This is a genomic window from Actinomadura sp. NPDC023710 (assembly GCF_040639875.1).
Classification (GTDB): domain Bacteria; phylum Actinomycetota; class Actinomycetes; order Streptosporangiales; family Streptosporangiaceae; genus Spirillospora; species Spirillospora citrea.
This window is the reverse complement of sequence record NZ_JBFAGB010000004.1, coordinates 55,924-165,854: the sequence shown is the minus strand read 5'-3', so window position 1 is coordinate 165,854 and position 109,931 is coordinate 55,924. Positions and strand designations below refer to the sequence as shown.

General features: G+C 72.1%; 114 protein-coding genes and 4 pseudogenes (1 of these 118 running past the window's edge). 72 read left to right on the top strand and 46 right to left on the bottom strand.

The annotated features are described in order from the left end of the window. Positions 1-16: 16 nt before the first annotated feature. Positions 17-1,690, bottom strand: a complete 1,674-nt coding sequence (locus AB0H37_RS06495) for a hypothetical protein (RefSeq protein WP_360611766.1) — start codon at positions 1,688-1,690, stop codon at positions 17-19. 126 nt (positions 1,691-1,816) lie between these two features. After that, the gene (locus tag AB0H37_RS06490) at positions 1,817-2,524 is read right to left on the bottom strand and encodes a hypothetical protein (protein ID WP_360611765.1); all 708 of its coding nucleotides are present in this window, start codon (positions 2,522-2,524) and stop codon (positions 1,817-1,819) included. A gap of 477 nt (positions 2,525-3,001) precedes the next feature. Between AB0H37_RS06490 and AB0H37_RS06485 the strand changes: the two genes are divergently transcribed. Then, a complete protein-coding gene (locus tag AB0H37_RS06485) occupies positions 3,002-3,778 on the top strand; it encodes a CAP domain-containing protein (RefSeq protein ID WP_360611764.1) in 777 nt (258 codons plus the stop codon). 47 nt (positions 3,779-3,825) lie between these two features. On the opposite strand, the gene AB0H37_RS06480 is transcribed toward AB0H37_RS06485, so the two are convergent. The 6 genes from AB0H37_RS06480 to AB0H37_RS06455 form a co-directional block, all read right to left on the bottom strand. Continuing rightward, entirely contained in the window at positions 3,826-5,253 is a 1,428-nt protein-coding gene (locus tag AB0H37_RS06480) for a sigma-70 family RNA polymerase sigma factor (RefSeq protein WP_360611763.1), read from the bottom strand. Positions 5,254-5,407: 154 nt separating this feature from the next. Next, on the bottom strand, positions 5,408-6,097 hold the full coding sequence (locus AB0H37_RS06475) for an NAD(P)H-dependent oxidoreductase (RefSeq protein WP_360611762.1): 690 nt from the start codon (positions 6,095-6,097) through the stop codon (positions 5,408-5,410). Between the two features lie 34 nt (positions 6,098-6,131). Beyond that, on the bottom strand, positions 6,132-6,464 hold the full coding sequence (locus tag AB0H37_RS06470; RefSeq protein ID WP_179831882.1) for a metalloregulator ArsR/SmtB family transcription factor: 333 nt from the start codon (positions 6,462-6,464) through the stop codon (positions 6,132-6,134). A 112-nt stretch (positions 6,465-6,576) separates the two neighbouring features. Further along, a complete protein-coding gene (locus AB0H37_RS06465; protein WP_329096549.1) occupies positions 6,577-7,818 on the bottom strand; it encodes a DUF6596 domain-containing protein in 1,242 nt (413 codons plus the stop codon). Next, entirely contained in the window at positions 7,815-8,186 is a 372-nt protein-coding gene (locus tag AB0H37_RS06460; protein WP_179831884.1) for a YciI family protein, read from the bottom strand. Before AB0H37_RS06460 ends, AB0H37_RS06465 begins: the two co-directional genes overlap by 4 nt. Positions 8,187-8,274: 88 nt before the next feature. Next, the gene (locus AB0H37_RS06455; protein ID WP_360611761.1) at positions 8,275-8,937 is read right to left on the bottom strand and encodes a DUF998 domain-containing protein; all 663 of its coding nucleotides are present in this window, start codon (positions 8,935-8,937) and stop codon (positions 8,275-8,277) included. Positions 8,938-9,091: 154 nt separating this feature from the next. On the opposite strand from AB0H37_RS06455, the gene AB0H37_RS06450 reads away from it, so the two are divergent. Both AB0H37_RS06450 and AB0H37_RS06445 read left to right on the top strand, forming a co-directional pair. Then, a complete protein-coding gene (locus tag AB0H37_RS06450; protein ID WP_360611760.1) occupies positions 9,092-9,532 on the top strand; it encodes a hypothetical protein in 441 nt (146 codons plus the stop codon). A 254-nt stretch (positions 9,533-9,786) separates the two neighbouring features. Continuing rightward, the gene (locus AB0H37_RS06445; protein ID WP_329096546.1) at positions 9,787-10,881 is read left to right on the top strand and encodes an acetamidase/formamidase family protein; all 1,095 of its coding nucleotides are present in this window, start codon (positions 9,787-9,789) and stop codon (positions 10,879-10,881) included. A 221-nt stretch (positions 10,882-11,102) separates the two neighbouring features. Here AB0H37_RS06445 and AB0H37_RS06440 read toward each other — a convergent pair whose 3' ends face one another. Beyond that, positions 11,103-11,498: a RidA family protein gene (locus AB0H37_RS06440; protein WP_360611759.1), complete on the bottom strand. Its 396-nt coding sequence runs from the start codon at positions 11,496-11,498 to the stop codon at positions 11,103-11,105. A 132-nt stretch (positions 11,499-11,630) separates the two neighbouring features. Here AB0H37_RS06440 and AB0H37_RS06435 point away from each other — a divergent pair, with 132 nt between their 5' ends. Beyond that, positions 11,631-12,605 carry a WYL domain-containing protein gene (locus AB0H37_RS06435; RefSeq protein ID WP_360611758.1) on the top strand — a complete coding sequence of 325 codons (975 nt, stop codon included), beginning with the start codon at positions 11,631-11,633 and terminating at the stop codon, positions 12,603-12,605. Positions 12,606-12,671: 66 nt separating this feature from the next. Here AB0H37_RS06435 and AB0H37_RS06430 read toward each other — a convergent pair whose 3' ends face one another. The 4 genes from AB0H37_RS06430 to AB0H37_RS06415 form a co-directional block, all read right to left on the bottom strand. Then, entirely contained in the window at positions 12,672-13,079 is a 408-nt protein-coding gene (locus AB0H37_RS06430; RefSeq protein WP_329096542.1) for a YciI family protein, read from the bottom strand. A gap of 45 nt (positions 13,080-13,124) precedes the next feature. Continuing rightward, positions 13,125-13,622, bottom strand: coding sequence for a pyridoxamine 5'-phosphate oxidase family protein (locus AB0H37_RS06425; protein WP_360611757.1), 498 nt, complete (start codon positions 13,620-13,622; stop codon positions 13,125-13,127). A 216-nt stretch (positions 13,623-13,838) separates the two neighbouring features. Beyond that, positions 13,839-14,336: a VOC family protein gene (locus AB0H37_RS06420; protein ID WP_360611756.1), complete on the bottom strand. Its 498-nt coding sequence runs from the start codon at positions 14,334-14,336 to the stop codon at positions 13,839-13,841. Positions 14,337-14,449: 113 nt separating this feature from the next. Next, positions 14,450-15,919 carry an MFS transporter gene (locus AB0H37_RS06415; RefSeq protein ID WP_360611755.1) on the bottom strand — a complete coding sequence of 490 codons (1,470 nt, stop codon included), beginning with the start codon at positions 15,917-15,919 and terminating at the stop codon, positions 14,450-14,452. Between the two features lie 131 nt (positions 15,920-16,050). Here AB0H37_RS06415 and AB0H37_RS06410 point away from each other — a divergent pair, with 131 nt between their 5' ends. From AB0H37_RS06410 to AB0H37_RS06400, 3 genes are all read left to right on the top strand, one after another. Continuing rightward, positions 16,051-16,524 carry a helix-turn-helix domain-containing protein gene (locus tag AB0H37_RS06410; RefSeq protein ID WP_179831893.1) on the top strand — a complete coding sequence of 158 codons (474 nt, stop codon included), beginning with the start codon at positions 16,051-16,053 and terminating at the stop codon, positions 16,522-16,524. A gap of 61 nt (positions 16,525-16,585) precedes the next feature. After that, entirely contained in the window at positions 16,586-17,131 is a 546-nt protein-coding gene (locus tag AB0H37_RS06405) for a VOC family protein (protein WP_360611754.1), read from the top strand. Beyond that, complete coding sequence (locus AB0H37_RS06400) at positions 17,124-17,927, top strand: MerR family transcriptional regulator (RefSeq protein ID WP_329096532.1); 804 nt, start codon at positions 17,124-17,126, stop codon at positions 17,925-17,927. Before AB0H37_RS06405 ends, AB0H37_RS06400 begins: the two co-directional genes overlap by 8 nt. 18 nt (positions 17,928-17,945) lie before the next feature. Here the strand turns inward: AB0H37_RS06400 and AB0H37_RS06395 are convergent, their stop codons facing one another. Beyond that, entirely contained in the window at positions 17,946-18,824 is an 879-nt protein-coding gene (locus AB0H37_RS06395) for an NADP-dependent oxidoreductase (protein ID WP_360611753.1), read from the bottom strand. Positions 18,825-18,862: 38 nt separating this feature from the next. Further along, entirely contained in the window at positions 18,863-20,047 is a 1,185-nt protein-coding gene (locus AB0H37_RS06390) for an MFS transporter (protein ID WP_360611752.1), read from the bottom strand. An 80-nt stretch (positions 20,048-20,127) separates the two neighbouring features. Between AB0H37_RS06390 and AB0H37_RS06385 the strand changes: the two genes are divergently transcribed. Continuing rightward, on the top strand, positions 20,128-20,532 hold the full coding sequence (locus tag AB0H37_RS06385; protein WP_329096526.1) for a MerR family transcriptional regulator: 405 nt from the start codon (positions 20,128-20,130) through the stop codon (positions 20,530-20,532). A gap of 128 nt (positions 20,533-20,660) precedes the next feature. Here the strand turns inward: AB0H37_RS06385 and AB0H37_RS06380 are convergent, their stop codons facing one another. Then, complete coding sequence (locus AB0H37_RS06380; protein WP_360611831.1) at positions 20,661-20,849, bottom strand: DUF397 domain-containing protein; 189 nt, start codon at positions 20,847-20,849, stop codon at positions 20,661-20,663. Positions 20,850-20,860: 11 nt separating this feature from the next. Continuing rightward, positions 20,861-21,670, bottom strand: a complete 810-nt coding sequence (locus AB0H37_RS06375; RefSeq protein WP_360611751.1) for a helix-turn-helix transcriptional regulator — start codon at positions 21,668-21,670, stop codon at positions 20,861-20,863. A 98-nt stretch (positions 21,671-21,768) separates the two neighbouring features. Between AB0H37_RS06375 and AB0H37_RS06370 the strand changes: the two genes are divergently transcribed. Together AB0H37_RS06370 and AB0H37_RS06365 are read left to right on the top strand one after the other, a co-directional pair. Next, positions 21,769-22,197, top strand: coding sequence for an ATP-binding protein (locus AB0H37_RS06370; RefSeq protein ID WP_329096519.1), 429 nt, complete (start codon positions 21,769-21,771; stop codon positions 22,195-22,197). A gap of 189 nt (positions 22,198-22,386) precedes the next feature. Then, complete coding sequence (locus AB0H37_RS06365) at positions 22,387-22,713, top strand: rhodanese-like domain-containing protein (RefSeq protein ID WP_329096517.1); 327 nt, start codon at positions 22,387-22,389, stop codon at positions 22,711-22,713. Positions 22,714-22,885: 172 nt separating this feature from the next. Here AB0H37_RS06365 and infA read toward each other — a convergent pair whose 3' ends face one another. The 5 genes from infA to AB0H37_RS06340 form a co-directional block, all read right to left on the bottom strand. Continuing rightward, the gene (gene infA / locus AB0H37_RS06360) at positions 22,886-23,110 is read right to left on the bottom strand and encodes a translation initiation factor IF-1 (RefSeq protein WP_179831903.1); all 225 of its coding nucleotides are present in this window, start codon (positions 23,108-23,110) and stop codon (positions 22,886-22,888) included. Then, entirely contained in the window at positions 23,107-23,859 is a 753-nt protein-coding gene (locus tag AB0H37_RS06355; RefSeq protein WP_360611750.1) for a GNAT family N-acetyltransferase, read from the bottom strand. The genes infA and AB0H37_RS06355 overlap by 4 nt, the downstream gene beginning before the upstream one ends. 265 nt (positions 23,860-24,124) lie before the next feature. Beyond that, on the bottom strand, positions 24,125-26,056 hold the full coding sequence (locus AB0H37_RS06350) for an ABC transporter permease (RefSeq protein WP_360611749.1): 1,932 nt from the start codon (positions 26,054-26,056) through the stop codon (positions 24,125-24,127). A 3-nt stretch (positions 26,057-26,059) separates the two neighbouring features. Then, on the bottom strand, positions 26,060-26,818 hold the full coding sequence (locus AB0H37_RS06345) for an ABC transporter ATP-binding protein (RefSeq protein WP_360611748.1): 759 nt from the start codon (positions 26,816-26,818) through the stop codon (positions 26,060-26,062). Then, a complete protein-coding gene (locus AB0H37_RS06340) occupies positions 26,815-28,113 on the bottom strand; it encodes an SGNH/GDSL hydrolase family protein (RefSeq protein WP_360611747.1) in 1,299 nt (432 codons plus the stop codon). The genes AB0H37_RS06345 and AB0H37_RS06340 overlap by 4 nt, the downstream gene beginning before the upstream one ends. 126 nt (positions 28,114-28,239) lie before the next feature. Here AB0H37_RS06340 and AB0H37_RS06335 point away from each other — a divergent pair, with 126 nt between their 5' ends. After that, the gene (locus AB0H37_RS06335) at positions 28,240-29,571 is read left to right on the top strand and encodes a sensor domain-containing protein (protein WP_360611746.1); all 1,332 of its coding nucleotides are present in this window, start codon (positions 28,240-28,242) and stop codon (positions 29,569-29,571) included. Continuing rightward, entirely contained in the window at positions 29,541-30,227 is a 687-nt protein-coding gene (locus AB0H37_RS06330) for a response regulator transcription factor (RefSeq protein WP_179831908.1), read from the top strand. The genes AB0H37_RS06335 and AB0H37_RS06330 overlap by 31 nt, the downstream gene beginning before the upstream one ends. A gap of 297 nt (positions 30,228-30,524) precedes the next feature. Here the strand turns inward: AB0H37_RS06330 and AB0H37_RS06325 are convergent. Next, a pseudogene (locus tag AB0H37_RS06325) lies at positions 30,525-31,799 on the bottom strand (MFS transporter); the annotation flags it as partial. A 197-nt stretch (positions 31,800-31,996) separates the two neighbouring features. After that, complete coding sequence (locus AB0H37_RS06320) at positions 31,997-32,743, bottom strand: helix-turn-helix domain-containing protein (RefSeq protein WP_360611745.1); 747 nt, start codon at positions 32,741-32,743, stop codon at positions 31,997-31,999. 252 nt (positions 32,744-32,995) lie between these two features. Between AB0H37_RS06320 and AB0H37_RS06315 the strand changes: the two genes are divergently transcribed. From AB0H37_RS06315 to AB0H37_RS06305, 3 genes are read left to right on the top strand one after another with little or no spacing between them, the layout of a single operon-like run. Continuing rightward, on the top strand, positions 32,996-33,658 hold the full coding sequence (locus AB0H37_RS06315; RefSeq protein WP_179831911.1) for a DUF4097 family beta strand repeat-containing protein: 663 nt from the start codon (positions 32,996-32,998) through the stop codon (positions 33,656-33,658). A 37-nt stretch (positions 33,659-33,695) separates the two neighbouring features. Further along, positions 33,696-34,679: an ATP-binding cassette domain-containing protein gene (locus AB0H37_RS06310; RefSeq protein WP_179831912.1), complete on the top strand. Its 984-nt coding sequence runs from the start codon at positions 33,696-33,698 to the stop codon at positions 34,677-34,679. After that, on the top strand, positions 34,676-35,449 hold the full coding sequence (locus AB0H37_RS06305; RefSeq protein WP_360611744.1) for an ABC transporter permease: 774 nt from the start codon (positions 34,676-34,678) through the stop codon (positions 35,447-35,449). Before AB0H37_RS06310 ends, AB0H37_RS06305 begins: the two co-directional genes overlap by 4 nt. A 71-nt stretch (positions 35,450-35,520) precedes the next feature. Here AB0H37_RS06305 and AB0H37_RS06300 read toward each other — a convergent pair whose 3' ends face one another. Further along, positions 35,521-36,150 (bottom strand): LUD domain-containing protein, encoded by a 630-nt coding sequence (locus AB0H37_RS06300; protein WP_360611743.1) that lies wholly within the window; start codon positions 36,148-36,150, stop codon positions 35,521-35,523. Positions 36,151-36,308: 158 nt separating this feature from the next. Here AB0H37_RS06300 and sigJ point away from each other — a divergent pair, with 158 nt between their 5' ends. The 8 genes from sigJ to AB0H37_RS06260 all read left to right on the top strand — a co-directional run bounded on the left by sigJ (position 36,309) and on the right by AB0H37_RS06260 (position 46,240). Then, positions 36,309-37,247, top strand: coding sequence for an RNA polymerase sigma factor SigJ (gene sigJ, locus AB0H37_RS06295; RefSeq protein WP_329096494.1), 939 nt, complete (start codon positions 36,309-36,311; stop codon positions 37,245-37,247). A 240-nt stretch (positions 37,248-37,487) separates the two neighbouring features. Then, the gene (locus AB0H37_RS06290) at positions 37,488-39,083 is read left to right on the top strand and encodes a phospholipid carrier-dependent glycosyltransferase (protein WP_360611742.1); all 1,596 of its coding nucleotides are present in this window, start codon (positions 37,488-37,490) and stop codon (positions 39,081-39,083) included. Positions 39,084-39,133: 50 nt separating this feature from the next. Continuing rightward, positions 39,134-40,513 carry a DUF6801 domain-containing protein gene (locus tag AB0H37_RS06285; RefSeq protein ID WP_360611741.1) on the top strand — a complete coding sequence of 460 codons (1,380 nt, stop codon included), beginning with the start codon at positions 39,134-39,136 and terminating at the stop codon, positions 40,511-40,513. A gap of 69 nt (positions 40,514-40,582) precedes the next feature. After that, positions 40,583-41,596: a cupin-like domain-containing protein gene (locus AB0H37_RS06280; protein WP_360611740.1), complete on the top strand. Its 1,014-nt coding sequence runs from the start codon at positions 40,583-40,585 to the stop codon at positions 41,594-41,596. 254 nt (positions 41,597-41,850) lie between these two features. Next, positions 41,851-43,176 carry a DUF6801 domain-containing protein gene (locus AB0H37_RS06275; RefSeq protein ID WP_360611739.1) on the top strand — a complete coding sequence of 442 codons (1,326 nt, stop codon included), beginning with the start codon at positions 41,851-41,853 and terminating at the stop codon, positions 43,174-43,176. Positions 43,177-43,300: 124 nt separating this feature from the next. After that, a complete protein-coding gene (locus AB0H37_RS06270; protein WP_360611738.1) occupies positions 43,301-44,443 on the top strand; it encodes a DUF6801 domain-containing protein in 1,143 nt (380 codons plus the stop codon). Positions 44,444-44,451: 8 nt separating this feature from the next. After that, positions 44,452-45,675, top strand: a complete 1,224-nt coding sequence (locus AB0H37_RS06265) for a lipase family protein (protein WP_360611737.1) — start codon at positions 44,452-44,454, stop codon at positions 45,673-45,675. A 46-nt stretch (positions 45,676-45,721) separates the two neighbouring features. After that, the gene (locus AB0H37_RS06260; protein ID WP_329096480.1) at positions 45,722-46,240 is read left to right on the top strand and encodes a hypothetical protein; all 519 of its coding nucleotides are present in this window, start codon (positions 45,722-45,724) and stop codon (positions 46,238-46,240) included. Between the two features lie 43 nt (positions 46,241-46,283). Here the strand turns inward: AB0H37_RS06260 and AB0H37_RS06255 are convergent, their stop codons facing one another. After that, positions 46,284-46,637, bottom strand: a complete 354-nt coding sequence (locus tag AB0H37_RS06255) for a hypothetical protein (protein WP_360611736.1) — start codon at positions 46,635-46,637, stop codon at positions 46,284-46,286. A gap of 78 nt (positions 46,638-46,715) precedes the next feature. On the opposite strand from AB0H37_RS06255, the gene AB0H37_RS06250 reads away from it, so the two are divergent. From AB0H37_RS06250 to AB0H37_RS06175, 16 genes are all read left to right on the top strand, one after another. Continuing rightward, entirely contained in the window at positions 46,716-47,498 is a 783-nt protein-coding gene (locus AB0H37_RS06250) for an ABC transporter permease (RefSeq protein ID WP_179831924.1), read from the top strand. Positions 47,499-47,500: 2 nt separating this feature from the next. Continuing rightward, entirely contained in the window at positions 47,501-48,328 is an 828-nt protein-coding gene (locus AB0H37_RS06245) for an ABC transporter permease (protein WP_179831925.1), read from the top strand. Continuing rightward, positions 48,325-49,581 (top strand): MCE family protein, encoded by a 1,257-nt coding sequence (locus AB0H37_RS06240; RefSeq protein ID WP_360611735.1) that lies wholly within the window; start codon positions 48,325-48,327, stop codon positions 49,579-49,581. The genes AB0H37_RS06245 and AB0H37_RS06240 overlap by 4 nt, the downstream gene beginning before the upstream one ends. Further along, complete coding sequence (locus tag AB0H37_RS06235) at positions 49,578-50,618, top strand: MCE family protein (RefSeq protein WP_329096476.1); 1,041 nt, start codon at positions 49,578-49,580, stop codon at positions 50,616-50,618. The genes AB0H37_RS06240 and AB0H37_RS06235 overlap by 4 nt, the downstream gene beginning before the upstream one ends. Further along, positions 50,615-51,658 carry an MCE family protein gene (locus AB0H37_RS06230; RefSeq protein ID WP_360611734.1) on the top strand — a complete coding sequence of 348 codons (1,044 nt, stop codon included), beginning with the start codon at positions 50,615-50,617 and terminating at the stop codon, positions 51,656-51,658. Before AB0H37_RS06235 ends, AB0H37_RS06230 begins: the two co-directional genes overlap by 4 nt. Positions 51,659-51,669: 11 nt before the next feature. Then, complete coding sequence (locus AB0H37_RS06225; protein WP_360611733.1) at positions 51,670-52,650, top strand: MCE family protein; 981 nt, start codon at positions 51,670-51,672, stop codon at positions 52,648-52,650. Further along, on the top strand, positions 52,647-53,672 hold the full coding sequence (locus tag AB0H37_RS06220) for an MCE family protein (protein WP_360611732.1): 1,026 nt from the start codon (positions 52,647-52,649) through the stop codon (positions 53,670-53,672). The genes AB0H37_RS06225 and AB0H37_RS06220 overlap by 4 nt, the downstream gene beginning before the upstream one ends. Continuing rightward, on the top strand, positions 53,672-54,919 hold the full coding sequence (locus AB0H37_RS06215; protein ID WP_360611731.1) for an MlaD family protein: 1,248 nt from the start codon (positions 53,672-53,674) through the stop codon (positions 54,917-54,919). The genes AB0H37_RS06220 and AB0H37_RS06215 overlap by 1 nt, the downstream gene beginning before the upstream one ends. Further along, the gene (locus tag AB0H37_RS06210; RefSeq protein ID WP_360611730.1) at positions 54,916-55,467 is read left to right on the top strand and encodes a hypothetical protein; all 552 of its coding nucleotides are present in this window, start codon (positions 54,916-54,918) and stop codon (positions 55,465-55,467) included. The genes AB0H37_RS06215 and AB0H37_RS06210 overlap by 4 nt, the downstream gene beginning before the upstream one ends. Further along, a complete protein-coding gene (locus tag AB0H37_RS06205; RefSeq protein ID WP_329096464.1) occupies positions 55,464-55,988 on the top strand; it encodes a hypothetical protein in 525 nt (174 codons plus the stop codon). Before AB0H37_RS06210 ends, AB0H37_RS06205 begins: the two co-directional genes overlap by 4 nt. A 9-nt stretch (positions 55,989-55,997) precedes the next feature. Next, a complete protein-coding gene (locus AB0H37_RS06200; protein ID WP_360611729.1) occupies positions 55,998-56,549 on the top strand; it encodes a hypothetical protein in 552 nt (183 codons plus the stop codon). Between the two features lies 1 nt (position 56,550). Then, positions 56,551-57,111: a hypothetical protein gene (locus AB0H37_RS06195; protein ID WP_360611728.1), complete on the top strand. Its 561-nt coding sequence runs from the start codon at positions 56,551-56,553 to the stop codon at positions 57,109-57,111. A gap of 527 nt (positions 57,112-57,638) precedes the next feature. After that, positions 57,639-58,859: a helix-turn-helix domain-containing protein gene (locus tag AB0H37_RS06190; RefSeq protein WP_360611727.1), complete on the top strand. Its 1,221-nt coding sequence runs from the start codon at positions 57,639-57,641 to the stop codon at positions 58,857-58,859. Between the two features lie 123 nt (positions 58,860-58,982). Then, on the top strand, positions 58,983-60,680 hold the full coding sequence (locus tag AB0H37_RS06185; RefSeq protein ID WP_360611726.1) for a GMC family oxidoreductase: 1,698 nt from the start codon (positions 58,983-58,985) through the stop codon (positions 60,678-60,680). Between the two features lie 37 nt (positions 60,681-60,717). Next, entirely contained in the window at positions 60,718-61,080 is a 363-nt protein-coding gene (locus tag AB0H37_RS06180; protein ID WP_360611725.1) for a PadR family transcriptional regulator, read from the top strand. Then, positions 61,077-62,132 (top strand): hypothetical protein, encoded by a 1,056-nt coding sequence (locus AB0H37_RS06175; protein ID WP_360611724.1) that lies wholly within the window; start codon positions 61,077-61,079, stop codon positions 62,130-62,132. Before AB0H37_RS06180 ends, AB0H37_RS06175 begins: the two co-directional genes overlap by 4 nt. Positions 62,133-62,152: 20 nt before the next feature. On the opposite strand, the gene AB0H37_RS06170 is transcribed toward AB0H37_RS06175, so the two are convergent. The 4 genes from AB0H37_RS06170 to AB0H37_RS06155 are packed head-to-tail and all read right to left on the bottom strand — an operon-like array spanning position 62,153 to position 65,737. Next, the gene (locus AB0H37_RS06170; RefSeq protein ID WP_360611723.1) at positions 62,153-63,370 is read right to left on the bottom strand and encodes a hypothetical protein; all 1,218 of its coding nucleotides are present in this window, start codon (positions 63,368-63,370) and stop codon (positions 62,153-62,155) included. Between the two features lie 59 nt (positions 63,371-63,429). Then, positions 63,430-64,050, bottom strand: a complete 621-nt coding sequence (locus AB0H37_RS06165) for a response regulator transcription factor (protein WP_329096450.1) — start codon at positions 64,048-64,050, stop codon at positions 63,430-63,432. Continuing rightward, entirely contained in the window at positions 64,047-65,267 is a 1,221-nt protein-coding gene (locus tag AB0H37_RS06160) for a sensor histidine kinase (RefSeq protein ID WP_329096448.1), read from the bottom strand. The genes AB0H37_RS06165 and AB0H37_RS06160 overlap by 4 nt, the downstream gene beginning before the upstream one ends. A gap of 47 nt (positions 65,268-65,314) precedes the next feature. Next, complete coding sequence (locus AB0H37_RS06155) at positions 65,315-65,737, bottom strand: hypothetical protein (protein ID WP_360611722.1); 423 nt, start codon at positions 65,735-65,737, stop codon at positions 65,315-65,317. A 180-nt stretch (positions 65,738-65,917) separates the two neighbouring features. Between AB0H37_RS06155 and AB0H37_RS06150 the strand changes: the two genes are divergently transcribed. Both AB0H37_RS06150 and AB0H37_RS06145 read left to right on the top strand, forming a co-directional pair. Then, on the top strand, positions 65,918-66,658 hold the full coding sequence (locus AB0H37_RS06150; RefSeq protein ID WP_329096444.1) for an SMI1/KNR4 family protein: 741 nt from the start codon (positions 65,918-65,920) through the stop codon (positions 66,656-66,658). A gap of 147 nt (positions 66,659-66,805) precedes the next feature. Then, positions 66,806-67,168: a VOC family protein gene (locus tag AB0H37_RS06145; protein ID WP_360611721.1), complete on the top strand. Its 363-nt coding sequence runs from the start codon at positions 66,806-66,808 to the stop codon at positions 67,166-67,168. A 190-nt stretch (positions 67,169-67,358) separates the two neighbouring features. On the opposite strand, the gene AB0H37_RS06140 is transcribed toward AB0H37_RS06145, so the two are convergent. Beyond that, positions 67,359-67,691, bottom strand: a complete 333-nt coding sequence (locus AB0H37_RS06140) for a helix-turn-helix domain-containing protein (RefSeq protein ID WP_229810204.1) — start codon at positions 67,689-67,691, stop codon at positions 67,359-67,361. 90 nt (positions 67,692-67,781) lie between these two features. Between AB0H37_RS06140 and AB0H37_RS06135 the strand changes: the two genes are divergently transcribed. Further along, positions 67,782-68,780, top strand: coding sequence for a zinc-dependent alcohol dehydrogenase family protein (locus tag AB0H37_RS06135; RefSeq protein WP_360611720.1), 999 nt, complete (start codon positions 67,782-67,784; stop codon positions 68,778-68,780). 82 nt (positions 68,781-68,862) lie between these two features. Here the strand turns inward: AB0H37_RS06135 and AB0H37_RS06130 are convergent, their stop codons facing one another. Next, a complete protein-coding gene (locus AB0H37_RS06130; protein WP_360611719.1) occupies positions 68,863-69,438 on the bottom strand; it encodes a CGNR zinc finger domain-containing protein in 576 nt (191 codons plus the stop codon). Between the two features lie 82 nt (positions 69,439-69,520). Between AB0H37_RS06130 and AB0H37_RS06125 the strand changes: the two genes are divergently transcribed. Beyond that, positions 69,521-70,693 (top strand): epoxide hydrolase family protein, encoded by a 1,173-nt coding sequence (locus AB0H37_RS06125; RefSeq protein ID WP_360611718.1) that lies wholly within the window; start codon positions 69,521-69,523, stop codon positions 70,691-70,693. Between the two features lie 33 nt (positions 70,694-70,726). On the opposite strand, the gene AB0H37_RS06120 is transcribed toward AB0H37_RS06125, so the two are convergent. Beyond that, complete coding sequence (locus tag AB0H37_RS06120) at positions 70,727-71,122, bottom strand: DUF3224 domain-containing protein (RefSeq protein ID WP_329096433.1); 396 nt, start codon at positions 71,120-71,122, stop codon at positions 70,727-70,729. A gap of 29 nt (positions 71,123-71,151) precedes the next feature. Here AB0H37_RS06120 and AB0H37_RS06115 point away from each other — a divergent pair, with 29 nt between their 5' ends. From AB0H37_RS06115 to AB0H37_RS06105, 3 genes are all read left to right on the top strand, one after another. After that, entirely contained in the window at positions 71,152-71,757 is a 606-nt protein-coding gene (locus tag AB0H37_RS06115) for a GNAT family N-acetyltransferase (RefSeq protein WP_360611717.1), read from the top strand. Positions 71,758-71,937: 180 nt separating this feature from the next. After that, positions 71,938-72,537 carry an RNA polymerase sigma factor gene (locus AB0H37_RS06110; protein WP_329096429.1) on the top strand — a complete coding sequence of 200 codons (600 nt, stop codon included), beginning with the start codon at positions 71,938-71,940 and terminating at the stop codon, positions 72,535-72,537. Beyond that, positions 72,530-73,576: a CU044_5270 family protein gene (locus tag AB0H37_RS06105; RefSeq protein ID WP_360611716.1), complete on the top strand. Its 1,047-nt coding sequence runs from the start codon at positions 72,530-72,532 to the stop codon at positions 73,574-73,576. The genes AB0H37_RS06110 and AB0H37_RS06105 overlap by 8 nt, the downstream gene beginning before the upstream one ends. Positions 73,577-73,736: 160 nt before the next feature. Here the strand turns inward: AB0H37_RS06105 and AB0H37_RS06100 are convergent, their stop codons facing one another. Beyond that, a complete protein-coding gene (locus AB0H37_RS06100; RefSeq protein ID WP_360611715.1) occupies positions 73,737-74,333 on the bottom strand; it encodes a hypothetical protein in 597 nt (198 codons plus the stop codon). Positions 74,334-74,782: 449 nt separating this feature from the next. Here AB0H37_RS06100 and AB0H37_RS06095 point away from each other — a divergent pair, with 449 nt between their 5' ends. From AB0H37_RS06095 to AB0H37_RS06075, 5 genes and pseudogenes are all read left to right on the top strand, one after another. After that, a complete protein-coding gene (locus AB0H37_RS06095) occupies positions 74,783-75,727 on the top strand; it encodes an SDR family NAD(P)-dependent oxidoreductase (RefSeq protein ID WP_360611714.1) in 945 nt (314 codons plus the stop codon). Positions 75,728-75,795: 68 nt separating this feature from the next. Then, a complete protein-coding gene (locus tag AB0H37_RS06090; RefSeq protein ID WP_360611713.1) occupies positions 75,796-76,440 on the top strand; it encodes a TetR/AcrR family transcriptional regulator in 645 nt (214 codons plus the stop codon). Positions 76,441-76,535: 95 nt separating this feature from the next. Then, the gene (locus AB0H37_RS06085; RefSeq protein WP_360611712.1) at positions 76,536-77,591 is read left to right on the top strand and encodes a MerR family transcriptional regulator; all 1,056 of its coding nucleotides are present in this window, start codon (positions 76,536-76,538) and stop codon (positions 77,589-77,591) included. 22 nt (positions 77,592-77,613) lie between these two features. After that, complete coding sequence (locus AB0H37_RS06080; protein WP_360611711.1) at positions 77,614-78,123, top strand: hypothetical protein; 510 nt, start codon at positions 77,614-77,616, stop codon at positions 78,121-78,123. Further along, positions 78,120-78,304 (top strand): annotated as a pseudogene (locus AB0H37_RS06075) (leucine zipper domain-containing protein); the annotation flags it as partial. The gene AB0H37_RS06080 and the pseudogene AB0H37_RS06075, both read left to right, overlap by 4 nt. A 9-nt stretch (positions 78,305-78,313) precedes the next feature. Here the strand turns inward: AB0H37_RS06075 and AB0H37_RS06070 are convergent. The 3 genes and pseudogenes from AB0H37_RS06070 to AB0H37_RS06060 form a co-directional block, all read right to left on the bottom strand. Then, complete coding sequence (locus AB0H37_RS06070; protein WP_360611710.1) at positions 78,314-78,484, bottom strand: DUF397 domain-containing protein; 171 nt, start codon at positions 78,482-78,484, stop codon at positions 78,314-78,316. 55 nt (positions 78,485-78,539) lie between these two features. Beyond that, on the bottom strand, positions 78,540-78,707 hold the full coding sequence (locus AB0H37_RS06065) for a DUF397 domain-containing protein (RefSeq protein WP_329098430.1): 168 nt from the start codon (positions 78,705-78,707) through the stop codon (positions 78,540-78,542). Next, positions 78,705-78,938: pseudogene (locus tag AB0H37_RS06060) on the bottom strand (Scr1 family TA system antitoxin-like transcriptional regulator); the annotation flags it as partial. The pseudogene AB0H37_RS06060 and the gene AB0H37_RS06065, both read right to left, overlap by 3 nt. A gap of 193 nt (positions 78,939-79,131) precedes the next feature. On the opposite strand from AB0H37_RS06060, the gene AB0H37_RS06055 reads away from it, so the two are divergent. Beyond that, entirely contained in the window at positions 79,132-79,518 is a 387-nt protein-coding gene (locus AB0H37_RS06055; protein WP_360611709.1) for a hypothetical protein, read from the top strand. Positions 79,519-79,743: 225 nt separating this feature from the next. On the opposite strand, the gene AB0H37_RS06050 is transcribed toward AB0H37_RS06055, so the two are convergent. From AB0H37_RS06050 to AB0H37_RS06040, 3 genes are all read right to left on the bottom strand, one after another. Beyond that, positions 79,744-80,145, bottom strand: coding sequence for a hypothetical protein (locus tag AB0H37_RS06050; RefSeq protein WP_329096413.1), 402 nt, complete (start codon positions 80,143-80,145; stop codon positions 79,744-79,746). A 151-nt stretch (positions 80,146-80,296) separates the two neighbouring features. Further along, a complete protein-coding gene (locus tag AB0H37_RS06045; protein ID WP_360611708.1) occupies positions 80,297-80,494 on the bottom strand; it encodes a DUF397 domain-containing protein in 198 nt (65 codons plus the stop codon). Further along, on the bottom strand, positions 80,494-81,300 hold the full coding sequence (locus tag AB0H37_RS06040; RefSeq protein ID WP_360611707.1) for a DUF5753 domain-containing protein: 807 nt from the start codon (positions 81,298-81,300) through the stop codon (positions 80,494-80,496). The genes AB0H37_RS06045 and AB0H37_RS06040 overlap by 1 nt, the downstream gene beginning before the upstream one ends. A gap of 179 nt (positions 81,301-81,479) precedes the next feature. Between AB0H37_RS06040 and AB0H37_RS06035 the strand changes: the two genes are divergently transcribed. Beyond that, a complete protein-coding gene (locus AB0H37_RS06035; protein WP_329096408.1) occupies positions 81,480-81,851 on the top strand; it encodes an ATP-binding protein in 372 nt (123 codons plus the stop codon). 77 nt (positions 81,852-81,928) lie between these two features. After that, positions 81,929-82,153, top strand: a complete 225-nt coding sequence (locus AB0H37_RS06030; RefSeq protein WP_179831961.1) for a hypothetical protein — start codon at positions 81,929-81,931, stop codon at positions 82,151-82,153. On the opposite strand, the gene AB0H37_RS06025 is transcribed toward AB0H37_RS06030, so the two are convergent. Further along, entirely contained in the window at positions 82,143-83,255 is a 1,113-nt protein-coding gene (locus AB0H37_RS06025) for a hypothetical protein (RefSeq protein ID WP_360611706.1), read from the bottom strand. The genes AB0H37_RS06030 and AB0H37_RS06025 overlap by 11 nt on opposite strands. A 52-nt stretch (positions 83,256-83,307) precedes the next feature. Further along, the gene (locus AB0H37_RS06020) at positions 83,308-84,546 is read right to left on the bottom strand and encodes an Ig-like domain-containing protein (protein ID WP_360611705.1); all 1,239 of its coding nucleotides are present in this window, start codon (positions 84,544-84,546) and stop codon (positions 83,308-83,310) included. Positions 84,547-84,888: 342 nt separating this feature from the next. On the opposite strand from AB0H37_RS06020, the gene AB0H37_RS06015 reads away from it, so the two are divergent. The 8 genes from AB0H37_RS06015 to AB0H37_RS05980 are packed head-to-tail and all read left to right on the top strand — an operon-like array spanning position 84,889 to position 94,472. Beyond that, positions 84,889-86,295: an exopolysaccharide biosynthesis polyprenyl glycosylphosphotransferase gene (locus AB0H37_RS06015; protein ID WP_360611704.1), complete on the top strand. Its 1,407-nt coding sequence runs from the start codon at positions 84,889-84,891 to the stop codon at positions 86,293-86,295. Beyond that, positions 86,292-87,623 carry an O-antigen ligase family protein gene (locus AB0H37_RS06010; protein WP_360611703.1) on the top strand — a complete coding sequence of 444 codons (1,332 nt, stop codon included), beginning with the start codon at positions 86,292-86,294 and terminating at the stop codon, positions 87,621-87,623. The genes AB0H37_RS06015 and AB0H37_RS06010 overlap by 4 nt, the downstream gene beginning before the upstream one ends. After that, on the top strand, positions 87,620-89,329 hold the full coding sequence (locus AB0H37_RS06005; RefSeq protein ID WP_360611702.1) for a lipid II flippase MurJ: 1,710 nt from the start codon (positions 87,620-87,622) through the stop codon (positions 89,327-89,329). The genes AB0H37_RS06010 and AB0H37_RS06005 overlap by 4 nt, the downstream gene beginning before the upstream one ends. Continuing rightward, entirely contained in the window at positions 89,301-89,978 is a 678-nt protein-coding gene (locus AB0H37_RS06000; RefSeq protein ID WP_329098428.1) for a polysaccharide deacetylase family protein, read from the top strand. Before AB0H37_RS06005 ends, AB0H37_RS06000 begins: the two co-directional genes overlap by 29 nt. Then, on the top strand, positions 89,975-91,108 hold the full coding sequence (locus tag AB0H37_RS05995; RefSeq protein ID WP_329096396.1) for a glycosyltransferase: 1,134 nt from the start codon (positions 89,975-89,977) through the stop codon (positions 91,106-91,108). The genes AB0H37_RS06000 and AB0H37_RS05995 overlap by 4 nt, the downstream gene beginning before the upstream one ends. A 34-nt stretch (positions 91,109-91,142) precedes the next feature. After that, on the top strand, positions 91,143-91,838 hold the full coding sequence (locus AB0H37_RS05990) for a Wzz/FepE/Etk N-terminal domain-containing protein (protein WP_360611701.1): 696 nt from the start codon (positions 91,143-91,145) through the stop codon (positions 91,836-91,838). Continuing rightward, positions 91,835-93,019, top strand: a complete 1,185-nt coding sequence (locus tag AB0H37_RS05985; RefSeq protein WP_360611700.1) for a GNAT family N-acetyltransferase — start codon at positions 91,835-91,837, stop codon at positions 93,017-93,019. Before AB0H37_RS05990 ends, AB0H37_RS05985 begins: the two co-directional genes overlap by 4 nt. Continuing rightward, a complete protein-coding gene (locus AB0H37_RS05980) occupies positions 93,012-94,472 on the top strand; it encodes a glycosyltransferase (protein WP_360611699.1) in 1,461 nt (486 codons plus the stop codon). Before AB0H37_RS05985 ends, AB0H37_RS05980 begins: the two co-directional genes overlap by 8 nt. Before the next feature lie 239 nt (positions 94,473-94,711). On the opposite strand, the pseudogene AB0H37_RS05975 reads toward AB0H37_RS05980, so the two are convergent. Next, a pseudogene (locus AB0H37_RS05975) lies at positions 94,712-94,939 on the bottom strand (glycosyl hydrolase); the annotation flags it as partial. A 660-nt stretch (positions 94,940-95,599) separates the two neighbouring features. Between AB0H37_RS05975 and AB0H37_RS05970 the strand changes: the two are divergent. Both AB0H37_RS05970 and AB0H37_RS05965 read left to right on the top strand, forming a co-directional pair. Beyond that, positions 95,600-96,889 carry an ATP-grasp domain-containing protein gene (locus AB0H37_RS05970; RefSeq protein ID WP_360611698.1) on the top strand — a complete coding sequence of 430 codons (1,290 nt, stop codon included), beginning with the start codon at positions 95,600-95,602 and terminating at the stop codon, positions 96,887-96,889. Between the two features lie 28 nt (positions 96,890-96,917). Continuing rightward, positions 96,918-98,171, top strand: a complete 1,254-nt coding sequence (locus AB0H37_RS05965) for an NAD(P)-binding domain-containing protein (RefSeq protein ID WP_360611697.1) — start codon at positions 96,918-96,920, stop codon at positions 98,169-98,171. A gap of 73 nt (positions 98,172-98,244) precedes the next feature. On the opposite strand, the gene AB0H37_RS05960 is transcribed toward AB0H37_RS05965, so the two are convergent. After that, on the bottom strand, positions 98,245-98,496 hold the full coding sequence (locus tag AB0H37_RS05960) for a hypothetical protein (protein WP_329096384.1): 252 nt from the start codon (positions 98,494-98,496) through the stop codon (positions 98,245-98,247). Positions 98,497-98,870: 374 nt separating this feature from the next. Between AB0H37_RS05960 and AB0H37_RS05955 the strand changes: the two genes are divergently transcribed. The 3 genes from AB0H37_RS05955 to AB0H37_RS05945 all read left to right on the top strand — a co-directional run bounded on the left by AB0H37_RS05955 (position 98,871) and on the right by AB0H37_RS05945 (position 101,915). Further along, a complete protein-coding gene (locus AB0H37_RS05955; protein WP_360611696.1) occupies positions 98,871-100,016 on the top strand; it encodes a hypothetical protein in 1,146 nt (381 codons plus the stop codon). A gap of 200 nt (positions 100,017-100,216) precedes the next feature. Beyond that, positions 100,217-101,236 carry a chaplin family protein gene (locus AB0H37_RS05950; RefSeq protein ID WP_329096381.1) on the top strand — a complete coding sequence of 340 codons (1,020 nt, stop codon included), beginning with the start codon at positions 100,217-100,219 and terminating at the stop codon, positions 101,234-101,236. A gap of 118 nt (positions 101,237-101,354) precedes the next feature. Continuing rightward, entirely contained in the window at positions 101,355-101,915 is a 561-nt protein-coding gene (locus AB0H37_RS05945) for a class E sortase (protein ID WP_360611695.1), read from the top strand. A 156-nt stretch (positions 101,916-102,071) separates the two neighbouring features. Here AB0H37_RS05945 and AB0H37_RS05940 read toward each other — a convergent pair whose 3' ends face one another. Then, on the bottom strand, positions 102,072-103,091 hold the full coding sequence (locus AB0H37_RS05940; protein ID WP_329096377.1) for a matrixin family metalloprotease: 1,020 nt from the start codon (positions 103,089-103,091) through the stop codon (positions 102,072-102,074). A 350-nt stretch (positions 103,092-103,441) separates the two neighbouring features. Here AB0H37_RS05940 and AB0H37_RS05935 point away from each other — a divergent pair, with 350 nt between their 5' ends. The 5 genes from AB0H37_RS05935 to AB0H37_RS05915 all read left to right on the top strand — a co-directional run bounded on the left by AB0H37_RS05935 (position 103,442) and on the right by AB0H37_RS05915 (position 109,317). Then, positions 103,442-104,473: a PRC and DUF2382 domain-containing protein gene (locus tag AB0H37_RS05935; RefSeq protein WP_360611694.1), complete on the top strand. Its 1,032-nt coding sequence runs from the start codon at positions 103,442-103,444 to the stop codon at positions 104,471-104,473. Positions 104,474-104,964: 491 nt separating this feature from the next. Next, a complete protein-coding gene (locus AB0H37_RS05930) occupies positions 104,965-106,893 on the top strand; it encodes a glycoside hydrolase family 3 N-terminal domain-containing protein (RefSeq protein WP_360611693.1) in 1,929 nt (642 codons plus the stop codon). Between the two features lie 203 nt (positions 106,894-107,096). Beyond that, positions 107,097-107,933, top strand: a complete 837-nt coding sequence (locus AB0H37_RS05925; protein WP_329096372.1) for a patatin-like phospholipase family protein — start codon at positions 107,097-107,099, stop codon at positions 107,931-107,933. Between the two features lies 1 nt (position 107,934). After that, complete coding sequence (locus AB0H37_RS05920) at positions 107,935-108,900, top strand: 1-acyl-sn-glycerol-3-phosphate acyltransferase (protein WP_360611692.1); 966 nt, start codon at positions 107,935-107,937, stop codon at positions 108,898-108,900. 12 nt (positions 108,901-108,912) lie between these two features. After that, positions 108,913-109,317: an RNA-binding S4 domain-containing protein gene (locus AB0H37_RS05915; RefSeq protein ID WP_179831981.1), complete on the top strand. Its 405-nt coding sequence runs from the start codon at positions 108,913-108,915 to the stop codon at positions 109,315-109,317. Here the strand turns inward: AB0H37_RS05915 and AB0H37_RS05910 are convergent. Beyond that, positions 109,314-109,931 carry the end of an MFS transporter gene (locus AB0H37_RS05910; protein ID WP_360611691.1) on the bottom strand. The gene runs 765 nt beyond the window's last position, so 618 of the gene's 1,383 nt are visible here — the last part of the coding sequence; its start codon lies off the right edge, out of view; the stop codon is at positions 109,314-109,316. The genes AB0H37_RS05915 and AB0H37_RS05910 overlap by 4 nt on opposite strands.

Below are 109,931 nucleotides of genomic sequence, written 5' to 3'. Positions count from 1 at the left end.
GACGCTCCGGGTCCCGTCACCGAGGGGTGACGACCGTGCGGTCTCCGTCCGGCTCGTACGCCACGACCTGGACGACCGGCAGGCGGGCCGCGGCGCCGGCGCGCGGGCCCGGTACCACGAGCAGGGGAGACCCGCCCCGCCGGTCCGCCGCGTCCTCATGGGAGCCCAGCTCACCGACCGACTTCAGCCGCGCGACGCCGGGCCCGGCCGCGGCCAGCAGATGCCAGCGCCGGGACGACCGCCACCACACCGCGGCGGCCGCCGTCTCGCCGGACGAGGTGTGGTCGCTGTTCGTCCCGCCCCGCTCGGACAGCGCCTGCCCGTCCTCGGAGATCAGGATCGAGCGGCCCGGAGCGCCCCACGGCGTGGACGCGTCCACCGTCAGCAGGGTCGCCCGGCCGCCGCCGTCGGGCAGTTCGCCGCTCCAGAGCCGCCCCAGCCGCAGGTCGCCCGACTCGCTCAGCGTCGCCGCCCCCGAACAGGCGACCGCGTTCAACGCCGCCCACCTGGACCGTTCCCCCTGCTCCGGCGGGTCCCGGAACCACACGCGCGGCGCCGCGGACCGTGGATCGTTCGAGGCGAGCTGGGTGACCGTCCACGACCCGGCCGTCATCTGGAACACCAGATAGTTCTGGCAGCGCGGCGTGAACCAGTGCCACGGCAGCGGAGCGCTCAGCCCGTCCCGGACGGCCACCGGCCGCCAGTCCGGAGCCCGGCCGGACGGTACCGCCACTCGCACGTCCCGCAGCCATGGCGGCACGAGGTAGCGCCACGTCATGCCCACCATGACGAGCTGCCCCGCGTCGGTCCCGAGCTTGCGGACCGACTCCACGCCCCGCGATCTCCGCCGCTCGAAATACTGCGCCACGCTGGGCGTGTCCCGCGGGCCGGGGGAGTCGCGCAGCACGACCAGGGACGCCCCGTCCACCGTCCCGGCGTACAGGACGGCGACGCGGCCGAGCGGCGGATCGCGGCGGTCGTCCCGCCAGGCGTCCGCGGCCCGCCGCAGCAGCCTCGCGTCGTGGAGAAGCCCGCCCTGGGAGGGCCACTCGTCGACGGTGGGCGCACCGCTCGCCCGCCACGCATGGGGACCGACCACGGCGGGTGCGCCGCGCCCATCGTCCATCCGGACGAAAACGGCCCCGGCGACCGCCGGCAGCGCCACCGCGACCACGCCCGCCACGGCGGCACGTCTCGCGGACGGGACGGCGAGCGGCGGGCGCAGCCGCACGAGGTCGGGCTCGAACGCCTCGATCTCGGCCCGTTGCGCGGCCTCGTCCATGTCCGTCCGGCCGTCCACGGCATCGATGATCCGGTCCACGTCCCCGAAGCCGACCGGGAGATGGACGCTCAGCTCCGCGACGACCTCGGGAGCGGTGAGACCGTCCCGGCGCAGCAGGTAGGCGAGCCGCTCATGCCGCGGAGATTCCAGCAGAGCCGCCCGGACGGGACCCGGCCCGATCCGCGCGGGCTCGAAGAGGAGGCCGTGCAGCCGGTGCCGCCCGGTCGGCGGGTCCGTGAGCAGGATCGCGACGAGCCGCGCCCGCATGGCCGGATAACCGCCGCGCCGCACCCGCATGGCCCCGGCGGCCGCCCGGCGAGCGCGCGAGAGCGGGTGGTCCCCGTCGTCCAGTGTCAGGTAGGCGAGCCGCAGAAGGCGACCGTAGTGCTCGCGTTCCATTCTTCGCACCGCCCCTCTCCTACCCGCATTGTGCGCCTCGGCCGAAAGAGCCGGGAGGGGTCCGGGACGCGGACCGTGCGAGCAGGGCCGGAACGAGCATCACCTCCACCCGGCTGAACGGCGGGACCAACACCATCAGCGGCGGAGCGCTCCGCGCAGGGTGATGCCGTGCCGCGTGCGCAGCCGCCGCAACTCCCACATCGCCACGGCGGTGACGGACAGCGGGGCTCCCAGGATGAAGGCCACCCGTACCCCGAGCGGCACACCGGCGTAGGCGCCCTGGAACAGGTCGACGACGGCGACCTCCCAGACGAGCAGTGTTGCGAGCAGCGGTGGAACCGTCTCGTGGAGGTCCGCCGTCCGGAAGACGTGCACGAGCGACTGCACGATGCCGTAGAGGCCGAAGGGGCCGAGCCACAGCAGGAAGGCGCCGATCGCGAACAGCAGGACCACCCGCCCCGGTGACGCCGTCCAGTTCGTGTCCTCGGTCACCCAGCCCCGCCCCGTGATCAGTCTCGGCGTGCCGAGCGTGACGAACAGCGCGAGCAGCGCCCCGGCGGGCTTGGCGGCGCGGCGCAGGAAGATGCGCCGGTTGGGCGGGCGGGCCGCCGCGACGAAGACCGCGACGGCGACGGGGAACGTCACCGCCAGCGTGATGAGGGTGGTACGGATCTGGCCGAAGCGATCGTCCATGACGGCGTCGGCGTCCGATGCCAGCCCATAGGAGAACAGCATCCACGTGACGGCGACCAGGCCGACGATCGTTCGCCAGACCTGCACCTTCTTCACCGCCGGGTCGTGCACACGGTCCGGCCGGGACGGCGTGAACACCGCGGTCCCCACGGCGAACGGATTGAAGAGACGTCCGAAGGTCAGCCGGCGCCTCTGAGCCGGCTGCCACGGACCCTGCGGCTGCTGCCACGGACCCTGCGGCTGCCACGGGCCCTGCGGCGGCGGTCCGGGCTGCCACCCCGGTCCCGGCGCCTGTCCTCCTCCGTACGGATTCACCGCGCCCCGCCTCCGCGTCCGCTCATCCCGCGTCCCTCCCGTCGCCGTCCCCAGGGGTCACGAGGAGAATACGCAAGATCTCAGTGAGTGAAAGCGCTTTATTTCGGCTGCGATCGCGCCCCGACCGTTCTCTCCCTCCACGACGAACGCGAGCCCGGACGTCCGCAGCCGCCGAAGCTCGCCGGCTGCCGAGCCGTTTCCGCAGGTAAGCCACGTTTTTCGGATTCCGGACTTAGTTTCTGTTATCCGTATGGAGCGGCCGAGTCTCCCAGGTGTCCGACAAATCCCTGGAAACCCGGAAGGCAGGCTGACGTGAGCGAGAGGAACAGCGCGGGGTCGAGGCGGAGCCCCCGAACGCGTCGCGGGAGCTACGGACGCGCGACGCGTCCGAGCGGGCGGTGGTGGGCCGCCGTCGGCGCGAGCGCGGGCGTGCTCGCCCTGACGGCGGGGGTCGCCTACGGCGTGACCGGCTCTTCCGACGCCCCGGCCGATTCCCGGCCGGTCGCCGACCACGCGGCACCTGCACCCGCCCCGTCCTCCGCCAAGACGAACGTGACGGGCGCAGAACCCAAGGCCGCCAAGACCGCGAAACGCTCGACCGTGGCGAAGAGGCCCGCGAAGCACACCACGAAGCGTCCGCCGAAGAAGAAGCGGCCGACCACACCGGCGCCCCGCTCCACGGCGCCCGGTAGCGGGGGAAGCGGCGGCGGCACGCTCGCCCAGCAGGTCGTCTCCCTGACCAACGCCGAGCGCGCCAAGAACGGCTGCGGCGCCCTGACGGTCGACTCCCGGCTCCAGGCCGCCGCGCAGGGCCACTCCGACGACATGGTCGCCCGCGACTTCTTCGACCACACCAACCCCAGCGGCAAGAACCCCGGCGACCGGATCACCGCCGCCGGTTACCGCTGGTCCACCTACGGCGAGAACATCGCGTACGGCCAGCGGACGCCCGCCGCCGTCATGTCCGCCTGGATGAACAGCTCCGGGCACCGCGCCAACATCCTGAACTGCCGGTTCAAGAACATCGGCGTGGGCGTGACGCTCAAGTCCGGGACGCCGTACTGGACGCAGAACTTCGGCACCCGCTGAGGTGCGCGCGCGCCGGGGCCGCCGCGGGTCGCCCCGGCGCGCACGCCTCACTGCCGCGAGGCGAAGTCCTGCGTCCACCAGGGGCCGCCGGAGCCGGACACGACGCCCACGCCGATCTCGGTGTAGGCGCAGTTCAGGATGTTGGCGCGGTGGTAGGAGCTGGTCATCCAGCTCGACACCGCCGAGGACGGCGTGGCGGCGCCCTGCTGGATGTTCTCCGCCCAGGCCCGCCACCGGTATCCGGCGGCGGTGATGCGGGCGCCCGGGTCCTGCCCGCCCGCGCCGTCGTGGGAGAGCACGCGCCGGGCGGCCATGTCGGCGGAGTGCCTCTGGGCCGCCCTGGTCAGCATCGGATTCTCGCGCAGGGGCCGGCAGCCGTGCCGGGCCCGCTGGAGGTTGGCGAGCCGGATGACCTGGCGTCCCGGGCCGAGGGGCGCCGCGGACGTCTTGCGGGGCCCCGGCGAGCGGCGGGTCTTGGACGGAGTGGGCGACGGCCGTTCGGGGGAGGCCCGCGTCGCACTCGGGGTGGCCACGGGCGTGCTCGGGGGAGCGGCGGACGGGCGCCGCTCGTGGTCGGGTACGGCGAGGAACCAGACGGCGACGGCGGCCGCCACGACCGCGGCCGTCCCGGCGATCACCGCGGTGCGGGCGCCGCGCGCCGCGTGCAGGGCGGCGTCCGCGCCCGAGAGCTTGACGTTCGCCAGCTCCGCCGCCGACAGGTGGGCCGGGGGCGGGACGAGGACCATGCCCGCGAGCAGCACCTCGGCCGGGGCGAGCGTGTGCCGGTGCGCGCGGCAGGCGTCGCATCCGCGTGCGTGCCGCGCTATCCGCTTGCGCCACACCGGCGTGGGCCGTCCGTTCCATGAGGCCGTCAGCTCGGCGAGGCCCGGGCACGGCGGCGTCGCCGCGAGCGCGCGGACCACCAACCGTCCCGTCTCCAGCTGCTCCTTCATCCGGTTCACGCGCACGGCCGCGTGCCGCCGCTTCACGTCCAGGGCCGCGGCCAGCTCGGTGCGCGTCAGCTCGCCCGAAACCTCTAACCACCACAGCGAGAGCAGGTCGCGGTCGGCCGGGTCCAGCCACCGGGTGGCCTCGGCGATCTCCTTGCGCTGTCCGGACAGCCCGAGCCGGACGATGGTGATCTCGACGAAGTCGCCGCCGGGATCGGGGATCTCGTGCGCCGCGTCCAGGCCGACGGCGGGACGTCTCCGGTTCGCCGACCAGCGCCGCCGCACCTGGTTCATCGCGATCGCCACGAGCCAGGACCGGAACCGCGACGGGTCGCGCAGGCCGCCGAGGCCGTTCAGCATCCGCAGCATGGTGTCCTGGACGACGTCGTCCACGTCCGCGTGGCCGTCCAGCGCCCGGCCGACGACGTTGTACACCAGGGGCAGGCAGGTCGACACCAGCCGTTCCCTCGCCGCCGCGTCGCCCGCCTGCGCCGCCGCGACCAGCCGCTCCTCGCCGCCGTCCATCCGCATCCCTTCGCGCCACCGGACCGAACCGCTCGGCCACGTCAGAAGAGACCCCGCCGCCCTCCCCCCGATTACAGGAAAAAGTAGGACATGCTCAAGCGGACGGGTGAACGGTACGGCCCGGCGGCGTCCGGACTCACACCAATGACCGGACTCACACCAAGGAAGCGTCGCGTGACCTGGGATCCGCCGTGACGAGCGTGATGGACTCTCTGACGGTCTCCAGCGCCGCTGCGCGTTCCTGGTCGGTCATGTGGGCGGGGCCGTAGGTGACCACGGGATCGAGCACCTGGTAGCCGACGAACTCCAGCATTCCGCGGTGGATGTGGAACAGGAAGTCGTCCATGGAGCCGAAGGCGCCGCCAGGCTGGAACGACTCACCGGAACCGCCGGTCGTGAACAGCAGCATCGCTCGCCTGCCGGCGAGCGCCGCGTCGCTGAAGAGGCCGTACTCCCCTCCGAAGACCGCGCCCATGGCGAAGACCCGGTCCACCCATCCTTTGAGGACGGCGGGCAGCGAGAACCACCACATCGGGAACGACAGCACCAGCAGGTCGGCGGCCAGCAGGCGGTCGAGGTGGGCCTGGACGGTGGCGTCGAGCGTCCCGTCCTTGACCGCGCGCATCTGCTCGGCCTGCGGCTTGAAGTGGCCTTCCACCGATGCGAAGTCGTCGCGGGCAAGGGTCGGAGCCCATGCGTCCGAGTACAGGTCGAGGACGTCGACGCGGTACCCGGCGTCGCGCAGGGCCTGAGCCGCGGTGGTCATCTGGGCGGTGGTGAACGAGCGGGGCTCGGGATGAGCGTGGACGATCAGGGCAACGGGAGCAGTGTCCGGGGTCGACATGAGGAAATCATATCGACATATCGCGATTCGTCAATCAGATGGTGACGGCGAGCGCCTCCGCCAGCCGTGCCAGCCGCTCCTCGTCCCGCCGGTAGTGGGTCCACTTGCCCACCCGGGTGGGACGCACGAGCCCGGCCCGTTCGAGCGTGCTCATATAGCTGGAGACGGTCGACTGGGCGAGCCCCGCCTTCGCCTGGATGTGCGTGACGCACACGCCGACCGCCCGGCGGTCCGCGATCGGCTCCCAGTCGCCGAAGTGCCTCTCGGGGTCTTTCAGCCACTGCATGATCTGCAGACGGGCAGGGTTGCCGAGGGCCTTGAACGCCTCGATCAGTTCCTCCGGCCCGAGCCCCGCCGCCGCGGCCATCAGCCCATCCCCTTCCAGTCGAACCGACAGACCACGATATCTCGATACTCGACTCACCCCGGTCGTGCCCGCGTCGGCCGGACGCCGTCCTTCGCAGAGGCCGGCCGTGCGGTCAGCTGAGGCGAGCGGCCTTGTCGAGCAGGTAGCGCCGCTCGACCTCGTTGTCGGTCAGGGCGGCCGCCTGGCGGTAGGAGTCGGCGGCGGAGGCGGTGTCGCCGGTCATCTGCTGGAGATGGGCGCGGACCGCGCGTTCGCGTTGCCGGGTGAGGGGATCCCGGTCCAGGTGGTGCCGGTGGTTGACGTCGTCCAGAAGGGCCAGGCCCCGGGCCGGTCCGTACGCCTGGGCGACCGCCACCACGCGGCTGAGCCGGATCGGCGCGGTGGGGGCGAGGCGTTCGAGCCACAGGTACAGCATCGCGATCTGCGGCCAGTCGGTCTCCTCCGGCGACGCGGCCGCCGCGTGCACGGCGGCGATGGCCGCCTGAAGCCGGTACGGGCCCGCCGCGCCGCGGTTCCAGACGCCGTCGATCAGCTCGGTGCCCTCACGGATCAGGTCGGGGTCCCAGCGCGTGCGGTCCTGCTCGTCCAGCGGCACCAGTTCGTGGTCGGCGCCGGTGCGCGCGTGGCGCCGGGAGTCGGTGAGCAGCATCAACGCCAGCAGCCCCGTCGCCTCGGCGTCGTCGGGGAGCGAGGCACGGAGCATGCGGGTCAGCCGGATCGCTTCCCGGGTCAGGTCGACGCGGGCGAGTTCACGGCCCGCCGTGGCCGTGTAACCCTCGTTGAAGATCAGGTAGAGCACCTGCATCACGGCGGCCATCCGGGCGTCCCGGTCGGCGTCGGTCGGGGGAGTGAAGCGGGCGCCGGCGCGGGCCAACTGCCGTTTGGCGCGGCTGATCCGCGTCCCCATGGTGGCCTCGGTCGTGCCGTGGGCGTGCGCGATCTCGGCGGTCGTCAGGCCGCCGACCGCGCGCAGCGTGAGCGCGACCTGGGACGTGGTGCTCAGCGCGGGGTGGCAGCACAGCATCAGCAGGGTGAGGCTGTCATCGGTCTCCTGCGGGGGACCGGCCCGGCGGGCCGGCGCCTGCATGGCCCACTCGGTCATCCCGGCCTCGTGCTCGCGCCGGCGCCGGGCCTGTTCGGAGCGGAGCAGGTCGACCATCCGCCGGTAGCCGATCCTGATCAGCCGGCTCCGCGGGTCCTCCGGCACGCCGTGGGCGGACCAGTCCCTGCTCGCGGCCAGCAGCGCTTCCTGCACGGCGTCCTCGGCGATGTCGAAGCGGCCGAAGCGCCGCACCAGGGCGCCGAGCACCTGGGGCGCCTCCGTGCGCAGCAGATGCTCGACGTCGCCGTTCATTCCGTGAACTCCTCCCCCATGATCGGCCGGATCTCGATCGGCTCCCCGAGCGCCTCGACGATCCGCGAAGCGATCTCCACGGCGCGTTCCCGGCCGGCCACGTCGACCACGGCGAAGCTGGCCAGGACCTCCTTGAGCTCGGCGAACGGCCCGTCGGTGGCGACCACGCCGTCCGGTGCCCTGCGGACCGTGGTGCTGACCACCGGGTGACCGAGTCCCTCGCTGGTGACGAACTCGCCGGTCTCGATCAGCTCCTGCTCGAACCTCTGGTACTCGGCGAACGCGGCGAGCGCCTCCTCCGACGGCGTGTCGGCGGTAGCGGCGTCCCAGGCGACGGCGGGTGTATAGCTGAGCAGCAGGTACTTCATGATGATTTTTCCTCTGTTTCAACAGTGCGCATGGTTCAACAGCGCTGGTCCAACGGTGCGCGAGCCGGGTTCCCGTTGTATAGCCACGTCAGCCGGGGTGTATGTCCCGGCGGCGCAGAACCAGCGCGACGACGGTCGTCCAGGTGAAGGCGACCAGGCCGTTCAGGGCGATCTGCAGGCTCATGCGGTCCGGTGACATGGGCACCAGCAGGACGAGCGCGGCGGCGCCGTTCAGCACGGCCGGCCGGACGGCCCGCCGCCGCACGCACCGGACGGTCATCACGACGGCCGCGATGGCCAGGGCGGTGAAGGCGACGGCCGCCGCGACCGAGTGCGCGACCCCGTGCCAGGACATGCGGGCGACCGGCCCCTCCGGGGTGCCCGCCGGGAAGCCGTTCTCCGGATCCATCGGGAGCAGCCCGGCGGCGACCAGACCGACCCCGAAGATCGCGACGAGGACGGGCAGCGCCCGCCGGCCGGCACCCTCGGTGATCGTGCGCTTGAGGCCGACGGCCAGGGCGGCGCCGCCCAGGCCCGCGAGCACGAACGTGACGATCTGGATCCAGCCGAGCTCACCGGTGGCGAGCTGGCTGATCGGGTGCCGCGTGATGTCGAAGCCGTCCCGCAGGACCATCTGGGTGACGGCCGAGGCGAAGAACAGCGGCCCGGCGAGCGCGCCGGCGATCAGCGCGCGGGACGTCCGGCGGGCGGCCTGGGCCGAAGGCGCGGTGGCGGCGGTGGTGGTGGCCATGGAATCTCCTCGTCGATGGGGTCTTGCCGCTACCTCGGGGCCGCGTCCCGGATCTCGACACCAGCGCGGAGTGGCCTACGTCACACCACCGTCATGTCCGAAATCGTCCAGCCGCTCCGAGGTACCGGCGAACATCCACACAGAGGAGGACGCGATGTCCGAGGCCACCCCGAACGACACCGAGCAGCCGAGCGCCGAGGTGCAGGCCCTCGACCGCCTGGTCGGCACCTGGAAGGTCACCGGCGGCGCCGAAGGGACCGTGCGCTACGAGTGGATGCCCGGCGGCTACTTCCTGCTCCAGCACGTCGACCTCACCCAGTTCGGCGAGCCCGCCACCGGCATAGAAGTGATCGGCAACCTCCGCCCGTTCGGCGAGCCCGCCGGCGAGGACGTGATGTCGCGGTACTACGACTCGTTCGGCAACACCTTCGACTACGTCTACGAGCTCACCGGCGACAAACTGACCATCTGGGGCGGCGCGAAAGGCAGCCCCGCCTACTTCGAGGGCACCTTCAGTCCTGACGGCTCGTCCCTCACCGGCGAGTGGGTCTACCCGGGCGGCGGCGGATACCAGTCCACGATGACCCGCATCTGACACCCCGCGGACGACACCAAGGAGCGCCGGGCCCCTCGACGGGCCCGGCGCTCCTTGCTCATCACCACCCGGCTGACCTCACAAAGGACGAATTGCCGCCCTCCTGATGAAGCTGCCGAATGAGGCCCGAAGCCTTTTCTCGCCCGGCCGCAGCCGAGCTTGCCAGGCGCGATGGGGGACGGACGGTCTCCGCTGCAAGGCCGCACAAGGCGGTAAGGCCAAGTGCCTAAAAAACCAGAGAAGGGATGTCTCGCATGAGTGAGATGCCCGACAGGCTCCGAGACGGCTTGCCGAAGCCCGTCGTACTGGAGACCAGTCGAAAGACCGCGGGCTGGGGACGCTTCACCCCCGACCCGGAACCCGTACTGACGGTGAAGTCCGGTGCGTGCGTCACCATCAACACCGTCAGCTGGGTCGGGACGACCGCCCCCGAGGGACCGGTCGCCTACTTCGAGGCACTGGGGGTGCCCGCCGGCCAGGTGTTGCCCGAGCTGCTGGAAATGGCGACGATGCCACGCCCGAAGGGAACCAGCAGCCACGTCCTCACCGGGCCGATCGGCATCGAGGGCGCCGAACCGGACGACGTGCTGGAGATCCGCGTTCTGGATGTCTCGCCGCGCGTTCCCTACGGCGTCAACATCACCGGCCCGGGCTGCGGGGTGCTCGACGATCTGCTGGAGAGTCGATCCACCCGTCTGTTCCGGCTCGACCCCGATCAGCGCTTCTACCCCTTCGAGGGCGGGATCGAGATCCCCTTCAGGCCGTTCGCGGGGATCATGGCGGTCGCGCCGCCGGCCTCGGTCGGCATCGTTTCCGCCAATCCACCCGACAGGTGGGGCGGCAACATGGACTTTCGCGATCTCGTCGCGGGTTCGACGCTGTACCTCCCGGTCTTCCTGCCGGGCGGTATGTTCTACATCGGCGACACCCACGGCGCGCAAGGTCACGGCGAAGTCGACCAGACCGCCATCGAGCACTCGATGGCGGTGACCGTCCAGTTCATCGTGCACAAGTGCGGCGTCCTGAAGTACCCGCGCGCGGAGAACGACGATCACGTCTGGTGCATGGGGATCCACGCGGATCTCTACACGGCCATGAGGATCGCCAACCAGGAGGTCGTCGACTACCTCGTCACCGTCATGGCGATGAGCGGCGTCGAGGCCTACCGGCTCTCCAGCCTCCTGGTCGACTTCAAGGTCGCCGAGGCGGTGAACGGCAACAAGGTCGTCGTCGCCGAGGTCCACAAGGACCGGCTGCGCCCGCTGGGCAGGGCCGATGTTCCCGCTGTGGGTGGACCCCACTCGGCCGCCCGCCTTCCGTCACCTGACGGTGCCGCGGGCCGGCTCTGAGGCCTGAAGCGTCGCTGTCCGACAGCGACGACGGCACAACTGAGGTTCACTGAGCTGGAGCTTCGTGGATCTCGGGTAGTAGGGCGTCCCGGCGGAAGGTGGCATCGAGCCACCCGAAGCCGGGACGCTTCTCTCACGTCCGGTCTTGGCAGCGGGCATCGACCGCCGCCTGCCGCTCGTGCCGGATGAACCGGCACGAGCAGCAGCGGTGACGGGGCGCGTCAGGCGACGGCGGTTCCTTCCAGTTCGACCATCAAGGTGGGGATGGCCAGGCGTGTCACTCCCAGCAGGGTGGTGCTGGTCGCCACCCCGGCGGCGCCCAGCCGCGCCGCCAGGACGCCGTAGTGCTGGAAGAGCAGGTCGACGTCGGTGGTGTAGACGTTGAGGCGGACGAGGTTCACCAGGGACATCCCGGCCTCGCCGAGCACGGCCTCCAGGTTGTCGATGCTCAGTGCCAGCTGCGCCGCCATGTCGCCGGCGTGCTGGGGCTCGCCGTCCGCGCTCATCGCGGTCTGTCCTGAGCAGTACAGGGTCCGGGTGTGCCCGGAGGCGACCTCGCCCTGGTCGTAGCCGAGGTCCACCGACCACGTCCACGGGTTGATCGTCGTTCGCTCCATTGCCTTATCAGCTCCAGTCGATTCGTCGGCAGTGCGGACGTCGCCGGCGCGGCGGCCGCTCTCTGACGTCGTGGTGAGAGCCTCCCAACGAATCACGACATCCCCTGTCGTGTATTTCGGTAGGTTCCTGGTATGCGTGCCGACCGGTTGGTCTCGCTGGTGTTGCTGCTGCGCCGGCACGGCCGGCTGTCCGCGACCGCGCTGGCCCGCGAGCTGGAAGTGTCCACCCGGACCGTGCTGCGCGACATCGAGGCGCTGTCCGCGGCCGGGGTCCCGGTCTACGCCGAACGCGGCCGGCACGGCGGTTTCGCGCTGCTGCCCGGTTTCCGGACCGAGCTCACCGGGCTGAACCACGACGAGGCGCTCGCCCTCCTGGTCGCCGGATCGCGGCGCGGGGCACAGGTGTTCGGTCTCGGCTCTGCACTCGCCTCGGCCATGCTCAAGGTGGTCGACGCGCTGCCCGCGAGCTATCGCGACACCGCGGCCGACGCGGCCCGGCGACTGCTCATCGATCCGGAGGCCGACCTTCTCGCGCGCAGGCAGGTCGCCGAGGAAGTGCCCGACGCGGTAGTGGCCGAGGTCCGGCGCGCGGTGTTCGCCGGACACAAGCTGCGCATCCACTACGCGGCCGTGGACCAGACCCCCCGGTGGCGGACGGTGGACCCGATCGGCCTGGTCACCGTCCGCGGCCAGGGCTACCTGCTGGCCACCAGGTCCGGCGCGGATCGCACGTACCGGCTGTCACGGGTCCTGGCCGCCGAGGAACTCGACGAACCCGCACAGCGGACGGACCGGGTCGACCTGGACCGGGCCTGGCAAGAGCGCAGCACGCGGTTCCGGACCGGCGGCGACCAGGTCGCCGTTCTCGCACGGGTGCACCCGGCGCGGCGGGAGGAACTGGTGGGCACCGCGCTGGCCGTCCTCGCCGAGGAAGACGACACGGACGGGTGGCTGCGGCTGGAGGTGACCTTCCAAGATTCGAGACACGCCGTCTGGGCGCTGTGGCAGCTCGCCACCGGCGCGGAAGTCCTCGCCCCGCCGTGGTTGCGCACCTCGCTGCGTGACCGCGCAGCCACGATCGCCGCCCGCTACGAAGACCCGCACTGATGGACGAGTAACGCCACGGCAAGCCTCGTCCTCAGTGCGGGCGCGAGCCCGCGCAGCGGCGGTTCTTCACTCGGTCACGGTGGGCATCGCGGTGAAGAACGGCCGCACCTCAAGCCACTCCTGGACCGGTCTCCCGCCCGCGCCGGGCGCCGCGGACAGTTCGGCGGCCAGTTCGAGTGCGCGCTCGTAGGTGTCCACGTCGATCACCATCCATCCGGCGATCAGGTCCTTGGTCTCCGCGAACGGACCGTCGGTGACCGGCGGGCGGCCCTCGCCGTCGAAGCGGACGAACGTGCCCTGCGGGGAGATCGCCTGACTGTCGACGTACTCCCCGGTGGCCTCCAGCCGCGCGGCGAAGTCCTCCATGTACCGGCAATGGGCCGTGAGCTCCTCCGGGGCCCACTGGTCCATCTGCACGTCGTTGACCGGCGCGGGCGCGCCCCGGTAGTGCTTGAGCAGCAGGTACTTGGCCATCGTCCTCTCCTTCGGGTGGTGGTCCCCGTTTCCGCCGCGTTGATCTCAGGCGCTCTGGCGTTCCTGCTTCTGCCGGACCAGTTCCTCGACCGCGGTGGGCAGCGTGGTCTCGAAGTCGATGAGCTTCACCCAGGTCGGGGTGACGACGACACGGAACATGCTGTCGTAGAGCGCGCGGACTTGGGCCTCCCACTCGACACGCTGCTCGGCGGTCATCTCGTAGCTGCCGTTCATCTGGAGGTACTCGTCCGGGATGCCCTGGACGAGGTCCAGTTCGGCCCTGCCGCGGATGAGGAGGATCTTCGGCGGATGCACCTCGGTGTCGATCGTGAGGGCGACCATCGGGTTCTGGCGCAGGTGCGCCAGCTTCGGGGCGTTCGTCGAGGTGCACATGACGATCTCCGAGCCGTTCCACACGAACGCGATCGGCACGTTGCGGGGCGTGCCGTCCTTGGCGACGTAGGCCAGGCGGGTCAGATCGCGGGCCAGCAGCTCCTGGCTGAACGGCCGGTCGAGGATCTCGTTGATCTCGTGCTGCTCCATGGTCGTCGCTCCTGTCTCGATGCCGTCGAGCGGGCCGTTCTCGGCCGCTCGTGCCCCTGGGACGGAGCCGGCCCCGCGTTCTCGACATCAGCGGCGACGCAATCCCGGATTCTTTCGGACCCCGCGACGACGGCACCTGAAGACCAGGCTGCGGTGGCACCGGGAACGCACAACCGCCGCACGTGAGCTGCGTGAACGCCGAAGTGACCGATCAGCTCACTGAGGTGCCGGCAGAGCAGGCCCCAGGCTCGACTGGACATAGGTCATGGCTTCGGCGTACTTGGGGTCCTGTGCGCGTGCCGCGATCTGTTCGGGGGTCAGTTCGGCGAGGCGCTGTTGGATCCACCAGATGTTGCCCAGCGGGTCGCGCACTCGGCCGACCTTGTCGCCCCAGAGCAACTCGGTCGGTTCGGTCACCACGGTGGCGCCGGCCTTCACGGCGTGCTGGACGACCGCGTCGGCATCGTCCACGTAGAGGCGCAGGAGGCCCGGGGTCTCGACGGCGAACGGTGAGTCGAACATCATCACTATGGAGTCGCCGATCCGCGCCTCGGCGTGACCGATCACACCGTCGCCCACCTCAAGGCGGCTGAGTTCCTCGGCGTCGAACGCCGTGGTGATGAACTCGATGAGACCCGCTGTGTCCTTGGTGACGATCCACGGGGTGACCGTGGTGTAACCGTGGGGGATCGGGGCGGGAGGAGAGGTCGACATGAACTTGTCCTTCGAGGTCTGAGGCGGTCAGGTGAGGTCCATCATATCAGAACAGAATGCTTCGTTCCGCTTCAGTGGGATCGGCCTCGGCAGGCTGGAGACCGGCGAGGGTTTCATCGGCGCCGCGTGAGCCGAGCGGACGCCCGCGGCCGGCCACGAGCGGGACGCTGGACGCTGGTGGTCGCTTGTGCGGGTCTGATGCCGAGGGCGGTGGCGGCGCTGAGGGCCGCGGCGAGGGCGATGAGCCACCAGCCGTGCTGGAAGGCCGTTCGGACGTGATGGGACGAGCCGTCGAGGGAGCCGAGGACGGCGATCAGGACGGCGACGCCGAGGACGTAGCCGAGTTGCCGGCAGGTGTTCACCACGGCGCTGCCGGTGGCGGCCTGGGTTCTCGGCAGATCGCTCGTCGCGGCACCGATCATGCCGGGCAGGGCCAGGCCGATGCCGATGCCGATGATGATCCATCCCGGCAGGATCTGCGTCATGTAGCGCGGGTCGGTGGAGGCGCCGACGGCGAGCATCACCGTGCCGATGCAGAACAGCAGGTTTCCCAGGGCCACCAGGAGACCGACCGGCACACGCCTCGCCATTCGCTGGCCGACGGCGGCGAAGATCGGCACCATCAGCGGACCCGGAGCGATGGCGAGTCCGGTGCGGATCTCGGAGAACCCGGCGGCGGTCTCCAGCCACAGCACGACGCTGAAGAAGAGCGCGCCGAACGCGGTGCAGAACACCAGCACGGTGATGTTGGCCCACACGAAGGTCCGCACCCGGAACAGCGCCGGGTCGATGACCGGATCGGGACGCCGCGAGATCCGGGCGGCGATGACGGCGACGCCGAGGATCGCGACGCCGAAGGCGGTCAGGGTCCTGGCGCCCGTCCAGTCCCATGCGTCGCCCTTCACCAGGCCGAGCGCGGCCGCACCGATCGCGACGGCGAGGACGGTCGCGCCGGTGAGGTCGGGCGTCCGGACGACGGATTCGTCACGGCTGTCCGGGACCAGGCGCTGCGCGGCGGCGAAGGCCAGCAGCCCGACGGGCAGGTTGATCAGGAAGATCCAGTGCCAGGAGACCTGGACCAGAAGGCCGCCGGCGACGGGGCCGAGGGCGCCGGCGAGGGAACTGGTGGTCGCCCAGACCTTCACCGCGCCCGCGCGCCTTTCGGGAGGCAGCGCGGTGAGCATGAGGCCGAGGCCGGCCGGGGTGAGCGCGGCGGCGCCGGCCGCCTGCAGAACGCGGAACGCCACGAGCCACCACAGTGAGGGAGCGGCCGCGCACGCGGCACTGGCCAGGGTGAACACGGCCAGGCCGACCAGGAATCCCCTCTTGCGGCTGTGCCGGTCGGCCAGACGTCCGGCCGGGATCAGCAGCGCGGCGTAAACGATGGCGTACCCGTTGAGAATCCAGCTGAGGTCCGGCAACGACGAACCCGGGAAACTGCGTCCGATGGCGGTGAACGCGACGTTGACCACGAAAACGTCGAGCATGGCCATGAACGCCGCCGCGCAGAGCACGACGACGATGGCGGTCGGGCGCTCACGCCGCGCCGGCGATGTCCGGGCTGTCAGTGCTTCGGGGGGCATGGGGCTTCCAATCCGGGTGGGTGCTCTGGGGCTGCTGGTCCAGCCTGTGCAGCGGCATGCTGACTGACCCTTGGTATAGCCAGCACGAGCTGACTATAACCGGATCAAGTCACCACGGATAGCATGGGGCCATGTCTGCTGTCATGGAGGGCGCGCTCGCCGACCTCGGATCCTGGAAGCCGGTCCACTGCTCGCTGGTCAAGGCCCTGGAGGTCGTGGGAACCCGGTCGGCGCTGCTGATACTGCGCGAGTGCTACTACGGCACCACCCGCTTCGGCGGCTTCGCGCAGCGCGTCGGCATCACCGAACGGGCGGCCGCCAAGCAACTGCGCCAGCTCACCGAGGCCGGTCTTCTCGCCAAGCGCCCCTACCGCGACGAGGGCGACCGCACCCGCGAGGAGTATGTGCTGACCGAGATGGGCCGCGACCTACTGCCGGCCATCCTCGGCCTCATCCAGTGGGGCGACAAGTACCTCCACAACGGCCGTCCGCCGGTTCTGCACGTCGAACACGACACCGGCGCCGCCGTCCGGGTGGAGGTGCGGAGCGAAGCAGGAAACCCCGTCACGCTGGAGGACATCGGCGTCCGTCGCAACCCTCGATGACGGCCACCGCCACCATCGTGGGGTTGACCCTGACGTAGCGTGAGGGCTCACGCTGGAGCGCATGAGCGATTTCTTCAATGCCTTCGAGATGAGCCCTGTCCCCGCGCCGGGCCCGGATGCGGTCGCGCCGGATCCGTTCCGCGGGATCTACGGGATGCCCATGTTCGTGACGATCCCAACGGACGATCTGGAAGCATCGGCCGACTTCTGGGTGCGGGGTCTCGGCTTCATCGAACTGTTCGGCATTCCCGGCCAGGTGGTGCATCTGCGCCGGTGGGCGTTCCAGGACGTTCTGCTTGTGCCGGCGACCGCGGACACCGCGACGACCAGCGCGTCAGGGATGCGGGTGAGCTTCTCGGGCGTCCTCGATCAGCTCGATCCTGTCGCCGCGGCATGCCGCGCGCTTCGGCCGGGGAACGTGACGGGCCCTCGTGACACCCCGTGGAACACCCGTGATGTCGAGGTGATCACCCCGGAGGGCGTGCGCGTGGTGCTGACCGCGGCGAGGCCGTTCGATCCCGAGAGCGCCGAGGGGAGGTACCTCGCATCGGTCGGGATCGTCGCCCCGGACACGGCGGCGGGTGACGACAATGGCGTTCATGGGTGACCACGCGATCGATGACGGCGCGACGGTCGGCGCTGCCGCCGACCTCGTCGGTGTGACCGTTCGCACCCTCCATCACTGGGATGAGATCGGGTTGGCGCCGCCGTCCGGCCGCACGTCGGCGGGGTACCGCCTCTACACCGCATCGGATCTCGATCGCCTGCACAGGGTGGTGGCGTATCGGGAGACCGGCCTCGGGCTGGACGCGATCCGGTCGGTGCTCGATGACGCGACCACGGAGATCGGCGCCACGCTGCGCGAGCAGCGCTCCCAGTTGGCCGAGCGCATTCGTGACCTGCAGCAGCTCGACGAGCGGCTGGAGCGGATGACCGATGCCCACGAGCGCGGCATTCTTCTCGGCGACGAGGAGCAGATGGAGATCTTCGGAGAGGACTGGGACCCGCGCCGGTCGGAAACGGCCCGATCCGTCTGGGGTGGTTCCGCGCAGTGGGCGCAGTTCGCCGAGCGTTCCGCGTCCCGCACGCGCGCCCAATGGCAGACGCTCGCCGCCGCGATGGGCGCGCTCCAACGCGACCTGGCCGACGCGATGGGGCGCGGGACCACTCCTGGCAGCCCGGATGCGGACGAGCTCGTCGAGCGGCACCGCGAACTGTTCTCCACCCTCTTTCCGCTGACCCGGCAGATGCAGGTGTGCTTGGGGCGCATGTTCGAGGCCGACGCCGGCTTCGCATCGCACTACGACGGGATCAGTGAGGGCCTCGCCACCTGGTTCCGTCAGATCATCGACGAGTCCGCCCGCGGTCACGGCATCGACCCCGAGACCGCGACCTGGCAGTAGCCCGGTGGGCGGGATGCTTCAGAAGGTGATGAGGATCTTGCCGAGCAGGCCGCCGGCTTCGTAGCGCTCGTGGGCGGCGCGGATGTCGGTGTACTGGTAGCGGTCGGCGATCCGCAGGCGCAGTTCCTGGGTGTCGACGAGGTGGGCGAGGTGGGCGAGGTCGGCGGCGTTCTCCTGGACATAGCTCTTTTGGGCGCCGGGCACGTCGGGCAGGGGGTGGTCGGCGATGGAGACGTAGCGTCCCTCGGGGGCGAGGGCGGCGCCTGCGTCGACGCCGGCGGTGTCGAGGATGACCGGGTAGCGGTCGCGGGGCAGGTCGTCCGGGCGGTGCCAGACCTGCTGTGCGCCGAGCTCCCGGGCGGCGTGTTCGTGTCCGGGCCGGGAGACCAGGGCGTCGGGGTGAGCGCCGGTTCGACGGGCGAGCTGGACGGCCAGGCCACCGACCGCCCCGGCCGCGCCGATGACCAGGATGCGCTCGCCGGCGGCCAGTTCGGCGGTGCGCAGGGCCTGCAGGGCGGTCACCCCGGCCAGGGGCAGGGCCGCAGCGTCGGCCAACGGGATGGTGGTCGGCGCGGCGGTCACCAGACGGCCGGGCAGAGCCACGTGCTCGGACCAGGTGCCGCTGCCGGTGGCGATCTGCGCGGACATGGCGATAACGGCCGCGCCGACCTGGTGGGCGGGGTCGGTGCCGGCGACGATCCGGCCGGAGAGGTCCCAGCCGAGCGTGGCCGGCAGCGGCGGGCCGACCTCCCAGGCGCGGGTCTTCCAGTCCACCGGGTTGAGGCTGCTGGCGGTGGTCCGGATGAGGACTTCTCCGGCGACGAGGGCGGGTTCGGCGATGTCGTGGACGGTCAGGACGTCGGGGCCGCCGTGGCGGTCGATCTGGATGGCGTGCATGGTCAGGGGGGACCTTCCAGCGAGTGAGGGGCGGACGTTCAGGCGGCGATGGAGACCGCGGCGTTGTCGGTCTGTGGCGTGGTGCTGTTGCGGGGCAGGATCAGGTAGGTCAGGGCCAGGCCGGTCAGGCTCAGCACGGCTCCGGCCAGTCCGGTCCAGCGCAGCGCGCCCCCTGCGACGAGGAGCCCGCCGAGGGCAGAGCCGGCGGCGGCACCCAGGTTGAACGCGCCTACGTTGACGGAGACCGCCAGGGTCGGCGCCGCCCCGGCGTGGCGCAGGATCAGGCCCTGCAAGGGGGCGATGGTGGCGGTGGCGAGCAGGCCCAGGACGAGGACGGCGAGAACAGCGGTGGGCTGCCAGGCGGCGGCGAACGGCATGGCCGCCAGCACGCCGGTCAGGCCGCCGAACACGCCGCGCACGGTCGCGGTCATGGACTTGTCGGTCAGCTTCCCGGCGGCCAGGTTGCCCAGGAAGCTGCCCGCGCCGTAGGCGAGCAGCAGGGCGGAGACGGCGGCCGGGGAGAAGCCGGTGACGCGGGTGAGCAGGGGCGCGATGTAGGTGAACACGACGGCGACACCGGAGAAGCCGACCGCGGTGGTGGCGATGGCCAGCAGCACCGGTTTGCGGGTCACCACACGCAGCTCGTCGCGCACGCTCATGGCAGGCGCCTGCTGCCTCGGCAGCACCAGGACCAGCAACGCGACGGCGGCCAGGGTGAGCACGGTGAGCACCGCGAACGGGGCGCGCCACCCGGCAGCGTGTCCCAGCAGCGAGCCCAGGGGAACTCCGAGCAATGTGGCCACGGTGAACCCGGAGGCGACGGTGGCGATCGCCGAGCCGGTCTTGTGCTCAGGCACCACGCTGGTGGCCATCACCAGCGCCAGTGCCAGGAACGCGGCGTGGCTGAGCGAGGAGATCACCCGCCCGGCCAGCAGCATCTCCAACGTCGGGGCCAGGGCGCTGAGCGCGCTGCCCGCGGCGAACAGCAGCATCAGCCCGATCGCGAGGCCCTTGCGGGGCAGCCGCGCGGTCGCCACCGTCACCACAGGACCGCCGATCACCACCCCCAGCGCGTAGGCGGTCACCGTCTGCCCGGCGGTGCCCTGTGCGACCTGAAGATCCGCGCCGATCTCGGGCAGTATGCCCGCGACCAGGTATTCCGACGTGCCGACGACGAAGACGCTCGCGCACAAGGCTGCGAGTGAGGCGAAGCTCTTGCTCATGCGCGAGACGCTAGAGTTTCACATCGATGTGAGAGTCAATCGGCGCCGCCCGCCGTCAGGGCATCCGTGAGGAGGATCACGTGCGGATCGGTGAGCTGTCTCGCAGGACCGGCGTACACGAACGGCTGCTGCGTTACTACGAGGAGCAGCACCTGCTCCAGCCGCAGCGGCGTCCCAGCGGCTACCGCGAATACGACGAGGCGGACGTGGGCACCGTGCGCCGTATCCGCAGCCTGCTCGCCGCCGGCCTGAGCACCGCCTCCATCGCCACGATCCTCCCCTGCCTGCGCGACGAGGACGAGCGCCTGGTGCCGACATGCTCCGACCTGCTCGCCGACCTGTTCAGGGAGCGCGAGCGGATCACCAGGGCCATCACCGACCTGGAAATCTCCCGGTCCGCGCTCGACGACGTGATCGCCGCTGCACCCGCCGACGTCGCCGCACGCGCGATCGACGGAGCGACGGCTCCCGCCCCCGAACGGTGACTGCGACCACACGGCTCGGTCCTCGTTCACCAGCCTGGCGAACCCCGCATTGCCCTCCATCCGGTCGAGCCAGTCGGAGAGCACCAACGCCTGATCACGCGTGCGGCCGTCCGCGTTCGGCGGAGGAGTCAGATGTCCATGTCCCCGCGCTTCACGCAGGCGACGAAGTGCGCGAACCCTGAGGGAGAGAGGGCCAGGTGGCCGGTGTCGGGTGCCTTACTGTCCCTGATGCCGCGTCCCTCAGCGAGAGCGGCGACCTCCACACATTCTTCGCCGCCAGCACCACCTGTGCCGCTTCGCTGGGACTTGCGCCACATTGGCTTGCTCATCACATTGCCTCCATGACCTTGGCTATGAGATTCCGCGTGGAGTCTCGGGACAGGGCATCAGCGCCAATTCGGTCATACCGTACCCGGTAGTCGTGGACCTTGGCAGGATCCGTGACTAGACGCCCGCCGCCAACCGCCGCCGACCAAGCCACTCCCTTTCGATCTACTTCGAGGAGGGTGAAGGAGCCATCAACGCCTGGATGTGCTCCTACGCTGCGCGGCACGGCACGAACGACGACGTTGCGGCGTTGGCTCACCTCGATCAGATGTGCAAGTTGTGCTCTCATGATCTCCATAGAGCCGATGATGTCCCAGAGGACTGACTCTTTGATCAGCACCCAGAGATTGGGTGGATGTGACCCTGACAGGATTTCCTGCCTCGCCACGCGCTCTTCGACTGCGGCATCCACATCTTCGATGTTCTGGCCGCCGATGATCAACGCGCGCATGTAGTCCGGAGTCTGCAGGAGCCCATGGATCACCAGTGCTGAGTATGGGCTGATGGTTGAAGCTCGCCGTTCGTATGCGGCGAACTGTTGGAACCAGTTCGGGTCGTGACTGCTGTCAGCAAGGCCCCGAAGTCGGGTGAAGTGGCCACGAGTGCGCCAAATTCGATCAAGAGTTTCGGTGTGTCGTTGGGGGATTTTAGCGCTGCCCGATTCCCAGTTCGAAACTGTGGAATTATCAACGCCGCAGATCTGGGCTACATCCACCTGAGAAAGATTGCGCTCCTCGCGCCAAACTCGCAGGTCAACGGACAACCAGTGCCACAGGTTGTGGTCGGGGTCCAGGCGATCAACTCGCGCCATTCAAGATCCTTCAACTAGGGATCACTGAACGAAACGCGACAAGCGTAACCGGCGGCGGGAAGGTGTGGGCAGGGTTCAGGGAGAAAGGTGGCCCGGGGATGAATGGCATTCAGGACATGCGGGACAAGCGGCCGTCAAAAGCGCCGAACGAGTTCGCTCTCCGCTGGCGTGCTTATCCCGAGAGCGTGTATCTGGCGCGGTCGCTCGTGTCTCAGGCGTGTGAGGCATGGGGGCTGGCTCGGCTCGACTATGTCGGGCGCACGATCATGTCGGAACTGGCGACGAACGCCGTGGTGCACGCCGTCGAGGGGCACGAGATCCAGGCGTGGGTCACGCTCGTGGACGGTGCCGTCGAGTTCCGGGTGTGGGACCCGTCCCACGCGCCACCGGTCGTACCGGAAGCCGATGTCGAGGCCGAGGGCGGGCGGGGCCTGATGATGGTGAGGCTCCTCGCTACGGGCGGCTGCGGATACCGGCACGTCAGCGGCGGTCGCGGCAAGGTCGTCTGGGCGCGGCTGACCCTCTAGAACTCCCGCCCGTCCGGCGAGCGGCCGCACCCGACCCCCTGGGGTGCGACCGCATTTCCCCCACCTCGCCGGACGGGCGGGCTCAAACGCCGACTGCCGGTCCGTGGGCTCCTTGCTTAATCGGACTGCGGTCCGGTAACGTCATCCAACACAACCGGACCGTAGTCCCATTAATCAGGAGGTAGCGGTATGACCGCACTCATCGCTCGCGACGAGCTGAAGGCCGCGATCGAGACGGGTTCCGTGACCGTCCTCGACACCCTGGGCGGCGAGTACTACGCCAAGCAGCACCTGCCCGGCGCCGTCGAGCTGGTCCTGGCCGACGTCGACGCCCAGGCGCCGACCCTGCTCCCCGACCACGACGCCGCGATCGTCACCTACTGCTCGAACCCGGCATGCGCCAACAGCGGACAGGTCGCCGACCGCCTCACCGCTCTGGGCTACACCAACGTCCGCAAGTACCGCGAGGGCATCCAGGACTGGGTGGAGGCCGACCTCCCCACCGAGTCCGCCTGAGACGTCGGGGGAGGGCGACGCGAAAGCCCCTGCCCTCCTCCGACGGGTCACCCCGCGTTCGATCGGGTGATCGCCCCCCCCGAGGGGGCTGGAGATCATCGGAGCCCCGGCCACGCGAGAACGCCGTGACCGGGGCCCCAGGGTCAGCTGTCTCGGAAGGTCCCGGGCGTCGCTAGTTGCGGTAGCGGAAGACGATCCGGCCGCGCGTCAGGTCGTACGGCGAGAGCTCCACCAGTACCCGGTCCTCCAGGTAGATCTTGATGTAGTTCTGGCGCATCTTGCCGCTGATGTGCGCGAGCACGCGGTGGCCGTTCTCGAACTCCACGGTGAACATGGCGGCGCGCAGGCACTCGACGACCTTGCCTTCGAGTTCGAGGCCGTGCTTGTTCCTCGTCATCGGACCAGCTCCAGATTGCTGCTCACCGACTGGGCCCCGATGCCCTCGGCCAGTGCCGACGCCGCCTGGTTGGACTCCTGGACTTCGGCCCAGGCCGTGGCGAAACCGGAGCGGTGGAGCGTCCCCAGCGCGTGGGCCAGCAGGGCCCGCGCGATGCCGCGGCGCTGCTCGCCGGCCCGGACCGCGACCAGCCCGATGCGCGGACGTCTGACCGTCACCACCCGGATCAGCCCCAGGTAGCGGTCCGGCGCCGCGGCCACCGCGTACTTCGACGGGTCGACGATGGTGTCGCCTTCGGAGCGGGGGAGCACCTCCGCGGGCATCGACTGCCACCACCCGACGGTCGCCTCGACCTCGTCACGGACAGCGCGGTCCACCGCGCGCAGCATGCCCTCGTCCGCCTGACCGGCGGGAACGATCGTCACGCCCGGAGGCGGCAGGACTTCTTCGAGCCCCGTGGCCCGCGGGTCGGTCGGGATGACGTACTCCCACTCGCGGCGCCGGATCCTGAAACCGGCTCGGCGCCACCTGGCCGTCAATGCGACATCGGCTTCATCGACCACCGCGTACAGCGGTGCCGGCAGTTCCGCCGACATCGCCTCGGCGAGCTGGTCGAAGGCGGTGTCGTGCCAGGCGTCGATGCTGACGAACAGGCGTCCGTCGGGCCGGTGCTCCGCATACCCGCGGCCGACCACCAGGTCGTCGTCCAGTGCGTGCCAGTGCCTGTCCGCGACGCGCGTGATTCTCACCGCGTGCTCGCTCAGGCCGGATGTAAAAGGCTTTGCGTTCATCGGAGTCTCCTTCAGGAGTGCCTCGGTTTCAGGCGCTCCTGGCGACACCGATCGTCAGCCGCCGGACCGTGACGGGCTGAGGGAGCACCCATGGGTGACAGGGTTCACGGGTCTCACCTCCTAGCGACGTCTTCACGGCCGAGCGCGACGGTATCAGCGCGGCGCCGCCTCGATCCAACCCTTTTTCCACCTTGATGGACGCCGCACCGGCCCGAGCCGGGATCTATTCGCGGGCGGCGACCAGGGCCGTGGGGGACGGTCTGGTCGCCGCCACTGCGGTCAGGGCGGCGGCTGCGGCGGTGATGGCCGGGGCGGCCACGGTCAGCAGGCCGAGGAGGGGCCAGGGCACGGCGAGGACGCGCACGCCGTGCATCTTCGGGAAGAAGCCCGCCAAAGCCCCCGCTGCGACCAGGGCCCCCAGGGACAGGCCGATGAAGGTGACCGCCGCGGACTCGATGACGGCCATCCGGACGACCTGGGCGCGGGTCAGGCCGGTGGCGCGGGCGACGGCGAACTCGGTGCGGCGTTCGGCGGCGGCGATCACGACGGCGTTGACGACCGCGATGGCGGCGTAGAGGCCGGACATGCCCATCAGGACGGCCATGATCCCCATGGTGCCGCGCTGCTGGTCCGCCACTCTGGCGTCCGCCCACTGGTGAAGGGTGCGCACCTCGCCGCCTCCGGCGGCGCGGATCCGGGCGGCGACCGCCTGCGCCGATGTGCCGGGGGCGACCTGCACCAGGGTCTCCGTGGGCGCGTCCGCGAGCATCTCGGCAGGGACGAGGTCGCGCGGCACCAGGAAGTTGTCGCTGCCGTTCTCCAGGACTTCCGGCAGGCGCGCGACGGTGCGCAGCTTGACCTTGCGGGAGCCGATCCGTGCCGTGACGGTGCCGCTGCGGACGCCTTCGGCGGCCAACTGGGGGCCGATCGCGATGGTGCGGCCGTGCAGCGCGTCCAGGGAGCCGGAGCGCAGGGTGAGGCGGTGGGTGCGCCGGTAGGCGGCGCCGTCCACGGCGGTGATCCCCGAATAGCGGGTCTGCCGGTAGGAGCGGCCTTCCACACGATGCCGGGACGTCACCGACATCTCGACCTGGCTCTGCGGGGACGCCAGGGCGACGCCGGGAATCTGGGGAATCCGGGCGGCGGCGGCCCCGTCCGAGCCGACCACCAGGTCGGCGGCGGTGATCCGTTCGAGGTCCGCGCCGGTGGCGCGGGCCAGCGAGTTCAGCGCGCCGGTCAGGCCGACCAGCAGGCCGACCAGGACGATGACGGGCGCGGCCGTCGAGGCGCTGCGCCGTACCGCGTCGCGCAGGTTCGCCTGCGCCAGCTCGCCGAGCACGCCGGTGCGCAGCACCGTCCCGAGCACCCGGCCGACCAGCGGGACGGCGAGCGGGCTCAGCGCGCTGAGGGCGATCGATCCGAAGATCGACACGGCCATCCCGATCAGCAGGGCGCCCAGCAGGTCGGCGCCGTGCCCGGCCGTGACCAGCATGACCGTCAGGGCCAGGGAGGACACCCCCGACAGCCAGCGGCCGACGGTCATCACCCGGGCCGCGCGGGGGGCGTCGCGCAAGGCGTCCAGCGGACGGACCCGGGCCGCCCGATAGGAGGCGGACAGCACTCCGAAGACCGCGACGCCGATCCCCACGCTCGGCGACAGCAGCAGGATCCCGGGAGACCAGTGCGTGGAGAAGCCGCGGGGGAGCAGCCCGATCCCGATCAGCAGCCGGGTCTGGAGCCAGGTGCCCGGCACGCCCAGGAGGATCCCGAGGACGCTGCCCGCGAGGCCCAGCAGGAACGCCTCGCCCAGCAGCAGCCTGACCAGTTGCGGACGGCTCCCGCCGAGCATGCGCAGCAGGGCGAGGTCCTTGCGCCGCTGCTCCACGGCGAAGGCGAACGTCGAGCCCACGATGAACACCGCCAGGAACATCGCCAGCGGTGTGGCCATGCCCAGCAGCGTGGCGGCCCCGACGTACCCCTCCCGGATCTGCTCGGCCGTCCGGCCGGAGGCGCCCGGCGGGATCTTCGGCTCGCCCGTCGAGACCAGCACGATCACCGACGACTGCACCAGCGCCACGCCCAGGCAGACGGTGAGCAGCGCCCCGGCGAACAGCGGCCAGCGGTCCCGGACGGTGCTGGCGGAGATGCGCAGCACGGGTCAGCCCTCCAACCGGGTGAGCCGCTCGGCGACCTGGGCGGCGGACGGGCGCGGCAGGCGGTCCGCGACCCGGCCGTCGGACAGGAAGACGACCGCGTCGGCGCCCGCCGCCGCTACCGGGTCGTGGGTGACCATCACGACGGTCTGCCCGGCGGTGTCGACCATGCGGCGCAGCAGCCGCAGGACCGTGCGGGCCGATCCGGTGTCCAGGGCCCCGGTGGGTTCGTCGGCGAACAGCACCGAAGGCCGCGTCACCATGGCGCGGGCGATCGCCACCCGCTGCTGCTGCCCGCCCGACAACTCGCGCGGACGGTGCCGCGCGCGGTCTTCCAGGCCCACGTCGGCGAGGGCGGCCCGCACGTCCCGGCGCGACGGCCGGGCGCCGGCCAGCTTCAGCGGGAGCGCGACGTTCTGCTCGGCGGTGAGCGAGCCGATCAGGTTGAAGTTCTGGAAGACGAACCCCACGGCACGGCGGCGCAGCCCGGTCAGCGTCGCGTCGGTGGCGTGGGTGACGTCCCGCCCGGCGAGCAGGACGCGCCCCGAGGTCACCCGGTCCAGGCCCGCGGCGCAGTGCAGCAAGGTCGACTTCCCCGAACCGGAGGGGCCCATCACGGCGGTCCAGGAACCGGCGGGGAAGGTCACGCTGACGTCTGCCAGGGCCTGAACCCGCGCTTCGCCCGTCCCGTAGTGCCTGCTCACCTGGTACAGCTGCACCGGCGCGACCGGGACGGCGGCATGCGCGGGGGCGGGAGCCGTCACCGCAGGGCCCGCAGGTCGACGCCGCGTGCCAAGGCCTGGTAGCCCGCGTCGTTGGGGTGAAGGCCGTCCTGGTACACGTACGAGAGCCGGGGGCGGTCGGGGTCGGCGGGGTCGGCCATGATGCGGTCGGCGTCCAGGACCGCGTCGTAGGAACCGCTGGTCCGGATCCAGTGGTTGACGGCGTCGCGGTTCTTCTCCACCTGGGGCGTCCAGACGGGGAAGAGGGCGCCCTTCATCGGGAGGATGGTCGTCCCGACGACCTTGAGGCCGCGGGCCCGGGCGGCGCGGATCAGCTGCCGTTGGGCGGCGATGACCTGCGCGGCGGTCGCCGGTCCCCCCGGCCGCAGGCAGGGGTCGCCGGGCGTGTCGCGGATGTCGTTGGCGCCCAGGTGGACGAGCACCGCCCGCACGCCGGGACGGTCCAGGACGTCGCGGGCGAACCGGGCGGTGGCCTTCTCCCCGCTGCACGCCGAGTCGTGCCGCAGGCGGTTGCCGCCGATGCCCGCGTTGACGACGCCGAGCGGGTCGCGGCCGGCGGCCAGGCGCTCGGCCAGCGCGTCCGGCAGCCGCGCGTCGGCGCCGGGCGCGGCTCCGACGCCGTCGATGAGCGAGTCGCCGAAGGCGACCACCGTGCCCGCGCCGTTCCCGCCGGTGACCTCCACGCCCGCCAGGTAGTACAGCGCGTCGGTGGAGCGGGTGTAGGCGCCGCCGCCCTCGTCGGACAGGTGGTCGCCGGAGGCGCGGTAGGCGGGTTGGGTGGTGAAGCGGTGGAAGGTCGCGGGCCCCGTCGCGCCGGTGAACCGCAGCGTGACCGCCAGCTTCTCCAGCGGCGCGGTGGTCAGCGGCACCGGATCACCGACGATCTCGGCGCCCGGCGCCACGGTGACGGACCGCGCCCCGCCGAAGGTCAGCGCCGCCGTGGTGCCCGGCCATGCCTGGGCGCCGCCCGCCGAGCGGGCGACGGCCGCGGCGGCGACCCGCAGGGGCCGGGTCCCGTACCGGTTGGACAGCCGGATCCGCACCTTCGAGCCGCCCGCGCTGAGCCGGACGACCTGGCGCAGCGAGTGGTCGCCGAAGCCTTCCACCGACCAGTTCGGCCCCTCGTCCTCGCCGCCGGCGATCGGGCGCTGCATCGCCGCGCCCCAGCTCTGCGACCAGCCCGTGGACCGGTGGGACGCCGCCTGCGCCGCGGCCGGGGCGGGACGGGGCCAGGCGTATCCGAGCCCGCCGATCAGCGCTGCCGCGGTGATGCCGGCCAGGGGCGCGGCCATCCGCGCGGGGAGCTTTCGTCTCATGCTCCGATCCCACCGCCGAGGCGCCGCCGGCCGCATCACGGTGATCCACCAACTTGGAGGTATGCCTGTCACTACCTCGGTGTTCGCGCGGGCCGGGCGGGTCACGGGGTCGGCTACCGTACGCCTGTGCCGAACGACCCGCCGCCCACCCTGCTGGCCGCGATGGGACGCCGCGGGTTCCTGCTGACGGCCTGGCCTTGGCGCGCCGCCGGCTACCTGCTGTCGACCGTGGCCGTCGTGGTCGCGGCGGGCCTGCCGCTGCTCCTGCTCGGCATGCCCCTGCTCCTGGCCGCCGCCTCGGACGCCGCTCTCGGCGAGCGGGCGCTGCCCGCCGTCCTCGGCCTCCTGCTGGTCGCCGGGCTCGGGCCGGCGGCGACCATCCCGCTGACCGGGGTGGAACGGCGCCGCCTCCGCATGGTGGACGTCCGCCCGGCGGGACCGGGGCATCGGCGGCCGCCCGAGCGGGGCGTCCTGCCGTGGCTCCGCACCCGCTACACCGAGCCGGTCACCTGGCGCGCACTCGGCTACTTCCTGCTGCTGTCCGCCGCCGTCCCCGTCCTGTACGCGGCGCTGCTGTCCGCGCTGGCCTTCGAGTTCGGCGCCGTGGCCGCCCCGCTGATCCTGCTCGGCGGCGACGGGCCGATGGTGCTCGGCCCGGTGACGATCGCCGACGCGGAGGCCGCGCTGCCCTACGCGGTCGCGGGGCTGGCGCTGCTGCCCGCCGTCCCGTACCTGCTGGCCCTGGTCGCCGGGGCGCAGGGCGCGCTCGCCCGGGCGCTGCTGCGCCACGGCTCCGGCGGACGGCTCCAGGCCGAGCTGGTCGAGGTCGCGCGGTCCCGGGCCCGGCTGGTCGACGCGTTCGAGGCCGAGCGCCGCCGCATCGAGCGCGACCTGCACGACGGTGCCCAGCAGCGACTGCTCTCGCTGACCCTGAAGCTCGGGATCGCCCGCGTGGACCTGCCGCCCGGCTCACCGGCGGCCGACAGCGTCGCGGACGCCCACGCGGAGGCCAAACGGCTCATGACCGAGCTGCGGGAACTCGTCCACGGGATCCATCCCCGCGTCCTCACCGACCGGGGCCTGGCGGCGGCGCTGGGCGAACTGGCCGACCGGTCCCCGCTCGCGGTCACCGTCGAGGCGGACCTGCCCGGACGGCCGCCCCGCCAGGTCGAGAGCACGGCCTACTTCGCCGCCGCCGAGGCGCTCACCAACGCCGCCAAGCACAGCGGCGCCGACCGGGCCGCGGTGTCCGCGCGCCTGGCGGGCGGCGTCCTCACCGTGGAGGTCGCCGACGACGGCGCGGGCGGCGCCGACCCGGCCCGCGGCACCGGGCTGACCGGCCTCGCCGACCGGGTGGCGGTGATCGACGGCAGACTGCTCGTGTCGAGCCCCGCCGGGGGCCCGACCCTCGTCCGTGTGGAGCTCCCTTGCGAACCGAACCGACCGCCGTCCGGGTAGTCCTCGCCGAGGACGGCGTCCTGCTGCGGGAGGGCCTGGCCGGGCTGCTCGCCAGGTTCGGCTTCGACGTCGTCGCCGCGGTCGACGACGCCGAGGCCCTGCTCGCGGCCGTCGCCGAGCACCGTCCCGACCTGGTCGTCACCGACATCCGGATGCCGCCGGACTTCTCCGACGAGGGACTGCGCGCCGCCGTGCGGCTGCGGCGCGCCGACCCGGGCCTCGCGGTGGTGGCGCTCAGCCAGTACGTCGAACTGAGCTACGCCGCCGACCTGCTGGACTCCGGCGACGGCCGCCGGGTCGGCTACCTGCTCAAGGACCGGGTGGTGGACGTCGCCGACTTCGTCGCCGCGCTGCGCCAGGTCCTCGACGGCGGCACGGTGGTGGACGCGCAGGTCATCCGGCAGCTCATCGGCCGCCGCCGGGACCCGCTCGCTGCGCTGTCCCCGCGCGAGCACGAGGTGCTCGCCCTGATCGCCGAAGGACACTCCAACGCCGCCATCGCCCGGCGGCTGGTCGTCACCGACGCGACCGTGGGCAAGCACGTCCGCAGCATCCTGGCCAAGCTCGACCTCCCCCAGACCGATGACACGCACCGCAGGGTCCTCGCCGTCCTGACCTATCTCCGCGGCCGTCCCCCCGCCACGGGCCCCGCGTGAATCCGCGAGGCCCAGGGCGGGTTTCGAGGTCCTGAGCGATGGAGCCGAAATCCACGCAGACGCGCCGCCGTCAGACGCTGTGAGCGGGGGTTTCCGGCTGCGGGTTCGGGGTGCCGGCGTCCTCGGGGGCGGTGCGGTGCTCGGGCGCGGGGTGTTCATCAGGACGGCGACGATCAGCGCGCCGACCACGAGGATCCCGGCGGACCAGGCGCCGGCCGCGCCGAAGCCCTCCACCAGTGCCTGCCGGGCGATGGCCGGGCTCGGGGCGTGCGAGGAGAGGTAGTCCGCGGTGGTCCCGGTGGCGATGGTGTTGAGCAGCGCGATGCCGATCGAGCCGCCGATCTGCTGCGCGGTGTTGACGCTCGCCGAGGCTATGCCGGAGTCGCCCTGGTCGACGCCGTGGGTGGCGTAGTCGAGGGCCGGCGGCATGATCATGCCCGCCCCGAAACCGAGCAGGAGCTGCGCGACCAGGACGCCGGCGGCGTAGGGGGTGCCGGGCTCCAGGGTCAGCATCCACAGCATGCCGGCGGAGCTGACGAGCATGCCGGGGACGATCAGCGCGCGCGGCGGGACCCTGGGCAGCAGCCGGGTGGTGAGCCCGCCGGCCGACAGCAGCACCGCCATGGCCATCGGAAGGAAGGCCACGCCCGTCCTGACCGGCGAGTATCCCTTGACGACCTGCATGAAGTACGTGAGAAAGAGGAACGCCCCGAACATCCCGATGACGGCCAGGCCCACGGCCAGGTAGGCGCTGCCGCGGGTGCGGTCGGCGATCACGCGCAGCGGCAGGAGCGGCTGCGCCACGCGGCTCTCGACGAGGGCGAACACGGCGAGCAGCACCGCGCCCGCGGTCAGCAGGCCGATGACCTTCGCCGAGCCCCAGCCGTCCGACCCGGCCCGGCCGGTGGCGTACACGATCGCGACCAGCCCGCCGGTGACCGGCAGGACGCCGAGGAGGTCGAACCGGGCCGGGCCCGCGTGCCGGGATTCGGTGATGACCGCGAACCCGCCGACCGCCGCGATCACGGCGATCGGGATGTTGATGTACAGGCACCAGCGCCAGTCCAGGTAGTCGGTCAGCGCCCCGCCGGCCAGCAGCCCGATCGCGCCGCCCGCGGCGGAGATGGCGCCCCAGATCCCGAACGCCTTGGCGCGGTCCTTCGGCCCGGTGAACGTCACGGCCAGCAGCGACAGCGCGGACGGGCCGAGCAGCGCGCCGAACCCGCCCTGCAGGGCGCGAGCCGTCAGCAGCATCTCGAAGTCGGCCGCCGCGCCGCCGAGCGCCGACGCGCCGGCGAAGCCGAGCAGGGCGATCAGGAAGGCCCGCCTGCGGCCGGTGTAGTCGGCGATCCGGCCGCCGAGCAGCAGCAGGCTTCCGAACGCCAGGGTGTACGCGGTGATGATCCACTGCCGGTCGCCGTCGGAGATCTGCAGGTCCCGCTGGAGCGACGGCAGCGCGATGTTCACGACCGTCCCGTCCAGAACGATCATGAGCTGGGCCAGGCCGATGAACAGTAGCGCGGCCCAGCGGCGCGAGCCGGTCGGCGGCGCGGGCGCCTTCGTGGTCGCCATGACTTCGTCCTCACTCGTGGTGCGGCGTGCCACGCGAATCGCTCGCGGGGCCTCCTGACGGACACGAGACACCGGCGGCCCCATCTTTCTGACAGGGCGTTCGTGTGAGCTGCGCCACGAGGACGACCGCATCGCCGGCCTCTACCGCGTCCGCAAGCCCCGCGGAACCGCCCCGGCGATGAGGCGGACCGCGGCTGCTAGCCGCGGTCCGGATCCGGCTCGGCGCCGGCGGGAGACGTCTCGGGTTTGGTGTAGAGGACGTCGCGGGCCTGTTCCATGGCGCGGGTCAGGCTTTCGCTGATGAAGTCGAGGAAGCGGGAGGCGTTCTCCAGGCGGGCGCCGGCCGGGGTGCCGCGGCCGAGGATGGCGACGCCCTGCCGTGCGGTCTCGCTGAAGCGGTCGTTGTCCCTGACGCTGCGGATCATCGACTGGTACCAGAGGTCGTTGTCGACGACGTAGCGCTCGCGGCGGCCGTCGCTCTCCCGGCGGACGAGCTCCAGGCCCGTGAGGAACGTGACCGCCTTGGAGACGGACGCGGGGCTGACCTGGAGGCGCTCGGCGAGTTCGGAGGCGGTGAGGCTGGCGTCGGCGGTGTAGAGGCAGCCCAGTACCCGGGCCGTCATCCTGGGCAGGCCCGACGCCATTATGACGGTGGTGAGGGTCTCCTGGAACTCCTGCACGGCCTCGGCGTCGCGCCCGTAGGGCTGCGGCGCCGCCTGCGTCCCCCGGGGCGCGGTCTGGGCGCGCCGCCGGGTGCGGCGCTGTGTGGCGTGGTGGGCCAGGTCGGCGCGGTAGCCGGTGGGTCCGCCGTTGCGCATCACCTCGCGCGTGACCGTGGAGGTCGGGCGGTCGAGACGACGGGCGATCTCGGCGTAGGCCAGCCCGTCGGCCAGCCCCACGGCGATCTGCTGGCGCTCCTGCTGGGTGAGCCTGCCTCCGGGCATCACGCCCCCCTTCGATGCCCGCGCGGGGCGATGGTGTCGCCGAGTGTTCCCCGGTGCCTTCACCATAGCGTTCACCTTCACTACATTGCAACGCGCAACGGGCGAACGTTGCGTTAAATGTAAGGCCGTTGCAATGATTATATGGCTCTGACCTGCATAGACAGCATGTCAATGCAAAGATCCCGTTGCCTAGATCTGGAAAGCAACGTAGCTTTTGCGATGTCAGAAACGACGAGCCGCAAGGAGAGCACGATGCAGAAGTTCGAGACCCCCGCCCCGATCGCCACCGTCCTGGACGTCCCCGCGGGGCGCATCCAGCTCATCGCCGCCGACCGGGCCGACACCGCGGTCGAGGTCCTGCCCGCCGACGCCTCCAAGGGGCGCGACGTGAAGGCCGCGGAGCAGACCACGGTCGAGTACGCCGACGGCGTCCTGCGGATCGCGGTCCCGGTGAAGAACCAGTACCTCGGCGCCTCCGGATCCATCGAGGTGACGGTCCAGCTGCCCACCGGCTCCCGGGTCGAGGCGAAGGCCGCCAGCACGGAGTTCCGGGCCGTCGGACGGTTCGGCGACGTCGCCTTCGAGGGCGCCTACCGCTCGATCAAGCTGGACGAGGCCGCGAGCGTCCGCCTCACCGCCACCGACGGCGACGTCGAGGTCGGCCGGCTGGGCGGCCCGGCGGAGATCAGCACCCAGCGGGGCGACATCCGGATCGCGGAGGCCGTGCGCGGCAAGGTCGTCCTCCGCACCCAGTCCGGCGACATCTCGGTCGGCGCCGCCGCCGGGACGTCGGCCTCGCTGGACGCGGGCACCGGCCACGGCCGCATCAGCAACGCCCTCAAGAACGATGGCACCGCCGAGCTCGACATCCACGCCACCACCACGCAGGGCGACATCACCGCCCGCAGCCTCTGACCCGCGGCCCCCGAAGCGACCCCCCAAGGAGCAGCACATGACCGACCTGGCCATCGCGGCGAGCGGACTGCGCAAGTCCTACCGCGACAAGAAGGGCGAGAAGGTCGTCCTGGACGGCATCGACCTGGCCGTCCCCGAAGGAACGATCTTCTCCCTGCTCGGCCCGAACGGCGCGGGCAAGACCACCACCGTCCAGATCCTGTCCACGCTGATCCGCGCCGACGAGGGCGAGGTCCGCGTCGCGGGGTTCGACCTCGGCCGCCAGGCCGACGACGTGCGCGGTGCGATCGGGGTGACCGGGCAGTACTCGGCGGTCGACAAGCTGCTGACCGGCGAGGAGAACCTCCTCCTCATGGCCGACCTGAAGCACCTGCCGAAGGGCGAGGGCAGGCGGAAGGCCAAGGAGCTGCTGGAGAAGTTCGACCTGGTCGACGCGGCGGGCAAGCCGGCCTCCACCTACTCCGGCGGCATGCAGCGCCGGCTCGACCTGGCGATGACCCTGGTCGGCGACCCGCGCCTGATCTTCCTGGACGAGCCCACCACCGGTCTCGACCCGCGCAGCCGCCGCGCCATGTGGGGCATCGTCCGCGACCTCGTCCGGAACGGCGTCACCATCTTCCTCACCACGCAGTACCTGGACGAGGCCGACGAGCTCGCCGACCGCATCGCCCTCCTCGACCACGGGCGGCTGATCGCCGAGGGCACCGCCGAAGAGCTGAAGCGGCGCATCCCCGGCGGCCACATCCAGCTGAAGTTCGGCGACCCGGGCCGTCTCGACGCCGCCGCGCTGGCCCTCGGCGCGGGCACCCCCGACCCCGAGGCGTTCACCCTGCAGGTGCCGAGCGACGGCAGCGTCCGGATGATCCGGGACGTGCTCGCCGTCCTGGACGAGCACTCGATCGAGATCGACGAGATGTCGGTGCACACGCCCGACCTCGACGACGTCTTCCTCACCCTCACCGGCCGGGAGGCCGACGACCAGGCCGACAGCAAGGCCGACAGCAAGGAGGCCCTCCGATGAGCACCCTCACCCTCGCCGCGCGCGACTCCTCCACCATGGTCCGGCGCCAGCTCAAGCGCATGATCCGCTACCCGGCCATGACCGTGCAGCTGATCATCACGCCCGTCATCATCCTGCTGCTTTTCGTCTACGTCCTCGGCGGCACGCTCGGGAACGGGCTCGGCGGCGGCCGCGACGCCTACGTCAACTACGTCGTCCCCGGCATCCTGCTCATGACGGCCGCCACCGCCGCGACCGGGACCGCCGTCATGGTCGCCACCGACATGACCGAGGGCATCGTCGCCCGGTTCCGCACCATGCGGATCTCCCGGGCCTCGGTCCTCACCGGCCACGTCGTCGCCAGCGTCGTCCAGCAGCTCTTCGGGATGGCCGTCCTCATCGGCATCGCCCTGGCGATCGGCTTCCGCCCGAACGCAGGCGCCCTCGAATGGCTCGCGACCGCGGGAATGCTGACCCTGTTCGCCGTGGCCGTCACCTGGCTGTCGGTCGCCCTCGGCCTGAAGTCCTCGACCCCCGAGGCCGCCAGCAACGCTCCGATGCCGCTGATCCTGCTGCCGTTCCTCGGCAGCGGCTTCGTCCCCACCGACTCCATGCCCACCGCCCTGCGCTGGTTCGCCGAGTACCAGCCCTTCACCCCGATCATGGAGACCGTCCGCGGCCTCCTGCTCGGCACCCCGATCGGCAACAGCGGCGCCATCGCCGCCGCCTGGTGCGCCGGCCTCGCCGTGCTCTCCTACCTCTGGGCCAAGCACACCTACAACAAGGCCTGACCGTGAACCGGCCGACCAGGGCCGTCAGACCGAAAGGTCTGGCGGCCCTGAACGCTTTCCGGCCGCCCGGTTCAGAAACCGATGGTTTCGCGGAGCAGCAGGACGGTGCCGCGTCCGGGCTGGTACTCCGCGTTGAGGATGAGAACGCGGTTGACCGCGCTGGGCCAGCCGTGGACCGCCTGGGTCCGGGCGTTCTCCAGCGGGAGGCAATGTTCTTCGACGCGGCGCAGCGCGGTGCTCAGGTCGGGGACGACCTTCTGCGCCCCGACGATCCAGATCGCACGGGCGGCGCCGCCGGAGTAGGCGGGCAGCTGGCTTCCGCTGCCCGAGGCGGCCACGAGGGACCCGGTCTCGGTGACCGCGGCGACGCTGCCCACGACGACGTCGGGGCCGGCGCACAGCCGCCGGATCTCGTCCATCCGGGTGGCGCGGTCCATGGCCAGGATGCGCGGCTTGACGGCCTCGTATCGTCCGCTGGCGTTGATGTCCTCATCGAGACCGGACAGGCGGAGGGTCTCGCTGGCCCCGGTGAACACGCTGGCGCCCGCCGGTATCAGCTCGCCGACGCGGGCGCGTGCGGCGGCGGCGTCGTCGAGGATCTCCACGGTGAAACCGTGCGCGGTCAGAGCGGCGGCCGCCCGCTCCAGCTGCCGCGCGGGCGCCGGGCGGGTGAACGGTGTGGCCGGTACGGGGGTGGTCATGATGTCTCTGAGCTTCCTGTTCGCTGGATGACGGGTTCGTCTCAGCGGTTCGACAACACAGGCCGCCGGATCGTGAGGCGACGCACCGGCCTCACATTCCGGGGCCCTGCCTTGTCGGTCTGGTGAAGGCGGATTCGACCGAGGGAGGTGCCGGCGCCATGACCACCGGACCCGGGCAAGGACACGGCCGGCCCGATCCGGGCCTGGACGCGCTCATGAGTGAGCGGCGCCGGCTGATCGGTCTCGCCTACCGGCTCCTCGGCTCCCTGGCCGAGGCCGAGGACGCCGTGCAGGAGACGTACACCCGCTGGTACGCCATGTCCCCGCAGCGGCAGGACGCCATCGAGTCGCCCGGCGCCTGGCTGACGACGGTCGCCGGCCGCATCTGCCTCAACATGCTCGGCTCGGCCCGTGCCCGGCGAGAGACCTACGTGGGCGACTGGATCCCCGAGCCGCTGCCCGGGCGCACGGAATGGATCAGCGGGCGGCCGGGCGGTGCGACCGCCGACCCGGCCGACCGGGTCACCCTGGACGAGTCGCTCAGCCTGGCCTTCCTGGTCGTGCTCGAATCGATGACCCCGGCCGAGCGCGTCGCCTTCATCCTGCACGACGTCTTCCGCCACCCCTTCGCCGAGGTGGCCGAGATCGTCGGCCGTACCCCGGCGGCATGCCGCCAGCTGGCCTCCTCGGCCCGCCGCCGCGTCCGCGCCTCGCAGCCTTCCGCGACTCCGGCTGCCCGGCACGCCGGCATCGTCAGGGCCTTCAAGCAGGCATGGGAGGCCAAGGACATCGAGGCCCTCATCCGCCTGCTCGACCCCGACGCCACGGCGATCGCCGACGGCGGCGGCCTCGCCGTCACCTTCCCGCGCCCCATCGAGGGCGGCGAGGAGATCGCGCGCGCCTGGATCGAGATCGCCCGGCGCAGGCCCGGCGACATGACGTTCCTGGAACGCACGGTCAACGGTCAGCCCGGCCTGGTGGCTCAGCAGGACGGCGTCATCGTGACGGTGTTCGCGTTCCAGGTCGCAGGCGACCGGATCCAGCACATCTGGGTGGTGCGCAACCCCGAGAAACTCCGCCGCTGGACGGCGGGCTGACGCGCCGGTCGTGGCCTGGCCGCTTTCGTGGTGCGGAAATTGCGCATTGCGGGACAGCGGCGTTCGGGAATGTTGTCGCTGGTTTCTATAACGTAATTCGGGTTCCCGGAGCGGGGCATTAGAAAACTCACAGAGGTGAGTGAACGGCTCCTTTTCTTCGTCGCGGACTGGGTTCATCCGGTGGTCCGCCGCTCAATACGGTTCTTCTCCCCATCCACGCCGTAGCGAAGGGGGAGCACGGTGACCGCCTCCGTAGCGGTGGAAGAACCGGCGTCCGCGACCGACGCGCCGGCCGGCCGGCGCGCGTCCGCGTGGGGCTGGCTCGGGCCGCTGCTCGTCGCGGGTTTCGCCGGTTTCCTGGTGTTCCATCGGCTGGGCTCCCCGCACGCCCTCGTCTGGGACGAGACGTACTACGCCAAGGACGCCTGGGCGTTCCTGCACTACGGGGTCGAGCACAACTGGCGGCACGGACCTAGCGGCGGCCTCGCCGACTCCTCCTTCCTCGCCGGGCATCCGGTGGCGGGGCTCGCGGGCGGCGGCGAGTGGGCCGCGCACCCGCCGCTCGGGAAGTGGCTCATCGCCGCCGGAATGGCGGTCTTCGGCTCCGGCCCGTTCGGCTTCCGGTGCGCTGCCGGCGTGGCGGGCGTGCTGGCGGTTCTGCTGCTGGCCCGCATCGCCCGGCGGCTGACCGGCTCGACCGTTCTCGGCTGCGCGGCCGGGCTGCTGCTCGCGCTGGACGGCTCGTGGCTCGTGTCGAGCCGCGCGTCCATGCTCGACATCTTCCTGCTCGTGTGGGTGCTGGCCGGGTTCGGCTGCCTCGTCGCCGATCGGAACCGGACCCGCGTCGCTCTCGTGGCGCGTTCTGAGAACGGGAGGCTTGGCGGGCCGTTCGTCTGGCATGGGTGGCGCCTGGTGGCCGGGGTCTGCTTCGGCCTCGCCTGTGCCACGAAATGGTCCGGCGCCTACGTGCTCGTGTTCTTCTGGGCGCTGGCGCTGATCTGGGACGGGAACGCGCGCAAGGACGCCGGGGCCGTCCGGCCGTGGCGTGGCATGGTCGGGCTCGACCTCCTGCCGTCGCTGCTCCAGGTGTGGGTCGTCGCCGGGATCGTCTATCTGGCCAGTTGGTGGGGCTGGTTCGTCTCGGGGACCTCCCTGCAGAAGGCCCTCTTCGGCCAGAACGTCCCAGGCTTCCAGCGGCGCTGGGCCGAGGCGCATCCGAGCGGCCTGTGGCCGTCGTTCGTGGATCCGCTCCGGTCGCTGTGGCACTACCACGCGATGACACTGGACTTCCACAACGGTGTGACGCAGGCGAATCCCGGCCAATCGTGGCCGTGGCAGTGGCCCGTCCTCGGGCATCCGGCCGTCCTGTGGCGCACGTCCGTGCCGCGGGGGAGCGACGGCTGCGGCGCCGCGACCTGCGTCAGCGAGATCTCCCACCTGGGGACGCCCGCCATCTGGTGGTTCTCCATCGTCGCGCTGCTCGGCATGGTGGTCTCGGCGTTCGCGGCGCGCAGCTGGCGGGCCGCGGCGGTCGTGGGCGGCTACCTCGCGAGCTGGCTGCCCTGGTTCCCGGCCGCGCTCGCCGGCCGGACGATGTACTCCACCTACGCGCTGCCGATGCTGCCGTTCGCGATCCTCGCGATCGTCCTGCTCTTCGACGGCGTCTCCGCCCCGTACCGGGACCGCCCGGTGCCGCGCCTGCTGCTCGGCGCCGCCGGGGCCGCCTACCTCGCGCTCGTCGCGGTGAACCTGGCCCACCTCCTGCCGATCCTCACGGGCCGGCCGGTCCCGGAGGCGGGCTGGCAGGCGCGCCTGTGGCTCCCCGGCTGGACGTGACCTCTCGCCGGCCCGCACATCCGCAGCAGTTCCAGGAGAGGTGATCGACGATGAGGACCCCGGCCCGCTGGAGGCTCGGTGCCGTGACGGCCGTCGGGCTGGGCGCGCTCGTGACCGGATCGCTGCCGGGCGGCACGGCGCGGGCGCAGGAGGCCGACGCCGCCCTGACGTACGCGTGCCGGCTGCCCTCCGGGACGTCGCGGGAGGTCGGCGTCCGGGTGCGGGGGACGTTCCCCGCGACGGGGACGGCCGGGCGGCCCGTGCGGCCCGGGCGCGTCACGGTGAGCGTGACGATCCCCGAGGCCGCGGTGCCCGAGGTGAGCGCGCTGGGGGGCGCCTCCGTCGTCGGCACCGCGGAGCTCGGCGTCTCCGTGCGGCAGAACGGCCAGGCCGCCCCGGCGACCTGGCCGGGGCTCGCCACGCCCGCCACCCCGGTCGCGGACGGCGCCGACCTGGTACTGGCCGCGTCCGGGGACGTCCCGCCGGTCACGCCCGCCGGGACCGGAGACCTCACGTTCGGCGCCGGAGACCTGGCGCTGGAGCTGAGTCCCCGCGACGCCCACGGCGGCGTCCCCGAGGACGCGAAGCCGGCGATCACCATCGGGTGCGAGCCGTCCGGGGAGCACGTCCTCGCCACGGTGCCCGTGCCCGCCGGGACGGCCCCGGCGACGCCCGCGCCGCCGAAGCCCATGCCGCCGAAGACGGGGAAGCGGGCCGCCGCCGAGGCGCCCGGCGGGACCCCGGCCGAGTGCGGGAAGTTCACCGGGCCCACCGACGACTGGTACCCCGGCTGCGTCTACCTGTCCGGGTTCTCCAACGTCACCAAGCTCAAGGGCGCCGCGATCCTGAACGATCCGGAGTTCGGCCGCCCGGCCCTCACCAACCTCGTCTACTCGCTCACCGACACCGGTGCCTCCGTCCGGCAGCGGTTCGTCTCGCCCCTGCGATCGCGGTCGACGTTCCTGACCTTCGGGTTCATGCCGACGACCGCGACGATGGAGATGACGCAGCGTCCCCTGAGGCCCGGTGAGGACTACGGGACGTTCGAGGCCGTCAGCGACATGCAGACGGGCATCCAGTCCGTCAACGCCCACATGCGGATGTCGATCCGCATCTCGGACGTCTCCGTCAACGGCACACCGCTGAACGTCGGCGAGAACTGCCGCACCGCGACCGACGCCGACATCGCCCTCAAGGGCGAGATGACCAGCGTCCTGGAGGGCGGGATGCTCGACGGCTCGTTCAGCATCCCGCGCTTCACCGGCTGCGGCGTCGGCGAGGACCTCGGCCCGCTCTTCAACGGGACCGTCTCCGGCCCCGGGAACCTGCTGCGCGTCAGCCTGGGCGCCACCTGCATCCCGGACGCCGACATCAGCTGCCCGCCGGTCGTCCCCGCGCCCGCGCGCACCGCCCCGCCCCCCGCGGGCTGAACGCACGAGCCCGCCGACCGAACACGCCTGCTGACCGAACGCCTGCTGACCGAACACGGAGGGAACGCCGTGACCACCACCCGACCGAAGGACCAGTGGCGCCGCTGGATCGCCGAGAACCTGCTGCTCGGCAACCCGCCGGAAGCGATCCGCGCGGGGCTGACGAGCAACGGGTTCACCGAGGAGGAGGCCGCCCGCGAGGTGGCCGGCGCGCTGGCGAGCCCGTACGTGCTGGGCGCGACCCGCGTCGCCAACCGGCTCCGCAAGCGCGAGTGGACGCTGACCGTCTACGGGCGGCTCGCCCGGATGCGCGCGGGCGGCGGCGAGATCGTCCGGCGGGAGCGCCTCTCCCGGGACGAGTTCTTCGAGGAGTACTACTTCCAGAACAGGCCGGTCATCATCACCGGGATGCTCAAGTCGTGGCCCGCGCTCGCGAAGTGGGACTTCGACCATCTGCGGGAGACGTGCGGCGACAACGAGGTCGAGGTGCAGTTCGGGCGCGAGTCCGACGAGAACTACGAGATCAACGGGCCGAAGCACAAGCGGCTGATGCCGTTCCGCGAATACGTCGACCTGGTCGAGGCGGCCGGGACGACCAACGACTTCTACATGACGGCCAACAACGCGTCCCGCAACCAGCGGGCACTGGACGTCCTGTGGGACGACGTCGACCCGATCTCCGAGTACCTCGACGGCGACGAGGCCAAGGGCCGCAGTTTCTTCTGGCTCGGCCCGCCCGGCACGAAGACGCCCTACCACCACGACCTGACCAACAACTTCATGGCGCAGGTGATGGGCCGCAAGAAGGTCCGGATGGTGCCGATGCACGACACCGCCCACGTCTACAACACGCTGCACTGCTACTCGGAGGTCGACGGGAGCGACGTCGACTACGAGAGGTTCCCCGCCATGCGCGGGGCGCAGGTGCTGGAGTGCACGCTCGCCCCCGGTGAGCTCCTGTTCATCCCGATCGGGTGGTGGCACTACGTCGAGGGCCTCGACGCCACGATCACGATGAGCTTCACCAACTTCCTCCACGACAACGACTTCGCCTCCGACTACACCACCTACCAGCACCTCTGATCGGCCCGCACCGGTAATCGAGCACCGGATGACAAAGTGCAGAAATGCTGTCGTCCGGTGATCGGATGCTGCCCTGAGAAAGTCGAAGAAATGTCGGATCATGCGCGCCGGACAACATTTTCCAAAAGCCGTTGAACGGTGAGCGTGAACGTCTTCGTTTTTGTCAGTCGATCGTGGAGACTCGCTCGATGGCGGCCGGTAATTTACCGCTTTGAAACGTACGGGAAATCTGGTTCCGGACGAAAGGCAGAAAGTTGGACGACAAGCTCGGTACGCGCAAGCGGCGCACGGCCAAGGGCCTCGCGACCGCGGCCATCGGGGGCCTCGGCCTCTCCCTGCTCGGCGTCGTCGGCGCCGGCCCCGCCCTGGCGGACCCGATCCACCAGACGCTGAACTTCCACTGCGTCTTCCCGCTGATCGGCAACCAGCCGCTCACCGTCGACATCGACAGCGACTTCCCGTCGACCATCAAGGTCGGGGAGCTGTCGCCGCCGTTCCACATCAAGTCGACGGCGCACATCACCGGCGCCATCACCAACGGCCTGCGCGCGGTGAAGGCCGTCACGCTGGAGGGCACGGCCTCCGCCGACTCGGTCGTGTCGGTGCCCGAGGACCCGAACCTGCCGGTCGCGACGGACGTCGTCATCAACAAGGTCGACATCCCGCAGCAGGCGGGGGCGACCTGGGACCTGGTCGCCGAGGGCGACGCGCCGCAGCTGGTGTTCAGCCAGACCGGCGAGGGCAAGATCACCATCGTCGGGCTGACGCAGCACATCAACCCGAAGAAGGCCGACGGCAGCGAGGTCTGGGCCGGCGGCAAGGACGTCGTCTGCACCAAGGACCCGGGGCAGGACGAGCCGTTCGCCCACTTCACCATCACCGACGGCGGCACCCCCACCCCGACGCCCACCCCGACTCCGACCCCCACCCCCACGCCTACTCCGACCCCCACCCCCACTCCGACGCCGACGCCCACTCCCACGCCGACCCCCACCCCGACCCCCACCCCTACTCCCACCCCGACCCCCACTCCCACGCCCACCCCGACTCCGACCCCCACCGGCGGTGAGCACTACGACTTCACCCTCGCCGGTGAGACGTTCGTGAAGGCGCCGAACGGCAAGGCGCCCCTGACCGGCTCCGTCGGCGCCGACCTGAACCTGGACACCGGCGCCGTCTCCGCGGACCTGAGGCTGGAGCCGACGAAGGGCAACTTCCAGATCCTCGGCTTCCTGCCGGTGACCGCCGACATCGGCCTCGTCACGCAGGGCCCGACCACCGGCCTCTACAAGGACGGCCAGCTGACGACCAACAGCAAGGTCATCACCAAGATGTCGTCGTTCAACGCGTTCGGCGCCATCCCGATCGGCGGCGGTGAGAACTGCCAGACGACCGAGCCGTCCGACATCCAGCTCCAGTCGCCCGCGGGCGAGTTCTTCGACCCGGGCGTCGGCGGCAAGATCAGCGGCCAGTACTCGCTCTCGTCGATCGACCAGTGCGGGCCGCTGACCGGCATCCTCAACCTCTTCACCGCCGGTGACGGCAACACCATCGACCTGACCCTCACGCCCAAGGCGTGACGGCGGCGGTGAGCTGACGGTCAACCAAGGCGGGCCCCCGCCGCGCCGCGAACGCGGCGCGCAGCAGGCGCGATGCAGGTCAGGCGCGGTGAGGGGCCCGTCCCGTACGAGGCGAGGTCGACAGGTGACGAAGACGAAGAGAACGGGCGCCGCCCTGGCCCTGGCCGCCGCCCTGCTGGCGTCGAGCCTCGCCGGCGCGGGCACCGCCGCGGCGGGCCCGGCCACCCTCGGGCTGGACTACCACTGCACGTTTCCGCTCCTCGGGCCCCAACCGGTGCACGTGGAGCTCAGCGCGGACGTCCCCGACCGGGTCGCGATCGGCGAGGTGATGCCGGGGATCGTCGTCGACTCGGTGTCGACGGTGGGCGCCGGGTCCGCGCGGGGCCTGCGGGCGCTGTACGCGACGACCCTGGAGGGCCACGCGCTGGCCGACGCGACGCTGACCGTCCCCGAGATGCCGGACGGCCTGCCCGTCGAGGTCGACTCCGCGCTGGACAGGACGCCCATCCCCGCGTCCGGCGGCTTCACCGTGAAGGGACGCGGCACGGCGCCCGACCTGACGTTCACGCAGGCCGGGCTCGGCAAGGTCACCGTCGGGAACCTCGTCCTGACCCTGACCCCGCGGACGGACGACGGCGGCGCCTCCGGGCTCGGCACGTTCGAGTCCGAGTGCACGCAGGACCCGGGGCAGGACGGCGTCCTCGCCTCCTTCGAGATCGTGGACGAGGACGGCGGGCCGGGGGCCGCGCCGTACTCCTACGCGCTCCGGGGCTCCTCCACGATCAAGGCGTCCGGCGGGACGCTCCCGCTGACCGGCGCCCTCGACGCGAAGGTCGACGGCGGTGCGGTCACCGGCGCCCTCACGCTCGACCCGTCCCAGGCCCGGTTCTCGATGCTGGGCTTCCTGCCCGTGACGGCCGACGTCACGTTCGCCGCCGAAGGCGGGACGACCGGGACGTACAAGGACGGCGTCCTCACGACCACCTCCAGGATGACCGCGCGCTTCCCCGCGTTCACGGTGTTCGGCTTCCTGCCGGTCGGGGGCGGCGACGCGTGCCGGACGTCCCAGCCGTCCGGCATCACGTTGACCTCCGCCGCCGGGTTCGACCCGAAGGCGGGCGGCGCCCTGACCGGCGTCTACGAGCTGCCGCCGATCGACGGCTGCGGCGCGCTCACCGGCGCGCTCGGCTCCTCCCTCGCCGGTCCCGGCAACGCGATCACCGTGACGCTCACCCCGAAGCCGAGCACCCAGAAGAAGACGAGCTAGGAGCAGGGATGCCGAACCACCACCCCCGGCGCACGGCGCTCCTCGCCCTGGCCGTCGCGCTGCTGGCCGCGCTCTGCGCCGTCCCCGCGTCCACCGCGCCCGCGTCGGCGGCCCCGGCGACCGACCCCGGCCCGGCCGGGGACGCCTTCTACACCCCGCCCTCGCCGCTGCCGGCCGGCTCCCCGGGCGACGTCATCCGGGCGCGCCCCGCGAAGGCCGGCCCTCCGGCCGCGCGCTCGCTCGCCGACGCCTGGCAGGTCATGTACCTGTCGACCAACGCGCTCGGCGCACCCGTCGCCGTCACGGGGATCGTCCTCGTGCCGAAGAAGGCGGACGCGGCGAAGGCCCCGATCGTCGGGTTCGGCCCCGGCACCAGCGGCCCGGCGTTCCGCTGCGCGCCGTCCAGGTTCATCGACCAGGGCGCCTTCTACGAGCAGGCCGCGCTGAACGCGATGCTCGGCAAGGGCTACGCGGTCGCCGTCACCGACTACGAGGGCTACCACGAGAACCCGGCGACCACCTACGTGGTCGACTCCATGGGCCACTCCGTCATCGACGCGGTCCGCGCGGCGCAGCGGCTCCCCGAGTCGGGCCTCGCGAAGGACGCGCAGGTCGCGTTCCGCGGCTACTCGCAGGGCGGCGCGGCCGCGATGTGGGCGGGGCAGAAGCAGCCGGCGTACGCGCCGGAGCTGAAGCTCACGGGCGTCGTCGGCGGCGGCGTGCCGTCCGACCTCGCCGCCGTGGGCCTGCCGCTGGAGGGCCAGGACCCGTTCGGCTTCCTCCTCTACTCGATGGTCGGCATGGACCACGCCTACCCCGAGCTCGACCTCGCGTCCTACCTCAACGACGCCGGCCGCGCCATGGTCGACGGCCTGGAGGGCGGCGCCTGCACGCTGGAGCTGCTGCTCGACTACAAGGGCAGGACGATCCCCGACTACTTCACCACCAGCCCGTTCGCGACCGAGGCGTGGCTGAACCGGGTGGCGGAGAACCAGCTCGGCGCCGAACCCGTGAAGGTCCCCGTCTTCCAGTACCACTCGGTCTCCGACGAGATCGTCGCGTACGGGCAGGCCAGGCAACTCCGGGACGACTACTGCAAGCTCGGCGTCCCCGTCACGTGGAAGACCTGGGACGGCGTCAGCCACATCACCCTCGTCTACCGCGGCAACGAGGACGCGATGGCGTTCCTCGCCGACCGCTTCGCCGGGAAGCCGGCGACCTCCAACTGCTGAACCCCGACTCGCTGAAGCGGTCACCACCCCCGACAAGGAGACAACCATGGTTCGGCGATCCGTCGCCCTTGTGGCGCTGGCCTCGGCGGCCGCACTGTCCGTGGCCGGATGCGGCTCGGAGAAGAAGGACGGCCCCGAGGTCGCCTGGGCGGGCAGGGCCTGCGGCGTCCTCACCCAGAGCGCCCCGATGCAGGCGCCGAAGCTGGACAGCGCGAGCGTGCTGAAGTCCAAGGCGTCGCTCGTCCGGCTCCTCGACGGCATCTCCGACCGGATGCGGACGCTGGAGACGAACCTGTCCGGGCTCGGCGCGCCGCCCGTCGACAACGGCCAGGCCGTGTTCTCCACCACCATGAACAACCTCACCCGGACGCACTCGACCGTCTCCACCGCGTCCAAGAACCTCAAGCGCGCGAAGGTGACCGACAAGCGGTCGCTGCAACGGGCCGTCGACCAGATGGGCAAGGCGTTCGGGCAGTACAGCGGCTACCAGGGGCCCGAGCAGGACCTCCGGACGAACCCGCAGCTGGCCGCCGCGTTCGCCAAGGCGCCGGCATGCAAGAGATGACACCGCGCCACGCGACGACACCGCGCCACGAGGTGGCGCCGCGTCAGGACCTGGGTGCTCCGGCGGACTTCATGCAGGCCATGAGCGCCTTCTGCGTCCGGCCGTCCTGGGGGTCGGGCCGCCAGCCGGTCGTGTCCTTCGGCACCTTGACGCCCTGCCTGCGCATGCAGGCGACGAACGCGTTCACGACCTTCGGCGGCGCGGACGTCGGCACCCCCGCCGGGGCCTTGGCCGAACCGCCCCTGGCCGAGTCGCCCGCGCCCGGGGCGTCGGAGGGAGAGTCCGTGGCCTCGGCCCGTGCCGGGGCCGACGGGCCCGGTTTCCCGCCGTCGCCCCCGCACGCGGTGAGGGCCAGCGCCGGGACGAGCAGCAGAGCCGCCAGATGAAGTCGGTTCACAGGGGTCCCTCCAGCGGGGTGGGGCCTCGACGATATCGGCCCACCCGAGGGGACCGGGAGAGCAGGAAGGAGGTGCGCATGCCGCCCCTGGCCACGTATCCGCTGAGCGCGCTGCGCGAGGCGGGCCGCATGTTCGCGCTCGGCGCCACCGTGTTCGGCATGGCGTTCCGGCGGCCGTTCCAGGTCCGCGAGTTCGTCGAGCAGTTCTGGTTCATCGCCAGCGTCACGATCCTGCCGACCGCGCTCGTGTCGATCCCGTTCGGCGCGGTGACCTCGCTGCAGGTCGGCTCCCTCACCCAGCAGTTCGGCGCGCAGTCGTTCACCGGCGCCGCCAGCGTCCTGGTGGTGATCCAGCAGGCCAGCCCGATGATCGTGGCGCTGCTGGTGTCGGGGGTGGCGGGCTCGACGATCTGCGCGGACATCGGGGCCCGGACGATCCGCGAGGAGCTGGACGCGATGGAGGTGCTCGGCGTCTCGCCCGTCCAGCGGCTCGTCGTCCCGCGCGTCCTCGCCTGCGTCGCCGTGGCGTTCCTGCTGAACGGCCTCGTCTCGGTCGTCGGCGTCGCGGGCGGCTACTACTTCAACGTCATGATGCAGGGCGGGACGCCCGGCGCCTACGTCGCGAGCTTCTCCGCCCTCGCCCAGCTCCCCGACCTCTACGTCGGCGAGGCGAAGGCGCTGCTGTTCGGCTTCGTCGCCGGAATCGTCGCCGCCTACCGGGGCCTGAACCCGAAGGGCGGCCCGAAGGGCGTCGGAGACGTGGTGAACCAGTCGGTCGTCATCACGTTCCTGCTCCTGTTCCTGCTCAACCTCGTGATCACCGGGATCTACCTCCAGGTCGTCCCGCCGAAGGGAGGCTGAGCATGGCCGCACTGAGAGCGGGACCGGCCGGGTGGTTCGCGTGGCTGGACCAGCCCGGCGACCAGGGCGTCTTCTACGTCCGGGCGCTGCTGTGGACGCCGCGCGCCGTCCACCGCTACCGCAAGGAGGTGCAGCGGCTGCTCTCGGAGGTCGCGTTCGGCAGCGGCGGCCTCGGCGTGATCGGCGGGACGATCGGCGTGATGGTCGCGATGACCCTCGCGACCGGCGTCGTCGTCGGCATGCAGGGCTACTCGGCCCTCCAGCAGATCGGGACCTCGGCGTTCACCGGGTTCGCCTCCGCCTACATCAACACCCGCGAGATCGCCCCGGTGGTGTCGGGCCTGGCGCTGTCGGCGACGGTCGGCGCGGGGTTCACCGCACAGCTCGGCGCCATGCGCATCAGCGACGAGGTGGACGCCCTGGAGGTCATGGGCATCCCGTCGCTGCCGTACCTGGTGACGACCCGGATCGTCGCGGGCGCCGTCGCGATCCTCCCGCTGTACGCGATCGGGCTGCTGTGCGCCTACCTGGCGTCCCGGGAGGTCACGGTCCTGGTCAACGGGCAGTCGGCGGGTACCTACGACCACTACTTCGGGCTGTTCCTGTCGCCGGTGGACGTCGTGCTGTCGTTCTTCAAGGTGCTGGTGTTCAGCGTCCTGGTGATCCTGTCGCACTGCTACTACGGCTACCGCGCGGCCGGGGGACCGGCCGGGGTGGGGCGGGCCGTCGGCCGCGCGGTCCGCACGTCCATCGTCCTGATCAGCGTCAGCGACTTCTTCTTCAGCCTCGCGCTCTGGGGCACCAACACGACGGTGAAGGTGGCCGGGTGAACGCCCGCGGGACCCTGGGCCGTCGGCTCGCGGGGGTGGCGTTCCTGCTCGTGCCGGTCCTGCTGGTCTGGCTGTCGATCGCCGTCTACGGCAAGAAGTTCACGGGCGTCGCCTGGGTGACGCTGCGGACGGCGAGCGCGGGCAGCGAGATGCGCCCGCACGCCGACGTGAAGCTGCGCGGCGTGGTCGTCGGCGAGGTCCGCGAGATCTCCTCGGACGGCGGCGTCGCCACGCTGAGGCTCGCGATCCGGCCGGACAAGGTGAGGCTGCTGCCGCGCAACGTGTCGGCGCAGCTCCTGCCGACGACGCTGTTCGGGGCGCGGTTCGTCGCGCTCGTCCCGCCCGCGCGGCCGTCCCCCGAGCGGCTCACCGCCGGGAGCGTCATCAGCCAGGACCGGTCGGCGAACGCGATCGAGCTCCAGCAGGTGATGGACCACCTGTACCCGCTGCTCACGGCCGTCCGGCCGGCGGAGCTGGCGGCGACGCTCACCGCCGTGTCCCAGGCCCTGGACGGGCGGGGCGCCGACCTCGGGCGGACGATCGTCGAGCTGGACGCCTACCTCAAGAAGATCAACCCGAGCCTGCCCGCCCTCAACCGCGACATCAGGCTGCTCGTCGAGGTGAGCCGCGACTACACCGAGGCCGCGCCCGACATCCTCCAGGCCCTCCACGACTTCGGCTACACGAGCCGGTCGCTGGTCGAGCAGAGGAACGACCTCGCGCGGCTGTACGCGTCGGTGACGGACGCCTCCGAGGACCTGGCCGACTTCCTGCACGAGAACTCCGCCAACGTCATCCGCCTCTCGGCCGCGAGCCGTCCGACGCTCGAACTGCTGAAGGAGTACTCGCCCGAGTACCCGTGCACGCTGCGGATGCTGACCGACTTCGTCCCGGTGATGGACAAGGTGCTCGGCAAGGGCACCGGCCGGCCCGGACTGCACGTGAACGTCAGGACGCTGCCGTCCAAGGGGCGCTACGTCCCGGGCAAGGACCGTCCGCGCTACACCGACAAGAGCGGCCCGCACTGCTACCCGGTGGGCGGGACCGCCGTCCCGAGGTCGGCGCCGGCGGATGCGGCCACGCCCGTCGCGGTGGCGCCGGGCGCGCTCGGCCTGCCGAACTCGCCCGAGGAGAACCGCCTCGTCAACGAGCTGCTCGCCCCCGGGCTCCAGGACGTCCCGGAGGCGCTTCCGGACTGGAGCAGCGTCCTCGTCGGGCCCGTCTACCGGGGCACGGAGGTGAGGCTGAGATGAACCGGAGGGGCCTGGCGAAACCGCTGGTCAAGTCGCTGGCGTTCGTCGCGGTGACCGTGGTGGCGACCGCGATGCTCGCGCTCAGCATCACCCGGACCGGCGGCGGCGACACCGTCTCCTACCGGGCGCGGTTCACCGACGCGTCCGGGCTGCGCGAGGGCGACGGCGTCCGGATCGCGGGCGTCGAGGTCGGCAGGGTCGGCCGCATCGAGGTCGTGGACCGCCGCGTCGCGCTCGTGTCGTTCTCCGTCGAGCGCGGGCGCCGGCTGCCCGCCGCGTCCACCGCGACGATCAAGTATCTGAACCTGATCGGGCAGCGGTACGTCGAGCTGGGGCGCGGCGCCGGGACCGCCGGAACGCTGCGGCCCGGCGCCACCATCCCGGTCGAGCGGACGGCCCCCGCGCTGAACCTGACGCAGCTCTTCAACGGATTCCAGCCGCTGTTCCAGGCGCTGTCGCCGCGGGACGTCAACCAGCTCGCCGGGTCGATCGTGCAGGTGCTGCAGGGCGAGGGCGGGACGGTCGAGGGACTGCTGTCCACCGTCGGGTCGCTGACGCGCGGCATCGCCGACAAGGACCAGGTCATCGGGCAGGTCGTCGACAACCTGAACGTCGTCCTCGACACGATCAACTCGCGTGGCGACGACCTCGGCGACCTGATCGGGACGCTGCGGCGGCTCGTGTCCGGGCTGGCCGCCGACCGCACCGCGATCGGCGAGGCGATCGGTGCGCTGGACGACCTCGCGAGCACCACCACCGGCCTGCTGCGCGACGGCCGCGAACCGCTCAGGCGCGACATCGCGCAGCTCGGGCGGTTGTCGGAGAACCTGTCGGACGACTCCCCGAAGGTCGAGTCGTTCCTGCGGCTGCTGCCGGTGAAGATGACCGCGATCGGGCGCATCGCCTCCTACGGGTCGTGGATGAACCTCTACCTCTGCGAGGCCGACCTCAGCGGCGCCACCTACCGGCAGTACCCGGGCGAGGAGCATCCGCCGCCCACCGGTGTCCCGCTCACGGCCGAAAGGTGCGGCGCATGAAGAAGAGTCGCCCGTCCGCCCGCCGGCGGCCCCGGCTGAGACCCGTCCGGGAGCGGAACCCGGTCGCGGTCGCGGTCGTGTCGCTCGTGCTGATCACCGCGCTGGGCCTGCTGGCGTTCAACGCCAGGGACCTGCCGGTGATCGGCGGCGGCACCCGCTACACCGCCGAGTTCGGCGAGGCCGCCGGGCTGCGTCCCGGCAACGAGGTCCGCGTCGCCGGGGTGAAGGTCGGCGAGGTCACGGGGGTCCGGCTGGACGGCGCGAAGGTCGCCGTCGCCTTCCGGGTGCGCGACACCTGGGTCGGGGACGCCAGCACCGCCGCCATCGCGATCAAGACGCTGCTCGGCGACAAGTTCCTCGCCGTGGACCCGCTCGGCGCCCGGCCGCAGGATCCGCGCCGCCGCATCCCCCTCGCCCGGACGACCTCCCCCTACGACGTGACGAAGGCGTTCGAGGACCTCGCCGGGACGGTCGGGCAGGTCGACTCGGCCAAGCTCGCCGCCGGCCTGGACGCGATCTCCACGACGTTCTCCGGGACGGCGCCGAGCGTGCGCAGGGCGCTGGACGGCGTCTCGGCGCTGTCGAAGACGATCTCGTCGCGGGACGCCGAGCTGGCGCGGCTGCTCGCCAACACGCGGCAGGTCACGGGGACGATGGCGGGCCAGAGCGCGAACATCGAGGCGCTGCTGCGGGACGGGAACCTGCTGCTCGGCGAGATCCGGCGCCGCCGCGAGGCGATCCACGCGCTGCTCACCGGCACGCAGGCGCTGTCGCGGCAGCTCATCGGGCTCGTCGAGGACAACCAGCGGCAGCTCGGCCCGACGCTGCGCGCCCTCGGCCGCGTCACCGACCTGCTGCGCAGGAACCAGGACGACCTCGACCGGGCGCTGAGGACGGCCGGCCCCTACACGCGGCTGCTCGGCAACACGCTCGGCAACGGTCGCTGGATGGACGGCTACCTGTGCGGGCTCGTCCCGAAGGGGTACGGGGCGAAGGCTCCGGACAAAGGGTGCATGCCGCCCAAGAAGGGGGGTGGCTGATGCTGCGCCGGATGAGTGTCCCGCTGGTCGCCGCCGGGCTCGCCGTCGTGGTCGCCGCCGTCGTCCTGGTCGCCCTGCGCGACCCGGGCGGCACCCGGATCACCGTGTACTTCCCGACCGCGGTCGGCGTCTACAGGGGCTCCGACGTGCGGGTGCTCGGCGTGAAGGTCGGCACGGTCGACTCCGTCCGGGCCGAGGGGACCCGGGTCCGGACGGTCATGACCGTCGACCGCGGCGTGGACGTCCCGGCCGGGGCGAAGGCCGTGGCGGTCGCGCCGAGCCTGGTGGCCGACCGGTACGTCCAGCTCACGCCCGCCTACACGTCCGGCCCGAAGATGGCGGCCGGGACGGTGATCCCGGCCGACCGGACCGCGACGCCCATGGAGCTCGACAGGGTCTACGACAGCATCCGCAAGCTGGCCGCCGACCTCGGGCCCAAGGGCCTGAACAAGGACGGCGCGCTGTCGCGGCTCCTCGAAACGGGCGCGGAGAACCTGAGCGGCAACGGGCGCGACATCCGCACGACCACCGAGCGGATGGCGCAGGCGGCCAGGACGCTGTCCGGTTCGCAGAAGGACCTGTTCGCGACGATCCGCGGCCTCCAGACGTTCACGACGACGCTGAAGACCAACGACGGGCAGGTCAGGGAGGCGGAGCGACAGCTCGCCGACGTCTCCGGCTTCCTCGCCGACGACCGGGAGGAGCTCGACGCCGCGCTGCGGGCGCTGGCGGAGGCGCTCGCCCGGGTCAAGGCGTTCGTGCACGACAACCGGAAGCAGATCGCCGGGAACGTCGGGAAACTCGCCGACATCACGCAGCTGCTGGTGAAGCAGCGCCGGTCGCTGGCGGAGGCCCTGGACGTCCAGCCGCTCAACGCGACCAACATCCTGAACGCCTACGACCCGGCGACGCGGTCGCTGATGGGGCGGCAGAACCTCGGCGAGCTGGCCCCGCCGCTGCCGGCGGCCGGGCCGCGGAAGGCGGAGCCATGATCCGGCAGGTCGTGTGGACGGCCCTGACCTGCGTCGCCCTCGGCGGCTGCGGCTTCTCCGGCGCGGCGGACCTCCCGCTGCCGGGCGGCGCCGATCTCGGCGGCCACCCGTACACCGTGCGGGCGCGGTTCGCGAACGTGCTGAACCTCGTCCCGCAGTCGGCGGTGAAGGTCAACGACGTCGCGGTCGGGCGGGTGGTGAAGGTCGCGCTGCCCCGGGACGGCTGGACGGCCGAGGTCACCATGAAGGTCAACGGCGATGTCCGGATCCCCGCGAACGCCTACGCCGAACTGCGCCAGTCGAGCCTGCTGGGCGAGAAGTTCGTGCAGCTCAGCGCGGGACCCCAGGGCAGGGCCCAGACCGCCGCGGGGACGGGCGCGCTGGCGGACGGCGCGGTGATCCCGGAATCCCGGACGAACCGGAACCCCGAGGTCGAGGAGGTCTTCGGCGCGCTGTCGATGCTGCTGAACGGCGGCGGCATCGCGCAGCTCCGGACGATCACCGTCGAGCTGAACCGGGCGCTCGGCGGCAACGAGGCGCACGTCCGGTCGCTGCTGGAGCAGGCCCGCAGGCTCGTCGGCGACCTGGACGCGAACAGGCAGGGCATCACCGACGCCCTCGACGGCCTGAACCGGCTGTCGGCCACGCTGCGCGGCCGCAAGGACCAGATCGGCGTCGCCCTCGACGACATCGAACCCGGCCTCGCGGTGCTGGCCGAGCAGCGCGGGGCGCTCGTCCGGATGCTGCGGTCGCTGGACGGGCTGTCGCGTGCGGCGGTCACGACCGTCCGGCGCAGCAAGGACGACATGATCGCCGACCTGCGCGCCCTCGAACCGACGCTGCGCAAGCTGTCCGACGCCGGCCGCGACCTGCCGAACGCGTTGCAGGTGCTGGTGACGTATCCGTTCACCGACGCCGTCCTGCCCGCGGTGAAGGGCGACTACCTGAACGTCTACCTCCAGATCACCGCCCGGCCCGGGACGCGGGTCGTCCCGCCGATCAAGCCCGCGCAGGGGGACTGATGCTGACCGCGGCCACCAGGGTCAAGAACCTCGTCTTCCTCGTCGTCGGCCTGCTGGCGATGGGCTACGTCGGCCTCTCCTACGCCGACCTCGGCGGGTACGTCGGCTACCGCGACTACTACGTCGTGCGGGCCGACCTCGCCGAGGCGGGCGGCCTCGCGGAGAACGCCGACGTCACCTACCGGGGCACATCGGTCGGACGGGTCGGCGCGCTGCACCTGACCGGCGACGGCGTGCTGGCCGACCTGAAGATCAAGAAGTCGGCGCCGCGGGTTCCCGCACGCACGCAGGCCGTCGTCGCGAACCGGTCGGCGATCGGCGAGCAGTACATCGACCTCCGCCCCGCCACGGGCGCGGGGCCGTTCCTGGCGGGCGGCTCGGTGATCCCGCGCTCGTCCACGGCGACTCCGGCCCCGGTGACGGACCTGCTCACCAGCGTGAACGCGCTCGCCTCGTCCGTCCCCACCGACGCGCTGCGGACGGTCGTCGGGGAGCTGGGCCAGGCGTTCGCCGGGCAGGGGCCCAACCTCCAGGTCCTGCTGGACGGCACGAGGTCGCTCACCCGCGCCGCGAACGAGAACGCGGAGCCGACCCTCTCGCTCATCGGCGACGGCGAGACCGTCCTGCGCACCCAGAACCAGGAGGCCGCGTCGTTGAAGGCGTTCGGCCGCAACGCGCGGCTCCTCTCCGAGCAGCTGCGCAAGTCCGACCCGGCCTTCCGGAAACTGGTGGCGACGGCGCCGGGCGCGGCGGGCGAGTTCCGGACGCTGGTGCGCGACCTCGACCCGTCCCTCAGCGTCCTGGTCGCGAACCTGCTGACCACGTCCGAGCTGCTGGAACCACGGGCGGACGGCCTGGAACAGCTCCTGGCGAAGCTGCCCGCGGCCGTCTCCACCGGCATGTCGGTCGCCCAGGACGGCAGGCTCGACTTCGGGATGGTCACGACGTTCTTCAACCCGCCGGACTGCACGAGCGGCTACGGCGGCACGAAGTACCGCAACGGCCTCGACACCTCGCGCGGCCCGGCGCTCAACACGGCCGCCCACTGCGGCGCGCCGCCGTCGAGCGGCGTGAACGTGCGCGGCGCGGGAAACGCTCCGCGACGTCCGGTCCCGGCTCCGGCGCGGGCGGGCTCGGTGCTCTCCGCTGGTTCGCCCGCCCTTCCGGGCGCGCTCGCTCTGCCGGGCGTCGCGGATGGACCCGCCGGCATGGGCGGCCTGCTCGGCGTCGAGGGAGCAGGCGAATGACCGCGAGCGCCGAGCGGGGGGCCCGGAGGCGGCGGGACGGGCTCCTCGCCGGATGGGGGCTGGTCGGGTGGGCGGCGATCGCGGCCGCCGCCCTGTTCCTCGCCTGGTCGGGCTGGACGGTGCGGCGAGACGAACCGGACGCGCGGAGCGGGCCCGAACGCGCGCGGGACGTCGTGCTGCGGAGCGCCCGGGAGCAGATCGCCGCGCTCAACTCGATGGACCCCGCGCGGGTGGACGCCGGGCTGCGCGCCTGGCGGGACGCCTCCACCGGCGCGCTGCACGACCAGCTCGCCCGGGACGAGCCGCGGAACCGCACCAAGATCGGCCAGTCGCGGACCACCGCCGCGGCGACCGTCACCGGAGCCGCCGTCACGTCGCTCGACGTCCGGGAGGGGAAGGCGAAGGTCATCGCGTCCGTGCAGGTGAAGCTGGCTTTGCAGGGCGGTGCGCCCACGGTGCAGCGCAAGCGGTTCGAGATGGGGGCGGTCCGCACGGCGTCCGGCTGGAAGCTCGAATCGCTCACCGCGATCCCGGTCGGTTCACGATGAGGCGGCTGCTCGGGCTCTACCGGCCGTTCTCCGTCGCGCTCGCGCTCGTCGTGCTCGCGCTGGCCCTGCGCCCCGCCGCCGGGACGGCACGTGACCACGGGCTGAGGGGCGAGAAGGAGCCTGCGCGCGACACCGCCGTCCTGGACGACGTGGCCACGACCGAGGTGGTCGGGGACGTGTCGACGGCCCTCGCCCGGGTGTTCAGCTACGCGCCGGACGACGTCGCCGCCACCGAGCAGGCCGCGGGGCGGGAGCTGGCAGGCCGGGCGCTGGACGAGTACCGGCGGCTCTTCGCGCAGGTCAGGCAGCAGGCCCCGGCCCAGCGCGTCACGCTCGCCACCCGTGTCGTCCGCGCCGGGGTCGTCTCGCTGACCGGCGACGACGCCCGCCTCCTGGTCTTCCTCGACCAGACCGCCACCCGCGCGGGCGAACCGGACGGGACGCCCGCCGCCGCGCAGCTCATGGTGACCGCGCACCGCGACCGCGGCCACTGGACGATCACCGGTCTCACCTCGGCCTGAGGGGCTCGCATGGCAGACGCAACCCTGCACCGTACGGACGGCACCCTGCACAGCCCGGACGACACCCCGCAACGGACGGCGGCCGCCCTGCTCGTCCTCGCCGCGCTGTTCGCCGCCTGGGCCGGCTGGTCCTGGTATGCGGCCGCGCACGACGACGCCCGGGCCTACTCCCGCGCGCGCGACGACGTCCTGGAGGCGGGGCAGCAGGGCGTCCAGAACCTCAACACCCTCGACTACCGCTCCCTCGGGCCCGGCCTGAAGACCTGGCAGGACTCCACCACCGGCGACCTGCACCGCCAGATCACGCAGGGCCGGCCGGCCTTCGAGGAGCAGGTCGCCAAGGCCCGGACGATCACCAGCGCCCGCATCCTGGACGCCGCCGTCGCCGAACTGGACGAGCGCTCCGGCAAGGCCCGGATGCTGGTGGCCGTCGAGATCACCGTCACCCCTCCGGACGGCGACCCGGCCACCAGGCAGAGCCGCCTGGTCGGCGAGCTGACCAGGACGTCCGGCGGCTGGAAGCTCAGCACGCTGGGCCAGGCATCGGCGGAAGGCGCGTGACATGGCGGAGCTTGGTGACAGGGCTGTGCAGACCACCGCGTGGTGGCGTGCCCGCGCGTCCTCGCCCATCGTGCTCGGCCTCGCCGCCGTCCTGCTCGCCGCGCTCGGCGTGTGGGCGCTCCGGCAGGCGGACGGCCTGCGGGACGACCCGTCCACCCGCAACACCGCCCTCACCGACGGAGCCGCCACCAGCGAGGTCAAGGGCGCCGTCGCCGACATGATCGGCAAGGTCTTCTCCTACGACTACACCGATCCGTCCCGCACGTCGGAGGCCGTTCGCGCCTTCCTCACCGGCGATGCCGTCCGCCGGCACGAGGCGGTCTTCGGGAAGGTCCGCGAGGACGCCCCGAAGGCGCGGACCGTGCTCAGCACCCGCGTCACCGACAGCGCCGTCACCACCCTGACCGGGGACCGCGCGGCCGTGCTCGTCTTCGCCGACCAGCAGACCACCCGCACCGGCGACGGCGAGAGCACCCACGCCCCCGCCATGCTCACCATCACCGCCGTCCGTCGCGACGGCCAATGGAAAATCACCGCCCTCGACACCTTCACCCCCGGCTGACCTCGTATTGGCCGGACGGGCGGGCCCGGTCGCACGAGGGAGGCGATCGTTTCGCTTGACAATCGGTCCGGGAGCGGAGACGGTACGTCGTGCGGTCGATAGTCGATCGCGGCAATTTCGCGCAAAACCAGGAGATGACCGATATGACCAAGGGTAAGCCGGCCGACCAGGTCGCCGCGGACATGGGCAAGATCGCCGGTACGGCGATCACCACCACGGCGCGGCTCGTCATCAAGGTGTTCACCCCCAAGAAGAAGAAGTAATCCGACCGAGGCCGGTCCCGCACACTGGACAGGCCCTGGGCGGTTAATTTGTCCGGCTCTCACCCTGTGGGTGGGAGCCGGTTCGCTTTGTCGCCACGCGGGCCGTGGAGGCCGATGGCTTGCCGCTGAGCTGGGGATTTGTTAGATGACTCCAGGTAAGGCCGCGGAACAGGTTATTTCGGCGACAACTCTTTTCCCGGGCGGTCCGCGAGGCTGGGGAGGCGCTCCGCGGGTCGGCGGGCGTTCGTCAGGGGGGATCGGCGCATGGTGCGAACCGGGTTGGACGTCCGCGCGTTCGAGGCGGTGCCCGCGTGGGTGGCGCGGCGGCTTCGGCCGCACGTGGACCGGGCCGCCGACGGGCTGCTGGCCGAACTGCGCCGGGCCGACCCGCAGATCGGCGAGGAGGAGGCCGGGCGCGCCCGCGCCGGGATCGCCGCCGGGATACGGCACTTCTGTGACCTCGTCGAGGACCCGGACGCGGGCTGGGAGCGGGTCGCCGCGTTCTATCTTCGGGTCGGGCGGCACCTGGCGCGCGACGGCCGCGACCCCGTGGAGACGCACCAGGCGCTGCGCCGGTCCGCGCTCGTCGCGTGGCGGACGCTCGGCGCCGTCCCCGGCGGCCTCGACCTCGACCGCGCCGCGCTCAGCCTCGTCGTGGACGCCCAGTTCTGCTACATGGACGCGGTCGCGAAGGTGATCGCCGCCGGGTACTCCGCCGAGGTCGCCGAGCGCAGGGACCGCCGAGAGGAGCCGACCCGGCGGCGGCGCGGGGCGAAACTGCTGCACCTGCTGCTCGCCGAACCGCCCGCCGCCCCGGCGCGGGTCGCGGCCCTCGCGGCGGACGCGCGCTGGCCGCTGCCCGTGACCGTCGCCGTCGCGACCGCCCGGCGACGGCGATCGGGCCCGGCGCCGGCACCGCCCGCGCTGCCGGACGGCCTGCTGGCCGACCTCGCCGCGGCGGAGCCGTGCCTGATCGTCCCCGACCCGGACGGGAGGGGACGGGGCCTGCTGCCCGCCGCGCCGCTGCGCGACTGGACGGTGGCCCTCGGCCCGGCCGTACCCGTCGCGCGCGCCGCCGACTCGCTGCGCTGGGCGCGCGAGACCCTCGCCCTCGCGACCCGCGGCGTCATCCCGGACGGCGGGCTGATCCGCAGCGCCGAGCACGTCCCCGTGCTCGTGGTGTCACGGGCGGGGGAGCTGATCGACGACGCGGCCGCCGTCCGGCTCGCGCCGCTGCTGGCCGTCCCGCCGCCCCGCCGGGAAAGGCTCGCCGAAACGCTGCTGGCCCTGCTGGAGCACAATTTCAACGCCGCCGACGCGAGCCGCCGGCTGCGGGTCCACCCGCAGACGGTCCGCTACCGCCTGCGCGCTTTGAGGGACCTTTTCGGGGACGAACTGCGCGACCCGCGGCGGTGCCGGGAAATGGAGCTGATCCTGCACGCGCGAATGGTCAACGGCGACCGCGGTCAGGCGCCCGCCCGCTGAACCGCGCTTTGTCACTCCGATGACAAACACGGGTCCGTAATCGCTGCGTTGCGTGCATGGCGCGCGACGCTGCGAAGGGGCCACACTCGGCCCCTTCGTTCCCCCCGACGAAGGTGGTGTGCGGTGTCCGATGACTGTGACTTCGACGTGATCGTGGTGGGCTCGGGGTTCGGCGGCAGCGTGTCGGCCCTGCGCCTGGCGGAGAAGGGCTACCGGGTCGCGGTGATCGAGGCCGGGCGCCGCTTCGACGAGGGCACGCTGCCCAAGACGTCCTGGCGGCTGCGCAAGTACGTGTGGGCGCCGCGCCTCGGGATGCGCGGGATCCAGCGCGTCCACCTGGTGGGCGGGAAGGCCGGCGTCCTCGTCCTGGCCGGGGCGGGCGTCGGCGGCGGCTCCCTCGTCTACGCCAACACCCTCTACGTCCCGCCGGAGCCGTTCTTCAAGGACCGCCAGTGGGGCCACATCACCGACTGGCAGGACGAGCTGGCGCCGTTCTACGACCAGGCCCGCCGCATGCTCGGCGTCACCGTGAACCCGCTCGTCACGCCCGCCGACGAGGCGATGAAGCGGGTCGCCGACCGGATGGGCGTCGGCGACACCTACCATCCGACGCCGGTCGGCGTGTTCTTCGGCGAGAAGCCGGGCGAGGACACCGCCGACCCCTACTTCGGCGGCGCGGGCCCCCGCCGCACCACCTGCACCGGCTGCGGCTCCTGCATGATCGGCTGCAGGGTCGGCGCGAAGAACATGCTCACCAAGAACTACCTGTACCTGGCGGAGAAGGCGGGCGTTCGCGTCATCCCCGACACCACCGTCACGGCCCTGGCGGCCCGGGAGCCCGGCGGGTACGAGGTGACCGTCGAGCACACCGGCCCGCTCCGCAGGCGCCGCAGGACGCTGACCGCCGAGCACGTCGTCCTCGCCGCCGGGACCTACGGGACGCAGCGCCTCCTGCACCGCATGCGCGCCGCCGGCCGCCTCCCGCACCTGTCGCCGCGCCTCGGCGAGCTCACCCGCACCAACTCCGAGGCGCTCCTCGGCGTCGAGCGCATGACCGTCTGGCACCGCGAGAAGGACGTCGACCACAGCACGGGCCTCGCCATCACCTCGTCCTTCCACCCCGACGACAAGACCCACATCGAACCCACCCGCTACGGCGCGGGCAACAACGCCATGGGCGTCATCAGGACTCTGCTGGTCGACGGCGGCGGCGCACCGCGCTGGCTGAAGTTCCTCGGCCAGGCCGCCCGGCATCCGACGATCATCCTGCGCGGCCTGTCCCTCAGGGACTGGGCCAGGCGGACCGTCATCGCCCTCGTCATGCAGACCGCCGACAACTCCATCACCGTCGGCGAGAAGCGCGGCCGCCTCGGCCGCCGCAGGCTCGTCGCGCGCCAGGGCGCCGGGGAGCCCAACCCCACCTGGATCCCCGTCGCGCACCAGGCCGTCCGGATGCTCGCCGAGGAACTCGACGCCACCCCCGGCGGGACGTGGTTCGACCTCTTCAACATCCCGACGACCGCGCACTTCATCGGCGGCTGCGTCATCGGCGAGACGCCCGACACCGGTGTCGTCGACCCCTTCCACCGCGTCCACGGCCACCCCGGCCTGCACATCGTGGACGGCTCGGCGGTCACCGCGAACCTCGGCGTCAACCCGTCCCTCACCATCACGGCCCAGGCCGAGCGCGCCATGGCCTTCTGGCCGAACCGCGGCCAGAAGGACCCCCGTCCCGAACCCGGCCGCCCCTACGAGCGCATCGACCGCGTCCTGCCCGACCGTCCCGCCGTCCCGCCCACGGCCCCCGGAGCGCTGAGGTGACCTTGCCATAGTCAGATGATCGATATATAACGATGGCATGCCCAAGACGATGCAGGAGCCGACGTTCCTGATCCTCACCGCGCTCGCGGACGGCCCGCAGCACGGCTACGGGATCATGGCCGACGTCGAGCAGATCTCCGCCGGGCGCGCCCGGCTGCGCGCAGGCACGCTCTACGCGGCGCTGGACCGGCTGCAGGACGAGGGGCTCATCGCGCCCGACCGCGAGGAGGTCGTGGACGGCCGGCTGCGCCGCTACTACCGGCTCACCGAGGACGGCGCCGCCGCGCTGGCCGCCGAGGTCGAGGCGCTCCAGCACCGGACGAAGGTCGCCGCCCGCCGCCTGGCCGCCTTCCCGCGCCCGCGCGGTGGTGCGGCCCCGGCCTTCGGGGGGCTTCGGTGAGCGCGCTCGAACTCCGCTACCGCCGCCTCCTGGCCTGCTACCCGGCCGCTCACCGCGCCGAGCACGGGGAGGAGATGCTGGACGTGCTGCTGTCCGCGGCCCGGCCGGGGCAGACCCGGCCGTCGCTCGCCGACGCGGCCGACCTGCTCCTCGGTGCCGCCCGCATCCGCCTGCGCCGCGCCGCCGGCGACGCCACCGGGTCGCCGTGGCCGGGTGCGCTCGCCGTGGCCGGGTTCGTCTCGATGCTCATGCTGCTGGCCGACGGGGCGCGGTTCGCTCTCAACGTCCCGCAGACGGGGATGCTGGCCGGCAGGCGGATCGACGACGGCGCCACCCTGTGGGGCATGCTCCCCGTCTACTTCGGCACCGCGCCGTTCTGGCTGGCGTGGACGGTCATCGCGGTCCTGGCTTGGCGCGGAGCCCGCCGCCACGCCGCCACCGCCGCCTGCACGGTGACCGCCGCGCAGGTCGTCCTCGCGATCTGGGCGGCGAACTTCGAGGAGGCCCCGTACGCGTTCGTGGCGTCCTCCGTGGCGGGTACCCCGCTGCCGCTCGCGCTGCTGGCCACCGCGTCGCTGGTCGCGTCGCCCGGCCCCCGCCACGGCGCCCGCCTGCTCGGTCGCGCCCGCGTCGCCGGGGCCGCGGTCACGGCGGGTCTCCTGGTCGCGCTCTCGTCGCAGCCGCTGTTCACCCTCCTCCTCCAGGGCGACCTCGACATACCGAATCTGATGAAGGACCCTGACCGGGCTTACGGCTTCGCGCAGATGTGGGGCCGCCTTCAGTTGGCGGCCGTTCTGGGCATCGCCGTGCTCGCCTGCGCCGCCCTGTCGAGGTCCGCCCAGGGCCGCCGGACCTGCGCGCTCCTGGCCATGGTGGGTCTGCCGCTCCTCATCCGCGTCGGTGTGTTCCATATCGGGGCGTACGGCGACATGCCAGTGCTCACCCACCTTCTGGTGGAGTGCCTGGCAGGTTTCGCCGTGACGATGCTCTGCGTCCGCCTTGTGGAACTCCCGCTCAAGAACAGGGCCCCCGGCCGTCCCGGCAAAGCCTGACGGCCTCCGACGCGCGGGGGCTACTCCTCGGCTTCGGCTTCTTCGGGCTCGGGCGGCGGGTCCTCTATCGCGCGGCGGGTCGCCTGGTGCACGCGGACCGCCAGGATCGCGCGGGCGAACCGTCCGGCCAGCTCACCGTCCATCAGCTCCGGGACCTGGTCGACGCCGACCAGGCCGCCGGGCTGGGCGGTGACCGCGCCCACGTCGCCGACCCGCACGCCGCGGCCGTCGTCGAGATCGTCCACGGACGGGAGGTCCAGCGCAGCGCGCAAGGTGTCCTGCAACGCCCGCACGGTCGCGGCGTCGCGGTCGATGCGGATCTCGGCGGCGTCCGCGCGCTCCTCGGCCCGGTCGGCCCGCGCCCGCTCGCCGTCGATCCGGGCGTCGGCCGTGTCGGCGAGCTGCTCGGCGCGCTCGGCACGCGCGGCCAGATCCGCGGCCCGCGCCGTCGCGGCGTCGCGTTCCACGCTCAGCCCCGCGACCTCGCCCTGCACGACGCTCAGCTCCGCGCGCAGCCGCCGCTCGCTCTCGGCCGCGGCCTCCAGCTTGGCGCGCGCCTCCGACAGCTCGGCCCGCACGTCCGACAGCTCGACCCGTGCGTCCGCCAGGTCGCTCTTGGCCGTGGCCAGCGCGATCTGGTCGTTGCTCAGCCGCGCGGCGAGGTCGTCGCGTTCGCGCTCGGCCTCGATGCGCGCCTGGTGCTCGGTGCTCCACGCCGCCTCGGCGCGCTTGCGGAGCCCCTCGGCGCTGGCGGCCTCGTTGGCGGACGTGGCGCGGGCCTGCTGGTGGGCGCCGGCCTCCTTCCACGCGTTGGCCTCGCTCTCCTGCGCCGCCGTGACGCTGGCCTTGGCGGCGGCGAGCCCCTTGACCAGGTCCTCCTGCGCCTCGACGGCCTCCTGGCGGGCGGCCTCGGCGCGGGCCTCGGCCTCGCTCGCCAGGATGTCGGCCTGGGCGGCCTCCCGCCGCGCGTCCCGCGCCTCGGCGAACGCCTTCTCCGCGCCGGCCAGCACGTCGCGGACCTCGCCGTCCAGCCGCACGCCCAGCACGCCCGCGCTCTCGACGAGCTGCGCGACCAGCCCGGCCAGCCGCTCCACGTCCTGCCCGAACGCGCCCACCGGCGCCGGAACGCTGCTCATGGCGCGCTCCACGGGCTCGTCCGCGGCCGCCGGCGCGCCGCCCGGCAACCGGATCGGCGCGGTCAGCACACCGTCGTCCGGGACCTCTTGATCTTCGCGCACGCGAGCATCCTAGTGAACCACCCTGTTTCGCACCTCCCCCGCGAACAGGTAGTTATCGGTCAGCCGAGGAGGCCGCGCTCGTAGGCCGCCGCGACCGCCGACGCGCGGTCCCGTACGCCGAGCTTGCGGTAGATGTGCAGCAGATGGGTCTTCACGGTGGTCTCGCTGACCAGCAGGCGGCGGGCCGCGGCCTGGTTGGTGGCGCCGTCCGCGACCAGGCGCAGCACCTCGATCTCCCGCGGGCTCAGCGTGTCCTGGCCGCGGCCGCCCGCCAGGCCCATGACCGTGGCGGTCACCGACGGGGCGAGAACCGCCCGGCCCTCGTGCGCGGCGCGCACCGCCCGGACCAGCTCCTCGCGCGGCGCGTCCTTGAGCAGGTACCCGGTCGCCCCGGCCCGGATCGCGGGCAGGACGTCGCGGTCGGTGTCGTAGGTGGTGAGGACGAGGACGCGGGCCGGGTTCCCCAGCTCGCGCAGCCGCGTGATCGCCTCCACGCCGCCCATCACGGGCATCCGCAGGTCCATGAGGATGACGTCGGCCCCGACCCGTCCCGCCAGCCGGACCGCCTCGGCCCCGTCCCCGGCCTCGCCGACCACCTCGACGTCCGCGTCGCCGGTGAACACGGCCCGCAGCCCGTCCCGCATGATCGGGTGGTCGTCGACGATCAGCAGCCGGATCATCGGAGCGGCACCGCGGCGTTGAGGACGGTCCCCGAGCCCGGCGCGGACTCGACCGTCAGCGTGCCGGACACGCGGGCGAGCCGCCGCCGCATCCCGAGCAGGCCGTACCCCTGGGTCCGTTGAGCGGGGTCGAATCCCGTCCCGTCGTCGGCGACGTCCAGCAGCAGCGTGCCGTCGAGGTAGGTGAGCGTGAGCCGCACCCTCGTGGCACGGGCGTGCTTGGCGACGTTCGACAGCGCCTCCTGCGCGGCCCGGAACACGGCGGCCTCGGCGTCGGCGTCCGCCCGGACCGGCGTCCCGGACGTGTCGACCTCGGCGGCGATCCCCGTCCGCTCCGACCATTCGAGGGCCAGCTCCGCGATCGCCTGCGGCAGCGGGGCGCCCTCGAGCTGCTCGGGGCGCAGCGCCCGCACCGACCGCCGCGCCTCGGTGAGGCTGGACCGCGCCAGTGCCCGCGCCTGGACGAGGTGCCGGGACCACTCGTCCGGCCGGTCCCGGGTGTGCTCGGCCGCCTCCAGCTGGGAGATGATGCCGGTCAGGCCCTGCGCGAGGGTGTCGTGGATCTCGCCGGCGAGCCGCTGCCGCTCCTCCACCATCCCCGCCTCCCGGGCCTGGTCGACCAGCCGGACGTGCAGGTCGGCGTTCTCGGCCATGGACGCCTCCAGCCGGCGCTTGGCCTCCGCCAGCTCGTCGATCATCCGTCCCCGCTCCCGGTTCTGCTCCACCGCCCGGTTGGTGATGCCGGCGGAGTTGAGCACCAGCGCCAGCAGGATCGCGGCGATCAGCAGGTAGGTGAGGATCCGTCCCGCCCCGGCCACCGGGTACCCGCCCGCCAGGGCGGCCGACACGATCAGCGAGGTGACCGCGAAGCCGGCGTTCCGCCAGCGCCGTCCCAGCCCGTAGGCGAACAGGAAACCCGTGTAAGCGTAGATCCCGTACGCGCCGGCGACCCAGACCAGCACCCCGGCGAGGGCGGAATGCGCCGCGAACACCGGCAGCCGCCACCGCGTGGACGGGTTCCCGCGCAGCCGCGCGCCGGCGACGCCCCACAGGACGGCCGCCGCCCCTACGAGCGGCAGCTCCACGCGGAGCCCCGCCCTCTCGTCCCCGGGCACGGCCAGCGAGACCGCGGCGGACATCAGCAGGAGCGGCAGGGGCAGCAGCAGCCGCATCCGGTCCAGCCGCCTCTGCCACGGGTCGTCGGCGAACACGCTCACCCTCCGATGGTGTCACCTGAGCAGCGGTGTCACCCGAACGGCCGGTGTCACCCGAACAGCGCACGGGTTCGCCCGCCGTTCACGAGCACGACCACGCCGAACAGCAGCAGACCGCAGACCCCCTGCTCGACCCTCAGCCAGACGGGGAACGCGCCCGGCAGCGACACGATCACCACGATGGCGACCAGCATGACGGCCGACGCGATCCGCAGCCGCAGGTAGTCCCGCCGCCCGCCGCGGGCGGCCCGCACGGTGAACCGGAGCGTCAGAAGCGAGCTCAGGACGACGATGACCGCCCGCGCCCACACCGCGTCCCCCGGATCGTCGCCGCGCCCGCTCAGCACGCCGATGCCCACCACGGTGAGCACGCTCAGGGCGACGTAGCAGCCGACCAGGAACCTGACCTTCCGGAACACCTGACCGTCGTCCTCGATGCCCGCCTCTGTGGACGCGCCCTTGGTACGCAGCATGTCTCCTCCATCCGACGCAGCCGATGCCCACGTCGAGCATCCGGCGCCGGACGTCCCCGCCGCATCGACCGCCCGGCCGTCACCGGGCGCCCGATGAGCCGACCGCCATCCACCGATCGGTGGATTGCGGTCGCTGCCGGTGCTTGAATTCGGTCACACGAATGGGGAAGTGGGTGTCCGATGGTGGACGAGGTCATCGCCCGGCTGGAGGCGCTCGCCGCGGGCTCAGGCGGCCAGGTCGAGCTCGCGCCGCCGCTGAGCGGCCAGGAGATCTCCTCGTGGGCGACGAGCGTGCCCGACGACTTTCGCGCGCTCCTCGAACGGACCTCCGGTTTCACGGTCGGAGGCCATCCGCACGTCTTCGACTTCAACCTTCCCGACAACCATGTGCCGGTGGTCAACGAGTACTGGCCGCTGCAGGACGAGTCCGCGAGCTGGATCCTGCACAGCGACGGCTCCGCGACGACCTACTACGTGGACGTCGATCCCGAAAGCGGCGCATGGGGCCGCGTCTTCAGCTTCTGGGAAGAGCCGTACGCCCGCTTGGTCGCCCCGGACTTCCTGACCTGGATCGACAACCTGGTCACGGGAGTGCGCCTCACCCTGGAGGCGGCGCAGCCGGGAACCGACCTGCGCCGCGCGTTCTCCGAATGGCTGTACGGCGCCGACGACTCCCTCTCCCGCCATCCCTTGGACGTCGTCGAGCCCTTGCCCGTCGCCACGGCCCGGACGTCCGGCGACCCGCGGCTGGCGGAGGTCGCCGCCGGCCTCCCCGACGACGCCTTCCTGGCAGACCTGCGGACCGCCGCCTATCCCACCGAGGTCCCGTTCGCCCGCGTCGTCCCCATAGGAGAGGTCGTCACCTACACCCGCTTCCACAACGGAGGCTTCCTGGCCGCGGCCCTCGTCCCCGATCTGTGACTCGTCCCCGCCGGACGTGCGGCCGGACGGTCCGAGCACAAGGATCTTCAAGCCCGGGACCGCCGGTGTCGGCAGGCTGGCCGCACACGGGGCGCTGAGAAGGCGCCCGGTCGTTCGTTCCCGTCATGTTCGTCAGCAGGGGGTCCCATGTCCGTCCTCAACGCTCTCGGCGCGGTCATCATCGACTGCGCCGATCACACCGCGCTGGCCGAGTTCTACCGGAAGGCCACCGGCTGGGAGATCAGTTACGGCGACGACGACGTCGTCTACCTCGGCCACGGGTCCGCGCCGCAGCTGGCGCTCCAGCGGATCGAGGGCTACCGGCCCCCCGCGTGGCCCGGTCCCGCCAAGCACGCGCACCTGGACTTCGCCGTCACGGACGTCGAGGTCGCGGTGAAGGAACTGCTCGCTCTCGGCGCGAGCCGCCCGGACACCCAGCCCGGCGAGGGCGAGTGGACGGTGCTCCTCGACCCGGCGGGCCACCCGTTCTGCATCGCCGCCGGCGACTGACCGGGCTGGGCCGGGTGAGGCTGTCGCGCGGGTGCGGCGAGGGCCCGCTCCACGCGCCGCATGACCTCGTCACTGCCCGGTGCCCAGCACTCGTTCGACCTCTTCCGCTCGCTCCGCTTCGAGGCGGTCGTCAACGCCGTCGAAGCCTTCACCACCCAAGCTCGCCGGGCGGTGGCCCCCCGCGAGGGTGCTAGGCGGGCTGAGGGGACGTGCGGTCGGCGGTGACGATGGCGTCGACCAGCCCCGGGAAGACCTCGTCGATCTCGTCGCGCCGGAGGGCGTTCATCCGCGAGGTGCCGACGTAGTACTGCCGGATGAGCCCGGCCTCGCGCAGGATCCGGAAGTGGTGCGTGGCCGTGGAGTTGCTCACCGGCAGGTCGAAGGCCCCGCAACGGATGTCGGCGGAGGCTTCGCAGAGCTTCGTGACGATGCTCCGGCGCACCGGGTCGACAAGGGCTTCGAGGATCTGCTGCAGCGGGATCGTCCCGACGTCGGGGTGTGACGGGATGCGGTCGGCCTCCATGGAACACATAGTACGACACCCATCAAAGTTTGACAGCGATCGTACTTAGGGGTTCAGTAGACCGACCTGCTACGAGGAAGGGCCTGCGCAATGGCCAAGACGGTGATGTTCCACGAGCTCGGCGGTCCCGAGGTGATGAGGCTTGAGGACGTGGAGGTCGGCGAACCCGGCCCGGGCGAGCTGCGGATCCGCGTGGAGGCGATCGGGCTCAACCGGGCCGAGGTGCTGTTCCGGACCGGCCGCTACATCGAGCCGGTGAAGGCGTTCCCGGCCAGGCTGGGCACCGAGGCTGCGGGGGTGGTGGAGGCGGTCGGCGTGGGCGCCGGCTGGTTTCGGCCCGGGCAGCCGGTCAGCACCGTGCCGGGGTTCTCGCAGAACGAGTACGGGGTCTACGCCGAGCGGGCGATCGTGCCCGCCTCGGCCGTCCTGCCCCGTCCCGAGGGCCTCGGCGCGGTCGAGGGCGCGGCGGTGTGGATGCCGTACCTGACGGCCTATGGCGCGCTGGTCGAGGTCGGCGGCATGCGGCCCGGCGACACGGTCGTGCTGAACGCGGCGTCCAGCAGCGTGGGGCTGGCCGCCATCCATGTCGCCGACCGGATCGGGGCGACCCCGATCGCCCTGACCCGGACCGCCGCCAAGAAGGACGCGCTGCTCAGGGAGGGCGCGGCCGAAGTGATCGTCACCGGTTCGGACGACGTGGCCGGACGGGTGCTCGCGGCGACCACCGGCCGGGGCGCCGAGTTCGTCTTCGACGCCGTCGCGGGCCCCGGCGTGACGGACCTGGCCCGGCTGGTCGCACCCGACGGGACGCTCCTGGTGTACGGGGCGCTGAGCGGCGAACCGACCCCCTATCCGGGCATCGACCTCGGCATGCCGGCGCTGAACATGCGCACGTACACGATGCTGGAGACGACGAGGGACCCCGAACGCCTCCGCCGCGCCGCCGCCTTCGTGACCTCCGGCCTGCGCTCAGGCGCGTTCCGCCCCGTCATCGACCGCACCTTCTCCCTGGCCGACATCGCCGACGCCCACCGCCACCTGGAGTCGAACACCCAGATCGGCAAGATCGTCGTGACCGTCCCCCGCTGACGCCGAGCGGAGCCCGCGCCGGCGCCCCGGTGGAGAGCGTGGAACCGGGGGAGCGCTCACCCGCGGGGCGGCGGCGCAACGATCACTCCGCTGAGCTGGAGTGTTTGCGCTGGTTGGCATTGAAGCGCGCCTTCTTCTGGCGATTCCCGCACGTGTTCATGTCACACCATTTGCGGGTGCGACTCTGGCTGGTGTCGAAGAAGGCGGCCCGGCAGGTCGGCGATGCGCACAAGGCCAGTTTTCCGTCTCGTTCGCCGGCAAGGATGCTGATCGCGTCGGCGGCGATCACGCTGAGGGCGTCCTCCACGCAGGAAGCCGAACTGAGCCGCCATTGCCGCCTGCCCCCGGGCGTCAGGATCGCAGCGGCCCGGCCCTCGGCGCTGCGGTCATTGATGACCTGGACGGCGGATGCGGGGAGAGCGTCCTGGACCGCGGCCGCCGTCGCGGCGAGGTGGATCGACTCCCTCAGTTCCCGGGCGAGGTCGAGCTGGGCACTGGTGCAGGAGTCCACGGCGAGGCCGTTCACTGCCAGCCAGTCGATGAGTCGGTGCGGCGTGGGGATGCGCTCCAGAGCGTTGCCGCGACGCTCCGTCAGAGTCCCCGTGAAGCTGGTCGCCAGCACGGTACCGAGGCGAAAGTCAGGGAAGCCGGCACGCATGGAACCACCTTAGCCGGTTGCGCGCCGTCGTGACGGCATGTTAGAACCGTCTTAGCCGGTTCCGCGATGGCCAGGAGGTCTCATGCCCCGTCCGACCAGCGACGTCCGAGCATTCGAAGCCCGCGCGAGCGACGCCGACCTCGACGACCTGCGGGCGCGACTGGCCGCGGCGCGGCTACCGGAGGCCGAGACGGTCTGCCGCGCCGCGCCCGGCCCTCGCCGATGGGAACAGGGCGTTCCGCTCGCCGACCTCGTCGATGTCGTGAACTACTGGCGCACCGGGTACAAGTGGCGGTCGTTCGAAGAGCGCCTCAACCGTGTCGGCCAGTTCCGCACGACCATTGATGATCTGGGAATTCACTTCCTGCACCGCCGCTCCGCGCGGGCGGACGCCACTCCTCTGATCCTGACGCACGGCTGGCCGGGCAGCATTGCCGAGTTCATCGATGTAGTGGACGAGCTGGCGGATCCGAAAGATGAGGACGCGCCGGCGTTCCACGTCGTGGTCCCGTCGCTGCCGGGCTTCGGTTACAGCGACAAGCCGGCCACCACCGGGTGGGGAACCGAAAAGATCGCGGCCGCATGGGTGGAACTGATGGGAAGGCTCGGCTACAGCAAGTTCGCAGCCCACGGCGGCGACTGGGGAGGCAATATCACCACAGTTCTCGGTGGCAGGTTCCCGGCGCACGTTCTCGGTATCCACACACTGTTCGCGGAGGCGCCGCCCGGGTTGACGACGGACGGGCTGACGGCGGCCGAGCGCAGGTGGACCGAGGAAACCCGCGATTTCTGGCGCCACCGCGCGGCGTACGCGAAGCAGCAGGCAACCCGACCGCAGACCATCGGCTACTCGCTCGTCGACTCACCGGTCGGGCTTCTCGCCTGGATCCTTGACAAGTTCGCCGAGTGGTCGGACACCGAGGACAGCCCGTTCGAGACGATCTCCAGAGACAGGATTCTTGACGACGTCACCCTCTACTGGCTGACGCGAAGCGGCGCATCGGCGGCCCGCATTTACTACGAAAGCCACAACTCGCTCGACCCCGAACTTCGGGTCGACGTCCCGTCGGCGATCAGTATGTATCCCCGCGACATCGAGAAGTGTCCGCGCCCCTGGGCACAGGAGCGGTACCGACAGATCGTCCGGTGGAGGTCGCCCGAAAGCGGGGGACATTTCCCGTCGCTGGAGGTTCCCGAGTACTTCGTCAAGGATCTGCAAGAAGGCCTCGCGGCGGTGCTGGCCGCTCATCGGTGAACGCGCTGGATTCCCACCCCTCGTCGCGTTGGTCTACAGCGTGTAGGTGAGGGTGAGAACCTGGAATTCGCGTTCCATCGCCTGGCCGGAGATGCCGGCCAGGCCTCCGGTTCCGGAGTTGGGGACGATGCTGCCGTGGCTGCTCTGCTCCTCCCCGTCGGCGAGCCCGAAATGCTGGATGACGAACGTGCCCTGTCGCCCGTCGAGCGTCCCCTCGATCCGCTCGGATGCCACATAGCCGCCGCCGGCATCTCCCTGGGTGGTCAACACCTCCGCGACGCCCGTACCGTCGATCACGCCCTGGTACCGCTTGCGGATCGCGACCCGGGTCATCCTGGGCCCCTCGGAAGGCTCCTCGTACACGCTCTCGTCGAAGTCGGTGATCTCGAACTTGGCCTCGACAGTGCGCTGTTCCTGCTGGTAGGTCATGCTGCCGAAGACTAGTCCGAAGGAGTCTTATGCTCACCCTCGCGCGAATCGCCGAGGCCCCCGAAGTCCTGACCCGCCATCTGGAGTCGCCCGATGGCGCGCGCCTCGTTTTTCGCCCCATGGCCCGCACCGACGCCGAGAGCCTGGCCGCTTTCCTCACGGGGCTGTCCCCTGAGACTCGAAGGTTCAGCACGTTCGACGGCCACGACCTGGCGGCCGCCCGGGAGCTGTGTTCGGCCATCGCGCGCTACGACAAGCTTCGTCTGGTGCTGGAGGAAGAAGCGTCGGGCGGGATCGTAGGGCTGCTGGAGTTCAGCCTCTCGCTGCCACAGAGCGACGTCGCGCGCTACCGCAAGGCCGGAATCCACCTGGACGAGGGGACCGACTGCCGGTTCGGCCCCACCCTGGCCGACGAACACCAGGGCAAGGGGCTGGCGACGCAGGTCCTTCCGCTCATCTGCGAGGTCGCCCGGCGACTCGGCAAGCGCAGGATCATCCTGTGGGGCGGCGTCCTGGCGGACAACCCCCGTGCCATCCGCTACTACGAGAAGAACGGCTTCCGGACGGTCGGATCCTTCACCGGGCCCGACGGCCAAAGCTCCCTCGACATGATTCTGGACATCATCCCTCGGTAGGCGGCTGCCGACATGGTCGCGGCGGGCATGCCACCGAGACCGCGCTGAGGGCCGATGCGCGCCGCCGTGTCCGCCCCGGCGACGTGCCCCCGGAGCCGGCTGCCACCGCCAGGAAGTGGGAACCGGAAGCGGTCGGTTCGGCAACAACGGGTGTCCCGACCCGAAGCCGAGAGGCCGTGTATGAGCACTGCGAGTGAAGAGGACGCCGATGACGCATCCGTCATCAGGCGCTCCCGGCAGGAGCCCGAGGCGTTCGCCGAGGTGTTCCGGCGATACGCCCCGGACATCAAGCGGTACGTGATCCGCCGGCTGGGCGCCGATGCGGCCGAGGACGTGGTGGCCGAGACGTTCCTGGCCGCGTTCCGGCAGCGCGACCGGTACGACCTGGCTCGTCCGAACGCGCGTCCCTGGTTGTACGGGATCGCCACCAACCTGATGGGCCGGCATGTGCGGGCGGAGGTGCGGCAGCTCCGCGTCCTGGAGCGGATGGGCACCGACCCGGTGATGGAGCCGTTCACGGAGCGAAGTGACGAGCGGCTCAGCGCGGGGGCGTCCGCCAGGGCGCTGGCGAGCGCGCTTGCCGCGCTGCCGAGGGGGCACCGCGACGCGCTGCTCCTGGTCGCCTGGGGCGATCTCAGTTACGCGGAGGCCGCGCAGGCGCTGGACGTGCGCGTCGGGACGGTGCGGTCCCGCATCAACCGGGCCAGGCACAGGCTTCGCAGGCACCTCGGTGCGACCGAATCCAATATCTACGTCCGTGAGGAGCCCGTCCATGAATGAGATGACCGAGCTCGACCGGTTCCGCTCGGACGTCCCCGAGCTCGACCTGACCGACGTGCGGGCCGAGGAGCGCCTACTGATGAACGCCATTCAGGAAACGAGCCCGGATCGGGAGCGCGCCACCGTGCAGCGCACCTCCGGCCACCGCCGGCGGGCCCGGCGGGGATGGGTCGGTCTCGCGGCCGGATTGACTGCCGCCGCCACGGCCGGGGTCATCGCGGTCAACGCGGGCGGGGAGCCCGGCGCTCCTCAGGTCGTGCACACGATGCCCGTGGCGTCGGTGCAGGTGCTCAAGCGGGCCGCCGACAGCGCGGCCAAGTCCCCGGAGCTGCACCCCCGTCCCGGCCAGTTCCTGGTCTTCGCCTCGCGGACCACGGACACCGTCGAGAGCAACTCCGGCGGTCGCCACGAACGGTACCTGGACCGGCAGGAACGGAAGATCTGGCTGCCCGTGGACGGCGACGCAACACACGGCGTCCTGTGGGCCAAGAAGCTGGAGCCCAAGCCCTACCCGGGATGGCCCGTCCCGTCTCAGGCCCGCCAGGACGTCGGCAACAGTTCGCTGTCCAAGGCCGCCGACTTCGACGACCGTGCCGAGCACCTGCGCAACGACTACGCCTACCTGAGCCGCCTGCCGGTCGATCCGGCGAAGATGTACGAGCACCTGTACATCGGCCTGGGCACCGGCCCCGAAGCCGACGCCACGGCGTGGCAGAACGTCGGAGGCATGCTCACCGAGGCCTACATGCCCCGCGCGCAGAGGGCCGCGCTGTTCCGGGCGGCGGCGGCCATCCACGGCGTCACGACCGTCGGCCGCGCGGTGGACGCGGCGGGCCGGACCGGCGTCGCCGTCACGCTGGCCACGGCCGGCAGTGGTGTCCGCGAGGAGTACATCTTCGACGAGAAGACCTACGAGTTCCTCGGACATCGCAGCGTCGTCACCAAGGCCCGGGAGGCGCAGGCGCCGGTCGGAAGCGTGCTGACCAACTCGGCGCAGCTGAAAATCTCCATCGCCGACCAGCCCCCGGCGGTGAGCTGAGCCCGATGCGCAGGTGGGGCCGGTGACCTCGACCGGCCCCACTCCGCCGGGCGGCGGGCCGGTGCGGCTGACCGCTCGCTTCGGCGAGGTCGGCGAGGCCTTCCGGCGAGGTGACGGCCGCGTTTCCTGTGGAGGCCGCAGTGGGGGCACTCAGGACCGGTCAGGACGCCGTCGCGATCGAAACGAGCGCCAGCGCCATGGCTCCGGCGCACACGACGCCGGCGACCGCGAAGGCGATCCGGTAGGGATGCCGCTCGGCCCACGACACAAGGCCCGGATACGTCTTGGCGAATTCGTTGGCGTCGACGGGACCCTCGGGCCCGCTGCACGGGACCCCGAGCGCGTCCACCAACCGGGTGAGATCCTCGCGCGTGTAGAGACCGCCCTGCACCCTGAAGAGCAGGGCGCGTTGCGCGTCGAGCAGGAACAGGCTCTCGCCCGCCCCTCCGCGGGGCGCGATGATGCTCGCGCGCACGACCTCTGCGACGCGCGAGCGTGGCCGGCGCTTCCGGCCGAACAGTCCCTGGACGACCAGTTCGTGAGCCGTCAGGGTGATCCGGGCGCTGAGGAGGGCCCCGATCCCCAGGGGGATCAGCACGGCGAACAGGCCGCCCACGATCAGGGCGAACACGGCCGGGGCGTCGCCGATCAGGATCGCGGCGACGATGCTCACCGTGGCCGCCACCAGGACGGCCAGAACGATCAGTCCTGCCCGGAAGTCCGGCCGGAGCACGAGATCGTCCTGAACACCGCCCACGCCGACACCGCCCCTTCCCCGACTCCTCAAGAGCTTGCCGTAACGCCGGTGATGCTCCGGCCGTCGTGCTCGGGTTCAGGTGGTGCGTGAGCTCACCGGCGTGCCGCGCCAGGTTCATCTGCCCAGGGCGTCGACACGGTCTCTGACGTCGGCGTATGCGTTCTCTGCGTCCTCGACGACCGACGATGTTCCCCCGAAACGTGATGTCGCCGGAGGGACTATCGCCGGGTTCGTCCGCGTCCAGCGGCGACGCTCGTCGACGAGTTCGGGCAACGCCCCTGATCGTCGGGTTGCCGTGTTGAAGAGCTTCAGCAACGCACTGGGGCTTGCGGTGGTCGAGGTTGACTGGCCCGGTCACCTAACCAGACTTGCCGGTATGGTCTTGTGGACAGCCGCGTATACTGTTAGCGCGAGTGCAGAGCGGTCGGGACGTGGGGCCAAGAGCGCACGTGTACGGCCACGGTGGATCCGCGTATGACGACGACTGGGACGCCCATCTGATGAAGACCTATGTGATCACCGGTGGCACCGACGGCATCGGTGCGGCACTGGCCCGCGCGTTGTTCTCCCGGGGCGACAGGGCCGTGATAGTCGGGACCAACCCGAGGAAGGGCGAACTACTGGTGGCCGAGGCCGCCTCGGCACCGGGAAGCGCGGCGTTCATCCAGGCCGACCTCAGCCTGGTCTCGAACACCCGCCGCACCGTGGACAAGCTCACCGAGGAACATCCGGCCATCGATGGCGTGGTGCTGTGCGCGAGGTTCATAAGGTCCCACCGGTCGGTGACCGCCGAGGGATTGGAGAGCAACTTCGCCCTGTTCTATCTCAGCCGCCTGCTGTTGGGCTACGGGCTGCTCGGCCCGCTGGAGAAGGCGGACCGGCCGGTGATCGTGAACGTCGCCGGGCCCGGCCACGACACGCCAGTGGCCTGGGACGATCTGCAGAGCACCCGGCAGTACGACCTGGTGCGCGCGATGTTCATGACCGGACGCCTGAACGATCTCCTCGGTGTGACCTTCGCCGAGCGGCACGGTGAAGGTCCGGTACGGTACGTGCTCTTCCACCCCGGCACCACGGCGACCAGCTACGCAGGCGAATTCGATCCGCCGACCGCGGCGTACCTCCGGCGGCAGCGGATGATGGCCAAACCCGCGACCGACGTGGTCCCGCCGCTCCTGCGGCTACTCGATGATCCGCCCACACCACCGTTGACCGCGTTCAACCTGGCCACCGAGCTGAATGTGCACAGCGAACTGTTCTCCGCAAAGGACGCGGCACGACTCTCGCGCCTCACCGACGAGTTGCTCGTCAGGGTCGCCGGGCAACCGGGTCGGGCGCCGGCGCCGGTCAGCCGGTCGATCAACGACGGCCTCATCGAGCAGTCCGATCGGTAGAGGACCAGCGCGACCATCTGGTCGGACCGATGAGTCTGGTTTGGCGGGCCGGTGCGTATGCTGTGGGCATGAGTGGAGCCGTCGCGGCGCGTGGCCGGATCGACAAGCGGCAGGCGATCCTCGACGCCGCGTTCACCGTTTTCGCCCGAGCGGGATACGCCCAGGCCGGGGTGGACATGATCGCGGCTGAGGCGGGAGTGGCCAAGGCCACCGTGTACAGCCACTTCGGCGACAAGGAGAACCTGCTCCGCGAGGCCATCGCCGCCTCCGCGGATCAGGCGCTCGCCGACAACCTGGCCGCGGTCGACCAGCTCACCGACCGCGGCACCGACCTGCGCGCCACGCTGGAAGGCGTCGGCCTGCGCCTTCTCCAGTGCTACTGCGACGACCGATCCTGGGCGCTGCGCCGGCTGCTCTCCGCCGAGATCAACCAGTTCCCCGACCTGCTCGACATCATCCACACCCGCGCGGCCGACCGCATCACCGAAGCCCTGGCCGACCGGCTCGCGCGCCTCACCGTGGTCGGACACCTGCACACCCCGGACCCGCTCCTGGCCGCCGAACAGTTCTTCGGCCTGCTGTCCGGCCCGATGGACAAACGAGCACGCCTCGGCACCCGGCGCGTCCCCAACGCCGAACTGCGCGCCCTCTCTCGCGCCGCGGTCCATACCTTTCTTCAGGCATTCGCCCCGAAATCAAGCGAAACCGCCTAGCTGTTGCCGGCCATGACGCCGGTGACGCCCCACGTCGATGTTGACCTTCGAGTTGGTCGAAGCCCGATGATGGCGAGGTGCCAGGTTCTGAGCTGATGCCGATTGGGGTCTTCGCCCAGCGCAGCGGTCTGACCTCCAGCGCGTTGCGGTTCTACGCCGACTCCGGGCTGCTGCCCCCTGCCGAAGTAGACCCGGTATCGGGCTACCGCTACTACGGCGCTGACCAAGTGGCACGGGCGACCACGCTGCGCCGGCTCCGCGAGATCGCCATGCCCCTCGCCGCGGCCGAGGCGGTCCTCGACGCCGGGGCCGACAAGGCGGCACGGCTGCTCGACGAGCATGTCGCCAAGATCGTCGATGATGCTGCGACGGCACGGCAGAAGGCTGCTGTCATCAAGTCAGCGCTCGGCGGCAACGTGCCCGGTCTGCTGATCGCCGTGCTGAAGGGGCCCGTGCTGGCGGATGCGGTAGAGCAGGTCCTGACCGCGACCGCGCACGAGCCGGGGATGGAGGTGCTCGCCGGCTTGCACATCGAGGCGAGTCATGAGGCGATCGCCCTGACGGCGACCGACCGTTACCGGCTCTCCACCCGGACCCTGGTGCCGTCGCGGCCGACGGAGCAGACGTGGGCCGGCACGATCGACGGCGACGGCCTGCGGGCGGCTGCCGCCACGGTCCGGCGCAGTGCGCTGGTCCGCATCGAAGCGGTGCCGCACGGGATCTGGCTGCGCATGCCCGAGCGGGAAGACCGGCACTGCCGCCTGCTGTCCAAGGACTTTCCCGATCACCGGCTGATGCTCGCCTCCCTGGGCGAGATCAGCACCCGCGCGACGGTCTCGAAGGGTCTTCTGCTGCGCGCCCTGGAAGAACACCCCGGCGAACGCGTCGCGCTGCACGTCTCCGATCACGGAGTGAACGTCCGGTCCTCGAACGACGAGGACCCCGGTGTTCGGCTCCCCGCCACCGTGACGGGCGGGGCTCTCCAGATCCGGTTCGAGATGACCACGCTCTATCCCGCGGTGAGTACGGCCATCGGTCCCGACGTGATGTTCGACCTGAGGGGTCACGACGGGCCCGTCACGATCCGCTCCGCCGACCGAGGCGATCTCACCACCCTGGCCATGCCCGTCAAGTTCGACCACTCAGCCTGAGAACGACAACGAGGAACACGCCATGCCGACCGCGCCCGCCAGTCCAGACCCGACCATGGAAGCCATCGGCCAGGCCGTTACCGAAGGCCGAACGGGCGACACCCTTTCCGCCCGCCAGAAGCTCCTGAACCTGTGGTCGGCGATCGGCGTCACCGGCGACCCGCTGCACCGCTGCTCACTCGCCCACTACCTGGCAGATCTCTACGAAGATCCCGCGCAGGCCCTCGCCTGGGACGTCCGGGCCCTGGACGCTGCCGACGCCGTGACCGAGCAGCGCGTGCAGGAGCACCACGCCGGCCTCCACATCGCCGGGTTCTACCCCTCCCTCCACCTCAACCTGGCCGACGCCTACCGCCGACTCGGGTCCTTCGACGCGGCCGCCGAGCACATCAACGCGGCCAAAGAGCACGCCCCCAACCTCCGCCAGGACGCATATGGCGCCTTCCTGCGCACCGCCCTCGATGAGGTGGCAGAGGCCATCTCCAGGCGGGACACCACCAAGCGGCCCTCCGCGCCTGGCTCCACCGCATGACACACCGGAACGCGCCCCTCACCGTCGAGGGACGCCGTCGACTGGTCGAGCGTTGCCGGACGAGACCGACTGCGCATGTCGCAGCCGAGATGGGGTGTCCCGGGCGTGCGCTTCGAAGTGGGTCGATCGATATCGGAGCCACGGCGAACTCGGACTGGAAGACCACTCGTCCATCCCCCACCACCTGGTGCTACGGGAGTTCGCCCTGCTTGGCAAGGTCGAGCAGGGTGGCGAAGGTGTGAGTCGTGAGGGTGATGTGACCGGCGTCGGGTGCCTTGCTGTCCCTGATGCTGACGGCGTGGGGAAGCCGGGCGACCTCCACGCACTGGACGGAGGTGCCCTGGGTGCTTTTACGCCACACGGGGAGATTTTCCGTCACATCGACTCCTACTTGTTCCGGCCCGGAGGGCGGTAGGTCAGCGCGGCAGTCTCCCCAGTTTGGCGCGGGTGACGAGGTCGGCGAAGGCGTGGGGGGTGAGGGTGAGGTGACCTGCGCCGGGGGCTTTGCTGTCCCTGATGCCGATCTCGTCATCCCGTATCGCTTGTTCCTGGGCGAAGCCGAGGTCGCCGGTGGGGGTCTGCATCACGGTGAATCCGCCTCCGACGCCGCCGTAGCCGATCAGCCGGTCAGAGGTCACTCGCAGGTAGACGTTCGGCCACTCGGAGACTTCGAGAAGGTGGCCGAGTTGGTCGCGCATGACGTCCACGTCGCCGAACGAGCGCAACACGGCTGCGGTGTCGAGGATGGCCATGAGCTTGCAGGGATACGGGCGGGTGAGGATTTCCTGACGGGCCAGACGCTCTGCCACGGCGTCGTCGACATCGCCCCCTCTGTCGCGGTCACGCGGCCCGCGCCAGGTTCAGCTGGCCAGAGCGTCGACACCGTCTCCGACGATCTCGTCTCAGCTCATACGAGACCCGCCGGACCGAGCCGATGCGGCCGACTCGGTACGGTTTCTTCCGAACCCGTGCGAGTAAGCGGGCAAAAACGAAATCGGGAGAGAACCTATGAAGGCTGGCACCAACCTTCGCGCCATCCTCGTCGCCGCGCTCGTCGGTGGTATCGCCGGCAGTGGGGTCCTCGTGGTCTCCATGGCCGGCGCCATCAGCGCGAGCCATGTCGGAGAGGTCGCCACGCTGGGCGGTGTTGTCGGCGCCTTCTTCGCCATCGGCTCCAGCGCAGTCATCGCCCTCTTCGGCACGGTCGGCAGGTACGCCATCCTGGGTACCGGCTTCGCCGCTCTCGGCCGGAGCGGCTACCTGCTCGTCTTCGGCCACGGCGGAGCCGTCTACTGCGCCGTCGGCCTGGCCCTGTTCGCAGGTGCCCTCGCCGACTCCATCACCCGCCGCGCCGGCATGGTCGGCGCGGCCGGGACTGTGTTCCCGGCCGTCTGATCTGTTCGAGACCAACCGCGTCACCCGGGGCCGTCGAACGGCGTCAGGCAAGGACCGATCTGAGCGGGCCCGGCGTCCGGCAGCCCGGGGCGGGCCGCGCCGGACGCCCGCGAAGAGTTGGCGAGCGGATGGATCTGGTGCTGAAGGGCTCGGTGGCGGTGCCTCCGCCGCGAAACCGGCCGGGGGACGGGCGACCTGGCCCCGCACCGGGAACGAGATGGCGTCTCAGGCGACCTTGGTGATCTTGCATTCGATGCCTGCGGACCCGATCGGAGCCTGCGCCGCAGTGGTTCCCTCGAAGGTGTTCGTGCCGCGAACCTCGAAGGTCTGAAGGCCGACCCGCTTGTGGGAGGCCGCATCCATGACCTCGACGGTGACCGAGTAGCTCTTCGCGTCGCCCGTGATCGTGCCACTGATCGTTACCGTGCCCTGTGATCCGGATGTGTTCACCCGGCATTCGACCTGGGTGCTGTAGCTCTTCGGGCTGGGGGACGAGGTGGTCCCTCCCAGCGCGCCGATCGAGTAGAGCGCGGCGAGCAGCCCCAGGAGCCCCGGCACACCCAGGGAAAAGATCAAGAAGGTCTTCCGCCTCGGGCGCGGACGCGAGCCGTGGTCATCATCGGCCATGGTCCACTCGTGAGTCGGCATCGCGGTCCGGACCCCCCGATCGATCCTGATAGGCGAAGTTCGCGCAGATCAGCCTATAGGTCAGTGGGCTATGGCTTGATCGTGAGCGCCCAGCACACCGGATCGCCAGCATGTGGCAAGGGTCCTCAGGTCAACGCGGCAGAGAGTCTCGCTTGGCGCGGGTGACGAGGTCGGCGAAGGCCCGGAGGGTGAGGGAGAGGTGACCTGCGCCGGGGGCTTTGCTGTCCCTGATGCCGACCGCGTGAGGGAGTTGAGCTAGTTCCACGCACTGTTCGGAAGTGCCCTGGGTGCTGCGACTGCTCTTGCGCCATACGGGGGGATTTGTCATCAGATCTTCTCCATCGCGTCCATGAGCAGCGCCCGGGACAACTCCACGGGCAGCGCCGTAGCTCCGATGCGGTCGAACCTGTTGCGCAGGCCCACGACCTCTTCGGAGTCCAACTCTAGTCGGCCGCCGTTCGGCGCCTCAAGGAAACCGATCTCCCCTTCCTTGACCTTGAGGACCTTGAACGGGCCGTCCAAGCCCTCGTTCGCCCCCGCGTTGTTCGGAACGATTCGCAAGATCACATTTGGAAGCTCTGAAAGTCGGATCAGATGGCCGACCTGCTCTCGTAACACCCCCCGTCCGCCGACCTGTGGGCCCAACGCCGTCTCTGCGATCAGCACCCAGATCTCGGGTGGATCTGGCTTGTGCAGGATCGCCTGGCGTGCCATGCGGGCTTCGACGGCCTTCTCCAGGTTCTTGGGACGTCCAGCGAGGAGGAGTGCGCGCGCGTACTCGGGGGTCTGGAACAGTGCCGGGATCAGTTGGCCGTCGTACGTTCGCATCTCGGATGCGCGCTCCTCGAACGCCAGGTAGTTCTTGTTCCAGTTGGGGTCGTGCCCCAAGCGGGCAAACCACAACAAGGTCGCGAATAGGCCGCCGGTGGCCCATTTCGCGTCCAGGATCCTCGCTTCACCCTCCTTGAGTTGCGACTCGCCGCTTTCGAGTCTGGAAATCGACGAGCGCGACCGGTTCAGCCAGCGTGCGACCGTGTCACCGGTCTGGCCATGCTGCATGCGGTGAAAGCGCATGAAGAAGGCGATGCTCGCCCAGAGATTGAGCCTCGGGTCCGGGGGTTCGTTGATGTTCACTTGTCCACCTTCTGGATCGTTCAACTTCCAGGTCTTCCAGGGAACAGAGACAAGCTAACTCGGCGCGGTCACCGTTGTCCGTGGAATCCAGCGAAAGGAGGGTGGTGGAAATGGTGGTAGAAGCCGTGGATGCGGGCGAGGTGGACATTTCTTGTCTGGCTGATCGGACGGTGCCGGGGATGGTGCGGACGGTCGTCGGGCTGCGGCTCTCGGAATGGGGGCTGGAGAGGGTGGCCGAGAGCGTTCTGCTGATCGTCGCGGAGCTCGTCACCAATGCCGTGCGGGTCGCGGGGGAGCGGGAGATCCGGGTCAGGTGCGTGCGGGAGGCGCGGGGTGTCCTGGTCGCGGTGTGGGACTCGGCTGAGGAGAGGCCGGTGAGGCGGCCTGCGATGCGGCCGGGGGATTTCGGGCCGGACGCTCGGGCGCTGGACGACGGGTACGACGACGGGACGGGTGGCTGGGGGCTGCCGCTTGTGCAGGCGTTGGCGTCCGGATGCGGGGTCGCCGAGGGCGAGACCGGCAAGTGGGTGTGGGCGAGGGTCTCGTGCTGAGGCGATGGCGTAGGCGGAGGGCCGTCCGGTATCTGGATCTGCTCGCGCTCGCGGTCGGGGCGCGTGGGTGGCGGTGCGTGAAGCTGTACGGGCGCGAGTTCCCCACGCCGCTGCTCTGGGTCTATGCCAGTGGGGTCGCTGAGGACGTGGGGATGGTTCTGCGGGTGCGGGTCGTCGGTGGGGCGTGGGTCTACCAGGACGTCCAGCGGGGGAAGGCCCTCTTCCCGTGCGGGGACGCCAAGGCCGCCGGGGAACGAGTCGATCTGGTGCTGAAGGGGCGGATGTTCCCGGCTACGTGGTGAGGCGGTGGCGCAGGCGGCGGATGTTGCGTTGGATCATGGTCTCCTGGAGGGCCACTGCTGCCAGGGCCAGGGCCGCTTCGGCGCCGGCCTGGGCCATCTCCTCGGGGGTCGGCGGAGATGCCGGGTCCGAGGACGGGTCGTAGCGCAGGTCTTCGATGTCGCCGACGATCTGGGCGGGCGTGTGCTGGAGGGCGGCCAGGTCTTCCTCGCTCCACTCCGCCAGACGGGCCTGCCATTCGGGCGGGATGGCGACCTTGCCGCCGCGTTGGCGGCGGGCCTGGAAGCGGGCCGTGACGGCCTGGCGGATCCAGTCGGCGTTCTGGCCGCTCCAGGACGTCTGCTTCATGGCCGCGTTCATCGACGAGAGGACCAGTGTCTCCGGAGCCGTCAGGCCGGTGTGGGCGCGGTCTGTGGGCATGGTGGGCGGTTCGGCGAAGGCGAGGAGGTCGATCGCCTCGGCGAACCGTTGCCACAGGAGGCGCGGGGGCGTGCCGGGAGTGGTGACGACACGGATGCGGGTGATGCCCGCGTCCGACCAACGCCGGGTCAGGCCGCCGAGGTCGAACGCGCGCCACAGGTGGGCGGACGGGTCCGTCTCGATGTGGTCCCGGCCCTTCTCCCGCTGGGTGGCGAGACCGGAGAGGTAGCGCTCGAAGGTCATCGTGCGGCCGTTGCGGATGTGCTGCTGCCAGAGGGAGGGCAGGGCCGAGCCCAGGGTGCGGGCCGTGACCACGACCTCGACCTCATCGGCGCCCAGGGCGTCCAGGAGGCGGTGGATCGCGGATTTGCGGATGACCGCCAGGGCCTCCGCCGAGAGCAGCACCGTGCCGCGCGTCGACTTCACGTCGTCCAGCAGGGTCTGCCAGGAGGAGGTCTCCTCGGACGCGCGGTCCCGCGACACCCAGGGGAACTCCGTGCCCAGCAGCCCGTAGCTCGCCCATTCGTGGTTCGCGACCGTCCGCTTCCCCCGGGCCCAGTCTGGGCTGACGGGGTAGCGGACGCCCGCGTCGGCGAGTGCTTCGGCGTTCGCCTGCAGCACTTGTTGCAGGAACGTCGTGCCCGACTTCTGCACGCCGATGTGAAGGACGATTCTCGCTGCCACCCGGGCACCCCCCCGCGACCTGTTGGTCACGAAGGGTAGTGGCCGGGACGGGTCAGGCGTGGGACGTGGTGATGGGCTTGCCGAGGGCGCCGCCGCTGGTCCACTTGGAGAAGGAGAGCTGCCAGTAGCCCCAGCCGTTCGTCCACTGGAGGCTGCGCTTGGTGCCGCTGATGGTGACGAGGTCGCCGCGGTAGGACCAGTGGAAGAACCACTGCGCGTCGCTCGCGGGGGAGCGGACGCAGCCGTGGCTGCAGTTGCGGTTACCGAGGCAGGTCGGGTCGTCCATGTTCTGGTGGATGTACTCGCCGCTGTTGGAGATGCGGGTCGCCCACGGGACCTTCTCGTCGTACCAGCCGGGGTCGCCCTTCTTCTTGCCGGGCGGGCGCATCCGCTCCAGGCGGACGTGGTCCATGGTCAGGTGGACGCCGCTGGTGGTGAGCAGGTGGTCGACGCCGTCGCCCTGGACGTCGCCGCCGCTGCCGAGGCTGACGCCCCAGTTGCGGACGACGCGGCCGTTCTTCTTCACGACGGCGCGGTGCGTCCTGGCGTTGATGTTGACGACGTGCGAGTCGCCCACCTTGAAGGTGCGGATCGTGTCGCGGTCGCCGAAGACGTCGTCGCCGATCTTCAGGCCCGCGAAGTGGACCTTGACGGTGACGGTCTGGCGCGCCTTCCACGGGTGCTTCGGGCGGAAGACGACCGAGGGCAGCCCGTTGAAGGACTCGCCCGCGCTCAGCCAGCGCCAGGCGCCCTCGGTGGGCGTGGTGGAGGAGATCTCGATGGCGCGCTCGATGGCGGGCTTGGCCTTCTCCGGGACGGCCTTGTTGAACTGGACGAAGACCGGCATCCCGGTACCGACCGTCTCGTTCTGGCTCGGCACGACGTTGTTGACGCGGGTGGCGGCGGTCGAGCGGGTGGTCCGGAACGCGCTCGTCGCGGTGGTGGACTTGCCCTTGTCGGACGTCGCCGTGGCCGACACCTGGTAACTGCCGCCAGGCTGCAGCGTCCACGTCGAGCGCCACTTGGTCTTGTCGGCGGAGAGGCTGCCGGGGACGTCGGCGCCCTTCAGCTTCACCGACACGTCGCCGAGCTTGCCGCCCGCGGCCGACACCATGACGCCCTGGTCGGGGCGCGCCTTGCCGCTGCCGTTCGCCGGAGTGATCGTCACCTGGGGGGCGCCGTCGTCGCCCTTCGTGGTCGTCCCGCCGCCGCCATCGCCGCCGCCGCTGCTCCCGCCGCACGCGGTCGCCAGGCCCAGGACGAGCGCCACCACCAACGCCTTACCTCGCACCGTTCTCCCTCAACAGCCCGCCGGATCCCGCGCGACGCGGGTCCGGCTACAAGATCGAATACGGAACGGCCTTTTATTCCCGTCCCACTCGGAGGCGGGACGGCAGGTCTCGGCGTCCGACTCACCTATAGACGTCCATGGTCTCGCAGAGGTTCGCATGCGGTGGCCACTTCGCATGATCTTTCTGAGGCCATGTCCGTGGCGACCGCCCCGTCGATCTTCTCTTCAAGACTGCGGCGGCCCCGGTTAAAAGCGGCGATTTGTGCTCTGACCAGGTGCGATTCTGATCCGTGGCCGCTTGCGACGGCCCCACAAGGTGCTTGTCTGTGAAGGGGACGCGCGATGAGAGCCCAGGGGCTGAGTTTCTCCGTCGACTCCGGCGCGGTCCCTCCGGACCTTCTTTCGGCGGGCGGCCGGCCGGTCGTTCCGCGAAGGACGCGGATGCTGGCCGGGCTGTGCCCGGTGGGCCTCGCCGTGCTGGACGGCTGGACGATGGCGGCCGCCGTGTCACTCACCGGAGGCGGCGTCCTGCCGGGTCTCGCCGCCCTGACGGTCGTCGGGCTCAACGGCGCGGGCGGGCTGTACCGGGCGCGCCGCGCTCCGTCCCTGTTCACCGACGCGCCGCCGCTCCTGCTCCGCACGCTGCTCGTCTGCGGGATCGCGGCGCTGCTGCGGGCGGACGCCCCGGCCTGGCTGTGGACGGCCGCCCTCTGCGGGACGGTGCAGCTCGGCACGCGCGGGTTCGTGAACGCGATGGTGAGGACCTACCGCAGCCGCCGCTCCCGGGCCCGCTCCACGCTGGTCGTCGGGACGGGCGGGACCGCCGCCCACGTGCTCGACGTCCTGCGCGAACGCGGCGATCTCGGGCTCGCGGTGGCGGGGCAGGTGTCCGCGGGGGACCCGGAGGGGCCTCCGGGCGCGGCGCCCGTCCTCGGGGAGACCTCCGACCTGCCGTCGCTCGTCGAGGCGCACGGGATCGAGACGCTGGTCGTCGTCGCGGAGGACGTGCCGCCGGACCGCCTGGACGCGGTGCTGCGGCTGTCGTTCGCGCTGCCCTGCGAGACGCTGCTCGTCCAGCCGCCGTCGGACGTCGTCCCGGTCGCGCCGGGGCGGCGCGAGTACCTCGCCGGGCTGCCGTGCGCGCGGGTGGAGTGGCGCCTGCGCGACCCGGCTGCCCGCTGCGCCAAGCGGGTGCTCGACGTCGTCGTGGCGTTCGCGGTCCTCGTGCTCGCGTTGCCGCTGCTCGCGGCATGCGCGGTCGCGGTCCGGGCCGAGGGCGGCCCGGGGGTGCTGTTCCGGCAGCGGCGGATCGGGCTCGGCGGTGGGGAGTTCGTCCTGCTGAAGTTCCGGACGCTGAAGCCCGCGGACGAGCAGGAGGCCGACACCCGCTGGACCGTCAAGGACGACGAGCGGATGGGCCGCGTCGGCCGCTTCCTGCGCGCCACGTCGCTGGACGAGCTCCCGCAGCTGTGGAACGTCATCCGCGGCGACATGAGCCTGGTCGGGCCGCGCCCGGAACGCCCCCACTTCGTGGAGCAGTTCTCCCGCACCTGCCCCGGCTACGTGGCGCGGCACCGCGTCCCGGCCGGGATGACGGGCTGGGCGCAGATCCACGGGTTCCGGGGCGACACCTCCATCGAGCTCCGGGCGAGGCTCGACAACCACTACATCGACCACTGGTCGTTCACCGGCGACTTGAAGATCCTGCTTCTGACGGCGCGGACGATGCTCTTCCGGGACCCCACATGACGGTGCACGCCGCCACCGCTCCCTTCCTGGCGAGGCCGCTGCCGAGGCGCCCGAGCCTGCTGGTCGCGGCGGCCGTGGCGTGCGCCGGGATCCCGCCCGGCGCGCAGGCGTTCGGGCCCGGCACGCAGGTCACGGCCGGGGACGTCGCCAGCGTCGTGCTCGTGCTGGTCGCGGCCGGGATGCTGGTCACGGGAAAAGCGCGGCTGCCCCGCCTGGCCCTGCCGGCGTTCGGGCCGCTGGTCGCGGCGCTCGGGATCAGCACCGTGCACTCGGCCGACATCGGCTCCAGCCTCGCCGGGTTCGTCCGCGACCTCCAGGTCTTCGTGCTGGTGCCGCTCGCCGTCGTGGTCCTCGTCCGGGACCGGCGCGACCTCGCCACCGTCTGCTGGTCGGTGCTCGGCCTCGGCCTCGCGGAGGCGGCGTACGGGATCTGGCAGGCGGTCACCGGGAACGGCGCGTCGATGGGCGGCCGGAACATCCGCGCGGTCGGGACGTTCGGCGCGCTCGACGTGATGGCCATGTCGATCGTCGTCGGATTCGCGTTCCTCGTGCTGATCGCCTTCGCGCTGACGGCGCCCGAGCACGGGGCCGCGGCCGTCCCGTCCGCGCTCGCCGGGATCGCCGTCATGGGCGCCGCGCTGGCGCTCGCGCTCAGCCGCGGGACGTGGATCGCGCTCGGCGCGGCCGCCGTCCTCACCCTGGTGCTGTTCGACCGGTGGACGGCCGTCAAGGTGCTGACCTGCTGCGGCGCGCTGATGTTCGTCCTGCTCGGCGTCGCGGGCGGCGGGTCGCAGGCCGTCGTCGAGCGCGCGAGGTCGACGGTGGGCTCGGTCAGCGACCCGGACCAGTCCGTGGACGACCGCTACAACCTGTGGGCGGCCGCCGTCCGGATCTGGGAGGACCACCCGGTGACCGGCGTCGGGGTGAAGAACTTCCCTGCCTACCGCGACACCTACGCCACGATCGAGCTGTCGTCCGGCAGCGAGACCGACGACCCCGTCAACGGCTACGTGCGGCAGCCGCTCCTGTCACCGCACAACGAGTACCTGCTGTTCCTGTCCGAGCAGGGCGTGGTGGGCCTCGCCGGGTTCGCCGCGCTGCTCGCCATGATCGTCGCCGGGCTGTGGAGGCGCCGGGACGCCCGCGACCCGTTCTGGCTGGCGAGCGTCGGGCTCCTGGCCTTCCTGCTGATCAACTTCCTGTACGCGGACCTGGGCGGGCCCACGTGCGCGCTCGTCGGCGTCATCCTCGGCCTCACGGCGGCGCGCGCGTTCGGGGCGGCCGGCGCTTCCGCGGCCATGGCGTCCCCCGCCGGGAGGACGTCATGACCGAGCGCGGCGAGCGTCTCCGGCAGGAGCGGGCCCCCAGTTCGGTGGGACGGGCCGCGATGGTGTCGGGGGTGCTCATCGCGGCGGGCACCGGGCTGGGGTTCCTGCGCGACCTCGTGATGGCGGATCTGTTCGGCGCCAGCGGCAGCACGGACGCGTTCCTCGTCGCCTGGACGATCCCCGAGACCGTCTCGCCGCTGCTGATCGAGGACGCCATGGCGCTGCTCATGGTCCCCGTCGTCACGCGGCTCCTCGCGCGCGGGGACGGCCTGCGCCCCCTCGTCGGCACGGCCCTGCCCCGCATGGTGCTCGGCCTGTCGGTGATCACCGGCGCGCTCGCGTTCGCGGCGCCCGCCGTGGTGGACGCCCTCGCGCCCGGCCTGGCCGAGCAGGGCCCGGCCGTCCAGTGCGTCCGGCTGACGGCGGTCACCGTCGTGACCTTCGGCGTCGCGGGCTTCATGAGCGCGACGCTGCGCGCCCACCACCGGTTCGGGCCGCCCGCCGCGATCTACCTCGCCTACAACGTCGGCATCCTCGCGCTGATCGCGGGCCTGTCCGGCGTCGTCGGCATCACCAGTGCGGCGATCGGTGTCGCCGCCGGAAGCTTCCTGATGGTCGCGGTGCAGCTCCCGGCGTTCGTCCGGTGCCTGCGGGACGCGCCGGCGCCGGCCGGGAGCGTGGACGTGCGGCTCGGTCTGGCGGCCATCGCCCCCATCGTCGTCTACACGGTCACGCGGCAGGCGCAGGTGTTCGTGGAGCGGTTCCTCGGGGCCGGGCTGGCCGCCGGGTCGATCTCGCACCTGAACTACGCGCAGAAGGTCGCGCAGGTGCCGATGGTGCTGTCGCTGCTGATCGTGACGGTGACGTTCCCGAGACTCGCCCGCGCGTCGGCGGACGGGGACACCGCGCAGGTCGCCCGCCGCATCCGGCAGGACCTCGCCGTCGCCAGCGCGATGGTGCTGGCCGCGACCGCGTTCCTGGTCGCGTGCGCGCCGGCCGTCATCGGGGTGCTGTTCGAGCACGGCGAGTTCACGTCCGCCGACACCGCGAGCACCGCGGCCATCCTGCGCGTGTACGCGCTCGGCCTGTGGGGGCAGACGGCGGTCGGCCTGGCCGCCCGCGCGTTCTTCGCGGGCAGGAAGCCGACCTGGCGCCCGGCGGCCGTGCTCGCCGCGGGCCTGGCCGTCACGGCGGCGATCGGCGGCGCGTTCGCCGCGTCCGCCGGGACGCTCGCGCTGGCCGCCGCGAACGCCGCCGGGATCACCCTCGCCGCCGTCCTGATGCTGGCCGGGCTGCGGCGCGGCGTCGCGCCCGTCCCGCTGCGCCGGATCGCCGCCGACGTGTCGCGGCTCGTGCTCGCCGCCGCGGGGGCCTGCGCCGCGGGGATGCTCGCCGCCGGGGCCCTGGACGCGCCGGTGCTCCTCCAGCTGGCGGCCGGCGGGCTAGCGGTCGCCGCCGTCTTCGCCGTCCTCGCCGTCCTCGCCGTCCTGGCGGGACCCGACCTCGTCGCTCCAAGGATCGCTTCACGGCCGCTCGGTGGGCGCCACCGGCGCGGCCGCATCGAATCGGGGGACAGCAGTGAGCAAGCCGACAGAACCGACTCATCTGACCGAACCGGCGCAGCCGCCGGGGCCGGCGCGGACGGCGGAGGGCATCCGGCACGCGCCGCCGGTGCTGATGTACCACTCGGTCGACCACTTCGATGAGGACCCGCACCTGGTGACGGTGTCGCCGGCGCGGTTCGGGCGGCAGATGGCGTGGATGCGGGCGCGCGGCCTGCGCGGCGTCGGCACGCGCGAGCTGCTGGAGGCGCACGCCGCCGGACGGGCCCGCGGCCTGGTCGGCCTCACCTTCGACGACGGGTACGCCGACTTCGCGACCCGGGCCGTCCCGGCGCTGGTGCGGTACGGGTTCGGCGCGACGGTGTTCGTCGTGTCCGGGCGGATCGGCACCTACAACGCGTGGGACGACGGCCCGCGCAAGCCGCTCATGACGGCCGAGCAGATCCGCGCCGTCGCGGGCGTCGGCATGGAGGTCGCCTCGCACGGACGCCACCACGTCTCGCTCCCCGAGACGGACGACACCGAGCTGCGCGAGGAGCTGGAGGAGAGCCGCGCCGTTCTGGAGGACCTCGTCGAAGGCCCCGTCACCGGCTTCGCCTACCCCTACGGGCACGCCACCGCCCGCGAGGTCGAGGCCGTGCGCGCCGCCGGATACGACTACGCGTGCGACATCCGCCCCGAGGAGGCGGGACGGCACGCGCTGCCGCGCACCTATGTCGGCGACCGGGACGGCCCGCTGCGGCTGCGCGTCAAGCTCGTCCGGCACGAGCTGCGCCGGAGGAGCCGCGTGTGACCCGGGTCCTGCACGTCATCACCGGGCTGGAGCACGGCGGCGCCGAACGCCAGCTCGCGCTGCTGCTGCGTCACCTGCCCGTTTCCTGCGAGGTCGCGACCCTCACCCGGGCCGGCGCCGTCGGCGCGGAGATCCGCCGCTCCGGCGTGCCCGTCCACGAGATCGGGATGCGCGGCAACCGGGACCTCGGGGCGCTGCCCCGGCTGGCCCGGCTGATCCGCCGGGGGCGGTACGACGTCGTCCACACCCATCTCTACCGGGCGTGCGTGTACGGCCGGATCGCCGCGCGCATGGCCGGGGCGCCCCGCGTCATCGCCACCGAGCACTCGCTCGGCGACGGCCACATCGAGGGCCGGGCCACGACGCGCGGCGTCCGGGCCCTGTACCGGGCGACCGAGCGGCTCGGATCCGCCACCGTCGCGGTGTCGCCCGCCGTCGCCGCCCGGCTCCGCGCCTGGGGCGTGCGCCCCGGCCGGATCGTCGTGATCCCGAACGGCGTCGACGCCGCCGCCTTCGCGTTCGACCCGGCCCGCCGGGCCGCGACGCGCCGCCGCCTCGGGATCGGCCGGGACGAGCCCGTCGTCGGCGGCGTCGGGCGGCTCGTCCCGACCAAGCGGTTCGACCTGCTGGTCGAGGCGATCGCGCGGCTGGACGGCGTCCGGCTGCTGCTCGTCGGCGCGGGTCCGGCGCGGGACGCGCTCGCCCGGCTGGCGCACGAGCGCGGCGTCTCCGGCCGCGTCGTCTTCGCCGGGGCGTCGTCGGACGTCGCGGGCGCGCTCGCCGCCATGGACGTGCTCGCCGCGCCGTCCGTCCAGGAGACGTTCGGGCTCGGCGTCCTGGAGGGGCTGGCCGCCGGGCTGCCCGTCCGCTACACCGCCTGCCCCGCCCTCGACTGCCTACCGCCGGGCGACGCCCCGGACGCGCGCCGCCTGCCCTCCGACGCCGGAGCCTGGAGCACCGAACTCGGGCGCGTCCTGCGCCGGCCCCGGGACCGGACGCGGGTGCCGCCCGCCGTCGCCCGCTACGCCGTCGCCGAGCGGGCCGCCGAGCTCGCCCGGCTCTACCGCCCCGGCCCGTTCGCGGGCGGGGCCGAACCGATACGAGAAAGGGCTCATGATGCAGCGACGTGACGCCAGGAGGAGGCCGCAGAGACCGCCGAGATCGGTGCGTCGGGCCGGCCGGGTCGGCCCGGCCGCCCGGCGCCTGCGCGGGTGGGTCACCGCGACGGTCCGGCGCTTCGGCCTGCCCGTCGCGTTCGTGCTCGCCGGGTTCCTCGGCGGGCTCGGCTACGCGGTGTTCGCGCCCACCACCTACACCGCGACGGCTTTCGTCCTGGTCGTGGAGGCCAGGCAGGACCAGTCCGGCCCGGCGGCGGTCAGCTTCGCGCAGGCGTTCGGGCGGCTCGCGCCGCTCCCGGAGACCCTCGCCTACTCCTCGCTCCCGCTGCCGGACGGGGAGAACGGCTCCACCCGCGAGCACATCCAGGCGTCCACCTCGCCGGACACCCCGCTGATCAAGCTCGCGGGGAGCGGCCGGACGGCCGGCGACGCCGCCGCGTTCGCCAACGCCGCCGCCGACGCGCTCGTCCGGTACGGGACGTCCCACCGCTCCGACACCGGCGTCCGCGTCGCGCTGATGACGCTCGCCGAGCCGCCCGCCGCGCCGTCGTCGCCGAACCTGCCGCTCGGCGTCGCCGTCGGCACCGCGTCGGGGATCCTGCTCGCCGGGCTCGCCGCCGCCGTCATGAGCGGACGGCGCGAGCGGGCGGGCCGGCGGGAGAGGGGCCGCGTCCCCTCGGCCGGGAGCACGGCCGCCGTCCCCGGTCCCGTCCCCACCGGACGGGTGGAGGTGGGCTCATGACCGTGACCGCGCTCTCACCACTGGCCGCCTCGCCGAGCGGCCACACCGAATGGTCTGCGGAGGTGCACCGGGACGAGCAGGCCCTCATCGCCCTGGCCGACGACCTGCGCGACCTCTACGACCGCAGCCCGGCCGCGACGCCCTTCCAGGCGTACGAGTGGATCAAAGCGTGGTGGGGCTGGTACGGGGCGCGCGGGCGGCTCCGCCTCGCCACCGTCCGGTGCCGCGGCCGGCTCGTCGCGGCGGCGCCGCTGGCGGCGGGCGTCCGGCACGGGTTCCCGGTGCTCGTCCCGATCGCCGCGGACCAGAGCGACTTCACCGACATCCTCCTCGACCCGGACTACGCGGGCGGAGCCGTCCGGCACCTCGCCAGGGCCCTGCTCGACGAGCGCGGATGGTGCGCGCTCGACCTGCGGGAGGTCCGTCCCGGCTCGGCGGCGCACCTGGTGGCGGCGCAGTGGCCGCGCCGCGCGTGGCGGACGCCGTCCTCGGTGTGCCTCGAACTGCCCGCCGGCGGGGCCGCCGGTTTCGACACGGGCATCGACGCCGTCCTGGACCGGCTCCCGGGCCGCACCGCCGGGAAGATGCGCGCCAAGCTCCGCAAGATCGACGTGCGCGGCATCACGGCGGAGAGCGTTCCCGCGGACCGCGTCCCGGACGCCGTGCACGCGCTTCTCGACCTGCACGTCCGGCAGTGGCGGGGCCGCCAGATCAACCCCGAGCACACCCGCGGGCGATTCCGCCGCCACCTCGCCGAGGCGGCGGCCGGGATGGTCCGCGACGGGCGCGCCGCCGTCCTGCAGTACCGGTGGGACGACCGGCTTGTCGCCAGCGACCTCGTCCTGATCGGGCACCGCCACGTCGGCGCCTACCTGTACGGCGCGCTTCCGGACCTGCGGTCCTGCGTGGACGTCTCGCTGATGATGCTGCGCGAGGACCTCGCCCTCGCCCGCGACCTGCAGCGCCAGGGCGTCAGCCTCCTGCGGGGTGACGAGCCGTACAAGCTGAAGTGGCGGCCGACGCCCGTCCGGAACGAGCGGATCATCCTCGGGCGGACCGCCTCGGCCGCCGCCTACGCCGGGCTCGCCCGGACCCGCGCGTACCTGGCGGAGCGGCGGCGCGGGGGACCGGGAGCGCACGCCGGCCTGTCCGGGAGCGCGTCCCCGCTGGTCCATGACTGACCCGCGGGACGACACCGCGCTGCGGATCCTGCACGTGAGCCAGCCGAACGCGGGCGGGGTCGCCGTCTACGTCGGGCAGGCCGCCGGCGACCAGCGCCGGCGCGGCTGGGAGGTGGCCGTCGCCTGCCCGCCGGGCGGCGACCTGCCCGAACGGTGCATGGCGGCGGGGGTGCCCTGGCTCAACTGGGACGCCGGGCGCGCCCCCGGCCCCCGCACCCTGCTGGAGGCGCTGAGCCTCCGCCGCCTGGTGAAGGGCTTCGCCCCGGACGTCGTGCACCTGCACTCCTCGAAGGCGGGCCTGGCCGGGCGGCTGCTGCGCCGCCCGCTCGGCACGCCCACGATCTTCCAGCCGCACGGCTGGTCGTGGCTCGCCGCCACCGGGCGGCTGGACACCCTCAGCCGCCTGTGGGAGCGCGCCGGAGCCCGGTGGAGCGACGCCCTGGTCTGCGTCGGGATCGGCGAGCTGCGCGAGGGCATGCGCGCGGGCGTGCGCGGGCCGTACCGGCTCGTCCGCAACGGCGTCGACCGGCGCCGGTTCACGCCCGCCGACGCCGACGCGCGCCTCGCCGCCCGGACCCGGCTCGGCCTGGAGGCGGCCGCGCCGCTCGCGGTGTGCGTCGGGCGGCTGACCCGGCAGAAGGGGCAGGACGTCCTGGTCGCGGCGTGGCCGGGCGTCACCGCGCGCTGCGCCTCCGCCCAGCTCGCCATCGTCGGGGACGGCGAGGACCTGGACCGGCTGCGCCGCGAGCGGGTGGCCGGGGTCCGGTTCGTCCCGGCGGTGGAGGACCCGCGGGACTGGCTCTCGGCGTCCAACCTCGTCGTGCTGCCGTCCCGGTGGGAGGGCCTGCCACTGACCGCGCTGGAGGCGCTGGCCACCGGGCGCCCCCTCGTCGGGACGGACATCCCGGGCATCACCGAGGTCGTCCGTCCGGGCCTGGGCGCGCTGGTGCCCATGGAGGACCCCGCGGCGCTCGCCGAGGAGATGGCCGGGCGGCTGCTGTTCCCCGGCATCGCCGAGCGGGAGGGGCGCGCGGCGGCCGTCGCGTCCGCCGCCTACGACATCGGCCGGACGGTGGCGCTCCTCGCGGCCGTCACCCGCGACGTCGCCGGGTTCGGGGAGACCCCCGCGGAGGCCCTGGTGGACGCGCGGGCGGTGGCGGGCGGTCCCGTCCACGGCGGCCTCGGTGGCGTCACCGGCTTGGCGGGCGGCCTGGAGGGCGGCCCGATCGACGAGGTGACGGACGGCGCCGCGGGTGAGGGCGCCGCTGGCGGGGTCGGCATGGGTGGGATCGGTGCGGGTGGGGTCGGTGCGGGTGCGGTCGGTGCGGAGGGCACCGGATCGGCCGATCCCGGGGCGGCCGGGACCGCCGGGGCGGAGGCGGCCGGTGTCGGGGTGAAGGGGCCCTTGCCCGGCGGTGGCGGGGCGGTCACGCCGCCGAACAGCTCCCGGTAGGCGGCAGAGGAGCGCGGGTTGCCGCCGCCGCACGACCAGACCCCGTGCGGGCAGTAGTCGGTGATCGTCTGGTAGAGGACGTCGTGCGACATGATCCAGTCGTGCATCCCCCGGACATAGGCGGGATTGTCGGAATTGCGAAACAAGCCCCATTCGGGAAACGAGAGGGGCTTGCCGTGCGCGGTCGCGAACTCCGCCTGCTCGCGCAGACCGTACGGCTCGTGGACGAAATCCTGGAATGACTTTCCCTCGGGTTGGTCATAACTGTCGGAACCGATGATGTCGACGACGTCGTCACCCGGATAGCAGTCCGTCCACGGGATCGCGTCCGGTCCCCGCGTCGGCGCGAAATCGAAACGGAAACGCGCGCCCCGCACCGCGCGCATGGTGCCGACGATCCTGCGCCAATACGCCTTCCACGCGGACGGATCCGGGGCGCACCGCCCGGCGTAGACCTCCCCGTTCATCTCCCAGCCGAGGACGATGACCGTGTCGCCCGCGCCCAGGGAGACCAGCCGCCCGGCGAGCGTCCGGTAGTGGCGGTCGAACGTGCCGCGCGCGCCGGCGCGCAGCAGCGAGGCCAGCACCGGCGTGGGGATCCCCGCCTCGTTCGGCGCCATCATCGGGACGTTGACCACGAGCATGCGGCGCTGGTCGGCGGCCTTCCAGTGCGCCCACGCGGCCAGCATCTCCCGGGGGCCCTCGATTCCCGGCCAGTCGTCACCCGGCAGGTAGGTGCGCCCGACCGTCACGGTCGAGCCCAGCCAGCGCTCGAAGCGGGCCACCCGGGCCACGCCCTCCGGGCCCGACCCCAGAAACGCCCCCAACGGCACATGTGCCGTCCATCGGTGAATTGCCCGGGGCTGCTGCCACGTCACCAGAGCCGACGCCATGAGCGCGAACAGCACCACAGATGCAGCCAGAATAGGAGGGAGCGGACACCAGAACGGCGACCTTTTCCGCCGGGGTCCGGACGGTCGTCCTGCCGAATGGATATCCGCAGCTCGCATGCGTATCGTATGCCCTCAGAAGCCCGCTGCGAAAAAGCCGGGCGGGCGGAAAATGTGAAAATTTACCGTGAGGAAGGGATGCCGTGCGCCGCGATACGAGGGAATGGGTCTGAACGAATGTTCTTCGACAGCCGGCCGCGGGCCACCCAGTCCCGCAACGTGCGCCTCGACCCGGGCCTTCCCGTCCTGCTGCTGCGCACCGACCGCAACCTCTTCCACCACGGCACCCTGGCGGTGATCCGCAGCCTCGGCCGCGCCGGGGTCCCCGTGCACGCGATCCTCGAAGGGCGCGACAACCCCTCGTCCCGCTCCCGCTACCTGTACCGGGGGCACCCCTGGGGCCCGCCCGCCGAACGGACGGACGAGCTGCTGCTCCACCTGCGGACCATCGCCGAGCGCATCGGCCGACCCGCGCTCCTCGTCCCGATGGACGACGCGGGAGCGATCTTCGTCGCCGAGCACGCGGACGGTCTCCAACCCCACTTCGTCTTCCCCCGCCAGGACCCCGGCGTCCCCCGCGGCGTCGCCGACAAGGCCCGGCTGCTGGAGGCGTGCCACCGGCACGGCGTCCCGTGCCCGCCGAGCCTGACGCCGGAGTCGGCCGCCGACGTCGACGAGGCCGCCGCCGCGCTCGGGCTGCCGCTGATCGCGAAATGGGCGCGGCCGTGGCGGCTGCGCCCCGGGCTGCGCAGCACCACGCTGGTGCCCACGCTCGGCGAACTGCACCGGCTGTTCGCCGCCACGCGCGACCGTCACCCGGACGGCGGCGCGGGCCCGCTCATCCTGCAGCGGCGCATCCCGCCCGCGGGCGGCGACTGGTTCTTCCAGGGCTACTTCGACGACAACGGCGACTGCCTGTTCGGCGGGACCGGCCGCAAGCACCTCGCGCACCCGCCGCAGGCCGGGCACACGGTCGCGGGGGAGTGGGTCGCCAACCCCGACCTCGAACGCCACGCGGTCCGCATCGTCGACCTGCTCGGTTGCCGCGGGCTCGTCGACCTCGACTTCCGGTTCGACACGGCCGGCGGCGTCCACCACCTGCTGGACTTCAACCCCCGCATCGGGGCGCAGTTCCGGCTGTTCACCGACCGGGACGGCCTCGACCTCGCGCGCGTCCTGCACCTGCACCAGTCGGGCCGGCCCGTCCCGGACGCGCGCCCCGCGCCCGGCCGCAACCTGCTCGTGGAGAACCACTACCTCGCGCGGTCGGCCCGGCGCCCGCGCCACGGAACGCCCTCGCGTCCCGCATCGCCGCGGCTTCCGCGGCTGCGCCCGCTGCGGGAGACCCTCCGCCCGCTGCGGGCGGCCGACGAGTTCGCCTGGTACGCGGGCGACGACCTGCCGCCCTTCCTAGCCATGGGGCGGCGCAGCGCGCTCCGCGCCGTCGAGCGGCTCCGCACCAGGTAACACCACGCACACACGGGGGGAATCGAACATGAGCGACTCGGCCAGCGACGTCGTCATCGCCGGCGCCGGGCCCTACGGCCTGTCGACCGCGGCCTACCTGCAGAACCTCGGGCTCGACGTCCGGGTCATCGGCGAGCCGATGCGGTTCTGGGACGCGAACATGCCGCTCGGCATGTTCCTCAAGTCCGAGCCGTTCGCGTCCAATCTCGGGGCGCCGCAGGCGGGCCTGCGGTTCACCGACCGCCACCCCGGCTGGCGGGTCGGGCAGCCGATCCCGCTGGAGACGTTCGTGGAGTACGGGCGCTGGTTCGCCGCGGAGGCCGTCCCGGGCACCGAGGACGTGCAGGTCGTGAACGTCGAGCAGGGCGTCGCGGGCGGCTACCTCGTCACGCTGTCGTCGGGCGAGGCGATCGCGGCGCGCGCGGTCGTCGTCGCGGTCGGCGTCGGGCCGTTCGCGCACATCCCGGAGCAGCTGGCGGGCATGCCCTCCTGGCTCGTCTCGCACAGCAGCGCCCACAGCGACCTCGGCCTGTTCGCGGGCAAGGAGGTCGCGGTCGTCGGCGCCGGGCAGTCCGCGCTGGAGACGGCGGTGCTGCTGGCCGACGCCGGGGCGCGGCCGCACCTGATCGCCCGGCGGCGCGTCCTGGACTGGAACACCGTCCCCGAGGAGCACCGGTCGCCGCGCACCCTGCTGCGGCAGGGCCCGAGGTCCGGGCTCGGCACCGGGTACCGGACATGGCTGTGGGCGGAGCGGCCCGGGCTCGTCCGGTACCTGCCGGAGCGGACCCGGCGGCGGATCGTCCGCGAGACGCTCCCGCCGGCGGGCGCGTGGTGGCTGCGCGACCGGCTGGACGAGCGGATCCGCGTCTCGACGGGCCGCCTGCCCGCCAAGGCCGTCGAGCAGGACGACGGCGTCGCCCTCACCACCACCGACCACGAGGGGCGCCGCCTCGTCACGGAGGTCGAGCACGTCATCGCCGCCACCGGGTACGTCCCCGACGTCGAGCGGCTCAGCCTGCTCGCGCCCGAACTGCGCGACCGCATCACCACCCGGCTCGGCGCGCCCGTGCTCAGCCGCGACTTCGAGGCGTCCACGCCAGGCCTCTACTTCGCCGGCCTCGCCGCCGCCCCCACCTTCGGGCCGGTCATGCGGTTCGTGCACGGCGCCGACTTCGCCGCGCGGCGGATCGCGCACCACATCGTCCGGCGGACGCCGCGCGTGCGGGTGCCGGCCGGCCGGCCGTCGGGCTTTCTGGAGCCGGGAACCTCGTCCCAGCGGTGAAGAATCCTCCTCCGGGCCGGCGGTGCGCCTCAGGGCGCCCGCCGGCTTCCGGTTCTCCGGAACCGGCCGGTCGTCACACCCAGGGCGGCCGCGCCCGGCGGCGCGCGCGCTCGGCCCTGGCGACGGCCACGGACCACTGCAGGCGCGAGTAGAGCGTCCACGCGCCGCACCGGCCGCGCGCGGGCGTCGCCTCCTGAGCGGTGGAAACGGTGGAGAGCATGATCAGGTCGGCGTCGGCGCGGGTGACGAACCGGCGGGCCTCGCGCCGGGGGCGCTGGGTACGCGCGGGCAGCAGGCGCCCCATCGCGGACGAGGGATCGATCATCGCAGGCTCCTCGCTGGACGGCCAGGAGTGACCGCCTGTTCACCGAATGTAGCGCACCGATACCGTCCGCCATGCTTCTCCCGGACGCCAGGCATACGGGCGGCGCCTGCCGGTCCCGCAAGGGCACCGAGGCCCCGAAGAAAGCGTGTGCGTATCGACAAAATGCAAGAGCCTGGCAAAAAGGGCGATGGGTGCCGGGAAACCGGCCGCGATAAAAGCCAGATTAATGCCACGGTAAATGATGGGAAGACACGCCGGGAGACCGGCCAATGGCTCCTTGATCGGTTCCGTCGCGGTGCTACGTTCTTGCCGACCGGAACGACCGGGACCAGAAAGCGGCCTGAAGACGGCCGCGACGACGAGGGGAAGCGGCCGTGCACACCGAACCGATCCAGCGCGGGGCCGAGCGCCCGCAGGGTCGGCCGCGGCACGCCCTCCCCTCCGCTCTGGTGCGCATGGTCGCGATCGCGGGCCTCGTGTTCGCGGGATGGCTCACGCTCTCCGCGCTGACCCACTCCGCCTTCGCCGCCGAGCGGGCCGCACACCCCGCCGCCGGCCCGGGCGCCGCGCAGGACGACCACGGCCTGATCGGCCAGGCCCCGCGCGTCGCCAACCTGGACGCCGCGGCCGCACTCGACCACCTCACCGCCGACCACACCCGCCGGTCTCAGCCCGACGGGCAGATCCGTCACGACGGGCAGGCCCGTCACGACGGCCGGGTTCGCCATGAGGGGCTGGTCCGCCACGACGGCCGGATTCGTCACGACGGGCGGGTTCGCCATCACGGGCACGTTCGCCGTGACGGGCAGGGGCGGCGCTTCGAGTCTCCGGTCGGCGTCTCGGGAGCTCTTCCCGATGCCGTCCCGGGCTCTGTTCCAAGCGCGGTCCCCGGTTCTGTTCCCGACGTCGCCTCCGGCGGCGTGGGGGAGATCGGCGACCATCCCGTCCGCTACCTTCGGGCGCGGCAGCAGGATGTGCTCGATGGCAAGGACCGGGCCGTCCGCCAGGTGCGGGACGTGGCCGACGAGGCCGGTGTCCCGCACGTGGGGGTGTCCGACCTCCTTCAGGGGCGTCCCGTCATCGGAGGGCTCGTCCACCGGGTGACGGACCAGCAGCCGCTGCTGCCGGAGGGCGCGATGCCCGACGCCCGGCAGGGGCCGAAGGCGCGGCGCGGCGTCGACCGGGTACCGCCCGAGGCGGCGCCCGTCGCCAAGGCGCACACCAGGTCCGCCGCCGTCCCGCTCACGGTGGCCGCGGGCGGACCGGCGCACGAGAGCGCCGAGCCTTGCACGGGCTGCCGCGGCGACCACCGCACTCCCTCACCCGGGCCCGCGCTCCCGTCCGGTCAGGACGGCCCGCGCGGCGGCGGCTCGGGGGGCGGGCATCCGTTCGCCCCGATCGCCGATCTGCTGAACCGCCCCTACGCGGCGGCGCCGTCCGCCGCGGACCCGGGCACCTTCCGCCGTACGGCGCTGCGCGACGTGGCCGCGCCCGGCGGACCCTCCGTCGTCCCCGACTAGGAACCCCCGCCCGGCCGTGAACGGCCGGTTCACGGCGGCCGCGTGCGCGACGCACGCCGCCCGCCCTCACCTCGATCTTTCCCGGAAGGCAATGGCCGCGCCTGGCCGCTGCCAGTCCTGCGCCCACCTGGATGGTGCCGCGCAGCGATCACCACCGATCACCACCGATTCGCAAAGAACCGACAGGAGCACTACACATCATGCGTATCTGGTCCAGGAACACCGGCCGCGCCGCTCTGGTGGCCGCGAGCGCCCTCGCCGTCGGAACCGCCTTCGCCACCGCGGTTCCGGCCAACGCCGCCGAGTCCGCGTTCGGCGGCGGCCACGGCGGCGGCCGCGGCGTCGACATGACGAGCGCCGGCAACTTCGGGCTGCTGAACGGCACCCAGGTGTTCGCGCCGATCAGCATCCCCGTCAACGTCTGCGGCAACGCCGTCGCGGTCGCCGGGCTCTCGCGGGCCCAGTGCAAGGGCGGCGCGTCCGTCAAGGAGAGCGGCTACCGGCACGCCGGAGGCTCGGCCTACCGGACGGCCGGCGACTGGGACGGCGGCGGCTGGGGCGGCGACCACGGCGGCCGCGGCGTCGACATGACGAGCGCCGGCAACTTCGGGCTGCTGAACGGCACCCAGGTGTTCGCGCCGATCAGCATCCCCGTCGACGTCTGCGGCAACGCCGTCGGCGTGCTCGGCGCCGCGCAGGCCGCGTGCAAGGGCGGCGCGTCCGTCAAGCGGACCGGCGACCCCAAGGTGAAGATGACGAGCAAGGGCAACTTCGGCGCCGCGAACGGCACCCAGGCCTACATCCCGATCAAGGCCCCGATCAACGTGTGCGGCAACGCCGTCTCGCTGCTCGGCCTCGCGGAGGCGCAGTGCAAGGGCGGGGCGACCGTCGAGGAAGGGCACGGGCACAAGGAGCTGCCGCCCACCCTGCGGACGCCGAAGAAGAAGCCCTACAAGCCGTCCAAGCACCGTCCGGCCGCCAAGCACAAGAAGCTGCCCTCGACGATGCGCTCGGAAGGCTCCCGCATCGCGAACACCGCGCCGAAAACCGCCCCGAACTACCGCCGCGCGGACGCACTGCCGGCCGTCAAGGGGTTCGTGGACGGGCTCAGGAGGACCGTGAAGGTGCCCGGAGTCGACGTCAAGCCCGGTCAGATCGGCCCGAAGGTGCCCGCGGGCAAGGACGCGCCCGTCAACCTCGGCACTCCGATCCTGCACTGAGCAAGCGTCGGCCTGGATGACGATCCGCGGCCGACGAACGACGGAGAAGGGGCGGCAGACGTGCCGCCCCTTCCCATGTCACCGGTGTCAGCAGAGCCCCGATCGATGGAGGGGAACCATGCTCGACCGAAAGTCCCTGTTCGCGGCGGCTCTCGCCGCGTGCTGTGCCGTGCCCGTCATCGGCGTCGTGACCGGGGCGCATGCCGCTCCGGCGGTGGCCACCGCTCCGGCAGCGGTCACCGCGTCCCGGCCGCGGACCGGCGCGCTGATCGCGCAGATCCGGATCAAGCGGATGGGCCTGAAGATGGGCGTCAGGCAGGGTGTCAGCGAGGCGGTGCTGCGGCGCGGCGCCGGGCACTACCCGGGGACGGCGCTCCCCGGGCATGAGGGCAACGCCGTCCTGCTCGGCCACCGGACGACCTGGCGCGCCCCGTTCTACCAGCTCGACAGGATGCGGCGCGGCGACCGGATCGTCCTGCGGGTGGGCCGCAGATCCTACGTGTACCGGGTGCGGACCAAGCGCGTCATCGACCCCCGGGACCGGCGGGCATTGGAGCCGGTGCCGTTCAGGCGGGCCAGCGCGCCCCACGGCAGGTACCTCACGCTCGTCACCTGCACGCCCAGGGGTTCGGACCGGCACCGCCTCGTCGTGGTCGGCAAGATCGACCCCAAGCGCTGAGCCGAGCCGGCCCGCTCCGTGTTCGGCTTGCCCCGTGTTCGACCTGGTCCGTGTTCGACCTGCCCTGTGTCTGAACTTGCACCGGGTCTGAACTTGCACCGGGTCTGATTCCGCTCCGCGGCGGGACGCTGGGACGGCGCGTGCGGCTCGCGCCGCTCAGCGTCCGCCGTAGAGAGCGATCAGTCCGTCGTAGTCGCCCTTGCCGAGCGTGGCGGGGCCGTTGTCGCAGGACGCGAGGGACGGCGTCATCGTGAGCATGCGGTGCTCGGCGCCCTCGACGTGGGAGAGGCCGAAGACATGGCCCGCCTCGTGCGCCGCGACCGCCTCGGCGGAGTAGCTCCCGGACGGGCACGTCCCGCCGGTCCACCACCGCTTGCCCCGCGCCTGCACCGCCATGTCCGTCTCGACCGTCGTCGCGCCGGAGAACCACGAGCAGGTCGCCGCGAGGACCGGGGTCTCCGCGCTCGGCATGGCCAGCCAGCCGAACGTGTTGGCCCGGTCCCGGGTCCCGCAGGCGGCCGCGCCCGTCACGTTCGGGGGCCGGCTGCTCTGGCCCGCGTAGCGCCCGGTCACGTCCGGCGGGGGCGTGAAGCGTCCCGCGCCCGTGCAGTCGGTGCGGGCCTCGGCCATGGTGGCGATGCCCCTGGCGATGGGGTCCCTCGGCAGGCCGGCCGTCCCGGCGTAGTAGCTCCACTGGACGGCGGTGCCCTTCGGCCACTTGCTGGGCTGGGGACGGTACGCGCCGTCCTGGCACGCGTCCGCCGGCGCCCGGAACTGGCGCGGCCTGCCCTGCGGCACCCGGTCGCCGGACGTGCCGATGCTGATCTCGCCCGCCCGGGAGTCCACTCGGATGCGCAGCTCGGCGGCGCCGTCGGTGCGCAGCGCGTACGCGATCAGGCTGGTCCCGTCGGACGGGACCGTCGCCGTGAGCCCGTTCGCGCCGCGCACCGCCCGTCCGCGCAGGTCGCAGTCGGCGATCTTGATCTTCTGTGGCATCGCGCGGGCGGTGAGCGTCCCGCCGGGCTTGCACCAGGTGGGCGGACGCCGGACCGCGGTGGCACCGGCCCCCGTGAACGCCGTGCACGCCAGGGCGGCCGACACCGCCGCCGCCAGCGTGGCCGCCGCTGTCGCCGGCCCCGCCCATGGCCGCCGGGGCGTCCGAGAAAAGTCACGCATATCGGTTCTCCGATGTCTGGGAACGTCCTTCGCAGTCTTCGCGTGGAGCGGGGCGAGGAAAACCGTGCCCGGATAAAATGATCACCATATTGACAAAGGCGCCATTCGCAAATGAGCCGCTTGTGGGCTTATGTCGGAAAAGGGGGGCGGGGGTGACGGGGTGGTCGCCGTAAATATGTGGTAGATCGTCCCCCATAATCCTGCAAACGCGTTTATAGCGACCCTGTCCGGAAAAGCAGCAGGTAATGCGGCAACTCGGGATCAACTGAACACCGCTACCGAGTGGCGGGCTCCACCTCCCCCCGGCCCCCCGCCGTCCGGGAGCGTTCACGGAAGCGGAGGTGCTCAACGTGCAGACGCAGACACAGGTGCGGGAGCTCATGGGGATGAGCGTGACCGACACCCATGGGACGAAGGTCGGCACGGTCAAGCAGGTCTACCTCAACGACGACTCCGGTTCCCCGGAGTGGGTGACCGTGCACACCGGCTGGTTCGGGATGCGTGAGAGCTTCGTCCCGCTGTCCGGGGCCCACAAGGCAGAGGACGCGCTGCAGGTCCCGTACGACAAGGAGACCATCAAGGGCGCCCCGAACGTCGACGCCGACGAGCACCTGTCGCATGCGCAGATCGTGGACCTGTACCGGCATTACGGAGTGCGTCCCCCGGGCGGCCGCCGCACGGGCGGGGAGACGGAGACGGGCACGTCCGAGACGACCGAGAGCGCGGGCATGGCGGGCGCGGCAGGCACGGCCGCCGCCACGGGCACCACCGACACGAGTGAGACCACCGACACCCGGAGCACCGCCGAGACGAGGGGCACCACCGGAACGACCGGAACGACCGGGACCGCGGAGACGGCGGGCGCCGCCGGGATGGCCGTCCACCCCGAGCGAGGCAAGCGCGGCTCGGCCGGTGAGCGGGCCGCCGGGCGGTCCATGCCGCCCCAGTCGGCGCGCGAGGGCGCCGAGGCGCCGATGACCGAGATCACCCGGTCCGAGGAGCAGATGCGCATCGGCACCGAGCGGCACGAGGCCGGCCGCGTTCGGGTGCGCAAGTGGATCGAGACCGAGATGGTCGAGCAGACGATCCCGGTCTCGCACGAGGAGATCCGGATCGACCGCGAGCCCATCGCCGGCGGCCGTCCGGACCCGCAGGTGACCATCGCCGAGGCGGACCAGGAGATCATTCTCTACGAGGAGCGTCCGGTCATCTCCAAGGAGACCGTGCCGGTCGAGCGCGTCCGGCTCCGCACCGAGCAGGTGCAGGACGAGCAGACCGTCCGCGGCGAGCTCCGCAAGGAGCGGATCGAGGTCACGCGCGACGACGGCGCCCGCGGTCCCCGCCGCGAGGAGCGCGGAGAGGGCGGCGGTCCCTCCGCGTGACCTGATTTCGAGCCACCCCGGATGGCGGATCGTCCCGCCGGTCGATGCTCACCCGCCGGCCGGCGGGGCACCCGCTCCGGCGTGCCTGCCGGGGGCGTGACTGCCGGGGTAGGGCCCCGCGCGAACGCTGGATGGCCGGGTGTGGCCAACGGGGCAGGAGTTGCGGCACGTTCCGGCGGGTGCGGGCGCCCCGAGCGCACAGCGGCCGGGCGGGTGGGGCATGCGCGCCCCCCACCCGCCCGACCGGCTTTGTTCGATCCATGATTCAACTTGTGAATTTAGTCTCCGTCAAGCCCTCTTCCATGATTTCCACAAGGCCGCGGCCGGGCTGGTGAAGATCCATTGACAGCCGCCCGGCGGCGGGGGAGGTTCCAGGTGACGTCGCCGGCGCAGGGGTCATGGCCGTCCGGGCGAGCCAGGACCCCGGCGTCCGGCCGAGCGCGGTCCGCCGGGCCGCAGGGCGTCCTTCGGAGCGACCCAGGAGGGACGAGTTGCCACACTCCCGCAGACGTGCCATCGCCACCCGGATCGGGCGATCACTGGTCGCGCTCGCGACCGTCGCCGCCCTTCCGTCGGCCCTCGCGGCGCAGTCCGCCGCCGCCGACGGCCCCCGGCAGGCCCCGTACCTGAACCCGCGGCTGCCCGTGGCGGACCGGGTGAAGGACCTGCTCGGCCGCATGACCCCGCAAGAGAAGATCGGCCAGATGGCGCAGGCCGAGCGCGGCGCCATCGACGGCGACCGCGACCAGATCACGAAGCTGGCCCTCGGGTCGGTGCTGTCCGGCGGCGGATCGACGCCCGCCGACAACACCCCCGCGGGCTGGGCGGACATGGTCGACGCCTACCAGTCCAAGGCGCTGGCGACCCGCCTGAAGATCCCGCTCCTGTACGGCGTCGACTCGGTGCACGGCCACAACAACCTCGTCGGCGCCACCGTCTTCCCGCACAACATCGCGATGGGCGCGACCCGCGATCCCGGCCTCGTCCGCCGGGAGGAACAGATCACGGCCATCGAGACGAAGGCGACCGGACCCCAGTGGGTGTTCGCCCCCTGCGTCTGCGTCACCCGTGACCTGCGGTGGGGACGCGCCTACGAGAGCTTCGGCGAGGACCCGCGCCTGGTCGTTCAGATGGAGACCGGCCTGGAGGGCTTCGAGGGACGGCGCGGGAGCGACCTCGCCACGAACCGCCACGTCCTGGCGACGGCCAAGCACTTCGCCGGTGACGGCGACACGGTGTTCGGCTCGTCCACCAGCGGCACGTACACCATCGACCAGGGCGTCACCGTCACCGACCGCGAGCACTTCGCGGCGGTCGACCTGGCCCCCTACGTCGTGGCGGTCGAGAAGTACGGCGTCGGCAGCATCATGCCGTCGTTCTCCAGCGTGGACTGGAAGGAGGACGGCGTCGGCAACCCGGTCAAGATGAGCGCGCACAAGGAGCTGCTGACCGACGTCCTCAAGAAGAAGATCGGGTTCGACGGCTTCCTCATCAGCGACTGGGAGGCGATCCACCAGATCCCGGGCGACTACGCCACGCAGGTCCGCACGTCGGTGAACGCCGGCATGGACATGTTCATGGAGCCCTACAGCACTCCGCAGTTCGTCCAGACGCTGCTGGCGGAGGTGCAGGCGGGCCGCGTCCCGATGTCGCGGATCGACGACGCGGTCGCCCGCATCCTGAAGGCCAAGTTCGAGCTCGGCCTGTTCGAGCACCCCTACACCGACCGCGGCAACGCCGGGACGATCGGGTCGCCCGAGCACCGCGCGGTCGCCCGCGAGGCCGTCGCCAAGTCGCAGGTCCTGCTGAAGAACTCCGGGAACGCGCTGCCGCTGCGCAGGAACCAGCGCATCTACGTGGCCGGCGCCAACGCCGACGACATCGGCAACCAGGCCGGCGGCTGGACGGTCACCTGGCAGGGCTCGTCCGGCGACATCATCCCGGGCACGACGATCCTGGACGGCATCAGGCAGAACTCCTCCCAGGTCACCTACAGCCAGGACGCCTCGGCGCCGACGGCCGGCAACGACGTCGGCATCGTGGTGGTCGGCGAGAAGCCGTACGCCGAGGGCGTCGGCGACGTCGGCAACGGCCACACGCTGAACCTGTCCGACGCCGACAAGGCCGCCGTCGACAAGGTCTGCTCGGCCATCAGGACCTGCGTCGTCCTGGACGTCGCGGGACGCCCGCAGATCGTCACCGACCAGCTGGCGAAGACGGACGCGTTCGTCATGTCCTGGCTGCCCGGCAGCGAGGGCGCCGGTGTCGCGGACGTCCTGTTCGGCAGGCGCGCCTTCACCGGCAGGCTCCCGGTGACCTGGCCGCGCGCCGAGGCGCAGGAGCCGATCAACGTCGGCGACCGGGACTACCGGCCGCTGTTCCCCTACGGCTACGGCCTGAAGACCCGCGTCCACCACTGACCCGCGTCCACCACTGACCCGCTTCCAGCACCCACCGGCGTCCGGCGCCGGGGGCCGGTCGCCCGCCCCACCCCCAGGGCGCCCGGCCCCCTCGGCGGATGCCCGCAGGTCATGGGCCCGCCCGTTCCGGGTCCGGTTTATCCCTCGTCCCCTGGGTGAAGCTGCATCCAGCGCCCGACGGGCGGAGTGCGAAGGGAGACCGGGTGGAACGGGAGCCGCGGACGGCGTTCGTCCTCGGGGGCGGAGGCGTGCTCGGCGCGCACGAGGTCGGCATGCTCCGGGCGCTGCGGGAGACCGGCGTCCGTCCCGACCTCGTCGTAGGGACCTCGATCGGCGCGCTCAACGGCGTGTTCGTCGCGGCCGGGCCGGACGCGGCGGTCGAGCGGCTCACCAGCCTGTGGTCGGACGAGTCCGTCCGCGACGTGTTCGGCTCGCCCGTCCTCGCCCGGCTGTGGAGGCTCGCCCGGTCCGGCACGCACCTGCACTCGGCCGAGCCGCTGCGCCGCATGCTGGACGAGCTGCTCCCCGTCCCGTCGTTCGAGGACCTGGAGGTCCCGTTCCAGTGCGTCGCCGCCGGCATCGAGACGGCGATGGCGCACTGGTTCACCGAGGGCCCGCTGATCCCGGCGGTGCTCGCCTCGTCGGCCGCGCCGGGGCTGCTGCCGCCGGTCCGGGTGGGGGAGCGGCACTTCTACGACGGCGGCCTCGTGCACAGCATCCCGGTCAGCCGGGCCGTGATGCTCGGCGCCACCGACATCTACGTCCTGCACGTCGGCCGGATCGAGCGCGCCCTCGCGCCGCCGCGCTGGCCCTGGGAGGTCGGCCTCGTCGCCTTCGAGATCGCGCGCCGGCACCGCTTCTTCGAGGAGATGGCGAACCTCCCGGAGGGCCTGAACGTCCACGTCCTGCCCGCCGGGGCCAGGACGCAGAAGGCAGGAGTCGACCTCACCCAGGTCCGCTACAGGAACGCGTCCGGAATCCAGGCTCACATCGAGCGCGCCTATCAGGCATCTTTGAAATACCTCAAAGAGCGAGCGTGAGATGCTGCCACCCCGTTTCGTGCGCCGCCTGGTGTGCACGCCACTGCTGTTCGTCCTGACCCTTCTGGTCGTGGTGCTGTTCCCGGTCGGCTACGTGGTGACGTCCCTGGCCGGACGCGAGCGAAAGCGGGCCCTGCGCCTGCTCTGGTTCACCCTCACGTGGGGGACGCGGGAGACGGCGGCCGTCCTGGAATGCCTCTGGCTGTGGCTCCGGCGCCGCACCCGCGACGACCGGCACTACGACATCATCCGCCGCTACGTCGGCGCCCTCTACGCGTCCGCGGAGCGCCGGCTCGGCCTGCGCGTCGAGGTGGACGGCACCTGGGACGGCTCCGGCGGCGACCGTCCCCTGATCGTGCTCAGCCGGCACGCCGGGCCGGGCGACGCGCTGCTGATCGTCCACCACCTGCTGACCGAGTACCGGCGCCGCCCCCGGGTGGTCATGAAGGCGCTGCTCCAGCTCGACCCCTGCATCGACATCGCCGCCAACCGGGTGCCGAACGTGTTCGTCACCCCGGGCGGCGCCGCCGGCGCCGTCGGCCGGCTCGCCGACGGACTCGGCCCCGGCGAGGCGCTGCTGATCTTCCCCGAGGGCGGCAACTTCTCCCCGGAGCGCCGCCGCCGCGCGATCCGCCGGCTGGCCCGGATGCGCCGCGCGGACGAGGCGACCCGCGCCGCCGCCATGCGCAACGTGATGCCCCCGCGCCCCGGCGGCGTGCTGGCCGCGCTCGACTCCGCCCCGTCCGCCGACGTGGTGTTCGTCGCGCACTGCGGGCTGGACCACATGGCCACGGCCGGGGACATCTGGCGGCGCGTCCCGCTGACCGGGCCCGTCCGCGCCCGCTGGTGGCGCGTGCCCGCCGAGGACATTCCCGGCGACCGCGACGCCCGCGTCAGCTGGCTCTACGAGAACTGGGAGCGCGCGGACGCGTGGATCAGCACGCAGCGGGTGCCCGCGCCGAAGTGACATCATGGACGCATGGGCGATGAGGGGTCCGTGCGGGTCGATCTGTGGATCTGGTCCGTGCGGCTGCTGAAGACCCGCTCGATGGCGACGACCGCGTGCCGGGCGGGCCACGTCCGCGTGAACGACGAGCGCGCCAAGCCGTCCACCGCGGTCAAGCCGGGGGACGTCGTCCGGCTCCGCCATGACGGGCGGGAGCGGATCGTCGTGGTGCAGAAGATCGTCCGCAAGCGGGTCTCCGCGCCCGCCGCCCAGGAGTGCCTGATCGACAAGAGCCCGCCCCCGCCGCCGCGCGAGGCGCTCATCCCGATCGGCCGCCGCGAGCGCGGCGCGGGCCGTCCCACCAAGCGCGACCGCCGCGAGCTCGAGCGCGTCCTGGACCGCTACCGCGTCCTGAACGACCCGCCGAAGGACGACTAGGAGCCCCTGGCGTAGCGGCGCTCGGACTCCAGCGCCGACGCGACGTCCCGCGGGTAGGCGCGCCGCGCCCTGAGCAGCAGCAGGCCGTTGGCCAGCAGCGGGATCAGCGCCAGCAGGAACACCCGGTCCAGGCCGACGCCCGCCGCCCGGCCCGCCCCGAGCACCCCCGACAGCCAGCCGAACAGCACCGGCGCCACCGCCTCCCCGGACATGCGCACGATCGTCCGGATGGCCTCCGCGCGCCCCCACAGCCGGAAGTGGACGACGTCCAGCCGCACCGCGTCCAGCGGCGGGTTCGCCGCGGCCAGCGCGGCGGCGCCGAGCGTGAGCAGCGGCAGCGCGATCAGCGCCCGGTCGGTGAGCAGCGCGGGCAGGAACAGCAGCGCCGACGCGGCGAACGCCGCGGCCGGCACGCCGACCCGCGCGGTCACCTTCCCGCCGCGCAGGAGCCGGTCGGCCAGCCGCCCGCCGATCAGCACCCCGGCGAGCGCGGCCGCCCCGACGACCGGCACGAACGCCGACAGCCCGCCCCGCCCGACCGCGTACCGCTCCAGAACGAAGACCATCGCGAACGTGCGCAGCCCGGCGAAGAAGAAGTAGCCCATCGCGGACGC

Excerpts from the sequence above, each read along its gene's own strand:
- AB0H37_RS06480 (WP_360611763.1), bottom strand. The coding sequence starts at position 5,253 with ATGGACGGCGGCGAGGAGCGGCTGGTCGCGGCGGCGCAGGCGGGCGAC.
- AB0H37_RS06475 (WP_360611762.1), bottom strand. The coding sequence starts at position 6,097 with ATGTCGACCCCGGACACTGCTCCCGTTGCCCTGATCGTCCACGCTCAT.
- AB0H37_RS06470 (WP_179831882.1), bottom strand. The coding sequence starts at position 6,464 with ATGGCCGCGGCGGCGGGGCTCGGGCCGGAGGAACTGATCGAGGCGTTC.
- AB0H37_RS06465 (WP_329096549.1), bottom strand. The coding sequence starts at position 7,818 with ATGAACGGCGACGTCGAGCATCTGCTGCGCACGGAGGCGCCCCAGGTG.
- AB0H37_RS06460 (WP_179831884.1), bottom strand. The coding sequence starts at position 8,186 with ATGAAGTACCTGCTGCTCAGCTATACACCCGCCGTCGCCTGGGACGCC.
- AB0H37_RS06455 (WP_360611761.1), bottom strand. The coding sequence starts at position 8,937 with ATGGCCACCACCACCGCCGCCACCGCGCCTTCGGCCCAGGCCGCCCGC.
- AB0H37_RS06450 (WP_360611760.1), top strand. The coding sequence starts at position 9,092 with ATGTCCGAGGCCACCCCGAACGACACCGAGCAGCCGAGCGCCGAGGTG.
- AB0H37_RS06445 (WP_329096546.1), top strand. The coding sequence starts at position 9,787 with ATGAGTGAGATGCCCGACAGGCTCCGAGACGGCTTGCCGAAGCCCGTC.
- AB0H37_RS06440 (WP_360611759.1), bottom strand. The coding sequence starts at position 11,498 with ATGGAGCGAACGACGATCAACCCGTGGACGTGGTCGGTGGACCTCGGC.
- AB0H37_RS06435 (WP_360611758.1), top strand. The coding sequence starts at position 11,631 with ATGCGTGCCGACCGGTTGGTCTCGCTGGTGTTGCTGCTGCGCCGGCAC.
- AB0H37_RS06430 (WP_329096542.1), bottom strand. The coding sequence starts at position 13,079 with ATGGCCAAGTACCTGCTGCTCAAGCACTACCGGGGCGCGCCCGCGCCG.
- AB0H37_RS06425 (WP_360611757.1), bottom strand. The coding sequence starts at position 13,622 with ATGGAGCAGCACGAGATCAACGAGATCCTCGACCGGCCGTTCAGCCAG.
- AB0H37_RS06420 (WP_360611756.1), bottom strand. The coding sequence starts at position 14,336 with ATGTCGACCTCTCCTCCCGCCCCGATCCCCCACGGTTACACCACGGTC.
- AB0H37_RS06415 (WP_360611755.1), bottom strand. The coding sequence starts at position 15,919 with ATGCCCCCCGAAGCACTGACAGCCCGGACATCGCCGGCGCGGCGTGAG.
- AB0H37_RS06410 (WP_179831893.1), top strand. The coding sequence starts at position 16,051 with ATGTCTGCTGTCATGGAGGGCGCGCTCGCCGACCTCGGATCCTGGAAG.
- AB0H37_RS06405 (WP_360611754.1), top strand. The coding sequence starts at position 16,586 with ATGAGCGATTTCTTCAATGCCTTCGAGATGAGCCCTGTCCCCGCGCCG.
- AB0H37_RS06400 (WP_329096532.1), top strand. The coding sequence starts at position 17,124 with ATGGGTGACCACGCGATCGATGACGGCGCGACGGTCGGCGCTGCCGCC.
- AB0H37_RS06395 (WP_360611753.1), bottom strand. The coding sequence starts at position 18,824 with ATGCACGCCATCCAGATCGACCGCCACGGCGGCCCCGACGTCCTGACC.
- AB0H37_RS06390 (WP_360611752.1), bottom strand. The coding sequence starts at position 20,047 with ATGAGCAAGAGCTTCGCCTCACTCGCAGCCTTGTGCGCGAGCGTCTTC.
- AB0H37_RS06380 (WP_360611831.1), bottom strand. The coding sequence starts at position 20,849 with ATGTGGCGCAAGTCCCAGCGAAGCGGCACAGGTGGTGCTGGCGGCGAA.
- AB0H37_RS06375 (WP_360611751.1), bottom strand. The coding sequence starts at position 21,670 with ATGGCGCGAGTTGATCGCCTGGACCCCGACCACAACCTGTGGCACTGG.
- AB0H37_RS06370 (WP_329096519.1), top strand. The coding sequence starts at position 21,769 with ATGAATGGCATTCAGGACATGCGGGACAAGCGGCCGTCAAAAGCGCCG.
- AB0H37_RS06365 (WP_329096517.1), top strand. The coding sequence starts at position 22,387 with ATGACCGCACTCATCGCTCGCGACGAGCTGAAGGCCGCGATCGAGACG.
- infA (WP_179831903.1), bottom strand. The coding sequence starts at position 23,110 with ATGACGAGGAACAAGCACGGCCTCGAACTCGAAGGCAAGGTCGTCGAG.
- AB0H37_RS06340 (WP_360611747.1), bottom strand. The coding sequence starts at position 28,113 with ATGAGACGAAAGCTCCCCGCGCGGATGGCCGCGCCCCTGGCCGGCATC.
- AB0H37_RS06320 (WP_360611745.1), bottom strand. The coding sequence starts at position 32,743 with ATGCCCGGAGGCAGGCTCACCCAGCAGGAGCGCCAGCAGATCGCCGTG.
- AB0H37_RS06315 (WP_179831911.1), top strand. The coding sequence starts at position 32,996 with ATGCAGAAGTTCGAGACCCCCGCCCCGATCGCCACCGTCCTGGACGTC.
- AB0H37_RS06310 (WP_179831912.1), top strand. The coding sequence starts at position 33,696 with ATGACCGACCTGGCCATCGCGGCGAGCGGACTGCGCAAGTCCTACCGC.
- AB0H37_RS06305 (WP_360611744.1), top strand. The coding sequence starts at position 34,676 with ATGAGCACCCTCACCCTCGCCGCGCGCGACTCCTCCACCATGGTCCGG.
- AB0H37_RS06300 (WP_360611743.1), bottom strand. The coding sequence starts at position 36,150 with ATGACCACCCCCGTACCGGCCACACCGTTCACCCGCCCGGCGCCCGCG.
- sigJ (WP_329096494.1), top strand. The coding sequence starts at position 36,309 with ATGACCACCGGACCCGGGCAAGGACACGGCCGGCCCGATCCGGGCCTG.
- AB0H37_RS06285 (WP_360611741.1), top strand. The coding sequence starts at position 39,134 with ATGAGGACCCCGGCCCGCTGGAGGCTCGGTGCCGTGACGGCCGTCGGG.
- AB0H37_RS06265 (WP_360611737.1), top strand. The coding sequence starts at position 44,452 with ATGCCGAACCACCACCCCCGGCGCACGGCGCTCCTCGCCCTGGCCGTC.
- AB0H37_RS06260 (WP_329096480.1), top strand. The coding sequence starts at position 45,722 with ATGGTTCGGCGATCCGTCGCCCTTGTGGCGCTGGCCTCGGCGGCCGCA.
- AB0H37_RS06250 (WP_179831924.1), top strand. The coding sequence starts at position 46,716 with ATGCCGCCCCTGGCCACGTATCCGCTGAGCGCGCTGCGCGAGGCGGGC.
- AB0H37_RS06245 (WP_179831925.1), top strand. The coding sequence starts at position 47,501 with ATGGCCGCACTGAGAGCGGGACCGGCCGGGTGGTTCGCGTGGCTGGAC.
- AB0H37_RS06235 (WP_329096476.1), top strand. The coding sequence starts at position 49,578 with ATGAACCGGAGGGGCCTGGCGAAACCGCTGGTCAAGTCGCTGGCGTTC.
- AB0H37_RS06230 (WP_360611734.1), top strand. The coding sequence starts at position 50,615 with ATGAAGAAGAGTCGCCCGTCCGCCCGCCGGCGGCCCCGGCTGAGACCC.
- AB0H37_RS06225 (WP_360611733.1), top strand. The coding sequence starts at position 51,670 with ATGAGTGTCCCGCTGGTCGCCGCCGGGCTCGCCGTCGTGGTCGCCGCC.
- AB0H37_RS06220 (WP_360611732.1), top strand. The coding sequence starts at position 52,647 with ATGATCCGGCAGGTCGTGTGGACGGCCCTGACCTGCGTCGCCCTCGGC.
- AB0H37_RS06215 (WP_360611731.1), top strand. The coding sequence starts at position 53,672 with ATGCTGACCGCGGCCACCAGGGTCAAGAACCTCGTCTTCCTCGTCGTC.
- AB0H37_RS06210 (WP_360611730.1), top strand. The coding sequence starts at position 54,916 with ATGACCGCGAGCGCCGAGCGGGGGGCCCGGAGGCGGCGGGACGGGCTC.
- AB0H37_RS06205 (WP_329096464.1), top strand. The coding sequence starts at position 55,464 with ATGAGGCGGCTGCTCGGGCTCTACCGGCCGTTCTCCGTCGCGCTCGCG.
- AB0H37_RS06200 (WP_360611729.1), top strand. The coding sequence starts at position 55,998 with ATGGCAGACGCAACCCTGCACCGTACGGACGGCACCCTGCACAGCCCG.
- AB0H37_RS06195 (WP_360611728.1), top strand. The coding sequence starts at position 56,551 with ATGGCGGAGCTTGGTGACAGGGCTGTGCAGACCACCGCGTGGTGGCGT.
- AB0H37_RS06190 (WP_360611727.1), top strand. The coding sequence starts at position 57,639 with ATGGTGCGAACCGGGTTGGACGTCCGCGCGTTCGAGGCGGTGCCCGCG.
- AB0H37_RS06180 (WP_360611725.1), top strand. The coding sequence starts at position 60,718 with ATGCCCAAGACGATGCAGGAGCCGACGTTCCTGATCCTCACCGCGCTC.
- AB0H37_RS06165 (WP_329096450.1), bottom strand. The coding sequence starts at position 64,050 with ATGATCCGGCTGCTGATCGTCGACGACCACCCGATCATGCGGGACGGG.
- AB0H37_RS06155 (WP_360611722.1), bottom strand. The coding sequence starts at position 65,737 with ATGCTGCGTACCAAGGGCGCGTCCACAGAGGCGGGCATCGAGGACGAC.
- AB0H37_RS06150 (WP_329096444.1), top strand. The coding sequence starts at position 65,918 with ATGGTGGACGAGGTCATCGCCCGGCTGGAGGCGCTCGCCGCGGGCTCA.
- AB0H37_RS06145 (WP_360611721.1), top strand. The coding sequence starts at position 66,806 with ATGTCCGTCCTCAACGCTCTCGGCGCGGTCATCATCGACTGCGCCGAT.
- AB0H37_RS06140 (WP_229810204.1), bottom strand. The coding sequence starts at position 67,691 with ATGGAGGCCGACCGCATCCCGTCACACCCCGACGTCGGGACGATCCCG.
- AB0H37_RS06135 (WP_360611720.1), top strand. The coding sequence starts at position 67,782 with ATGGCCAAGACGGTGATGTTCCACGAGCTCGGCGGTCCCGAGGTGATG.
- AB0H37_RS06130 (WP_360611719.1), bottom strand. The coding sequence starts at position 69,438 with ATGCGTGCCGGCTTCCCTGACTTTCGCCTCGGTACCGTGCTGGCGACC.
- AB0H37_RS06125 (WP_360611718.1), top strand. The coding sequence starts at position 69,521 with ATGCCCCGTCCGACCAGCGACGTCCGAGCATTCGAAGCCCGCGCGAGC.
- AB0H37_RS06120 (WP_329096433.1), bottom strand. The coding sequence starts at position 71,122 with ATGACCTACCAGCAGGAACAGCGCACTGTCGAGGCCAAGTTCGAGATC.
- AB0H37_RS06115 (WP_360611717.1), top strand. The coding sequence starts at position 71,152 with ATGCTCACCCTCGCGCGAATCGCCGAGGCCCCCGAAGTCCTGACCCGC.
- AB0H37_RS06110 (WP_329096429.1), top strand. The coding sequence starts at position 71,938 with ATGAGCACTGCGAGTGAAGAGGACGCCGATGACGCATCCGTCATCAGG.
- AB0H37_RS06105 (WP_360611716.1), top strand. The coding sequence starts at position 72,530 with ATGAATGAGATGACCGAGCTCGACCGGTTCCGCTCGGACGTCCCCGAG.
- AB0H37_RS06090 (WP_360611713.1), top strand. The coding sequence starts at position 75,796 with ATGAGTGGAGCCGTCGCGGCGCGTGGCCGGATCGACAAGCGGCAGGCG.
- AB0H37_RS06085 (WP_360611712.1), top strand. The coding sequence starts at position 76,536 with ATGCCGATTGGGGTCTTCGCCCAGCGCAGCGGTCTGACCTCCAGCGCG.
- AB0H37_RS06080 (WP_360611711.1), top strand. The coding sequence starts at position 77,614 with ATGCCGACCGCGCCCGCCAGTCCAGACCCGACCATGGAAGCCATCGGC.
- AB0H37_RS06065 (WP_329098430.1), bottom strand. The coding sequence starts at position 78,707 with ATGCAGACCCCCACCGGCGACCTCGGCTTCGCCCAGGAACAAGCGATA.
- AB0H37_RS06055 (WP_360611709.1), top strand. The coding sequence starts at position 79,132 with ATGAAGGCTGGCACCAACCTTCGCGCCATCCTCGTCGCCGCGCTCGTC.
- AB0H37_RS06050 (WP_329096413.1), bottom strand. The coding sequence starts at position 80,145 with ATGGCCGATGATGACCACGGCTCGCGTCCGCGCCCGAGGCGGAAGACC.
- AB0H37_RS06045 (WP_360611708.1), bottom strand. The coding sequence starts at position 80,494 with ATGACAAATCCCCCCGTATGGCGCAAGAGCAGTCGCAGCACCCAGGGC.
- AB0H37_RS06035 (WP_329096408.1), top strand. The coding sequence starts at position 81,480 with ATGGTGCGGACGGTCGTCGGGCTGCGGCTCTCGGAATGGGGGCTGGAG.
- AB0H37_RS06015 (WP_360611704.1), top strand. The coding sequence starts at position 84,889 with ATGAGAGCCCAGGGGCTGAGTTTCTCCGTCGACTCCGGCGCGGTCCCT.
- AB0H37_RS06010 (WP_360611703.1), top strand. The coding sequence starts at position 86,292 with ATGACGGTGCACGCCGCCACCGCTCCCTTCCTGGCGAGGCCGCTGCCG.
- AB0H37_RS06005 (WP_360611702.1), top strand. The coding sequence starts at position 87,620 with ATGACCGAGCGCGGCGAGCGTCTCCGGCAGGAGCGGGCCCCCAGTTCG.
- AB0H37_RS06000 (WP_329098428.1), top strand. The coding sequence starts at position 89,301 with ATGTACCACTCGGTCGACCACTTCGATGAGGACCCGCACCTGGTGACG.
- AB0H37_RS05985 (WP_360611700.1), top strand. The coding sequence starts at position 91,835 with ATGACCGTGACCGCGCTCTCACCACTGGCCGCCTCGCCGAGCGGCCAC.
- AB0H37_RS05980 (WP_360611699.1), top strand. The coding sequence starts at position 93,012 with ATGACTGACCCGCGGGACGACACCGCGCTGCGGATCCTGCACGTGAGC.
- AB0H37_RS05970 (WP_360611698.1), top strand. The coding sequence starts at position 95,600 with ATGTTCTTCGACAGCCGGCCGCGGGCCACCCAGTCCCGCAACGTGCGC.
- AB0H37_RS05965 (WP_360611697.1), top strand. The coding sequence starts at position 96,918 with ATGAGCGACTCGGCCAGCGACGTCGTCATCGCCGGCGCCGGGCCCTAC.
- AB0H37_RS05960 (WP_329096384.1), bottom strand. The coding sequence starts at position 98,496 with ATGATCGATCCCTCGTCCGCGATGGGGCGCCTGCTGCCCGCGCGTACC.
- AB0H37_RS05950 (WP_329096381.1), top strand. The coding sequence starts at position 100,217 with ATGCGTATCTGGTCCAGGAACACCGGCCGCGCCGCTCTGGTGGCCGCG.
- AB0H37_RS05945 (WP_360611695.1), top strand. The coding sequence starts at position 101,355 with ATGCTCGACCGAAAGTCCCTGTTCGCGGCGGCTCTCGCCGCGTGCTGT.
- AB0H37_RS05940 (WP_329096377.1), bottom strand. The coding sequence starts at position 103,091 with ATGCGTGACTTTTCTCGGACGCCCCGGCGGCCATGGGCGGGGCCGGCG.
- AB0H37_RS05920 (WP_360611692.1), top strand. The coding sequence starts at position 107,935 with ATGCTGCCACCCCGTTTCGTGCGCCGCCTGGTGTGCACGCCACTGCTG.
- AB0H37_RS05915 (WP_179831981.1), top strand. The coding sequence starts at position 108,913 with ATGGGCGATGAGGGGTCCGTGCGGGTCGATCTGTGGATCTGGTCCGTG.